This window comes from Psychroflexus planctonicus (assembly GCF_014640195.1).
GTDB classification, from domain to species: domain Bacteria; phylum Bacteroidota; class Bacteroidia; order Flavobacteriales; family Flavobacteriaceae; genus Psychroflexus; species Psychroflexus planctonicus.
This window is the reverse complement of the sequence record NZ_BMGM01000003.1, coordinates 1-115,343: the sequence shown is the minus strand read 5'-3', so window position 1 is coordinate 115,343 and position 115,343 is coordinate 1. Positions and strand designations below refer to the sequence as shown.

The 115,343-nt window shown below is 33.5% G+C and carries 106 protein-coding genes and 1 pseudogene (1 of these 107 running past the window's edge); 67 read left to right on the top strand and 40 right to left on the bottom strand.

The window, feature by feature from the left end; translation table 11 throughout:
* The 3 genes in view from IEV72_RS04150 to gldA are tightly spaced (at most 37 nt apart) and all read right to left on the bottom strand, a layout consistent with a single transcriptional unit that may run on beyond the window.
* Positions 1-125, bottom strand: partial view of a S8 family serine peptidase gene (locus tag IEV72_RS04150; protein ID WP_188457834.1) — the start only. The gene continues 4,000 nt to the left of window position 1, outside the view; the window shows 125 of its 4,125 coding nt (coding positions 1-125); the start codon lies at positions 123-125; its stop codon lies beyond the left edge, outside the window.
* A gap of 37 nt (positions 126-162) precedes the next feature.
* Positions 163-1,503 carry a M28 family peptidase gene (locus IEV72_RS04145; RefSeq protein ID WP_188457833.1) on the bottom strand — a complete coding sequence of 447 codons (1,341 nt, stop codon included), beginning with the start codon at positions 1,501-1,503 and terminating at the stop codon, positions 163-165.
* An 11-nt stretch (positions 1,504-1,514) separates the two neighbouring features.
* A complete protein-coding gene (gene gldA, locus IEV72_RS04140) occupies positions 1,515-2,420 on the bottom strand; it encodes a gliding motility-associated ABC transporter ATP-binding subunit GldA (RefSeq protein WP_188457832.1) in 906 nt (301 codons plus the stop codon).
* A gap of 382 nt (positions 2,421-2,802) precedes the next feature.
* Here gldA and IEV72_RS04135 point away from each other — a divergent pair, with 382 nt between their 5' ends.
* Genes IEV72_RS04135 through IEV72_RS04115 form a run of 5 tightly spaced genes read left to right on the top strand, consistent with a single transcriptional unit; the run spans position 2,803 to position 7,463 of the window.
* The gene (locus tag IEV72_RS04135; RefSeq protein WP_188457831.1) at positions 2,803-3,900 is read left to right on the top strand and encodes a DUF2891 domain-containing protein; all 1,098 of its coding nucleotides are present in this window, start codon (positions 2,803-2,805) and stop codon (positions 3,898-3,900) included.
* Entirely contained in the window at positions 3,897-5,120 is a 1,224-nt protein-coding gene (locus IEV72_RS04130) for an Nramp family divalent metal transporter (RefSeq protein WP_188457830.1), read from the top strand. Before IEV72_RS04135 ends, IEV72_RS04130 begins: the two co-directional genes overlap by 4 nt.
* 1 nt (position 5,121) lies before the next feature.
* Positions 5,122-5,868: a 5-oxoprolinase subunit PxpA gene (gene pxpA / locus IEV72_RS04125; protein WP_188457829.1), complete on the top strand. Its 747-nt coding sequence runs from the start codon at positions 5,122-5,124 to the stop codon at positions 5,866-5,868.
* A complete protein-coding gene (gene pxpB, locus IEV72_RS04120) occupies positions 5,861-6,601 on the top strand; it encodes a 5-oxoprolinase subunit PxpB (protein WP_188457828.1) in 741 nt (246 codons plus the stop codon). Before pxpA ends, pxpB begins: the two co-directional genes overlap by 8 nt.
* Positions 6,594-7,463 carry a 5-oxoprolinase subunit C family protein gene (locus IEV72_RS04115; protein WP_188457827.1) on the top strand — a complete coding sequence of 290 codons (870 nt, stop codon included), beginning with the start codon at positions 6,594-6,596 and terminating at the stop codon, positions 7,461-7,463. The genes pxpB and IEV72_RS04115 overlap by 8 nt, the downstream gene beginning before the upstream one ends.
* On the opposite strand, the gene IEV72_RS04110 is transcribed toward IEV72_RS04115, so the two are convergent.
* Together IEV72_RS04110 and IEV72_RS04105 are read right to left on the bottom strand one after the other, a co-directional pair.
* Positions 7,438-7,641, bottom strand: a complete 204-nt coding sequence (locus IEV72_RS04110) for a PLDc N-terminal domain-containing protein (protein ID WP_188457826.1) — start codon at positions 7,639-7,641, stop codon at positions 7,438-7,440. The two genes, IEV72_RS04115 and IEV72_RS04110, sit on opposite strands and share 26 nt — an antisense overlap.
* 96 nt (positions 7,642-7,737) lie before the next feature.
* On the bottom strand, positions 7,738-8,526 hold the full coding sequence (locus tag IEV72_RS04105; RefSeq protein ID WP_188457825.1) for a transporter substrate-binding domain-containing protein: 789 nt from the start codon (positions 8,524-8,526) through the stop codon (positions 7,738-7,740).
* 213 nt (positions 8,527-8,739) lie between these two features.
* On the opposite strand from IEV72_RS04105, the gene msrA reads away from it, so the two are divergent.
* The 9 genes from msrA (at position 8,740) to IEV72_RS04060 (ending at position 17,235) form a co-directional block, all read left to right on the top strand.
* Positions 8,740-9,396, top strand: coding sequence for a peptide-methionine (S)-S-oxide reductase MsrA (gene msrA, locus IEV72_RS04100; protein ID WP_188457824.1), 657 nt, complete (start codon positions 8,740-8,742; stop codon positions 9,394-9,396).
* A gap of 66 nt (positions 9,397-9,462) precedes the next feature.
* Positions 9,463-10,419 carry a ribosome small subunit-dependent GTPase A gene (rsgA, locus tag IEV72_RS04095; protein WP_188457823.1) on the top strand — a complete coding sequence of 319 codons (957 nt, stop codon included), beginning with the start codon at positions 9,463-9,465 and terminating at the stop codon, positions 10,417-10,419.
* Positions 10,420-10,422: 3 nt separating this feature from the next.
* Positions 10,423-10,875 carry a D-aminoacyl-tRNA deacylase gene (gene dtd / locus IEV72_RS04090; protein ID WP_188457822.1) on the top strand — a complete coding sequence of 151 codons (453 nt, stop codon included), beginning with the start codon at positions 10,423-10,425 and terminating at the stop codon, positions 10,873-10,875.
* A gap of 90 nt (positions 10,876-10,965) precedes the next feature.
* The gene (locus IEV72_RS04085) at positions 10,966-12,852 is read left to right on the top strand and encodes a DUF3858 domain-containing protein (RefSeq protein WP_188457821.1); all 1,887 of its coding nucleotides are present in this window, start codon (positions 10,966-10,968) and stop codon (positions 12,850-12,852) included.
* On the top strand, positions 12,821-14,827 hold the full coding sequence (locus IEV72_RS04080; RefSeq protein WP_188457820.1) for a DUF3858 domain-containing protein: 2,007 nt from the start codon (positions 12,821-12,823) through the stop codon (positions 14,825-14,827). Before IEV72_RS04085 ends, IEV72_RS04080 begins: the two co-directional genes overlap by 32 nt.
* 4 nt (positions 14,828-14,831) lie before the next feature.
* Positions 14,832-15,158, top strand: a complete 327-nt coding sequence (locus tag IEV72_RS04075) for a nucleotide pyrophosphohydrolase (RefSeq protein WP_188457819.1) — start codon at positions 14,832-14,834, stop codon at positions 15,156-15,158.
* The gene (locus IEV72_RS04070) at positions 15,158-15,412 is read left to right on the top strand and encodes a hypothetical protein (protein ID WP_188457818.1); all 255 of its coding nucleotides are present in this window, start codon (positions 15,158-15,160) and stop codon (positions 15,410-15,412) included. Before IEV72_RS04075 ends, IEV72_RS04070 begins: the two co-directional genes overlap by 1 nt.
* On the top strand, positions 15,412-16,629 hold the full coding sequence (locus IEV72_RS04065) for a carboxyvinyltransferase (RefSeq protein ID WP_188457817.1): 1,218 nt from the start codon (positions 15,412-15,414) through the stop codon (positions 16,627-16,629). The genes IEV72_RS04070 and IEV72_RS04065 overlap by 1 nt, the downstream gene beginning before the upstream one ends.
* A 150-nt stretch (positions 16,630-16,779) precedes the next feature.
* Positions 16,780-17,235, top strand: coding sequence for a hypothetical protein (locus IEV72_RS04060; protein ID WP_188457816.1), 456 nt, complete (start codon positions 16,780-16,782; stop codon positions 17,233-17,235).
* 206 nt (positions 17,236-17,441) lie between these two features.
* Here IEV72_RS04060 and IEV72_RS04055 read toward each other — a convergent pair whose 3' ends face one another.
* Together IEV72_RS04055 and IEV72_RS04050 are read right to left on the bottom strand one after the other, a co-directional pair.
* Entirely contained in the window at positions 17,442-18,410 is a 969-nt protein-coding gene (locus IEV72_RS04055; protein WP_188457815.1) for a glycosyltransferase family 2 protein, read from the bottom strand.
* On the bottom strand, positions 18,407-18,856 hold the full coding sequence (locus IEV72_RS04050) for a type I restriction enzyme HsdR N-terminal domain-containing protein (RefSeq protein WP_188457814.1): 450 nt from the start codon (positions 18,854-18,856) through the stop codon (positions 18,407-18,409). Before IEV72_RS04050 ends, IEV72_RS04055 begins: the two co-directional genes overlap by 4 nt.
* Positions 18,857-18,908: 52 nt before the next feature.
* Between IEV72_RS04050 and holA the strand changes: the two genes are divergently transcribed.
* Complete coding sequence (holA, locus tag IEV72_RS04045) at positions 18,909-19,916, top strand: DNA polymerase III subunit delta (RefSeq protein WP_188457813.1); 1,008 nt, start codon at positions 18,909-18,911, stop codon at positions 19,914-19,916.
* On the opposite strand, the gene IEV72_RS04040 is transcribed toward holA, so the two are convergent.
* The 3 genes from IEV72_RS04040 to rlmD are packed head-to-tail and all read right to left on the bottom strand — an operon-like array spanning position 19,913 to position 22,535.
* The gene (locus IEV72_RS04040) at positions 19,913-20,662 is read right to left on the bottom strand and encodes a DUF6048 family protein (RefSeq protein WP_188457812.1); all 750 of its coding nucleotides are present in this window, start codon (positions 20,660-20,662) and stop codon (positions 19,913-19,915) included. The two genes, holA and IEV72_RS04040, sit on opposite strands and share 4 nt — an antisense overlap.
* Complete coding sequence (locus tag IEV72_RS04035; RefSeq protein ID WP_188457811.1) at positions 20,622-21,119, bottom strand: DUF6452 family protein; 498 nt, start codon at positions 21,117-21,119, stop codon at positions 20,622-20,624. The genes IEV72_RS04040 and IEV72_RS04035 overlap by 41 nt, the downstream gene beginning before the upstream one ends.
* Positions 21,120-22,535: a 23S rRNA (uracil(1939)-C(5))-methyltransferase RlmD gene (gene rlmD / locus IEV72_RS04030; protein WP_188457810.1), complete on the bottom strand. Its 1,416-nt coding sequence runs from the start codon at positions 22,533-22,535 to the stop codon at positions 21,120-21,122. It abuts the gene before it with no gap.
* 131 nt (positions 22,536-22,666) lie between these two features.
* Here rlmD and IEV72_RS04025 point away from each other — a divergent pair, with 131 nt between their 5' ends.
* Entirely contained in the window at positions 22,667-23,350 is a 684-nt protein-coding gene (locus tag IEV72_RS04025) for a DUF3291 domain-containing protein (protein WP_188457809.1), read from the top strand.
* Here the strand turns inward: IEV72_RS04025 and IEV72_RS04020 are convergent.
* From IEV72_RS04020 to uvrA, 4 genes are all read right to left on the bottom strand, one after another.
* Positions 23,345-23,992, bottom strand: coding sequence for a head GIN domain-containing protein (locus tag IEV72_RS04020; protein ID WP_188457808.1), 648 nt, complete (start codon positions 23,990-23,992; stop codon positions 23,345-23,347). The two genes, IEV72_RS04025 and IEV72_RS04020, sit on opposite strands and share 6 nt — an antisense overlap.
* A 106-nt stretch (positions 23,993-24,098) precedes the next feature.
* Positions 24,099-24,740 (bottom strand): PAQR family membrane homeostasis protein TrhA, encoded by a 642-nt coding sequence (gene trhA, locus IEV72_RS04015; RefSeq protein WP_188457807.1) that lies wholly within the window; start codon positions 24,738-24,740, stop codon positions 24,099-24,101.
* Between the two features lie 64 nt (positions 24,741-24,804).
* A complete protein-coding gene (locus IEV72_RS04010) occupies positions 24,805-25,140 on the bottom strand; it encodes a 7(1) septoil knot domain-containing protein (RefSeq protein WP_308420154.1) in 336 nt (111 codons plus the stop codon).
* A 40-nt stretch (positions 25,141-25,180) separates the two neighbouring features.
* Positions 25,181-27,973 (bottom strand): excinuclease ABC subunit UvrA, encoded by a 2,793-nt coding sequence (gene uvrA / locus IEV72_RS04005; RefSeq protein ID WP_188457806.1) that lies wholly within the window; start codon positions 27,971-27,973, stop codon positions 25,181-25,183.
* 285 nt (positions 27,974-28,258) lie between these two features.
* Here uvrA and IEV72_RS04000 point away from each other — a divergent pair, with 285 nt between their 5' ends.
* Both IEV72_RS04000 and IEV72_RS13615 read left to right on the top strand, forming a co-directional pair.
* Complete coding sequence (locus tag IEV72_RS04000; RefSeq protein ID WP_188457805.1) at positions 28,259-28,849, top strand: RNA polymerase sigma factor; 591 nt, start codon at positions 28,259-28,261, stop codon at positions 28,847-28,849.
* 47 nt (positions 28,850-28,896) lie between these two features.
* Positions 28,897-29,040: a hypothetical protein gene (locus IEV72_RS13615; protein WP_194428396.1), complete on the top strand. Its 144-nt coding sequence runs from the start codon at positions 28,897-28,899 to the stop codon at positions 29,038-29,040.
* A gap of 51 nt (positions 29,041-29,091) precedes the next feature.
* Here the strand turns inward: IEV72_RS13615 and IEV72_RS03995 are convergent, their stop codons facing one another.
* Positions 29,092-29,766, bottom strand: coding sequence for an endonuclease III domain-containing protein (locus IEV72_RS03995; protein ID WP_188457804.1), 675 nt, complete (start codon positions 29,764-29,766; stop codon positions 29,092-29,094).
* Positions 29,767-29,796: 30 nt separating this feature from the next.
* Here IEV72_RS03995 and bcp point away from each other — a divergent pair, with 30 nt between their 5' ends.
* Both bcp and IEV72_RS03985 read left to right on the top strand, forming a co-directional pair.
* Positions 29,797-30,246: a thioredoxin-dependent thiol peroxidase gene (gene bcp, locus IEV72_RS03990; protein WP_188457803.1), complete on the top strand. Its 450-nt coding sequence runs from the start codon at positions 29,797-29,799 to the stop codon at positions 30,244-30,246.
* Between the two features lie 87 nt (positions 30,247-30,333).
* Positions 30,334-30,960: a response regulator gene (locus IEV72_RS03985; protein ID WP_188457802.1), complete on the top strand. Its 627-nt coding sequence runs from the start codon at positions 30,334-30,336 to the stop codon at positions 30,958-30,960.
* Positions 30,961-30,976: 16 nt separating this feature from the next.
* Here the strand turns inward: IEV72_RS03985 and IEV72_RS03980 are convergent, their stop codons facing one another.
* A complete protein-coding gene (locus IEV72_RS03980) occupies positions 30,977-33,988 on the bottom strand; it encodes a sensor histidine kinase (protein ID WP_188457801.1) in 3,012 nt (1,003 codons plus the stop codon).
* Positions 33,989-34,054: 66 nt separating this feature from the next.
* Positions 34,055-35,449, bottom strand: coding sequence for a GFO_1087 family putative carboxy terminal peptidase (locus IEV72_RS03975; protein ID WP_188457800.1), 1,395 nt, complete (start codon positions 35,447-35,449; stop codon positions 34,055-34,057).
* Positions 35,450-35,545: 96 nt separating this feature from the next.
* On the opposite strand from IEV72_RS03975, the gene IEV72_RS03970 reads away from it, so the two are divergent.
* From IEV72_RS03970 to IEV72_RS03955, 4 genes are read left to right on the top strand one after another with little or no spacing between them, the layout of a single operon-like run.
* Complete coding sequence (locus IEV72_RS03970) at positions 35,546-36,064, top strand: GFO_1088 family ECF-type sigma factor (protein ID WP_188457799.1); 519 nt, start codon at positions 35,546-35,548, stop codon at positions 36,062-36,064.
* The gene (locus IEV72_RS03965) at positions 36,045-36,527 is read left to right on the top strand and encodes a hypothetical protein (protein ID WP_188457798.1); all 483 of its coding nucleotides are present in this window, start codon (positions 36,045-36,047) and stop codon (positions 36,525-36,527) included. Before IEV72_RS03970 ends, IEV72_RS03965 begins: the two co-directional genes overlap by 20 nt.
* Positions 36,528-36,537: 10 nt before the next feature.
* A complete protein-coding gene (locus tag IEV72_RS03960; protein ID WP_188457797.1) occupies positions 36,538-37,062 on the top strand; it encodes a GFO_1090 family protein in 525 nt (174 codons plus the stop codon).
* Position 37,063: 1 nt separating this feature from the next.
* Positions 37,064-37,600: a GFO_1091 family lipoprotein gene (locus IEV72_RS03955; RefSeq protein ID WP_188457796.1), complete on the top strand. Its 537-nt coding sequence runs from the start codon at positions 37,064-37,066 to the stop codon at positions 37,598-37,600.
* A 106-nt stretch (positions 37,601-37,706) separates the two neighbouring features.
* On the opposite strand, the gene IEV72_RS03950 is transcribed toward IEV72_RS03955, so the two are convergent.
* A complete protein-coding gene (locus tag IEV72_RS03950) occupies positions 37,707-38,177 on the bottom strand; it encodes a hypothetical protein (RefSeq protein WP_188457795.1) in 471 nt (156 codons plus the stop codon).
* A gap of 154 nt (positions 38,178-38,331) precedes the next feature.
* On the opposite strand from IEV72_RS03950, the gene IEV72_RS03945 reads away from it, so the two are divergent.
* Positions 38,332-39,387: an endonuclease/exonuclease/phosphatase family protein gene (locus IEV72_RS03945; protein WP_188457794.1), complete on the top strand. Its 1,056-nt coding sequence runs from the start codon at positions 38,332-38,334 to the stop codon at positions 39,385-39,387.
* Between the two features lie 83 nt (positions 39,388-39,470).
* Here IEV72_RS03945 and IEV72_RS03940 read toward each other — a convergent pair whose 3' ends face one another.
* Entirely contained in the window at positions 39,471-40,202 is a 732-nt protein-coding gene (locus IEV72_RS03940) for a hypothetical protein (protein ID WP_188457793.1), read from the bottom strand.
* 233 nt (positions 40,203-40,435) lie between these two features.
* On the bottom strand, positions 40,436-41,932 hold the full coding sequence (locus IEV72_RS03935) for a DEAD/DEAH box helicase (RefSeq protein ID WP_188457792.1): 1,497 nt from the start codon (positions 41,930-41,932) through the stop codon (positions 40,436-40,438).
* A 173-nt stretch (positions 41,933-42,105) separates the two neighbouring features.
* Between IEV72_RS03935 and IEV72_RS03930 the strand changes: the two genes are divergently transcribed.
* Positions 42,106-42,474 carry a hypothetical protein gene (locus tag IEV72_RS03930; RefSeq protein ID WP_188457791.1) on the top strand — a complete coding sequence of 123 codons (369 nt, stop codon included), beginning with the start codon at positions 42,106-42,108 and terminating at the stop codon, positions 42,472-42,474.
* Positions 42,475-42,480: 6 nt separating this feature from the next.
* Entirely contained in the window at positions 42,481-43,203 is a 723-nt protein-coding gene (locus tag IEV72_RS03925) for a YebC/PmpR family DNA-binding transcriptional regulator (protein ID WP_188457790.1), read from the top strand.
* An 87-nt stretch (positions 43,204-43,290) separates the two neighbouring features.
* On the opposite strand, the gene IEV72_RS03920 is transcribed toward IEV72_RS03925, so the two are convergent.
* Complete coding sequence (locus IEV72_RS03920) at positions 43,291-43,776, bottom strand: Lrp/AsnC family transcriptional regulator (RefSeq protein WP_188457789.1); 486 nt, start codon at positions 43,774-43,776, stop codon at positions 43,291-43,293.
* 72 nt (positions 43,777-43,848) lie between these two features.
* Positions 43,849-45,015, bottom strand: a complete 1,167-nt coding sequence (locus IEV72_RS03915) for a M14 family zinc carboxypeptidase (protein ID WP_188457788.1) — start codon at positions 45,013-45,015, stop codon at positions 43,849-43,851.
* 300 nt (positions 45,016-45,315) lie between these two features.
* Here IEV72_RS03915 and IEV72_RS03910 point away from each other — a divergent pair, with 300 nt between their 5' ends.
* Both IEV72_RS03910 and IEV72_RS03905 read left to right on the top strand, forming a co-directional pair.
* On the top strand, positions 45,316-45,744 hold the full coding sequence (locus IEV72_RS03910) for a helix-turn-helix domain-containing protein (RefSeq protein WP_188457787.1): 429 nt from the start codon (positions 45,316-45,318) through the stop codon (positions 45,742-45,744).
* 44 nt (positions 45,745-45,788) lie between these two features.
* On the top strand, positions 45,789-46,175 hold the full coding sequence (locus IEV72_RS03905; RefSeq protein ID WP_188457786.1) for a DNA topoisomerase IV: 387 nt from the start codon (positions 45,789-45,791) through the stop codon (positions 46,173-46,175).
* A gap of 107 nt (positions 46,176-46,282) precedes the next feature.
* Here the strand turns inward: IEV72_RS03905 and IEV72_RS03900 are convergent, their stop codons facing one another.
* Entirely contained in the window at positions 46,283-46,771 is a 489-nt protein-coding gene (locus tag IEV72_RS03900; RefSeq protein ID WP_188457785.1) for a cupin domain-containing protein, read from the bottom strand.
* Positions 46,771-47,343: a pseudouridine synthase gene (locus IEV72_RS03895; RefSeq protein ID WP_188457784.1), complete on the bottom strand. Its 573-nt coding sequence runs from the start codon at positions 47,341-47,343 to the stop codon at positions 46,771-46,773. The genes IEV72_RS03900 and IEV72_RS03895 overlap by 1 nt, the downstream gene beginning before the upstream one ends.
* Positions 47,344-47,439: 96 nt before the next feature.
* On the opposite strand from IEV72_RS03895, the gene IEV72_RS03890 reads away from it, so the two are divergent.
* Positions 47,440-48,075 (top strand): Crp/Fnr family transcriptional regulator, encoded by a 636-nt coding sequence (locus tag IEV72_RS03890; RefSeq protein WP_188457783.1) that lies wholly within the window; start codon positions 47,440-47,442, stop codon positions 48,073-48,075.
* A 77-nt stretch (positions 48,076-48,152) separates the two neighbouring features.
* On the opposite strand, the gene IEV72_RS03885 is transcribed toward IEV72_RS03890, so the two are convergent.
* Positions 48,153-49,424 (bottom strand): beta-ketoacyl-[acyl-carrier-protein] synthase family protein, encoded by a 1,272-nt coding sequence (locus tag IEV72_RS03885; RefSeq protein WP_188457782.1) that lies wholly within the window; start codon positions 49,422-49,424, stop codon positions 48,153-48,155.
* The gene (locus tag IEV72_RS03880) at positions 49,417-49,869 is read right to left on the bottom strand and encodes a 3-hydroxyacyl-ACP dehydratase FabZ family protein (RefSeq protein WP_188457781.1); all 453 of its coding nucleotides are present in this window, start codon (positions 49,867-49,869) and stop codon (positions 49,417-49,419) included. The genes IEV72_RS03885 and IEV72_RS03880 overlap by 8 nt, the downstream gene beginning before the upstream one ends.
* A gap of 117 nt (positions 49,870-49,986) precedes the next feature.
* Here IEV72_RS03880 and IEV72_RS03875 point away from each other — a divergent pair, with 117 nt between their 5' ends.
* From IEV72_RS03875 to IEV72_RS03820, 12 genes are all read left to right on the top strand, one after another.
* A complete protein-coding gene (locus tag IEV72_RS03875) occupies positions 49,987-50,886 on the top strand; it encodes an ABC transporter ATP-binding protein (protein WP_188457780.1) in 900 nt (299 codons plus the stop codon).
* A gap of 3 nt (positions 50,887-50,889) precedes the next feature.
* Positions 50,890-51,714 carry an ABC transporter permease gene (locus IEV72_RS03870; protein ID WP_188457779.1) on the top strand — a complete coding sequence of 275 codons (825 nt, stop codon included), beginning with the start codon at positions 50,890-50,892 and terminating at the stop codon, positions 51,712-51,714.
* A gap of 100 nt (positions 51,715-51,814) precedes the next feature.
* Positions 51,815-54,646 (top strand): T9SS type B sorting domain-containing protein, encoded by a 2,832-nt coding sequence (locus IEV72_RS03865; RefSeq protein WP_188457778.1) that lies wholly within the window; start codon positions 51,815-51,817, stop codon positions 54,644-54,646.
* A 156-nt stretch (positions 54,647-54,802) separates the two neighbouring features.
* Entirely contained in the window at positions 54,803-57,601 is a 2,799-nt protein-coding gene (locus IEV72_RS03860; RefSeq protein WP_188457777.1) for a T9SS type B sorting domain-containing protein, read from the top strand.
* Between the two features lie 103 nt (positions 57,602-57,704).
* Positions 57,705-60,584 (top strand): T9SS type B sorting domain-containing protein, encoded by a 2,880-nt coding sequence (locus IEV72_RS03855; RefSeq protein ID WP_188457776.1) that lies wholly within the window; start codon positions 57,705-57,707, stop codon positions 60,582-60,584.
* A gap of 90 nt (positions 60,585-60,674) precedes the next feature.
* Positions 60,675-63,035, top strand: coding sequence for a T9SS type B sorting domain-containing protein (locus IEV72_RS03850; RefSeq protein WP_188457775.1), 2,361 nt, complete (start codon positions 60,675-60,677; stop codon positions 63,033-63,035).
* A 3-nt stretch (positions 63,036-63,038) separates the two neighbouring features.
* Positions 63,039-65,039 carry an excinuclease ABC subunit UvrB gene (gene uvrB, locus IEV72_RS03845; protein WP_188457774.1) on the top strand — a complete coding sequence of 667 codons (2,001 nt, stop codon included), beginning with the start codon at positions 63,039-63,041 and terminating at the stop codon, positions 65,037-65,039.
* A gap of 311 nt (positions 65,040-65,350) precedes the next feature.
* Complete coding sequence (locus IEV72_RS03840; protein WP_188457773.1) at positions 65,351-66,031, top strand: hypothetical protein; 681 nt, start codon at positions 65,351-65,353, stop codon at positions 66,029-66,031.
* Positions 66,032-66,262: 231 nt separating this feature from the next.
* The gene (locus tag IEV72_RS03835; RefSeq protein WP_188457772.1) at positions 66,263-66,796 is read left to right on the top strand and encodes a GNAT family N-acetyltransferase; all 534 of its coding nucleotides are present in this window, start codon (positions 66,263-66,265) and stop codon (positions 66,794-66,796) included.
* A 7-nt stretch (positions 66,797-66,803) separates the two neighbouring features.
* On the top strand, positions 66,804-68,909 hold the full coding sequence (gene ovoA / locus IEV72_RS03830; protein ID WP_188457771.1) for a 5-histidylcysteine sulfoxide synthase: 2,106 nt from the start codon (positions 66,804-66,806) through the stop codon (positions 68,907-68,909).
* A 134-nt stretch (positions 68,910-69,043) separates the two neighbouring features.
* On the top strand, positions 69,044-69,487 hold the full coding sequence (locus tag IEV72_RS03825; protein ID WP_188457770.1) for a LexA family protein: 444 nt from the start codon (positions 69,044-69,046) through the stop codon (positions 69,485-69,487).
* Positions 69,488-69,489: 2 nt separating this feature from the next.
* On the top strand, positions 69,490-70,749 hold the full coding sequence (locus IEV72_RS03820; RefSeq protein ID WP_188457769.1) for a Y-family DNA polymerase: 1,260 nt from the start codon (positions 69,490-69,492) through the stop codon (positions 70,747-70,749).
* A gap of 275 nt (positions 70,750-71,024) precedes the next feature.
* Here IEV72_RS03820 and rocD read toward each other — a convergent pair whose 3' ends face one another.
* Positions 71,025-72,305 carry an ornithine--oxo-acid transaminase gene (gene rocD / locus IEV72_RS03815; RefSeq protein ID WP_188457768.1) on the bottom strand — a complete coding sequence of 427 codons (1,281 nt, stop codon included), beginning with the start codon at positions 72,303-72,305 and terminating at the stop codon, positions 71,025-71,027.
* Positions 72,306-72,491: 186 nt separating this feature from the next.
* Between rocD and IEV72_RS03810 the strand changes: the two genes are divergently transcribed.
* From IEV72_RS03810 to IEV72_RS03765, 10 genes are all read left to right on the top strand, one after another.
* Complete coding sequence (locus IEV72_RS03810; RefSeq protein WP_188457767.1) at positions 72,492-73,961, top strand: SLC13 family permease; 1,470 nt, start codon at positions 72,492-72,494, stop codon at positions 73,959-73,961.
* Between the two features lie 12 nt (positions 73,962-73,973).
* Complete coding sequence (upp, locus tag IEV72_RS03805) at positions 73,974-74,627, top strand: uracil phosphoribosyltransferase (protein ID WP_188457766.1); 654 nt, start codon at positions 73,974-73,976, stop codon at positions 74,625-74,627.
* A gap of 67 nt (positions 74,628-74,694) precedes the next feature.
* Positions 74,695-75,582: an OmpA family protein gene (locus IEV72_RS03800; protein WP_188457765.1), complete on the top strand. Its 888-nt coding sequence runs from the start codon at positions 74,695-74,697 to the stop codon at positions 75,580-75,582.
* 194 nt (positions 75,583-75,776) lie between these two features.
* Complete coding sequence (hutI, locus tag IEV72_RS03795; RefSeq protein ID WP_188457764.1) at positions 75,777-77,024, top strand: imidazolonepropionase; 1,248 nt, start codon at positions 75,777-75,779, stop codon at positions 77,022-77,024.
* Positions 77,021-78,013, top strand: coding sequence for a formimidoylglutamase (locus IEV72_RS03790; protein ID WP_188457763.1), 993 nt, complete (start codon positions 77,021-77,023; stop codon positions 78,011-78,013). Before hutI ends, IEV72_RS03790 begins: the two co-directional genes overlap by 4 nt.
* 85 nt (positions 78,014-78,098) lie before the next feature.
* Positions 78,099-78,776 carry a hypothetical protein gene (locus IEV72_RS03785; protein ID WP_188457762.1) on the top strand — a complete coding sequence of 226 codons (678 nt, stop codon included), beginning with the start codon at positions 78,099-78,101 and terminating at the stop codon, positions 78,774-78,776.
* Complete coding sequence (gene kynU, locus IEV72_RS03780) at positions 78,773-80,041, top strand: kynureninase (RefSeq protein WP_188457761.1); 1,269 nt, start codon at positions 78,773-78,775, stop codon at positions 80,039-80,041. Before IEV72_RS03785 ends, kynU begins: the two co-directional genes overlap by 4 nt.
* Positions 80,041-81,423, top strand: coding sequence for an FAD-dependent oxidoreductase (locus IEV72_RS03775; RefSeq protein ID WP_188457760.1), 1,383 nt, complete (start codon positions 80,041-80,043; stop codon positions 81,421-81,423). Before kynU ends, IEV72_RS03775 begins: the two co-directional genes overlap by 1 nt.
* A gap of 9 nt (positions 81,424-81,432) precedes the next feature.
* A complete protein-coding gene (locus IEV72_RS03770) occupies positions 81,433-82,194 on the top strand; it encodes a 2-keto-4-pentenoate hydratase (protein ID WP_188457759.1) in 762 nt (253 codons plus the stop codon).
* Positions 82,195-82,308: 114 nt separating this feature from the next.
* A complete protein-coding gene (locus IEV72_RS03765) occupies positions 82,309-82,722 on the top strand; it encodes a RidA family protein (RefSeq protein WP_188457758.1) in 414 nt (137 codons plus the stop codon).
* Positions 82,723-83,179: 457 nt separating this feature from the next.
* Here the strand turns inward: IEV72_RS03765 and IEV72_RS03760 are convergent, their stop codons facing one another.
* Complete coding sequence (locus IEV72_RS03760; protein ID WP_188457757.1) at positions 83,180-83,560, bottom strand: HU family DNA-binding protein; 381 nt, start codon at positions 83,558-83,560, stop codon at positions 83,180-83,182.
* A 648-nt stretch (positions 83,561-84,208) separates the two neighbouring features.
* On the opposite strand from IEV72_RS03760, the gene IEV72_RS03755 reads away from it, so the two are divergent.
* From IEV72_RS03755 to IEV72_RS03715, 9 genes are all read left to right on the top strand, one after another.
* Positions 84,209-85,771 carry a type I restriction-modification system subunit M gene (locus tag IEV72_RS03755; protein ID WP_188457756.1) on the top strand — a complete coding sequence of 521 codons (1,563 nt, stop codon included), beginning with the start codon at positions 84,209-84,211 and terminating at the stop codon, positions 85,769-85,771.
* Positions 85,768-86,118: a KilA-N domain-containing protein gene (locus IEV72_RS03750; RefSeq protein WP_229731795.1), complete on the top strand. Its 351-nt coding sequence runs from the start codon at positions 85,768-85,770 to the stop codon at positions 86,116-86,118. Before IEV72_RS03755 ends, IEV72_RS03750 begins: the two co-directional genes overlap by 4 nt.
* The gene (locus IEV72_RS03745) at positions 86,115-87,326 is read left to right on the top strand and encodes a restriction endonuclease subunit S (protein WP_188457755.1); all 1,212 of its coding nucleotides are present in this window, start codon (positions 86,115-86,117) and stop codon (positions 87,324-87,326) included. Before IEV72_RS03750 ends, IEV72_RS03745 begins: the two co-directional genes overlap by 4 nt.
* Positions 87,327-87,363: 37 nt before the next feature.
* Positions 87,364-87,573, top strand: coding sequence for a KTSC domain-containing protein (locus IEV72_RS03740; RefSeq protein ID WP_188457754.1), 210 nt, complete (start codon positions 87,364-87,366; stop codon positions 87,571-87,573).
* 2 nt (positions 87,574-87,575) lie between these two features.
* Positions 87,576-89,483, top strand: a complete 1,908-nt coding sequence (locus IEV72_RS03735) for an ATP-dependent nuclease (protein ID WP_188457753.1) — start codon at positions 87,576-87,578, stop codon at positions 89,481-89,483.
* A gap of 42 nt (positions 89,484-89,525) precedes the next feature.
* Positions 89,526-91,316: a GmrSD restriction endonuclease domain-containing protein gene (locus IEV72_RS03730; RefSeq protein ID WP_188457752.1), complete on the top strand. Its 1,791-nt coding sequence runs from the start codon at positions 89,526-89,528 to the stop codon at positions 91,314-91,316.
* A gap of 13 nt (positions 91,317-91,329) precedes the next feature.
* The gene (locus IEV72_RS03725) at positions 91,330-92,445 is read left to right on the top strand and encodes a PD-(D/E)XK nuclease family protein (RefSeq protein ID WP_188457751.1); all 1,116 of its coding nucleotides are present in this window, start codon (positions 91,330-91,332) and stop codon (positions 92,443-92,445) included.
* Positions 92,446-92,466: 21 nt separating this feature from the next.
* Positions 92,467-95,607: a type I restriction endonuclease subunit R gene (locus IEV72_RS03720; RefSeq protein WP_188457750.1), complete on the top strand. Its 3,141-nt coding sequence runs from the start codon at positions 92,467-92,469 to the stop codon at positions 95,605-95,607.
* Between the two features lie 275 nt (positions 95,608-95,882).
* Positions 95,883-97,259 carry an aldehyde dehydrogenase family protein gene (locus IEV72_RS03715; protein WP_188457749.1) on the top strand — a complete coding sequence of 459 codons (1,377 nt, stop codon included), beginning with the start codon at positions 95,883-95,885 and terminating at the stop codon, positions 97,257-97,259.
* Positions 97,260-97,412: 153 nt separating this feature from the next.
* On the opposite strand, the gene IEV72_RS03710 is transcribed toward IEV72_RS03715, so the two are convergent.
* The 4 genes from IEV72_RS03710 to IEV72_RS03695 are packed head-to-tail and all read right to left on the bottom strand — an operon-like array spanning position 97,413 to position 101,132.
* Positions 97,413-97,787: a hypothetical protein gene (locus IEV72_RS03710; RefSeq protein WP_188457748.1), complete on the bottom strand. Its 375-nt coding sequence runs from the start codon at positions 97,785-97,787 to the stop codon at positions 97,413-97,415.
* Positions 97,788-97,839: 52 nt separating this feature from the next.
* A complete protein-coding gene (menD, locus tag IEV72_RS03705) occupies positions 97,840-99,543 on the bottom strand; it encodes a 2-succinyl-5-enolpyruvyl-6-hydroxy-3-cyclohexene-1-carboxylic-acid synthase (RefSeq protein WP_188457747.1) in 1,704 nt (567 codons plus the stop codon).
* A gap of 49 nt (positions 99,544-99,592) precedes the next feature.
* The gene (locus IEV72_RS03700) at positions 99,593-100,705 is read right to left on the bottom strand and encodes a chorismate-binding protein (protein ID WP_188457746.1); all 1,113 of its coding nucleotides are present in this window, start codon (positions 100,703-100,705) and stop codon (positions 99,593-99,595) included.
* A 4-nt stretch (positions 100,706-100,709) separates the two neighbouring features.
* On the bottom strand, positions 100,710-101,132 hold the full coding sequence (locus IEV72_RS03695) for a PaaI family thioesterase (protein WP_188457745.1): 423 nt from the start codon (positions 101,130-101,132) through the stop codon (positions 100,710-100,712).
* A 46-nt stretch (positions 101,133-101,178) separates the two neighbouring features.
* Here IEV72_RS03695 and IEV72_RS03690 point away from each other — a divergent pair, with 46 nt between their 5' ends.
* Positions 101,179-101,826, top strand: coding sequence for an alpha/beta hydrolase (locus IEV72_RS03690; RefSeq protein WP_188457744.1), 648 nt, complete (start codon positions 101,179-101,181; stop codon positions 101,824-101,826).
* Positions 101,827-101,831: 5 nt separating this feature from the next.
* On the opposite strand, the gene IEV72_RS03685 is transcribed toward IEV72_RS03690, so the two are convergent.
* A complete protein-coding gene (locus tag IEV72_RS03685; RefSeq protein WP_188457743.1) occupies positions 101,832-104,849 on the bottom strand; it encodes a T9SS type A sorting domain-containing protein in 3,018 nt (1,005 codons plus the stop codon).
* A 206-nt stretch (positions 104,850-105,055) separates the two neighbouring features.
* Here IEV72_RS03685 and IEV72_RS03680 point away from each other — a divergent pair, with 206 nt between their 5' ends.
* Entirely contained in the window at positions 105,056-105,610 is a 555-nt protein-coding gene (locus IEV72_RS03680; protein ID WP_188457742.1) for a carboxymuconolactone decarboxylase family protein, read from the top strand.
* A 149-nt stretch (positions 105,611-105,759) separates the two neighbouring features.
* Here IEV72_RS03680 and IEV72_RS03675 read toward each other — a convergent pair whose 3' ends face one another.
* Complete coding sequence (locus tag IEV72_RS03675; RefSeq protein WP_188457741.1) at positions 105,760-106,116, bottom strand: DUF4870 domain-containing protein; 357 nt, start codon at positions 106,114-106,116, stop codon at positions 105,760-105,762.
* A 61-nt stretch (positions 106,117-106,177) separates the two neighbouring features.
* Positions 106,178-106,663 (bottom strand): GNAT family N-acetyltransferase, encoded by a 486-nt coding sequence (locus tag IEV72_RS03670; protein WP_188457740.1) that lies wholly within the window; start codon positions 106,661-106,663, stop codon positions 106,178-106,180.
* Positions 106,664-106,690: 27 nt separating this feature from the next.
* On the opposite strand from IEV72_RS03670, the gene ribD reads away from it, so the two are divergent.
* Genes ribD through IEV72_RS03655 form a run of 3 tightly spaced genes read left to right on the top strand, consistent with a single transcriptional unit; the run spans position 106,691 to position 109,237 of the window.
* Complete coding sequence (gene ribD, locus IEV72_RS03665) at positions 106,691-107,749, top strand: bifunctional diaminohydroxyphosphoribosylaminopyrimidine deaminase/5-amino-6-(5-phosphoribosylamino)uracil reductase RibD (RefSeq protein ID WP_188457739.1); 1,059 nt, start codon at positions 106,691-106,693, stop codon at positions 107,747-107,749.
* A complete protein-coding gene (locus tag IEV72_RS03660; protein ID WP_188457738.1) occupies positions 107,742-108,350 on the top strand; it encodes an HAD-IA family hydrolase in 609 nt (202 codons plus the stop codon). The genes ribD and IEV72_RS03660 overlap by 8 nt, the downstream gene beginning before the upstream one ends.
* Positions 108,347-109,237, top strand: a complete 891-nt coding sequence (locus tag IEV72_RS03655) for an EamA family transporter (protein ID WP_188457737.1) — start codon at positions 108,347-108,349, stop codon at positions 109,235-109,237. The genes IEV72_RS03660 and IEV72_RS03655 overlap by 4 nt, the downstream gene beginning before the upstream one ends.
* A gap of 320 nt (positions 109,238-109,557) precedes the next feature.
* On the opposite strand, the gene IEV72_RS03650 is transcribed toward IEV72_RS03655, so the two are convergent.
* Genes IEV72_RS03650 through pdxH form a run of 4 tightly spaced genes read right to left on the bottom strand, consistent with a single transcriptional unit; the run spans position 109,558 to position 113,665 of the window.
* Positions 109,558-110,451, bottom strand: a complete 894-nt coding sequence (locus IEV72_RS03650) for a Ppx/GppA phosphatase family protein (protein WP_188457736.1) — start codon at positions 110,449-110,451, stop codon at positions 109,558-109,560.
* An 11-nt stretch (positions 110,452-110,462) separates the two neighbouring features.
* Positions 110,463-112,523 (bottom strand): polyphosphate kinase 1, encoded by a 2,061-nt coding sequence (ppk1, locus tag IEV72_RS03645; protein ID WP_188457735.1) that lies wholly within the window; start codon positions 112,521-112,523, stop codon positions 110,463-110,465.
* A gap of 2 nt (positions 112,524-112,525) precedes the next feature.
* The gene (locus tag IEV72_RS03640; RefSeq protein WP_188457734.1) at positions 112,526-113,014 is read right to left on the bottom strand and encodes a SixA phosphatase family protein; all 489 of its coding nucleotides are present in this window, start codon (positions 113,012-113,014) and stop codon (positions 112,526-112,528) included.
* Positions 113,015-113,017: 3 nt separating this feature from the next.
* The gene (gene pdxH / locus IEV72_RS03635; RefSeq protein ID WP_188457733.1) at positions 113,018-113,665 is read right to left on the bottom strand and encodes a pyridoxamine 5'-phosphate oxidase; all 648 of its coding nucleotides are present in this window, start codon (positions 113,663-113,665) and stop codon (positions 113,018-113,020) included.
* A 179-nt stretch (positions 113,666-113,844) separates the two neighbouring features.
* Here pdxH and IEV72_RS03630 point away from each other — a divergent pair, with 179 nt between their 5' ends.
* Complete coding sequence (locus IEV72_RS03630) at positions 113,845-114,201, top strand: DUF2237 family protein (RefSeq protein ID WP_188457732.1); 357 nt, start codon at positions 113,845-113,847, stop codon at positions 114,199-114,201.
* 94 nt (positions 114,202-114,295) lie between these two features.
* Here the strand turns inward: IEV72_RS03630 and IEV72_RS03625 are convergent.
* Positions 114,296-115,234 (bottom strand): annotated as a pseudogene (locus tag IEV72_RS03625) (IS3 family transposase); the annotation flags it as partial.
* Positions 115,235-115,343 lie beyond the last annotated feature (109 nt).

The following is a 115,343-nucleotide window of genomic DNA, read 5'->3' as shown; positions in this document are numbered from 1 at the left end:
TCTTTTAATCTTGAAATTTCAGCCGAATTGTATGCTTTGTTAATTTCATTTATTTGTTCGGGAGTTTGGCTAATTCCTATAAATGGAAAAAGCAATGCACACATTACAACAAATCTATTATTCATACAAAGCCTAACTAACAGAAAACGAATATAATAAAAATTAGTTACGTAAAAGTTCATTTGGAAAAACCACAGGGCTTTCATGTCCATTTTTGCCTACTGCACTAATTCCAAAATAGTAATTGTCTATCACAATTCCGTCTAAGGTAAATTCGGTTACTTTTCCAACAAAACGAGAATTATCCCATGTAGGTGAAGTAGTATCTCGCCAATAAATTTTATATCCTGCTACATCTTCGTCTTCTATTTCGCTCCATGCTAATTTAACCGAAGCTTCAACAATTCCACCAACTTTTACTACTTCTGGCGCTGGTGGTGCCCAAGCTAAACTCGCCATGTTAATGGCATTTACTGAAGTCAGCTTCTTCACATATTCAAAGTTTACATATTCAATTACATCGCCATATTCAATGCCGTTTTCTGTACGAATGTCTTGGTGCTGACGATTATAATTTTCGTGGCTTTCCATAATTCTGATGCCGGGATAACCTACATCATTAAAAGGTTTATGATGACCACCACGACCAAAACGGTCTAAGCGATACACCATTTGTGGGTTCATTTCAGGCATATAGGTTTTGGTGGTTTTGTGAACGTATCTAGCCAATTGTCTTGAAGCTCCATCTACTTCGCCACCATAAAATCGCTTCATGATTCGGTCACGCTCGGTTTCTAAAGGATTGTGTGCTTCAGAAAAAATTCGAAAACTTCTATTATCAATCACACCATCAACACCTTCAATATTTCCTATCATGTCGTTATTTAAAATTCCTATCAGTTTCCAGTTTTTTTCTTTTGCATATTCAGCTAAAAACTGACCGCCAAACAAACCTTGTTCTTCACCACTTAATCCAACATAAGCAATGCTGTGGTCAAATTCATATTGAGATAAAACTCGTGCTGCTTCCATTGCTCCAGCTACACCAGTGGCGTTATCGTTGGCTCCAGGTGCATCAATTTCATAATTCATAGTGTTAGAAGCACGGGAGTCGATGTCACCGCTCATCATGACATACGAATCAGGGTATTTTTTTCCACGTTGAATGGCTACTACATTGACAACATAAGTATCAAAAGGAACACGATTTCCCATTTCCTTGGTCACCATTTTTTTCTGGTAAAACACTTCTAAACAACCACCACATTCTTTGGAAATTTTTTCAAATTCACTTTTTATCCAACGTCGTGCAGCACCAATTCCGCGAGTATCACTAAGGGTGTCGCTAAAAGTGTTTCGAGTACCAAAATCTACTAGTTGTTGCACATCTTGTTCAAGTCGTTCAGCTGAAACCTTTTCGATAATATCATAAATTTTGGGATTGGTTTGTGCAGTTGCTATTGTTAATGCAAAAGTGAATACAAGTAAAAATATATGTTTCATAGGTGTTTATTTTAAGTAAATTCTTCAGTTGATGTCAATTCTAAAAATAGGTTTTCTAAACTTTGGGTTTTCTTATTCAATTGAATGATTTTCAATCCTTTGTCGTAAGCGAAATCGAATACTGTTGAACGCATGTCTTTTTCAACTTTAAAGCTGAGTTCGTACAAAAATCCTCTCGGATTGGAAATACTCAACAAATGCGGCAATTCTTTTAAGGCTTGCTCTTCAATGCGGTAATTGAACTCCACTTCAATCATTTGTTGGTCAGTTTGGGTTTCGGTTAAATCTTTATCGGCAACCAACTCACCATTATTAATTATAATTGCTCGATCGCAAATGGCTTCTACTTCTTGCATGATGTGGGTAGAAAGCATCACGGTTTTGTCTTTTGCCAAGGAGCGAATCAATTGTCGGATTTCTACCAACTGCTTTGGATCTAAACCGGTAGTAGGTTCATCTAAAATTAAAACTTTGGGTTCGTGCAATAAAGCGGCTGCCAATCCAACCCGTTGCCGATATCCTTTGGAAAGTTGTTCAATTTTTTTATGCGCATTTTCTGTAAGACCTGTCAATTCGATATATTCCTGAATTTTACTTTTGGAAATATGGTGAATTTCAGCATGAAATGATAAGTATTCCTTCACATACATTTCTTCGTACAACGGATTATGCTCAGGCAAATAGCCGATTATTTTTTGAACTTCCAGTTTTTGTTCATGGACAGGAATCCCATCAATTTCTACTGAGCCTTCATCTGCCGACAAATAACCCGTTAAAATCTTCATTAAAGTAGATTTCCCCGCTCCATTTGGACCCAAAAAACCTAAAATTTGATGATTTGGAACAAAAAAACTTACTTGATTTAAGGCTTTTTGTGAGCCGTAAGATTTACTAACTTGATGAACCTTAATGGACATTTTTTGAATTTTTTGTGATTTTACAATAATAATGCATTCAAAGCGCATTAAGCATTAAACTTTCTTTAAAACCTGATTTCATTTATACTCACTTTGTCAAAAGAGCTTAAAATGTTGCGATACGAACTTTTTCATAATATTATATAAAGATATTGCGGAGTTATAAAATGAAGTAGATTGCTGTTTAAAACCGAATATAATAATTAAAGGTCAATTAAAACACCCATTTACTGCGTTAATTTTTTTCTCGATAGCTAGGCTATCCTTCAAAAAATTGCCTTGCAACTGAATATTTTAATTGATTTTGACTTTCTGATTATAATTAAAATCAGGTTTAAAAGTCAAGCGAATCTGCTACATTTGAAAATTAAAATCCATTACATTGAAAAAATTAGCTGTACTAACTTGTGTTTTTCTACTGTTTTCATGTGAATTTACCACAGAAAATCAAACATCTGAAACTACCAAAACAACTTTTCCAGAGTTCACTAAAGAAAATGCGGAACAGCTAGCCAGCTTGCCTTTGGAATGCATTTCGCAAGAATATCCCAACAAATTAGGTCAAGTATTAGGAAGCGAATCCGATTTAGCCACACCAAAGGAATTAAGACCCGCATTTTATGGCTGCTTCGATTGGCATTCTGCAGTACACGGACATTGGTCGTTGGTGGTTTTGTTGAAAAAATATCCCGATTTGAAACAAGCAGAATCCATCAAACTTCAATTGAAGGAGCATCTTTCAAAAGAACACATTCAACAAGAAATCGCTTTTTTTGAAACAGAAGAAAATGCTTCATTTGAACGCACTTACGGTTGGGCTTGGCTGTTTCAATTAGCAACAGAATTGCATTCTTGGGATGATGAACTTTCAGCAGAATTGCTGCAAAATATTCAGCCTTTAGTTGAAGTTTTAGAAACCAAAATGATGGATTTTCTACCCAAATTAGTCTATCCAATTCGTGTTGGTGAACATTCTAACACCGCATTTGCATTGTCTTTTACATATGATTATGCTGTGGCATTCAAAAAAGAAGCTTTGCAAAATTTGATTGTTGAACGAGCAAAAACCTATTATTTAGACGATAAAAATTGTCCGATTACTTGGGAACCTAGCGGATATGATTTTTTATCTCCATGCTTAGAAGAAGCCAAATTGATGTCTAAAATTCTAAATGAAGATGAATTTTTTGATTGGTCTTATGCATTTTTACCAGAGTTATATGATTCAAATTTTGATTTAGAAATTGCCAAAGTAAGCGACCGAAGTGATGGAAAATTAGTGCATTTGGATGGATTGAATTTCAGTCGAGCATGGAATCTTTTTGAACTGGCAAAACAACCTGATTTAGCACATTTAGAAGAATTGGCCAACCAACATTTTGTGGCCGCTTATCCAAATTTGGTAGGCGATGCTTACGAAGGCTCACATTGGTTAGGCAGTTTTGCTTTGTACGCCATCAAACAACAAAAAGCCTTGTGAAAAAACTTTTCCAGAACATCGGTCCAAGTGCTTTAATTGCCGCTGCCTTTATCGGTCCAGGAACCATCACCGTTTGCAGTATGGCAGGAATTGCCTTTGGATACGATTTGCTTTGGGCTTTGTTGTTTTCCATTTTAGCAACCATCGTTTTGCAGGAAATGTCTGCACGCTTGGGATTGGTTACAGGTAAAGATTTAGCCGGATTAATTCGCATTTATTTTACTACGCCTTGGAAAAAAATACTTTCTTTAATATTGGTAATTGTTGCCATTGTACTAGGAAACGCTGCTTACGAAGCGGGAAATATTACCGGAGCTGTTTTGGGTTTTGATGCGGTTTTCAAGTTGGATAAGGTTTCTTTTTTTGAAATGGATTTGAATATTTTACCCATTTTAATCGGAGGAATTGCCATCTTCATTTTAGCTTTAGGGTCGTATAAAAAAATAGAAAACGTATTGATGCTTCTCGTGGTGTTGATGAGCTTGTCGTTTGTGATTTCCGCTTTGTTGATTGCTCCAGATTGGTTAGGCATTGCCAAAGGGATTTTTGTACCTAGTTTTCCTGAAAATTCGCTGACCAGTATTTTAGCGATTGTAGGTACAACGGTAGTTCCGTACAATTTGTTTTTGCATTCGGCCATTGTACAAGAAAAATGGAATTCGCCTAACGCCATCAAATATGCACGATGGGATATTTTTATTGCGGTGGGTTTGGGCGGTATAGTTTCCATGGCGGTGCTAATTTCGGGTGCTGCCTTGTACCAAGAAGGAATCATGACTAGCGACTTTTCAAAGTTTGCCGATAGTTTAGCTCCTTTGTATGGCGATTATGCTAGTTATTTATTGGGTTTTGGCTTTTTTGCAGCAGGAATTACATCCACCATTACGGCTGCATTGGCAGCAGCTTATGTGCTAAAATCTACTTTAAACTGGCAAGGAAAATCAGGAAAATTGTATTTTAAATTGGTGTGGATCGGCATTATTTTATCGGGTGTAATTTTTTCAAGTTTGGGGATTCAACCTTTGGAATTGATTCAAACTGCTCAAATTAGTAACGCAATTCTATTGCCGTTTGCCGCAATTTTCTTATATATTATAGTAAGCAATAAAAAATGGATGGGGAAGTACAAAAACAATTTCTGGCAGTCCGCTTTTGGATTTTTCATTTTGCTGTTTAGTTTGTTTTTGGGTTTCAAAAGTGTACTTAAATTTATTTCTTAAAATGAAAAAAACAATCAACATTAATTGCGATTTAGGTGAAGGCGGAAAGTTGGATAGCCAAATAATGCCACTGATTTCTAGTTGCAACATTGCGTGTGGTGGTCATTTTGGAGATGATAAAAGCATAAAAAATGCCATGCAGTTGGCTCAGAAACATTCGGTTTTAGTCGGTGCACATCCTTCATTTCCCGATTTGAAGAATTTTGGAAGGATTACTTTACAAATGAATCCAGCTGAATTAAAAAATAGCTTGCATGAACAACTAACTAGTTTTTATAAAATAGCAAATGAATTAAAAATTGAGATTCATCATGTTAAGCCGCATGGCGCTTTGTATCATGAAGTGGCTTTGAATTCTGAAATGGCTCAGCTTTTTTTGGAAGTGGTGAATCATTTTTCCAAAGAAATTATTCTCTACACCGCACCGAATTCAGCATTGTCAAAATTGAATATTTCGAAAAATAGAATTCATGTTGAAGTTTTTGCTGACCGTGCCTACCACAATAACGGAAACTTAGTGAGTAGAAGTGAAGCCAATGCGGTTTTAACAGAAAGTAAACAGGTTGCTGAACAAGTTTTGAATTTAGCCTTGCATCAAAAGGTGAAAAGTAGGGAAGGAGAAGCGTTTAAATTTGATTTTGATACCCTTTGTTTCCATAGCGACTCGCCCAATGCTTTGAAAAATTTGCAGTTGGTCAATACCATTTTACAGGAAAATCACATTCAAATTGAAAAAGTAAATGCTTAACATCAAACGTATTTTGAATTTAGGAAGCCATGTGATTTTAGTGGAATTTGATACTGAAATCAAGCCTGAATCCTTGCATCAATTGTTGAAAATTAAAGCCGTTTTAGCAAAGAAATATCACCATAAAAAAGTTGAAGTTACCAACACCTATGCGAGTTTGTGTATTCATTTTTTAAATGAAAATAAAATTGAATTAAATACTGAAAAAGAACGTATTAAAAGTATTATCTCAAGTATAGATTTAAGTGAAATTAGTTCTGCTATTTCATCAAAATTACATGTTTTGCCGGTTTGTTATGCAGATGAATTTGCACCCGATTTAGATTTTTTAGCTAAGGAGTTGAAGCTATCCAAACAACAAATCATCAATTTACATACCGAACCCAAATACACGATTTATTTCCACGGTTTTTTACCCGGCTTTTTATATTTGGGTGGTTTACCTGAAACTTTGCATTTTCCCAGAAAAAAAACTCCACGATTGCAAATTCCAAAAGGAAGTGTTGGCATTGGTGGAGAACAAACGGGTGTTTATCCAAGTGAAAGTCCTGGCGGTTGGCAATTGATTGGCAATTGTCCTTTGGATTTGTTTGATGTATATCAAAATCCACCTACACAGTTTCAAGCGGGCGACCAAATTCAATTTGAAGCGATTTCAAAAGAAGCCCATCAAGAAATTAAACAGCAGGTTAAAGAAGGTAAGTATCAACATCAAATTCAAACACATGATTAAAGTCTTACATTCAGGTTTGCATAGCAGTTTGCAAGATATGGGACGATTTGGCGTGGCTAAATACGCTATTCCGCAATCGGGTGTAATGGATTCCTATTCGGCTAGTTTTGCTAATTTGTTGCTTCAAAATAAGAAAGATGCTACTGTTTTGGAAGTTACTATACAAGGTCCGAAATTGGAATTTGAAACCAAAGCAACATTGGTTTGTTCAGGTTTAAAAGCAAAAATCCTTTTGAACGAAAACCCCATTTCGTTAAATGAAGTCTTTAAAGTACAACAAGGAGATGTTTTGCATGTTCAACAAGTAATGGAAGGAAACTACCTTTACTTGGCTTGCAAAGGTGGTTTTGAAAGTGAATCTGTTTTGGGTTCAAGTAGTTTTTACAACGGAATTACCCAACAGGCTAAATTGAAAAAAGGGGATCGTTTTCAATTGAATTCGGCTGCTTCAACTACAGCAAATGCTTCAACTGAAACGCACTCGCATTTAAAATTTAAAAAGGAGTTTTTCAGCAATCCTACGATTGAAGTTTTTGAAGGGCCTGAATTTCATCTGCTTAATTCACAACAGCAAGAACAATTATTCAATTCAATTTTTCATCTTTCCAAAAATTACAACCGAATGGCTTTTCAACTAGAAGAAACTTTTGAAAATGAATTGGATTCGATTTTAACTTCGCCAGTAATTCCTGGAACGGTGCAACTCACGCCCGATGGAAAATTAATTGTATTGATGAAGGATGCACAGACTACAGGTGGTTATCCACGTATTTTGCAGTTGACCAAAAAAGGAATTTTTCAATTGGCACAGAAAAGACAAAATGAAAATTTGCAGTTTACAACTTCTGCTTTCGACCGATAAAAAAATATAAAATTGCTCCTAAAAAATTACCCAATAAAACAACCAAAACCCAGACTAGTTTATTGTTACTAGTAAATTCGTTTCTTAGAATATCAACAAGTGCAATAATGCTAGGTAAAATAAAAATAAATAAAGTAATTAATATTAAAATGCTTTGCCAAGCTCCAATTGAAATCATAATAGTTGTTTTAGGTAATCCATTTTATCTGTATCTTAAATTTAAATAAAATAAGATTCAATGGAATGTTTTAGTATTTCAAATTCTGAGACCAATTTAAAATTTTTCTGGTAATAATGGGTTGTGAAGTACAAAAGTTCTCCGTTTATCTAAGTGCAGTTGTTCTTTAATTTTTCCGTAAAATGCATCAAAAATCTGGTCTAATTCACCTGAAGAAAGTAATTTTTTCAAACCGATTTCAATGCGTTTGGCTAATTTATATTTATCTGGATGTACATAGAAGTACAGTGGAAATCTATAGGAAAGTAGAATGTTATCATCTATCATTAAGCCTTTTAGGTTTGTTGTTTTATTTTTAAAAATACCTAAAACTTCATTAGCACCAAAAGAAAGATAATCAAATTCTTTGTTTTGCAGTCGTTTAAAAATATCATCAAAATTTCCATTTTCTACAACATTAAACTCATTGTGTCTAAAAATATCAGCATCGCTCCATGTTTCAGGAATACCTAGCCTTAATGCTTGTATACTTTGCCTTTCTTTTATTTTTTCAAATTGTTTTTTATCATCTTCTCTAATTATTAAAACGCGTTGGCCTAAAATATTTTTGAGAATAGGAATTGGTATTATGATAGCTTTTGTGTTTTCGAATTTTTTATTTCCAGCGACGCTAACTAACACATCGTGATTTTGTTCAGAAAAAGCAAGTGATTCCATTTTTCCAGGATATTCTGCTGTATTTTCTTTAATCAGGCATTTCCCATATTCTTCTTCGGTGACTTTCAATAGCGCAAATAATATTTCCCGTTCATATTCTTGTCGGGCTAGCGAACGATTTCCACTCCAAAAGTCTATTATTGTGGGGGTTTCAATTTTATTTTTCATTAGTTTAGATTTCTTTTTTCATTTGCACAAGTAAAAAGTAAAACAACAAAAATTGGAATAAAACTAATTAGAAAAAATGTTTTTCTTGTAAAATAGCTTTCTTTTTGAAATCTCATAATCATCAATTTTAGCAGTTCTTTGAAATTTGATAGATAATTAACAGATTGTCATCTAGCATTTTGTGTAATGCGTTTAATTTTGTACAAAAAACGAATGAGATCTTTAATTGTATTACTGAGTTTAAGTTTTGTATGTTTTTCATGTGCGGAAGCGCAAATTTCACAACCTAATTTAAAAAAACAAGATGTAGAGCCTGTTGAAGTTCCTATGCAAAACGGACTTGCCAAAGCCTATTTTGCTAGCGGCTGTTTCTGGTGTGTAGAAGCCGTTTACGAAAGTGTGTATGGCGTAAAAGAATCGATTTCTGGTTATGCGGGTGGACATACCCAAAATCCTACTTACGAAGCTAGTAACACTGGAACAACTGGTCATGCAGAAGCGGTTGAAATAATTTACAATCCTGAAAAAGTTAGTTTTAAAACCTTGGTAGACGTTTATTTTGGTTCGCAAAATATAGAACAAGTCAACGGTCAAGGACCAGATAAAGGCTCACAATATCGCTCGATAATTTTTTATCAAAATGAAGAACAGAAACAAATTATTTTAGATAAAATTGAAGCGCTTTCCAAAACCTATTCGCCTGTAGCTGCTGAAGTGATGCCATTCGAAAAATTTTGGGTTGCAGAAGATTATCATCAAGATTACAAAAAACACCATCCTAACAATTCGTATATCCAAAATGTATCAAACCCAAGGTTAAAGGCTTTCAAGCAAAAGTTCCCAGAATTACTTAACGAAAATAATAGATAGATTTTTCTAATTCAGAAAGACTTTTTCTTTGAAATACAGCATCTTTGTTTAAAATTATAAACTAAATTGAAAAAACGCGGCATTGTTTATAAGTCAACGGGCAGTTGGTACACGGTAAAAGGAGAAGATGGTAAAATTTATCCTTCCCGAATAAAAGGTAAATTTAGAATACAAGGCATAAAAAGTACCAATCCAGTTGCCGTTGGAGATGTTGTTGTACTTAAAGTAGAAACCAAGGGAGACGAAGAAGTTGGTGTAATTCAAGAAATTGAAGAACGTAAAAATTACATCATTCGGAAATCGGTTAATTTATCTAAACAAACTCATATTTTAGCAGCTAATATCGATTTGGCCTGTTTGATGATTACTTATAATAATCCGCCAACTTCTACCACATTTATCGATCGGTTTTTAGTTACCGCTGAAGCTTATCATATTCCAGTAATTTTGCTATTCAATAAGGTAGATGCATACAATTTAGAAGAATTTGCTGAAATGAAATTTTTAGCAGAATTATACCGGAATATAGGCTACCAATGCATCGGTATTTCAGCAGAAACTGGAAAAAATATCGATGAAGTAAAATCCTTGATGAAAGGAAAAAAAGTACTCTTATCTGGTCATTCTGGCGTTGGAAAATCTACTTTAGCCAATGCGCTTCAACCAGGGTTGAATTTAAAAACTTCTTCTATTTCGCTTCAACATCAACAAGGACAACATACCACAACTTTTGCAGAAATGTACGATTTAGACTTTGGTGCTCAATTAATCGATACGCCTGGAATTCGTGGTTTTGGTGTGGTTGATATCAATGAAAATGAATTAGGTGATTATTTTCCAGAGTTTTTCGCCTTAAAGCAAGACTGCAAATTTCACAATTGCAAACATATTGAAGAACCTAAATGTGCAGTTAAAGAAGCTTTAGAAAAAGATGAAATTGCTTATTCGCGATACAAAAGTTACTTGCAAATTATCAACAACGAAGACGAACAATACCGATCAGACATTTACGGAGAAAAATAGTTTATGCGTATTATTATTCAACGAGTTAGCCAAGCAAAAGTAGAAGTAGACCAAGATGTAATAGGAAATATTGGTCAAGGTTTGTTGGTTTTATTAGGCATTGAAAATGAAGATACCCAAGAAGATATCGAGTGGCTTTCTAGAAAGTTAGTGAACATGCGCATATTTTCAGATGAAGCTTCAATGATGAACAAAAGTTGTTTAGATGTAAATGGAGAACTTTTAGTTGTTAGCCAGTTTACGCTTCATGCTTCAACTAAAAAGGGAAACAGACCAAGCTTTATAAAAGCAGCAAAACCAGAAAAAGCAGAGATTCTTTACAATCAATTTGTTAATCACCTAAAAGAAAACTATTCCATTAAAATTGAAACTGGACAATTTGGAGCTATGATGAACGTAAGTTTGGTTAATGATGGTCCTGTTACCTTGTTTATAGATTCTAAACAAAAGGAATAAAGCTTTTTGATTTGAAGATTATTTAAATTTACAAAGCTTTTGTTTGTTAAGAAAATCAAAATATTTATTTTTGATGTATATAAAAACTTCATGAAAAATCTTACTTATTTACTTTTTTTTGTGTTTGCTATGGCTTTTTCACAAAAAGATGATAACCAATCTACAGTAGTGACCAATCTAATGGGTGGTGCTAATTCTATTGTATTACATCAAAAGATTGACATTACTATTTCTGCTTACAATAAAATGCAAATAGATGAATTGAAGGAAGTACTAGTGCTTAATGAAAAAGGGATGTCTGGAGTTGGTGCAGTAGAGTTTTATAGCGATAACACAAAAGTTAAAAGTATTGAAGCTATTGCTTACGATACGAATGGCGAAAAATTAGAAAAATTTAAAAAAAGAGATTTTAAAGATGTTTCTGCAGTAACAAGTGGCACTATGTATTCTGACGATAGGGTGTTGTACCTGGACTACGAACCCAAAGATTTTCCCGTTAAAATTGTGTACACTAGCGAAATACAAACAAGTAATACCGCTTTTATACGTCCTTTTGTTCCCGTATCAAGTTATAATCAAGCAGTCTTAAAAAAATCTTTTAAAATTGTTAATGAATCTGATGCAGCTTTAAGGTTTCATAAAAATACGCATGCAAAAGAAAAAGTGAAAGATTCCATCTATGGGAATACTTACTTATTTAGTATTCAAAACCTTGAAGCCGTTCAAAAAGAAAGTTACAGTCCATCTTTAAGTACATTTACACCAAAAATAATGTTTGCTCTTTCTAAGTTTGAATTAGAAGGAGTTAAGGGAGAAGCTTCTAATTGGGAATCTTTTGGAAAATGGCAAAACGAAAATTTACTTAATAACGTCAACCAGTTACCAGAGTCAACAATTATTGCAGTACAAAATTTAGTTTCAGATTTAGAAACAGTAGAAGAAAAAGCTAAAGCCATCTACCAATATGTGCAAGATAATACGCGTTACATCAGTTTACAAATAGGTATTGGCGGTTGGAAACCTTCACCAGCAGGAGAAGTAGATATTTCTAAATACGGAGACTGCAAAGGCTTAACCAATTATACAAAATCTTTGTTGCAAGTAGCAGGAATAGAATCGAATTACTGCGTTGTGCAATCGGGAAGAGAGATCAGCGATTTAGAAAAGGATTTTGCATCGATGCAGGGAAATCATGTTATTTTAAATATCCCTGTTGAAAATCAAGAAGATATTTGGTTAGAATGCACCAGTCAAAAAATGCCATTTAACTTTCTTGGCAGCTTTACGGATAACCGAAATGTTTTGGCTGTTGGCAATAAAGGTGGTAAAATTTTGAAAACACCTGCGTATATAGAAAATGATAATTTTCAAGGCACACAGGCCATCATTGATATTGAAAATGAAATGCTAAAAGCAGAAGTAATGATTGAAACACAAGGTACGCAATATCAATCGCATTTCTTTTTGGCCAATGCCGACCCAAGTAGAGTTGAACGTTATTATTCTTCAATTTGGTCGCATTTAAAGCGTTTAAACATCAATGATTATAGTTTTATAAACAATAAGGAAGATATTATATTTAGTGAATCACTTAATGTAGATGTACAAAATTACTTTAAGAAATACGGAAACGACTTAGTATTTAACGCCATTCCTTTTAACAGACTGAGCTTTGGAATAAAAGAAGATGGAGAACGTAAAAACCCATTTGTGGTATCCAGAGGCTTTGTAGATAATGATGTTTATCAATTTAATATGGATGAGCTTCAGCTTAATGCGCTGCCTGAAAACATAGTAATAAAGAATAAGTTTGGAGAGTATTCGCTTCAATTTGAGTTAAACAATGCTGTATTTATTGTTCGAAGAAACCTTCAACTTAACCATAATGAATATGAAAAGACAGATTTTTCTGACTTTGTAAACTTTATAAATCAAATAGAAAATTATGAAAACACTAAAATTAGCTTCCACTACTAAAAAAATAAATCAATTTTTAGCAAGCGCTTTTTTATTGGTAATTTTTTCGAATCTTAGTATAGCTCAAAATAAAGATTTTGGTGACATTACTGTAGAAATGCTTGAAAAAGAACATAGCGAAATCGATTCTTTAGCTGCTGCAGAAGTATTAAATGAAAAAGGAGAAATCTCCTTTTCAATTACAAATTCAGGTTGGATTTATTCTTTTGAAGTTACCCGAAGAATTAAAATTTTTAACAAAGATGGATACGATGAAGCCAATATTGAAATTCCGTTTTATGTTGGTGAATCTACATCTTATAGCGAAAGAGTTAAACGAATTGATGCCAGAACTTACTATTTAGAAGATGGAAAAGTAAAAGACGATAAAATTAGAAAAAAAGACATATTTGACGTAGAACTTAACGAATATGCATCCGCTAAAAAATTCACATTTCCATCTATACAGGACGGCGTAATTATAGAATTTACTTACACAGTAGAATCTCCAAACATTAGAAATTTGCCACGCTGGGGATTTCAATCAAGCATTCCAACAAAAAGCTCTGTTTTTGAATTGTACATACCCACCGAATATCTCACTTACCGCTCACAAACTCGTGGGTATAATAAAATAGAAACAAAAGATGAAAATTTAAACGGTCGAGTAGGTGGAGTAACAAATACCAACTTTACGATTACACATAAAGTGCATGAAGCTAAAAACTTAGAAGCTGTTGAAGGCGAAAATCATGTAAATAATATATCGAATTACCTTACTGCATTAAGTTATGAATTAAGCTCTTACAGAAAAGGTGATGTAGGTGATGTTAAATACTTTGCAACAACATGGGAAGATGTAGAGGAAAGTCTTCGAGAGTCTGAAACATTTTCTAAAGAACTAGAGCGAGGTAAATATTTTGAAGAAGATTTGGATGCATACTTAGAAGGCACAACCGATGAAATTGAGTTAGTACATCAAATTTTAAATTTTGTAAAAAACAAAGTAGAATGGAACGAAGAAAGTAGAAGGTTTTGCAGCGACAACTTAAAAAAAGTTTATAAAGAAGGTTCTGGGAATTCTGCAGATTTAAATATCATGTTAACAGCCATGTTACGATATAAAGGCATAGATGCACATCCTGTGGTTTGTAGTACCATTGGAAATGGAATTCCTTTTTTTCCTACAGTTACAGGTTTTAATTATATTATTTCTGGAGTTACTGTTGGTGAAAATTATTTTTTATTAGACGCAACTGACAAATATTCTAGTTTAAATTTAATTCCGACAAGAACCATGAACTGGCAAGGAATTGAAATTTCTCCTAATGGAAGCAGAACCATTCCATTAATACCTAATCAACAATCTAAAGCAAGTTTTAATGTTATGGCTTCTTTAACCGAAGATGGTAAAGTTGAAGGACAATTTAGAGCCTATTATTTTGATCAATTTGCTTTAAATGCTAGAAATGCTTTTACAGAAACATCTGAAGATAAAGTAAAAAGCACTTATGAAGAAGAGTTTGAAATAAGTGATGTACACGATTTTACACAAAATAATCTTTCAGCTTTAAATAAACCATTGGTACAAAGCTTCAAATTTGGTGAATCTGAAGGTTTTGTTGAGAAAATTGCTAATAAAATTTACATTTCTCCACTACTATTTTTAAAATCTGACGAAAATCCTTTTAAACGAAAAACAAGAGAATATCCTGTTGAGTTTACTTATCCAAAAAAATATACATATCGCATCATGATCAATCTTCCAGAAAATTATGAAGTAGATTATACTCCGGAAAACAATATTTATAAAATGGCAGACGGTTTACTTCAATTTACTTATGTCTTAAATGTAGACAGTGGTAAATTAATCTTAGATGTAACCAAAGAAATTGCAGTTCCAACTATTACACCTGAACTTTATCCAGACCTTAGAGATTACTATATTTCAATGCAAGAAAAAGAAGATGAAAAAATAGTTCTTGTTAAATCTTAAATCTATGAATATTCAAGACGCGCAATTAGAAGTAGACAAATGGATTAAAAAACATGGTGTTCGTTATTTTAACGAGTTAACCAACATGGCACAACTCACCGAAGAAGTAGGAGAAGTTGCACGTATTATTGCAAGACGCTATGGAGAACAAAGCGAAAAAGAAAGCGACAAAAATAAAGACCTTGGGGAAGAATTGGCAGATGTTGTTTTTGTAGTTTTATGTTTGGCCAACCAAACTGGAATTGACTTACAAGACGCGTTTGACAAAAAATTAGATCTAAAAACCAAACGCGATCACGATCGACACCAAAATAACCAAAAACTAAAGTAATGTTGAGTAAAATCTTGCATACCAAAGGCTTTCTTAAATCTGTTTTATATTTAGCCATCGCCTTTATCGCGGTTTATAATTTAGTTGATATTGGAATTAAATTCAATTTTGATGTTTCCTTATATATCCAAGAACGATTTGCATCAGACAACTTGCTGCGCTTCTTTGTAGCCAACATTGGGAGTGGTTTTGTTTATGGCTTCATAATTAGCTACTTCAAATTTAGAAGCAAAGTAAAAAAAGACGAAAATTAATGTCAATTCAACTTTCAGTACCTAATGAGCTAATTTCATCCAGTTTGTCTATTTCGGGTTCAAAAAGTGAATCCAATCGGTTGCTTTTATTGCAAAAACTTTATGGAAATATTCAATTAAATAATATTTCTGATGCGCAAGATGTAGAAGTAATGCAAAAGGCATTAGCTAATAATTCATCTACAATTGATGTACATCACGCTGGAACGGCCATGCGCTTTTTAACGGCGTATTTTGCAGTTACTGAACAGAAATCAGTCCTATTAACTGGTAGCGAGCGCATGCAAAACCGACCGCTTAAAATCTTAGTAGAAGCTTTACAAAAATTAGGAGCAAACATAGAATATGTAAAGAAAGAAGGTTTTCCTCCCTTGCAAATCAAAGGAAAAGAAATAACAAAAAATGAAATCGAACTCAGTGCCAATGTCAGTAGTCAATACATCAGTGCATTGTTACTTGTAGCTCCCAAATTGGCGAAAGGCTTAAAGTTGAAACTGAAAGGCGAAATTACTTCGTTACCCTATTTAAAAATGACTTTAGATCTTTTAAAAGAAATAGGAGTGAAGTATACTTTTGAAAATCAATTGATTGAAGTTTTCCCGAAAAATGAAATTGAAGCACTAAACTATACTATTGAATCTGATTGGAGCTCTGCATCTTATCATTTTAGTATGGTAGCTTTAGCTGAAGACCTAGAACTTGAATTGAAGCATTTTAAAAATAATTCTCTTCAAGGTGATGCCAAATTAGTAGAAATATATCTGCATTTTGGTGTAAAAGCAAGTTTAAAAAATGGAATTTTAAAGCTTCAAAAACAACAAGATTTTCAATTGCCCGAAACAATACAATTGAATTTAATTCAACAACCTGACTTGGCGCAAACCATTGCCGTTACTTGTTTAGGTTTGGGAATAAATTGCAAATTAACAGGTTTACATACCTTAAAAATTAAAGAAACCGATCGTTTGCAAGCTTTAAAAAACGAATTGGAAAAATTTGGAGCTCAAGTTGAAATTGATGAACAAAGTTTGTTCTTAAAAAGTCCAAAAAAATTGCACGCTGATGTTTTGGTGAAGACTTATCAAGATCATAGAATGGCAATGGCTTTTGCGCCTTTGGCTACTAAAACTTCACTTAAAATTGAAGATCCAGAAGTGGTTGAAAAATCCTATCCTAACTTTTGGAAAGATTTGAAAAAAATTGGATTTAGTTTATAAAATTCAACCTATTATACTAAAATTATGAGACTTGCTTTTCAAAATCCATTCCTTATAATAGTTGTTTTTTTATTGTTTAGCAGTTGTAACCTGCAAGAACAACCTACAAATGATATTTTCAAAACTACAGAAGGTGAATATGCATCCCGAATGGGAAAATTTGTTGCTAAATATCCTAGTAAACCATTTCATTATATTTACCGTAAAAAAAATGATAAAGAAAAAGATTTAGTTGCCGATTATCATTCAGTAATAACCACAATTGGTGAAACACGAATTTTTAATGTAGAGTATTTTGTTATGGATGAAGAATTTCTTGCAAATAAAGATATGCGAGAAATAAAAGATTTGATGATGTATGATGTGAATAATTTTTTCCAAAAGAAAGGTTTTACTGTTGATTTTTTCAACGACAAAAAATTACAATCTTTTGATGGTGTTTTTTTCTCTTACAAACCTACACCTGCATTAAAAAGAGCTTTACCAAAAGCTAAAGGCAAAGGCAAAGCTATATTAAGAAACAATATATTATATTATGTCTATTTTTTAGGTGTTTTTGATCGAGAAGCACAAGATTTTATTGATTCATTTCGATTTACGAGTTAACATTGAAAGTAAGTTACTTTACATCAAACCCATTTTTTGAATATTTTTTTTGATGAAGCGAAGTTACAAACTTCGCTGAGCTGAGTTAACATCGAATATAAGTTACTTTTAACCAAACTCAGTTTTTGAATAATTTATTTACTGTTGATCAAGCGAAGTTGCAAACTTCGCTCAGCTGAGTAAGTTTGATTTGATTATCAGTTTAATTAGGTTTTTGAATCCAGTACAATCGAAAAACGTTCATAGTATCTAGGTGGATTTTTAGGAATACTTCGTTTCTTTTTCATTTTTGAAAACTGGCTATAAAAACTAAAATGTGCTTGTAAAACTGCTGTAAAGTGACTAAACTGAAATTTCGCTAAAAAGAAAAAAGCAGCAACACCATCAAGCAACATTCGAGTTACCAATTTAGCGTAGATGTTTTTAGATGGTGCATTTTTTAGTAAGTTGAACAGTGAGTTTCTAAAGTTCAAAAAGGTTTTCTTAGGATTTTGATTAGCTAGCGTTCCGCCACCTAGATGAAACACTTCAGCTTTGCCTGTATAATAAACTGTATGACCTAGATTTTGTAATCGCCAACACAAATCTATTTCTTCCATGTGAGCAAAATAGTCTTTGTCAAATCCACCAGCTTCAAAAAAAGCAGAAACACGAATTCCTAAACAAGCTCCACTTGCCCAAAAAACAGGAACTTCATCGTTATACTGACCTTTATCTTTTTCTATATTCGAAAAAATTCTACCACGACAATACGGGTAAGCAAACCAATCTATAAAACCACCGCCAGCTCCCGCGTATTCAAAATATTCTGGATTTTTGTAGTCTAAAATTTTAGGTTGAATTGCAGCTATTTTATGGTTTTCTTCAAAAGCTTTCAATATAGGAGTTACAGCATCACTTTTAAAAGCTACATCGTTATTCAACAATATAGCATAAGGTTCTTTAATTTGTTGCAAAGCAAGATTATAACCTTCAGCGTAGCCATAATTTTTTTGAAGTGAAATACATTTAACATCTGGGAAATGTTCTTGAACATAAACAAGAGAATCGTCTGTTGAAGCATTATCTGCCACATAAATTTGAGCAGACTTTCCTGAATGTTGTACAACACTTGGCAGAAAAGTTTGGAGCAGTGCTTTACCGTTCCAATTTAAAATAACGATGGCTATTTTCATTTTGCTGAATATTCAGGTAAATCTTTTAAGAAATAATAGCTTTTATTTTGGTAATCCATTTGGCAAAAGTAATGATTCAAGCCATTGGTTAGCATTAAATATTCAGCTTTTAGGCTTAAGTTGTATCGAGCAATCTGGTCGAAAGTGTTTTGTTCAATTTGTACTTGTGGGGCTTTGCATTCAACAATAAGCTTAACGCTTCCGTTAGAGTTAAAACCCAAGATGTCATAGCGTTTTGGCATTCCGTTTATCTCTACTTTTTTTTCTTCATTCAATAGCACTTTTGGATATTTTTTTTCTTGCATCAAAAATTGAACACAATGTTGTCTTACCCATTCTTCAGGCGTGAGCAAAATAAATTTTTTACGCAAAGGAGCAAATATGCCGACTTTATTTTCTGTATTTTTGAAACGAAATTGATATGTTGGAAAATTGAGTTTTTGCATGTTTCAAAGAAACGAAAAACTTTAAATATTCATCTAAATTCCGAACTAATTCATGAAAGCAGCACAAAAAATACTATCTGATTTAGCACAGAAAAAATATGCGCCTATTTATTTTTTGATAGGAGAGAAGGAAACTTTTTTTGTAGATCAAATTGCAGACTATATTGAAAACAATGTTCTAAATGATGAAGAAAAGGGGTTTAATCAACAAATTTTATACGGCAAAGATGTAACTATGGATGATGTTGTTGGTGCTGCTAAACGTTTTCCGATGATGGCAGAACATCAAGTAATTATTGTTAGGGAAGCGCAAGCATTACTGCGAAGTTTAGATGCTTTAGAAAGTTATGCTAAGCAACCCCAGCCATCTACCATACTTGTTTTTTGTTGTAAATACAAAAAACCTGATGCCAGAAAAGCTGCTGTAAAGCAAATTAAAAAAACCGGTGTGTATTACCAAACTGCTAATATTTACGAAAATCAAGTTTTGGAATGGATTCCAGATTTTTTAGCAAAGAAACAATACAGTATAGACACAAAAGCTTCAAAAATGTTAGTAGATTTTATTGGAGCAGACTTGTCTAAATTGAATAAAGAATTAGAAAAATTAATGCAAATTCTACCCTTAGGAAGCAGAATTACTCCTGATGCAGTAGAAGAAAATATTGGCATTAGTAAAGACTTCAACAACTTCGAGTTAATCAATGCTATAGTACATCGAGATGAAGTTAAAGCACAGCAAATTGCAGATTATTTTACACAAAATGCTAAAAACAATCCCTTGATTCTCAGTATTTATCAATTGTTTAATTTCTTCAACAAACTTATGATTTACCACTCTTTAAGTGATAAATCTAATCCCAATGTTTCTAGAGAATTAGGCGTTCCGAATTTTTTTATCAAAGACTATGTAAAAGCTGCTAAATTTTACCCCATGAAAAAAGTGAGTCTAATTTTAGCACATCTTAAAGAATTAGATTTAAAAAGTAAAGGTGTAGATACTGGAAAATTTTCTAATGAAGGTTTACTGAAAGAATTTTTAGTAAAAACAATGCGCTAATAATCTACAGCTTGAGCCCGTTGTTTTGAAAAAATTGGAATTAAATACCTGATGGAGTAACCAAAACCTGCGCCAATTCTAGAATCAGTATAAGTTCTGTTGAAACCTGGTACGTACAAGTTTTCAAAATTAGAAAGTTCAGATTGAGAAACCATAACTTTAAGTTGAACGTGCGCACCTAAGAATAAATTTTTTAGAACTTCTACGCGTATACCGCCTTGAAACTCTGTCCACACGGCATTTAAATTAGAAAAACTTCTACTTATTTCTCTTATGTCAGGTTCAAAATAATTATCTCTTACTGTAATTCTATAGCTGTTTAAGTCTTGAGAAAATGTTGAAAAACCAACTCTAAACCCACCAAAAAGAATATTATCCATTCCCAACCAGTTGTCATAAAAATTATAGATTCCACCTAATTTAATATAACTTCCAGAAGTACTATTATCTATATACACTTCTTCAAAACTGGTTTCTTCAAAACCTATTTCACCAGAAAACCACAACTTTTTAGTAAATCTAAAATCTCCATTTATTTCAAAACCAGTATAATCATCATCATAAAAATTTCGCGAAAGTTTATATAGGTCTGTGCCTAACATTAAGCCATAACGTTCTTTATAAAAAATGCTATCTCTTTTTTTTGTTTCTTGTTCTTGTTCTTGTTCTTGCTGTGCAATTAAGCTAGAGCAACAAAAAAAACAACTAATGAAAAATAAAAAGATGCGGTTCATCTTGATCTTCATTTATAAAAGTTTGTTGAACATTTAGGCTTCTCATCCAGTTATTCTCTGGATTATCTTCAATAATCCGAACGGCTTGAAAATCTAAAAATTCAGTTTTATATCCACAAGCTCGATTTACATAAATGTCTTGGGTTACATAAGTAAAATTAATTTCATCTAAGTTAATAAAATCTTCGCTTGTTGCTTGTCTCACAAAAGCATAACGAGTAGATTCTTGGTTTGTTTGGAGTGGTATTTCAATTCGGTTTGTATTTCCAAAACTTATGGTGTCTTCACTTCCAATAGCAAAAATGCTTAAATCAGCCACATTTTTGGGGTCTTCTTGATCGTTTATGTCGTAAAATTCAATAATTAATTTTGGTGTTACTTGAAAAGCTTCAGAACAAATATCATCTCGTTCACAACCCAAAAAAAGGAAGGAAACAATCAATAATGTATAAAATAGTTTACTTTTCATTTAGACTTTCTTTTCTAAACAAACCACATTTTCAACATGATGTGTTTGAGGAAACATATCTACAGCTTGAGATACTTTGATGTTATAATTTGAACTTAACAACTGCAAATCGCGTGCTTGAGTAGCAGAATTACAACTAACATAAACAATTCGTTTCGGCATAACCTGTAATATTTGATCAACTACATCTTTGTGCATACCATCTCGAGGTGGATCGGTGATTATTACATCGGGTGCGCCATTTTTATCAATAAATTCTGCAGTAAACATCTTTTTCATGTCGCCTGCAAAAAAACTTACATTTTCTATATTATTGTTTTTGGCGTTGGCCTTTGCATCTTCAATAGCTTCTGGAACGGCTTCAATTCCTACCACATGTTTTGCTTTTTTAGCAACAAATTGAGCTATTGTTCCTGTTCCTGTATACAAATCGTAAACTAATTCATCTCCTTTTAAATAGGCTAATTCTCGAGTTAGTTTGTATAATTCAAAGGCTTGTTCAGAATTGGTTTGGTAAAAGGATTTTGCGTTAATTTTGAACTTTAGGCCTTCCATTTCTTGAAAAATAAAGGGTTTTCCAGCAAAGCAAATTACATCTTGATCGTATATGGTATCGTTGGCTTTTGAATTGATTACGTATTGCAAAGAAGTAATTTGTGGAAATTCTTGTTGAATATGATTCAATAATAACTCGCGTTTTGTTTTATCTTCTTTAAAAAACTGAATTAGAACCATTATTTGCCCTGTTGAAGCAGTACGAATCATCAAGGTTCTTAGTAAACCTTCTTGTTTCTTAGGGTTAAAAAAGTCCATGTTATTTGCTGTTGCAAACTCCTTTATTTCATTCCGAATAGCATTACTTGGGTCTGCTTGCAAATGACATTTCTTAACATCTAAAATTTTATCCCACATGCCTGGAATATGAAATCCCAAAGCATTTTTATCAGAAATATCTTTTTCAGAATCTATTTCATCTTGGGTTAACCAGCGTTGGTTGCTAAAAGAAAATTCCATTTTATTTCTATAAAAATAAGGCTCGGGAGCTGCAAGAATTGGCTTGGTATTTTCAATTTCAACTTTACCAATTCGTTTTAAATTTTCTAAAACTTCTTTTTCTTTGTAGAACAATTGGTGTTCATAAGCCATGTTTTGCCATTTGCAGCCTCCACAAACTCCAAAATGCTGACAAACTGGATTGGTTCTTTTATCAGATAATTTTTTGAATTCTGTAGCTTTGGCTTGAAAGTAGCCTTTTCGCTTTTTGTAGGTTTGTACATCTACCACGTCGCCAGGAACGGCATTATCTATAAAAATAACTTGACCTTCAGGTGCTTTGCCAACGGCTTTTCCTTTTGCTCCAGCGTCTATAACTGCTACGTCTTCGAACACTTTTCTTCTTCGGTTGCTTTTACTCATGCCGCAAAAATAAACTAATGATTTGGCTTTAGTGAAAATGACTTGACTTTTTTACTCACTTCGCATTTCTAAAGAATATTTAACCATTAGTAAAGCTTTTAAACAAATTGCTAAGACTATTTTTGCTTTTCATGAAACAAGTTACCACATTAAGTATTTTCAAGTATTCCAAACTGACATCAAAAATTTGGGCTTTTGGAATGATGCAGTTTGCACATTCTGCTTTACAAAAAGCAGATGGATGTAGTTTTTATAAGTTGCTAGGTAGCGGCAAAGAAAATTTTAATCCGTTTCCAGATTGGTCTGTTTATGCCTTGTTACAAGTTTGGGAAAGTGAAGAACAGGCCGAAAATTTCATAAATCAAAGTACACTTTTCAAAAAATATGCTAAGCATTCTGAATTTCAACATATTTTATATTTAAAGAATATTCAGGCTAGGGGAGAATGGTCAGGAAAAAACCCGTTTGAATCTACCAAGCCGAATGAAATTGAATCTGGAAAATTAGCTGTCATTACACGAGCAAGCATTAAATTTAGCAAATTACGTACGTTTTGGAAGTTCGTGCCTACTTCTCAAAAACCACTCTTAAATGCCAAAGGCTTGTTATATACCAAAGGTTTTGGCGAAGTTCCTTTTACAGAAATGGCTACTTTTAGCATATGGAATTCTACTGAAGATTTAAATGCTTTTGCTTACCAAAGTAGAGAACATGTTGAAGCTATTAAAAAAACGAGAAAAATAGACTGGTACTCAGAAGAGTTGTTTTCTCGATTTGTAATTTTTAAAAGCAAAGGGAATCTGTTGAAACTATAATTTTTCCACTTTTCCTGAACCTGATGTTTTGATATCTTTTTTGCTGGGATTTCCTTTATATTTTACATTTCCAGAACCAGATACTTTTTCTGAAAGTTCATCTTTACAGGTAAGGTAGATTTGACCAGAACCCGATAATTTTATGTCAACTTGATCTGCTACAAATTTTTCATTCTTGAAATCCCCTGATCCAGAACTAATTAAACTGAGCTTTTTAGTCTTACCATCTACTTCTATATTTCCAGATCCCGATTTGGTAATAGCTAAAGAGCGAGAAGCATCAATTGATAAATACATATTTCCAGAACCTGATTTTTTTACTTCAAATTTTCTAGCTTCGATTGGTTTTTTTGAATGTAAATTTCCTGAGCCAGACATAACAATTTCTTCAAGCTCTTCAAAAGGAACTGTAATTTTGATTTGTTCATTTGGCTTCAAATTCATTTTCTTGGCAACTTCTATTCTTAAGCTTCCTTTTTGAACTTCTGTAACAATATGTTCGAGCATATTGCTTTCCGCCATGATATTAATTTTTCCAGCAATGCCTTGAACTAATTCAACTTCAAAATTTCCAGAAATTTCAATTTCCGTATATCCTGAAAGTGTTCTTGTTTCTTCAATTACTTGTTTGTTGCCTTCCACTTTCTTGCTTCCTCATTGTGCACAAGAAAATTGAGTGGAAAGCAAAGTAGCAACAAATATTAATAATAGAATTCTTAAATTTTTCATTTGAATTATATTTTGATGCTTATGTGATAATTTCAGCTACCATAAAAAAATGAAATAATGCAGCAACTAAAACAAAGATATGCCAAATTACATGATTAAACGGAATTTTATTATTGGCATAAAAATAGGCTCCAATAGTATAAAATAAACCACCTAAGCCAAGGTAGATTAGGGTTTCAGCGGAAGCCTTTTCAATTAAATTATTAAAATCGATGACTACTAACCAGCCCATAATCATGTAAAGTATTAAAGAAATTTTTTCGAATTTTCCAGTGAAAAACAACTTCAATAAAGTTCCTAAAAGAGCAACGCTCCAAACTAAGATAAAAATTAGCCAACCTTTACTTTCTTCTAAAACAATTAAAACTACGGGACTGTACGTTCCCGCAATTAAGAGAAAAATAGAAATATGATCTAAGATGCGAAATTTCTTTTTTAAACTGGGCTTTTTAACCACATGATATAAGGTAGACGCAGTAAATAATAGGATAAATGAAATGCCATAAAGCAAAATTCCTAAGTAAGCAATAAAGCGATTCTCAACGCAATTCATCCATAAATATATCATGCTAAAAATTCCAAATGGAATAGCAATGGCATGACTTATTGTGTTGTACAATTCTTCTTTAGGACTTTGTGTTTTTTCTAGAGGTTTGGACATGAAATTGGTAAATAGTTTGTTTTGAGTTAAGTTTTTTGGATGGTTGGTTTAATTATTCTTCAATCTAGTACATTAAGTCTTTTTTCTTTTTATTTTTCCAATCAGCTCTTGATTCATAGTCCACAAAATAAATTTTTAAGTCGGCTTGCGATTCATAATCCACAAAAAATATTTTCTTATCTGCTTGGGATTCGTATTCAACAAAAAACCACAATCCGTTGTTTTTGCCGGCTCTGCTTTCATAATCGACTTTATATACCAACAAATCGGCTTGCGATTCATAATCAACGACAAACACTTTTACATCAGCTCTAGATTCGTAGTCTACACTTATAATTTTCTGAGCATGTAATGTTGAAAAGCTGAAAAGTAAAACGAAAGTAGTTAGAAATTTCATCATCTAAGTTTGAATTTTAGTACCAATAATCTTGCCAATTATTTTAGATAAGTTTAGATGAAAGAAATTGTGCCGTATACGAATCTTTTACTTTTACCACTTCGTCTGGTGTTCCTTCAGCAACAATTTTTCCACCGTTCTCACCGCCTTCTGGGCCTAAATCGATGATGTAATCTGCGCATTTAATCAAATCTAAATTATGTTCGATAACCACTAAAGCATGTCCTTTTTCCAATAAAGCATCAAAGGAAGTCAGTAATTTTTGAATATCGTGAAAATGCAAGCCTGTAGTAGGTTCATCAAAAATAAACAGGGTTTTTTGAGCTGAATTTGCCTTGGTTAAAAAGGAAGCCAATTTGATACGTTGTGCTTCACCACCCGAAAGCGTAGACGAACTTTGTCCTAATTTTACATAACCCAAACCTACATCTTGAAGCGGTTGTAGTTTATCAACTAACTTTTTTTGAAGGTGTTTGGTGAAGAAATCTATGGCATCATCAACCGTAAGTTCCAAGACATCAAAAATGGATTTGCCTTCAAATTGCACTTCCAAAACTTCTTTTTGAAAACGTTGACCTTTGCACACTTCACATTCTAAATGTACATCCGCCATAAACTGCATTTCGATGGTTACTTCGCCTTCGCCTTGGCAGTTTTCACAGCGACCCGCATCTACATTAAAACTGAAATGCTTGGCTTGAAAATGCCTGATTTTAGAAAGTTTTTGTTTGGCAAATAAGGCCCTAATTTCGTCATAAGCTTTGATGTAGGTCACCGGATTAGACCGTGAAGATTTCCCAATTGGGTTTTGGTCGATGTATTCTACATTGGCAATATGGTCGTATTTACCTGAATACGAATCGTGTTGACCGATTTTAATTCCATAGTTACCAGTATGCTTCATCATGATGGGATATAGCAGATTTTTCACCAACGTACTTTTTCCACTTCCTGAAACTCCCGTGATGCAAGTCATGATTCCCATCGGGATTTTTACATCAATATTTTGTAGGTTATTTACTCGCGCACCTTTTATTTCAACAAAACGCGTGCTTTTTCTTCTTTTTTTGGGAACTTCAATCGCTAAATCACCATTGATGTATTTGGCGGTTAAGCTTTTGGATTTTTTAATTTCAGCTAAATTTCCTTCTGCAACCACTTCACCGCCATGCGTTCCCGCTTCTGGACCAATATCGATGATGTGGTCTGCGGCTTGCATGATTTCTTCGTCGTGTTCTACCACAATTACAGTGTTTCCCAAATCGCGTAAATGCTTCAAAACCTTGATTAAGCGTTCGTTGTCTTTGGAATGCAATCCAATGGAAGGTTCGTCTAAAATATACATGGAACCTACCAAACTACTTCCCAACGAAGTAGCTAAATTAATGCGTTGCGACTCACCACCCGAAAGAGAATTTGATTTTCTGTTCAAGGTTAAATATCCCAAACCTACTTGGTACAAAAAGGAAAGTCGGTTATTGATTTCCTTCAACAAACGTTTGGCAACATGCGCGTCATGTTCGTCTAATTCTAAATTTTCAAAAACAGGAATGAGTTTATTGATGGGCAAATCGACTAAATCAGAAATGCTATGTCCATTGATTTTTACATAGTCGGCTTCCTTTCTTAGTCGTTTTCCTTTACAAGTTTTGCAGCGGGTTTTTCCGCGATAGCGAGAGAGCAACACCCGATTTTGAATTTTATAAGCCTTGGATTCCAATTCTTCAAAAAATTCATTTAAACCTGTGAAATATCGATTTCCTTCCCAAAGCAAATCTTTTTGATTTTGAGTTAGTTGAAAATAAGGTCGGTGAATGGGAAAATCGAACATATCGGCCTTTTCAATCAGTTGGTCTTTGTACCATTTCAATTTTTCGCCACGCCAAGGATAAATGGCTTCTTCATAAATGCTTAAGCCGGTGTTGGGTATTACCAAATCTTCATCAAGCCCGATTACGTCGCCATAACCTTCGCAAGTAGGGCAAGCGCCGTACGGATTATTGAAACTAAACAAATGAATATTTGGTTCTAAAAACGGCATTCCGTCCAACTCAAATTTATTGCTGAAATGCATTCGGGATTTGGCTTTTACATTTGCCAAATAAATTTCGCCTTTGCCTTCAAAAAATGCATTTTGCACCGCATCTGCCAATCGGTTGTAAAAATCTTCTTCGTGCTTAACCACAATTCGGTCGACAACGATTTCAAATTGAGTAGGATTGTGTTTTTTGAAATCCAAATCGTCCATTCGAATGACTTCATCTTTTATGTGAATTCGGCTGAAACCTTGCTGATGTAGCAGTTGAATGGTTTTTTCGAAAGTTCGGTTTTCTTTCACTTCAACAGGCGCTAAAAGCAATAATTTGGTTTTTTCGTCAAGGCTTTTTACGTGATTGATGACATCGGTAACCGTATTTTTTTTAACTTCATTTTCTGAAATAGGAGAGTAGGTTTTTCCTATTCTAGCAAAAAGCAATTTCAAATAATCGTAAATCTCGGTTGAAGTTCCTACGGTGGAACGCGGATTGGTGGAATTTACTTTTTGCTCGATGGCAATGGCGGGAGCGATGCCTTTGATGTAATCTACTTTTGGTTTGTCTAACCTTCCTAAAAATTGCCTGGCGTAAGCCGAAAGACTTTCTACATAGCGGCGTTGACCTTCGGCGTACAAGGTATCGAAAGCCAAAGAAGATTTCCCTGAACCCGATAAGCCCGTAATGACCACCAACTTGTTTCGGGGAATGGCTACATTAATGTCTTTTAAATTGTGCAGTTTTGCACCTTTAATTAATATGAAATCCTTAGGACTTAAATCCTGAAATGGAGTAGTAGGCATAATTTTGAATAAGCTGCAAATTTAAGAATAAGTTGATTGAAAATAGACCTGTAAAAGTTCATTATAACTTAATGAAAAATTAATATTTTGGAATGCATTAAGTTTTTAAGTTGTAATAGAAGCAAACCGCCATCAATTTAAGCTTTTATGTTAAAATTTTTATGATTTTATGAGTGTATCCGAATCAATTTATATATTAGCACTCTAATTTAAAAGAAAGCCTATTGTAAATTATTACTTAAACCCATTTTGTATTTAAATTTTACAAATTGAAATGTAATAATTATGCCTAAGACTTTTGAAAAGCCCGATTCTTTTTTTGTTAAAAAATATATTGCTGGAGATGAATACTCATTAGAAGTATTAATCAATCGCCATGAGCAGCGTATTTTTAATTTCATCTATTCCAAAGTATTTGACTACGATATCACCAATGATATTTTTCAAGAAACCTTTATTAAGGTAATACGTAATTTAAAACTCAAAAAATATAACGAAGAAGGTAAGTTCCTGCCTTGGGTAATGCGTATTGCACACAATTTAATTATCGATCACTTTAGAAAAAACAAACGCATGCCCAAGTTTGATAATTCTGGTGAGTTTGATATTTTTTCGGTTATAGAAGACGGTAGTTTAAATAAAGAAGCTGAAATTATTAAAGAGCAAATTGAAAGCAGCTTGGTCAATTTGATAAAGGAATTGCCTGAAGATCAAATTCAAGTTTTAGAAATGCGGATTTATAAGGAAATGAGCTTTAAAGAAATCGCGGAACAAACCGATGTAAGCATTAATACAGCCTTAGGCAGAATGCGTTACGCTTTAATAAACTTACGCAAACTTGTTGATGAAAAAAATATTATTTTAACTAAGGAATAAAATAAGTGTACACATTTAGCGTTGTATTAGAAATCAGAATACAACACATGGAAAAAATTTACTCAAACAATACAAAACCAAAATCAGAAAAATTGCCAAGCAAAAAAACCAAAGATTTTATTTTGAACTATTCTAAAGCTTTACATATTCAACAGTGTAAAGGTTTAACAGTAGAAATGTTGATTAATTAGTTGTTTTTATTTTCATTTATTTGAAAACCAGCTGAAATTTGGAAACAAATTTTAGTTGGTTTTTTGTTTTGCATTGTATTTTTTGTAATACTCATCAATAACCGATTTTCTTCCAATAGTCTTGGTAATAATGTCTTTTTCTAAATTCCAAGCCCGAGCAGGAGAGTATTCTCTTCCGTACCATATTATTTGTAAGTGCAAATCATTCCATTTTTCTCGAGGAAATAGTCGTTTTGCATCTTTTTCGGTTTGTTGTACATTTTTTCCAGTAGATAGGTTCCATCGATACATTAATCTATGAATGTGAGTGTCTACGGGAAAAGCAGGAACTCCAAAAGCTTGAGCCATTACTACACTTGCCGTTTTATGTCCCACCGCAGGTAATTCTTCAAGCGCTTCAAAATTGGCAGGAACCATTCCGTTGTGTTTATCGATTAAAATATGGGATAAGCCATAAATTCCTTTTGCTTTCATAGGCGACAATCCTACAGGCTTAATAATTTCCCGGATTTCTTCAACTGAAAGTTTAATCATATCATACGGATTATCTGCTCTAGCAAAAAGTATGGGTGTAATTTGATTCACTTTTACATCGGTACTTTGAGCAGACATTAAAACGGCGATTAATAATGTGTACGGATCTTTATGATCTAAAGGAATTGGGATTTTTGGGTACAATTCATTTAACGTATTTATAACGAATTCAACTCGCTCACTTTTTTTCATATTTTCTATTTTAGTTCAAAAATAAACAATATGACAACAATTGAAGTAGGAGATAAGGCTCCAAATTTCTCAGGACAGGATCAAGATGGAAATACACATACTTTAGCAGACTATAAGGGTAAAAAACTTGTGGTTTTCTTTTATCCGAAAGCCAGTACACCAGGCTGTACCGCAGAAGCTTGTAATTTACGTGACAATTGGAAAAAATTTCAATCTGAAGGATATGAAATTTTAGGAGTAAGTGCAGATTCACCAAAAAAACAACAAAATTTTAGAAATAAATATGAATTGCCTTTTCCTTTAATTGCTGATGAAAGCAAAGAAGTAATTAATGCTTTTGAGGTTTGGGGTCCCAAAAAGTTTATGGGTAAAGAATACGATGGAATTCATAGAACCACATTTGTAATTAATGAAGATGGAAAAATTGAAGATGTTATTAAAAAAGTTAAAACAAAAGCGCACGCTGAACAAATTTTGTAGTAATTATTTGACTTTAAGTAAATTAATTTAACATAATGTCTTTAACAATCAGATTTTTAATTACTTTTGAAAAATCAATACATCCATATGAAAAATTTGTTAGTCGCCGATGATCACGGCATTGTAAGAATGGGAACAATTAATGTAATTAAAAGTAAGTTTCCGAGTTTAAATATATTTCAAGCCAAAAGCGTTAAAGATGCCCAAAAAATAGTAGAAGCTAATAGCTTGGATTTTGCCATTGTAGACATTAAAATGCCTGGAGGTAGTAGTATAGACTTAGTAAAAACCATAAAATTAAAAAATACTTCTACTAAAATTTTAATGTTTTCCGGTCTTAATGAAGATCAATATGGGCAACGTTTTATGAAACTAGGCGTAAATGGTTTTTTAAGTAAGCACGAGGCAGTTGAAGAAGTTTTAAATGCTATCCAGGTTATTAATTCCGGAAAAGATTACATCAGTGAAGATTTAAAAAAGAAGATTAATAGTAAGTGCAACGGTACATTAGATGCGCTTTCTGCAAGGGAACTTGAAATAATATCCCTAATGTCTGATGGCTATGGAAACCTAGAAATTTCTAGGGAATTAGAATTAAAGACTTCTACTGTTAGTACCTATAAGAAAAGAGTAATGGAGAAATTTAGTGCAGAAAATTCAGTTGAATTAATCGATAAGTACCGCACATTAATTGAAGAGCAAGAAATTGAGTAGTTTAGTTTAATGTACTTTACTTAAGCTTCATAAAAAAGCTTGTCCCAAAACCTTTTTTACTTTCAATTTCTATTTCAGCTTCCATTAATCTAGCCGTTTCAGAAACAATATATAAACCTAATCCAGAACCAGATACATTTAGTATCTGGTTTTTTTCATCAAAAATCTTTCTGTATCTTTCTAAGGTTTCTTGATTCATTCCTGCGCCGGAATCAGTTATTTTTAATAAAAGTTGTTTTCCTATTTTCTGAAGTTTAATTTTTACAAAACCATTGTAGGTGTTTTTTATGGCATTATCTAAGATATTGTGTAAAATAACGGCAAATAGATTTTTATTTATTACAAAGTTTACTTCTTGCTTACTAATTATTTCTAAGTTAATTTTCTTTGCTTTACACATTTGTTCAAATAAGCCAGCTTTTTCTTCAACTAAAGTCCTAACATTTATCTTTTCCGTAGATTTAGCATCACTTTGAATCATCGCTTTAGAAAAGTCTAAAATATTTTGAGTAAACTCTTGTAGTTTATCAACAGATGAGCTAGGTGCATCTATATTTTCATACACTTCATTGTCCAGATTTTTCTTTTTTAAATTTTCATCAAGAAATTGGATTCCGTAAGCTAAATACTGCAGAGGACTTTTTATGTCATGCGAAATGGAAGCTACAATTTTCTTTTGACTTTCTAATTGAGTTTTAAAGTGGTCTTGAGATGATCTTAAATCTTGTATGGTAGATTGTAATTGCTTTGTTTTTTCATTTATAATTCTTTTTAATTGGTTGCTTCTTTTTTCTTCCCTTATCAATATAAGTTTAATATTAACAAATACGAATAAAGCTACGAAAAGGAATACTATAAAACGAAACCAATTCGTTTCGTACCAATCTCTTTCAACTTCAAGAGTTAAGATAGTTTGGATGTCTTTTTCATTAGAACCCAAACTAAAATTCAATTGGTGAATACCGTAAGGTAAAGTAGTAAAGATGAGTTTTCCTTCTGTAACTGATGAATATTCGGATAGGTTTGGAGCTAAAGGGGATGTGAAATTAATAAAAGGCAACTTATTAAACGAAAGTGCATCAACTCTAACTTCTAGTGTTTTAAAATTTCTTGGAATTGAAAAATTTTCTGTTGGCGGATAAGATTTGCCGTCTATTATAATTTCATCTAAATATACTTTTTCATTTTCTTTATAGTAATTTGAAAATGCTTTAGGATTAAATGTAACTAAACCATTTAAAGATGGCAAATATACATTTCCGTATTTATCTTTATAATTACAAGGATAGCAACCACCATTAAACTCATTAGTAACTAAACCATCTTTTCTGTCGAATACATAATAGTTTACCTGACCAGTTTTATTGTTTGCATACTCAAAAAGTTGTTCTTTGTTGGCTTTAAACAAGCCCTTGTTAGTGGGCATCCAAACTTGATTAAAATCATCTTCTATAACATGATGTACCGTTCTTAAACGGGATTGCTGATCAAATGGAAATTGAGTTAGCTGATCATTTTGTTTGTTGTAATGCGAAAAGCCATTGTCGTAACTTGCAAACCAAACGTAATTTTCTTTTTCATTAATAGATCTAACTCGTGTGTTTTGAGTTCCTTTAATTTGGGATACGTCTTGTGTGCTTTTATCATAAACATAAACACCATTGTCTGTACCTAGCCATAAATTATCTTTTTCTAAACTTTCTTTTATAAAAAGAATTTGATGGTTGAATTTTAAAACCGTATCTAAATTAGTTTGCTTTTTATTTAAATCTTGAGTTTTAAATAAATATGTATTGCTATTGTTGCCAAAAGTTTTTGAACTAAAATACAGTTCATTTTTATCAGTAATATACAGTGCTCCAATGTCATTTTTAAATTTTATAAATTTCTTTTCTGAGAAGCTTAAGCTTTTAGAATCCAACTTGAGTTTAAAAATATCTCTTCCATTAGCTGCGTAAAAATATCCATCTTGATCTCTAGGAAAAAATTGTTTGATTAAATCACGATGTTCAATCGAGTTTTCTTGAATAATTTCTTTATCATGAATAACCACTCCAGTTGGAGTGTAAATGGTATCGCTTGTAGTGGGATAAAATGCATAAACTAAATTTTTATACCTGTCTTTTTTAACTTGAATAGTGGTAAACTTATTTCTTTTTGAAATGCCTAAACCCAATGCCCAACTTCCTGTATATAAGGATGGATATTCTTCATCATAAAACATGCAGGTAATAAACTTATCTTTGATATCAATCTTGTTATGTAATTGAAGTAAATAAAAATTATCTTGCTCATTATGTACTTTGTATATTTTGTTTTGATCTACTATAAATACTTGTTCGTGAGCTTGATTGTAATAGGTTTTTTGAACATCTAATGAATCTGGGGCATATACTTTATTGAAATCTAAATTCTCAAAATCGAACTTTAAAACTTCTTTTTTAGTCACAATATACCAATTGTTATCACTGATATATGAAGCTCTAAAATCTTTAAATGTATCAGTCTTAAATGACTTTATTACCTCTTCATTTTTGTCAAGTAGAAAAAAATCTGTTTTAGTTGAAGCAATTTTTTCGTCTCTTTCTTCAAACTGATGATAAACTAAATTTGTTTCTTGGTTAGATTTATATTTCTTTTCAATAAAAGAAATATCGCTTATTTCATCAAAATTTGTACGTTTTTCATCTTGATAAGAGCTGTATAAATGTGGATTAAGGTTTTTGATGTATAGTATTTCATTTTTAGAAGTTCTAACAAATAGCGTATCCTTATCTCTAAAAAAGTATTCCATTCTTTGGTTGTCCAGTCCTTCAATTTTAGAATAGGTTTTAAAGTTTTGGCCATTGTATCTTACCAGTCCAGATTCAGTAGCAAACCAAATAAAGCCATCATCATCTTTTGCAATGTTTTTTACAGAGTTTTGAGGTAAACCTGAATCGTCATTATACCAATTAGTCACATATTCTTGCCCATAACTTTGCAGAAAAATTCCACTTATAAAAATCCAGAAAAACGTATATTTCATCAGTTGGTTATTGATTGGATAAAAGTATACAAATCAATTAGTTATTCATGCTTATTGACTAAAAAATTAAAAGTCTATGTACAATCGTTGATAATCTACATCATGGTTATGGTCATCCATTAGTAAATCACCATAAATTGCTTGTTTTGTATCTTGCGCAGGACGCTCTAGAATTATGCCAATATCTTGTAAAGCAGCTTTAAGCAAAGGTTCATTTTCATTTCCTAAAACACCTAAGTTATTATAGTCTTCACGTAGTTGAAAAGTAGGAGGAATGCCGTCATCAAAATCTGTGTATCCATCTGCGTTGCTGAGTTGTAAAACCAATGGCTGCAATGCGTAAGTATGACCAAGGGAAGCATTTTGCCTTCTAAAATCATCCGAATCATACAATGTTGTAGATCCTTGGTATTTACCGACCGTGTTGGTGCCAATTTGTACCACATTTATATAGGGTAACAATCCAGAAATTACCATTTCGCTAGCTGAAGCTGTAGTAGGAGAAGTTAATACGTAAACCCGAGAGAGATTTAAACTATTTAAGTTCTGTCCAGCTCTATTTTGAGTGGTAAAATTAATAGCTTCATCTTCAAAATTAGCATTGAATTTTTGAGTTGCAAATAAATTGCCAGCAAATTGGCCAGTTATCATACTGCTTAAATCTACAGAAGTGCGTAAATCTCCACCGCTGTTGTACCGGAGATCCAATACCAATTCGGTTACACCTTGAGCAGCAAATTCACCAAAAACGGCATTCAATTCATTTTCCTGATTTCTTCTAAAACCATTGTACATTAAATATCCAGCTTTAGATCCATTTCCTTCAAATAGTTCCGTTTTAAATATGGCTTGCTCTATAAGTTGAATTTTTTCTAATTCAATTTCAAGGTTGGTATCTATTATGTTATCACCTTCTAATTCAGCAAAACCTATGGTGTAGTTGTTTCCTGCAAAAAGTGCATTAAAGTCTGTTTCTGGGGTAAAACCAATTCCGTTTATTTTATTAAAAATCATTCCACGTTCAATACCTGCATTATCTGCGGGAGAGTTGGGTAAAACGTAACGCACATAACCAAATACGTTGTTGGTTCCTTCTATTTGTACAAGACCAAATCGCATTCCGTTATCCACTCTAATTCCGTTTAGCGCATCTTCTAAAGTTCTAAAATCACTAACAATAATGCTAAATCTGTCGGTTGGCGTAATTAAAGTTTCAAATAAAGTTTCAGGCGAATTGAAAGTGCTTAAATATTCAACAAATTCATCGGTGTTATCAAAACGATTATCCGCCAAATCAGGAATTTCACTTTTTTCTAAATAAAACGCATTCATGGCTTTCCAAATAAAATCGTTTAATTGCAATTGGCTTGCTGGTGTAACATTATCATCCAAATCGTCTTGACAAGCAGTGTAACTTAAGCAGGTTAATACCAATAATAAGTAAAAAGAAATCTTTCGCATCTTCAAATTTTATATAAAAATAGGATAGTTTGGGAACATAGTAAAAAAAATGTAACATTATTATTCCCTATTCGTCTTAAAGGTAAGCATGCATAAATGAAAACAACTCATTTTATAGAAAAAGTACAAATATTTGAAGCAAAAATGTTTCGTTTAGCTAGGCGAATACTTGTTTCTGAAGATGCTGCAAAAGATGCTGTGCAAGAAGTTTTGCTGAAGTTGTGGGAAAAAGTAAATCAAAATTCCAATTTCAATTCAATTGAAGCTTATGCTATGCAAATGACAAAGAATCATTGTTTAGATCAGTTAAAGCTGAAAGCAAATCAAAATTTGCATTTGGTACATGATAATTTTGAAGCCGAAGAAGATGAATCTGATGAGAATTCATCACATAACGAAACTAGAATGCAGCTCATTAAAAATGTGATGGATAAATTACCAGAACAGCAAAAAATGGTCATGCAATTAAGAGATATTGAAAATTATAGCTTTACTGAAATTGCTGAAATTTTAGACATTTCTGAAGTAGCAGCAAGAGTAAATTTATCAAGAGCACGAAAAAGTGTAATACAGAAAATTAAAAAGAATAAAGCTTATGAAACCCAAACAAAATAAAGAATTGAAAACTTTGTTAGCGCGTTTTGAAAAAGGAGAAACCAACAGAGTAGAAGAGGAGCGTTTAAATGAATTGCTTCAATTAGAAGAAAACAAAAACAATTTTTCTGATGAAGCCGAATTGTTTGCCTACTTTAAAACGGCCAAAAAAGAAACCGCCAACACATCTTTAGTTCAAGAAATTTTTGATAAAACGCAGCAATTTCAAAATTCTTCAGAGAACTCTTCAAATGCATTTCATGTATTTTACAAATATGCTGCTATTTTAATCATTGCTTTAGGTATGCTGCATTTTGCATATCAATATCAGCAAGATAAGATACAAAAAGAAGAAGCCAGAATGGCTTATTTAGAAACAAAAAAAGCATTGTTTATTATTTCTGAAGAAATGAATAATGCCACCGATAAACTTTCAGAAATTGAAGACTTTACCCAACAAACTCAAAAATATATTAATCCTTAAACAAAAAAAGATGAAACTATTAATTCAATTATTCAGCATTGCCATTCTTTTATGCGGTGCAAACCTACAAGCCCAAAATTTCGATAAATATAAAGAAATGAATGGCGTTGTTTCTGTAAACATCAACCAAAACATGTTTAAGCTTATGAGTCAACTTGATTTGGATGCTGAAGATGAAGAAGCTCAAAAAATGATTAGCATGATCAATCAGTTAGAAAACATTCAAATCTTTACAACTTCAGACAAAGAAGCAGGTTTAGCCCTAAATAAAGATGCGGTTTCTTACATGAAAAATCAAAACTTAGAAGAATTGATGAGCGTAAACGATGAAGACGGTAAAAAAGTAAGGTTTTACTTTAGACCTGGAAATTCAGACGAAATTGTTAAGCAACTCTTCATGCATATTAATGATATAGATGAAACCATTGTAATTATGATTCAAGGCAATGTGAATTTAGCCGAAATTGGAAAATTAGCCAAACAGTTTAATTTACCCGGATCATCTGAATTTAATGAACTCGAAAAAAACAACTAACATGATATCTATACTCACCAAAACAGGCTTATTCTTAGGATTATTCATGTTGATTTCCTGTAACAGCGAACCCAGTTTACAACGTTATTTTGTAGACAGCAGTGAAAACCCTGCATTTCAAAACATCAGTTTGAGTCCGCAGAACTTTATTAAAAACACAGAAAGCCTTAGTAAAGAAGACAAGCAGCAATTAGAAAACATTCGCAAATTGAATGTGTTGATGTTTCAAAATAAAGCTGAAAATAATTTGTATGAAACAGAGCTTGGTAAAGTAGAAAGCATATTGAATCAGGAACAATATAAATCGCTGTTTAGTGCAGGAGAACCCAACAAACGCATGCAAATGCTATATGTTGGTGAAGGCGAGAAAATTAAGGAGATAATTATTTACGGCAAAGACGAAAGCATGGGATTTATATTAGCCCGAATTTTAGGAGATGATTTAAATCCACAAAATCTGTATAAAATCATGTTATTAGGAGACCAATTGGATATGAGTGAAATAGAAGAAAGCATAAAACAGTTTACTGACGCATAAATTCATTAATTCTGTTGAATTTTAAAACTAGGCTACAAAGGAAGTTTAATGCGTTTCTTTTGTAGCTTTTTTATAAATACATTTTTCTGTCGATAAATTTTAGGCATTACAACAATTCCCGTTGCTCCTGATAATCGTATTGTAAATCTTCGTGAACACCGCTAATTTTCTTATCTACAAAAAGCAAAGTGCGTTCGTATAAGTTGCACAGGCGTTTATCCTTTAAAATGCTGGGTTTCAATTGAAGCATTTGGGCTAAGAAGTGAAGCAATAACTCGATTTCAGTAGATTTACTTTTAGAAAAGCGAATGTACTTCTTTACATTCTTCAAGGTTTTTCGGATGGATTTTCGCATCCAATAGTAGTTTTTGGTGTTTATCTCTTCAAATTCACTAGAAATATAGTTTTTTACTTGCTCCACAAATAAGGTTTCATTTTCTGCATCAAAAAGCAAATAGTGCAGTAACTCTTTGTTTTCCACTTTATGTTTAGCTAAACGCGTGGTAATTTCAATAAGTTGCTCACGAGAACAATGCTGTAAAGCTTTTTTGATATCGACTAATTTAGGAGAATTCATTTGTTATTTCATTTTCAACGAAAATACAGATTAATAGAAACGCAAAACTAGATGAATGCTAAAATTATGTGTTGATGAACAAATTATCATTTTAAGGCAGGTAATATGGATAATCAAACTTGTTTCCTACTATATTTGTCAATTAGCTTAAGAGATGAATATTGTACTGATTATTCTAGAATTTGCGTTTTTTGTAATGGCGTTTATTACTTTATTAAACATAAACCACTGGAGCGTTCGAGTATTGGATTTTCCAAAAGTACAGTTGTTGGTGCTTAGTTTGCTAGTGGCTACGGCATCAATAGGTTTGGAGAATTACCAATCTACACTTTCAATTATAGCTTTCATATTTATTTTGGCAGCTATTGTTTTTCATTTGGTTAGAATTATTCCCTATACCAAGTTTTACCCGAAAGAAGTACAAACTAACTCAGAAAAAGACCATAAAAATAGGTTCAACGTCATGTCTTTTAATGTGTTAATGGACAATACCAAATACCAATATGTATTGCACTTGATCCAAGAATACAATCCAGATGTGTTGCTTTTGTTAGAAACAAATGCAACTTGGGAAAATGCCATGAAAGATCTAGAAAGCAACTATACTTACTGCATTAAAATTCCACAGGAAAACCTATATGGAATGCATTTGTACTCTAAATTTCCGCTTCACGATACGCAAGTTCGTTATGTGGTGAAAAAACAAATACCTTCAATTAAAGCTAAAATTGAATTGCCTTCAGGACAGAAAATACAAGTGTATGCGATGCATCCCAAACCGCCAAACCCATCTGAAGCAGGACATTCTACCAATCGAGATGCAGAATTACTAATAATTGGTAAAGAAGCAAAAAAATCTAAACTTCCAGTAATCGTTTTTGGCGATTTAAACGATGTGGCTTGGTCTAGAAGCACGCGTTTATTTAAAAAAGTAAGCGGTTTATTAGACCCGCGAATTGGCCGTGGAAATTACAATACCTTTCATGCAGATTATTCCTTTTTACGTTGGCCATTAGATCATTTATTTCATAGCCATCATTTTATGCTCAATGAAATTAAAGTTCTGCCACACGCTGGATCGGATCATTTTCCCATTTTTGTGAGTTTGCAATTCAATACCCAAAACAAAATAGTACAAGATCCGGTAGAATCTGACACAGAAGACGAAACCCAAGCTAAGGAAAAAATTGAAGATGCATTTGGGGATTGATTAGATGAATTAAATAAGTAGATTTTATTATAATTTATATTATGTAAAATAGAAATTCACAAAAAATATCAAGCATAATACCATTACTCATCAACATCTTTCATTAAACGTTCTAAATCTTCTTTACTTCTCAACAAATCAAAATAAAAACCATTCACTAAATCGCCATATCCATTGATGTATAAAAATCGTAAGGATGCTATTCTGGCTTTATGACTTTCATTGTTTAATAAATACGTTATGCAATCCGTCTCGCATCTAAAGTCTGTAATCAATTTGGTATACCAAGGTTGAGTAGTTTCGAGATATTCAAGATTGGTTTTGAACTTTTCATAAATAATTTTTTCAATATCATCTATGTTTTTAAAATACAATTTATACACACTACTTATGTTAACTAGCTCTTCAGAAGCTTTAGAATTATCCAATACCGCGGCATCTATCCAGTTTACGTTCTGTTTATCCAATCCTAAATCTTTTACATCAAATAAAACGGTTGATAAAACATCGGCTTGCATAACTTTATTTTTGTCATAATTTCTATCTAGTATTTTAAGGTACACATTGTTTAAGCTATCTAATTCATTTCTAAAATCATCTATATCTTTTAGGTCTCTTTCCAATTGCATTAAGACGCGTCCTTGCAAATTTATATTGGCTTCAGAAATTTGATTTTCCTTACTCGAATTATTAAGGTATAATGCGATTAAAATTCCTAAAACTACTAGAATAATTTCGCCAAAAGCATAAACTAGGTAATTTGTAAAACGTTTACTTAGAAGCATTTCTCTACGGATTTTATTAAATATCTTCATTAATTATGGTAATTTACATAGCTTCACTTTCCTCTAATTTTTTTCCTAATTCAAAAATGCGCTTCGAGTATTTCATCTTATTCATCGCTAAAATAATGTAAAATGCAGCATAAAAGAAGCTTACCAATTTAGAAAAAATTAGCGCAATATTTCAAAAGCAAACTACTTTAGGTAATTGTTATTGAAAAATAAACATATACTATTGAATACTAGGATATTATTAAGTTAAAAAATTACCTAAACAACTCATTGATCTTCGACCTTAACTTTCTGTTGTAATCTTCAAAAAGCCAATCCCGGTAATTTTTGGTGTTGTTGATAATGCATCTGGAATATTGAGAAATTCGATCCTGTATGTCTTCTTTTAATTCTCTGGATAAAATTCGCGCATCAAATACATCTTCAGAATTTTCTACACACATTTGTGCGTGTTGTTCAACAGATTCTTCTAAAACCAATTTAGATTTCTCTCCGTTGTTTACGGTTTCGTTGTAGCGTTTCTTGATGTCAAAACTAATGTCTTCTGTATTTTTAAACAACTCCCGAACTTCTTCCGGCATGGTATACCTAAACTGACTTTCAATTTCTTCATCAGAAATCATGTTGTCTAAGAAGTAATCTGGATTCTTGAAAATCAACTGCCAATCTACATTGGCATCCCAAGGACCAAAACGCGCTAGATTGTTTCCTAAATCAATAACATTAAAGGTGTCTTTGTTTTTCAGTTTTCGCGAACCACGACCAATCATCTGAAAATAAAGCGTTAAGGACTTGGTTGCACGATTTAAAATAATGTTTTTCACCGTTGGCTCATCAAAACCTGTGGTTAAAATACTCACCGATGTTAAAATAGCATCCGGTTTTTCGTTAAACCATTTTAAAATGGCACTTCGCTCCTTTTTAGAATGTGTATTGTCCAAGTGTTTTACATCGTAACCCGCTTCTTTAAAGGTCTGATACACATACCAAGACGTATTGATTCCGTTATTAAAAATCAAGGTTTTTTCGCCTTTGCAACGTTCTTCATAAGCTTGCATCAATTTGCTTTGCATGCTCATGTTGGTATATAAATCTTCTGAAGATTTTACGGTATAATCACCATTGATTCCAACTTGTAATTGACTCAAACCCACATCGTAGGTATACATATTTGCTTTGGCTAAAAATCCTTTTTCAATTAGCGAAGGAATAGAATCGCCCACAATTAATTTATCGTAGTTCTTATTCATCGGTAGTTTGATGTTCGAACTCAACGGAGTTGCTGTAACGCCTAACACAAAAGAATCTTCCACGTATTTAAACAACTTTGTAAAGGAATTGTAATGGGCTTCGTCAATAATGGTTAGCCCAATATTGTCTACACTTAATTTTTCTTCGTTTAAACGGTTGTTCAAGGTTTCCACCATGGCCACAAAACACATGTAATTATTATCGTCAGAAAGTTCTTTTACTTTACTGTTAATAATTTTATTGCGCACGCCAAAACCTTTCAACATTTTAGAAGTTTGCTTGCAAAGTTCAATTCGGTGCGTAAGTACCAGAACTTTTTTTCCTGTTTTTTCGATGTATCGCCTTACTATTTCAGAAAAAACTACTGTTTTACCACCGCCAGTTGGCAACTGATACAATAGGTTGTAATTGTCTGGACAATTTTCGATATGATCAAAAATCTTCTGTAAATCACGTTCTTGGTAGTCGTATAATTCTTTTTCTTCAATTTCTTCAGGCATAAAAATGGCGTGTTGTTCAAATTAAGATTTTGCAAAAATACGTACTTTCATTCCTTTCTAGAAATCTTTTAAGCAAATTATAAAGTAAACTTCTCATAAAATAATTCCATATTGCGGATTGAATCCGCTACTAAAAAATTATTTTTGCCTAAATCAATTTAAAATATACAATCTTGGAAAATAAGAAAGCACAAAAACTAATCAATACGATTATTGAAGAAATAAGTACAAGTGGAATACAAGCAGAAAAACAAGTTGAAAACTTGAAAAACCTTAGAATTCTTGCTGTTGAAGAAAACTTACCTGTTGTTGCTAAAGCCCTTCGTTTGGTTTATGAACACTTAGAAGAATACGAAACCTTTGTTGCTCCTATTCCACAAGAAGAGATTTTTAATGAAGATGGAGAAGTTGAAGAACAAGAAAAAGTAACAGGTTCAGACAGCTTGGTGTATTTAATGAACTTAATAAAACATAGCGATAACAAACTTAACCTATCTGAAATTAGAGAATACAACACTTATTTAGAAGAGTTTTCAATTTAGTATTTTATGGGAAGAGCCTTTGAATTTAGAAAAGCACGTAAAATGAAGCGTTGGTCTGCTATGGCCAAAACCTTTACTCGTCTTGGAAAAGACATTGTTATGGCGGTTAAAGAAGCCGGACCAGACCCAGACACCAATTCTAAACTGCGTGCAGTTATTCAAAATGCCAAAGCGGTAAACATGCCTAAAGACAATATTGAACGCGCCATAAAACGCGCTTCCGATAAAAGTTTAGGCGATTTTAAAGAAGTGTTGTTTGAAGGTTACGCTCCACACGGCATTGCCATTCTTGTTGAAACCGCATCAGACAACAACAACCGTACTGTAGCTAATATTCGCTCCTACTTTAATAAGTGTGATGGTAACTTAGGTACTTCGGGTTCGGTTGAATTTATGTTTGACCACACGTGTAATTTCAAAATAAAAAATATAGAAGATATTGATATTGAAGAACTTGAATTGGAATTAATCGATTTTGGTGTTGAAGAAATATTTGCTGAAACAGAAGACGATGCAATAGTCATGTACGCTCCATTTGAATCTTACGGAAGTTTACAAAAAGAATTGGAAAGCAGAAACTTCGAAATTATTTCTTCTGGATTTGAACGCATTCCACAAACTACCAAAAGCCTATCTGAAGAACAAAAAGAAGATGTAGAAAAGCTATTAGAGAAAATTGAAGAAGATGATGACGTGCAAAACGTTTACCACAACATGCAGGAAGATTAGGCTACTACTCTACTTCTATTCAAATAAAAAAATCCTGAATGCTTATCATTCAGGATTTTTTGGTGAAATACGTATAATAAATAAATTTTAACTGATCATTTCGTCAAAAATAGAACGCATCAAACGGGTTTTATCATTTAAACTTTCTTCCATAGAAATCATGGTTTCAGTTCGGTAAACACCGTCAATATCATCTATTTTAAAGATAACTTGCTTAGCGTGTTCTGTATTTTTGGCTCTTACTTTACAGAATAAATTAAATTTTCCTGTGGTAATATGCGCTACGGTAACATAAGGAATTTCGTTTATTCGGTTTAATACAAATTGCGTTTGCGAAGTTTTCTCTAAGAAAATACCTACATAAGCAATAAACGAATAGCCTAATTTTTTGTAGTCTAATGAAAGTGATGAACCTGTAATAATACCAGCTTCTTCCATTTTCTTCACGCGAACGTGAACCGTTCCAGCGGAAATCAATAGTTTTTTAGCAATATCAGTAAAAGGAGTTCTAGTATTATCTATCAACATCCCTAAAATTTTGTGGTCGGTTTCATCTAATTTAAACTTTGCCATCTTTTGTTTTTTTTCAATAAATAATGAATTCCCAAAATTAGAGAATATTTTTAGATATCGTGCAAGTAAATTTTACTTTTTAAGAATTTTAATTGAAAAAATATTGTTTTCAGTGCGAATTTCTTTTATAATAGAATTAATTTCAGGAATTTTTAAAAGTGTTTGACCGTTTATAGCCATTGCTTTTTCGTTTATTTTAACTTCATGATGACCAAAACTATGTTCCAAATTACCTACTTCTACTAATTTAGGTTCAAAAATAATCTGCTTCCCTTCTAAAACTTCTTCATAGTGAATGGCTAAATCATATTTTTGGTTTTGGATAAATACATCTCTAAAAATAAAATCATAAAACAACTTTTGATTCTTTGGAATCTCCAAATAAGCTTTATAATCAATGCAAGCAAATGCATTGTTCATAAACGATTCAAATAGTTTGATGTAAGACATGAAAATCAATTTTCGGGTTTCTTCCCGATCGTAATCATTCGGATAATGGCCTGCTTCAAAAAGAATAGTTGGTGTTGCTAAACCTTGAAAATAATCTCCAGTGCAATTGGGATTGTAAGCATCATCATAGCGCCCAACTTGATTCGGAATGAAGTTTTGAAGCATTTCATTCATTTCAAGAATCAATTGCATGCTTTTTATACGTGTGGAAGTTACAGAACGCGTATGATTAACTGAAGGCGATAAAAATGAAACGACAGCCGAATTGGGTTGCATTCCCGCACTAAATATAGTTCGTTGTCCGTGTAAATTTAAACACAAATCGGGTGTAAATTCCTTATAAATCTGATGTAGCGCTTTCATCTCGGGCTGTGTGGCGTCTAAGGCATCTCGATTTAAGTCAATTTGGTTGGCATTGACTCTTGTGTAGGCTTCAGCACCATCTGGGTTTAGGACAAAAATCAAAGCCAATGAACATTCAGATGAAAGTTGCTTTACAAAATCACTTGACTTTTCTTGGTCTAAATAATTTACAAAATCGAATAATGCTTTTGTAGTGGTAGTTTCATTTCCGTGCATTTGAGACCAAGCCAAAACTTTCTTTTTTCCATTTCCCCAAAATGCACAATGTATAGGAATACCATTTACTGATTTTCCAATTTCCTGAATTTCGAATTGACTAGGTAATCCTAAAATGGATTTCTGAAGTTGATCTACATCTAAATATCGACCATAAAAAGTCTTTTCTTTTATGGTATCAAAATCGGTATATAATTTATTGTAGTCCATATAAACTTGAAAGTTCACAAAAGTAAACATTTCATTATTTACAATTGTATACAAAATAAAACACCTATTTGTTTACACAAATATACATGTTAACAAAAATTATACTAATGCTATGGTGGTCGATATGGAAAACTTCCATTTCACGTTTGTAATTAATATAATAAAATGTATTTCAATTTATTAACTATTGTTACATGTAGTAATAGTTGATGTAATAATAATAAGCTATCAACTAAATTTGCTGCTTCAATGAAGTTTGTTTACATTTGTATTATGCTTTAAGGCAATTAATAATTTACAATGGTAAACAGTTTTGATTTCGCTAAGCGTTTGGAAAAACTATTTGAGTATTACGATTTGAATGCTTCTTCTTTTGCTGAAAAAATTGATGTAGGAAGAGCTTCCATCTCTCACCTACTTTCTGGGAGAAACAAACCAAGCTTAGATTTTGTAATGAAGGTTGTAAAAACATTTCCTGAAGTAGAATTGTATTGGTTGCTAAATGGAAAAGGAAACTTCCCTCAACAAGCTCAACCTAAAAAAGAAAAACCTGCTGAAGAAATTTCAACTACTACTCCACTTTCTGCTAACAAGCAAACTAAAACTCCACAAAATTTCAGTTCAGAAAATAACATCATTAAAACTGAACAGATTTCATCCAAAAAAGAAATTCAGCGTATTGTGATTTTTTACACAGATGGAACTTTTGAAGCTTTTAACCATTCTTAAGTATATAAAATCATTCTAATAAAAGTATTTTTGCAGAAAAAAGAATGAATTCAATTTATCGTCTGTTAATTTTTATCCCATTTTTTGTTCTTCTTGAATCGTGTTATGCACCGGAGCAGAACTGCCAAGACTTTCAACAAGGTGTTTTTGAATTTGAAGCTTTAGTAGAAGGAGAATTGAAAAAAACACGATTTGTTAGAAAGAAAGACATTGAAATTGAATATTACGAAGGAAAAGCAGACACAGCTTCTATACGTTGGATAAACGACTGCGAGTACATTTTAAAAAACATAAATCCTGAAAACAGAGATGCCAAAAATGCAATGCATTTTAAAATATTAACGACTAAAAACAATCAATATACCTTTGAATATTCACTTGTGGGAAGCGATAACAAACAAAAAGGAACGGCTTATAAAGTTGAAGAATAATACAAAGAGAATAATATTAGAAATACAAAGTGGGATATTAGAAGTACAATATTAAAAGTAAGAAGTGCAAAGTAAAATATTAGAAGAACAATATGATTTGTATGTGTTTACCGAGTTAACCTTTTAATAATTTCCTGATGTTCTGGGAATTGAGATTGCAAATTCTTCCGATCAGCTAATTTAAAATCCTGAAAATCAAATCCTGGTGAAACCGTACAACCTACAAACGCAAATGCATCTTTTTCTACAACTTCAGCGGCAAACCACGCATGAGCTGGCACTACAAATTGTGGCTGCTCATCTTCTTCTAGTTTATTTCCGATTTTAATGAGTTCGTATTTTCCATTAGTGTGAATTACATGCAAGTGAATGCAGCTTCCTAGGTAAAAATGCCAAATCTCATCCTGATTTACTTGATGAAAAGCTGAAAATGCTTCGTTGGTAATCAAAAAATAAATGCAAGTCGAAAAGCTTCGTTTACCCTTAAAACCTGCTGGTTCAGAAACTAATTCACTTCGGTATGTTTCTTTAAAATAACCACCTTCAGGATGTTTTTCTAAATTGAATTTTTCAATAATTTGTTTTGCTTTCATCATTAATAGTTAAATTGTTCAACTGGAACTACTTCACCTGCTTGCATTCCTTCAATAGTTTCATTTCCAATTCGGTAGCGAACCAGCCTTAAGGTTGGGAAACCCACTTTGGCGGTCATTTTCTTTACTTGCCTAAACTTTCCTTCAGTTAAGGTGATGCTCAGCCAAGAAGTCGGTCCGTGGCGTTCGTCTCTTATTTTCTTTGCTCGTTGTGGAAAACATGGAGTTTCTTTTAAAATTGATGCCTTACACGGCAAAGTTGTATATTTTTTTCCGTGAATGCTTATTTCTACTCCATTGCTTAGTTGTTCTACAGCATCAGATGTAATTACTCCATCCACTTGAACGTGGTATTCTTTTTCAACTTTCTTACTTAAGATTTGGTAGCTTTCTTTTCCGTCGGTTGTTAGCAATAATAAACCCTCTGAGTCTTCATCTAATCTACCAATAGCCATTGTTTGTTCTGGAAACGTAAATAATTCGCCTAACAAACTTTTATTTTTCCTAACTGTTTGTGGATAAACAAACTGACTTAAATATCCGTAAGGTTTGTATATTTTGTAGTGAGAATGCAAGCCTAACTTTTAAATTATTTATACTTTTAAAACAAACTTACAAAGATTATAAGGTTTATTTTAGCAGGATGTAAACTTTTGAAAGTAAATTTATTTATGAGAAATATTATTGAAGCCAACTATGGACACTTATTTGAAAAAGAGTTAATTACAGAAATTATTGAAGTAGGAACTTTAAAAGATGTACCCAAAGGAAGTGAAATGATGCAAATTGGGCAGTACATAAAATCTATGCCTTTGCTGTTAGATGGAGCTGTGAAAATTATGAGAGAAGACGAAGATGGTTTTGAACTACTCCTGTATTATATTGAAAAAGGGGAAACTTGCTCGATGACATTGAATTGTTGTTTGAACCAAAAGCGAAGCGAAATTAAAGCTGTAGCTGAAAAAGATACCGAATTAGTCATGATTCCCATTCAAAAAATGGAAGAATGGATGGCTAAATATCGCTCATGGAGAAATTTTGTTCTAGATAGCTACAATGAACGCATGAATGAATTGCTCGATGTTATTGATGTTATAGCCTTCAAAAAAATGGACGAACGTTTGTTAGACTACCTCAAAAACAAATTGAAGTTTACTGAAGACAAAATTATTAAAAGTACGCACCAAGATATCGCTTACGATTTACATACTTCGCGCGTAGTTATTTCCCGGTTATTGAAAACCTTAGAAAAAAAAGGAAACATTATTCTGCACCGAAACTCTGTTGAAGTTGTAAATATTGATTAATGTATGCATTTTATTAGTGCATTAGTGGCATAATTTGGTGTATACGGATGTATTCAGTCTTATTTTTAAAATGAATTCTACTTACTAAACTTCTTCAACACCACAGCCGCATTCACATCACCAAAGCCAAAACTTGCTTTGATCAAGTGTTCAATATTGTAAGCATGGCTTTTTTTGGGGAAATTTTCATTAGATAAAAGTTTTTCAATATCAGGATGTATTTCATTCAAATTTCGGTTGCCGAAGAGAAAATTTTCATGAAGCTGTAAAATACTAGCTACTAATTCTATACTTCCAGCAGCGGCAAGTGGATGGCCAATCATTCCTTTTAATGAATTGATTTTTGGGAAAGCAGTTTCTTTTAAATCCAAAGCCATTTTCCAATTTTCAATTTCCATGGCATCCATTTTGGTTCCAGTAAGATGACCGTTTATTACATCGATTTGTTTCGGATGAATTTCTGCATTTTTCAATGCATCTGCAATGCATTTTTGAACGGCTTTTGGATTTGGGGCCGTCATACTTCCACCCTGGCGTTGCGCTCCAGAGTTGATGTTTCCGCCAAGCACTTCAGCATAAATTTTTGCATTTCTAGCTTTTGCTGATTCTAAATCTTCCAACAACATCGCTCCAGCTCCAGATGAAGGAACAAAGCCAGCTGCAGTAGCATCCAATGGTTTTGATGCTTGGGTTGGGTTTTCATTAAACTGATGTGGTAAAATACGTAAAGCATCAAATCCACCCCAAACGTATGGACCGCTATCGCTACAACTACCTACTAAAGCACGTTTAGCTTGTCCGTTTTTAATGCGTTCAAAACCCATCAATAAAGCTTCTGTTCCCGTTGTGCAAGCAGATGAATTGGTAGTAACTTGATTTCCAGCACCAATTTTTCCACCTAAATAAGCTGAAATTCCACTTGCCATAGTTTGTACAACACTAGTACTGCCCAATCTGCGCACTCTTTTTTCATCTATAAAATGAAAAGCTTCATGCAGTTTGTCTACACCTAAAATGCCCGTTCCAAAAATAACAGCGGTGTTAAAATCTACTTGGGTGGAATCTAACTTCATTTTAGCATCTTCCCAAGCTTGTAATCCAGAAATTACGCCATAAATTAAACCTGTTGCCAATAAACCTTTTTGTTCTAAAGGCGAAAAATATTGATTTAAAACAGCTTCTGAAATTTCGGGTGTTCCTCCAATTTGACAACTAAATCCCAGTTCTTTTAATTTAGGAATAAATGAAATACCACTACGCATTTCAAGTAAAGCTTGATGAAAATCAGCTAAACCAATCCCGTTTGGCGAAACCACGCCCATTCCAGTAACTACAACCCTCCTACGCATTGTTCTTTCCTGTTTTAGCCAACATTCCTGCAAGTGTTCCTTTAGCTATGTTTTGTTTGTTAGCTGTTTTCATTTCTACGTTTACTTTTAGTTTATTAAACCTGAAATAGACCAAGTTAGCCCTTACATAAACACGTTCATCTGGATAGACTGGTTTAGTAAATTCCATATTGCTTTCTGATAAAACGATGAATTGGTTTTCAGCCAACTTGGTTTCATTTGAAGTTAGATAAATACCAAAACAAGCCAAGCCGATTTGCGCTGCGCATTCGGTTAATATAACTCCTGGTGTAACTGGTTGACCTTCAAAATGAGAAGCATAAAAAGCCAATTCTTTCGAAAAAAAATAGCTCCCGTGAATATGCTTTTCGCTTACTTCAAGAATTTCATCAACAAATAGAAAATCTTTGCCGTAAGGGAGTTTTGAAATGAGATGGTGATTCATATTTTAAAAATATCAACTAAGATTAACTTTTTTATTGGGGTAAGCAAGAAAAAAAGTCCTTTTGGAAATTTTGTAACATTTTTAAAATGTTTTCGTCCTATCAATAAACGACTTCATTTGGAAACAATTTTAAAAATAAATCAACTGTCTAAACATTTTGGAAAAAATAAGGCAGTAGATCAACTTAGCTTCGAAATTCAAAAAGGACATGTTTACGGTATTTTAGGTCCCAACGGAAGCGGGAAGTCTACTACGCTAGGAATGGTTTTAAACGTAGTCAACCCCACAAGCGGAACATTTTCTTGGTTTAACGGGAACATAGACACGCATGATGCATTAAAAAAAATTGGAGCCATTATTGAACATCCCAATTTTTATCCCAGTATGTCTGCTCTAGAAAATTTAGAGTTGGTTGCGAAAATAAAGTGTTTAAATGAACCAAACTATCAAGAAAAATTAGATTTAGTTGGCTTATGGGAACGCAGATTCGATGCGTTTAGAACGTATTCCTTAGGAATGAAACAACGTCTAGCTATTGCTTCTGCCCTACTCAATGATCCAGAAATTTTAATACTAGATGAACCCACAAATGGTTTAGACCCACAAGGAATTCATCAAATTAGAGACATCATAAAAAAAATAGCGGAGCAAGGCACAACCATTTTATTAGCTTCTCATTTGTTAGATGAAGTAGAAAAAATTTGTTCTCACGTGATTATTCTTCGACAAGGAAAAATGATTTACGATGGCAGTGTAGAAAGCATGAATGCAAGTCATGGCTTTTTTGAAGTGGCAGCGGAAAATAAACCGCAGTTACTGCAATTATTAGAAAGCGAACCTGCTTTTGAAAGTGTTTCAGAACTTCCTAATCAGTTGTATAAGGTTATTTTAAAGCAACCCATGGAATCGGATACTTTAAATAAAATGGCTTTTGAAAAAGGAATTGTTTTGAAGCATTTAGTAAAACGTAAAGAAAGCTTAGAAGAAAGCTTTTTGAATCTAACCAAAAACGAGTAAGCCATGCGTAGATTATTAGCTATAGAATTTTTTAAATTGAAACAAAGCCGTTCAGCCAAAATACTGAGCATCATTTATTTTGTGCTTTTTTTATTCACTGCTTTGTTTGCTACTATTAATTTTGATTTTGGAAGCATCAATTTTCGAATTGCAGATCAAGGAATTTTTAATTTTCCATACATCTGGCATTTGAATACCTATATGGTTTCTATTATAAAAATTCTTTTGGCAATTGTAATTATTTCAATGATTACCAACGAATATAGTAACCGAACACTCAAACAAAATTTGATTGATGGTTTAAGTAAAAAAGAGTTTATTCTTTCTAAGTTTTATACCTTAGTTGCTTTTGCATTAGCTTCAACTCTACTTGTATTTTTGGTGTCTTTAGTCTTGGGGCTCATTTTTTCAGACTACACAGAAATCGGTATTATTTTTTCTGAATTGGAATATATTTTAGCGTATTTCATCAAGTTAGTCAGCTTTTTCTCTTTGTGTATGTTTCTAGCAGTTTTGGTTAGAAAATCTGCTTTTACTTTAGGTTTTGTATTCTTGATTTACTTAGCTGAATCTATTTTAGGTGGTATTTTTCGCTTTCAAGCTGAAGAATTACTTTTTATAGCAGATTATTTTCCGTTAAACTCGATGAGCAATTTAATTGTAGAACCACTTACTAGATTAAATATTGTAAAAACAGCAACTTCACAAATTAATCCTGATTTTGTAAAAGATTATAAGGTTCATTTTACAACACTTGTTATTCCTGTTGTTTGGACATTTATTTTTGTTTGGGGAAGTTTAAATTTACTTAAAAAACGTGATTTGTAGTTTTATTCAATTTTAAATACTCGTTTCTTTTAATTCTAAATGTTAAATGCATTGAATTTTGTATTCAGTTAAGCAAATATTTTACTTTTGTTAAAAAAAGTTGAAAGCTTTATTCCTATTCATTTTTATTTTGCTTTGTTCATTGCAATTAACTGCCCAAGGTGAAGCTAATAATTGGTATTTTGGAGAATTTGCAGGAATAACTTTCAATACAAATCCGCCGTCTTCCCTTTCAGATGGACAATTATCTACTTTAGAAGGTTGTTCATCTATATCAGATACTTCAGGAAATTTACTTTTTTATACAGATGGAAGAACCGTTTGGGACAAAGAGCATAATATTATGCCCAACGCAGATTATTTCGGTGGAACTGGACTCATGGGCGATCCTTCGAGTACATCGAGTGGCTTAATTGTTCCGCATCCATCGGAGCCAAATTTATATTATATTTTTACTGTAGATGAACCACATCAGGATAATGCAAATGCTTATCCTAATCAAGGTCCTGCAGATCAATTTGGCAATCCTTTACCGTATTACGATGAAGGTCCAGATTATGCAATTCCACAAGAAGATGACGGTTTCAATAATGGGTTTAATTACAGTTTAGTTGATATGAATTTGCGCAATGGTTTAGGCAATATTGTTGAAGACCAGCAAAATATTCACTTAGTCACCTACGACGAAGATGACCCAGAAGAAATCAAGTATAAATGTGCCGAAAAAATTACAGCTGTTGTAAATGATAATTGCAATTCCATTTGGGTGATAACACATTTTGTCAATCGTTTTTATGCATTTAGTATCGATGAAAATGGTGTTGACCCTAACCCGGTAGTTACAGAAATTGGCCCAACTATTCCGCTGGATTCTTATCGCCGTGGTGCTTTAGGCTATTTAAAAGCTTCACCAGAAGGAAATAAATTACTAACTGCCAATTTGCAAGATAAATACTCGAGCTTAAATACAGGAAATGTGTACTTGTACGATTTTAATAACGCAACTGGTGAAGTAGAAAATCCTATATTATTAAAGGAGAATATTTTAGCTTACGGAGTTGAATTTTCTCCTAACTCCAAAGTTGCTTATGCCACTTCTTCAGCAGATTTAGTGCAATGGAATTTAGAAGTTGAAGATATCCAAAGTACGGAGTATACGATTGAAAATGTTACCGGTATGGGAGTAGCAATTCAATTAGCACCAGATGGAAAAATATATTTTCCGCAACAACAAACCCAAATGCTTAATGTAATTAATTTTCCTAATAATTTAGGCGAAAATATGGGACTTTCAACCAGCATAGAAAATGGAGCTATTTACCTAGAAGGAAACTCGGCTATGGTTGGTTTACCGCCTTTTATACAATCTATTTTTACATCCAGAATAGGAATTATTGAAGAAACTGAAGACACACAAATTGAAACCCAAATAAGACTTTGCGAAGATGAAACCTTCATTTTAAGTTATGAACACGAAACGCCTGCAACTTATCAATGGTACGAAAATGGTGAATTATTAGATGGGGAAAACTCTTCTTCATTAGAAATCCCTTTTAATACAGATTTTACTGAAAATCTAAATTACACTTTAGATGTTTTTCCAGAAAATGGAGATTGTAAACTCTCAGGGATTGCAAATATTGACTTAAACGCTCTGCCAAAACTTCAAAATACAACTATTTCTGAGTGTATTAACAATATAAATGATTTCTCTTCAGAATTTAATCTTACTGAAAATGAAGCCAATATGATAAATGATGGTACATCAGTTCAAGATTATAACTTTTCCTATTTCTTTTCAGAAGAAGAAGCAGAAAATAACGAAAATCCTATTCCAAATGAAAATAACTTAACTGCAACAACGGATCAAGTAATTTATGCTAGAGTAGAAAATATTGAATCTGCATGTTATTCAATTACAGAAATTGAATTGCAGATAAGCGATTATCAAACAGGTGCATCTTTAAGCTTAATTAGATGTGATGATGAACTCAATGGTATTCAAGATTTCGATTTAACTGAAATTGATGCTAGCTTTCTGAATCAAATTTCAGGCTTTTATACCAGTATCAACAATGCGCTTACTCAGACCAACCAAATAGCAAACCTAGAAAGCTTTCCGAACACGCAAACTTATGTTGATGAAGTATTTTATCGAATAGATAACGATAATTGTGGAACGATTGGAAAAGTAGAATTAATAGTGCAGAATTTACCAATGCTTTCAAATACATTAAACTATATGTATTGTTTAAATAACTATCCTGAAACTATTCGGATTCAGCCAAGTATTCCTGAAAATGAAGATGATTTATACGAGTATTTTTGGCCAAACACCAACCAAACTACATATAGTATAAATATAAATGAAGTCGGCACTTACCAGGTTCTTGTCACCGAAATTGAAACAGGTTGTGAAGCTATTCAAGAAATTGAAGTTACAGCAACCAATTTAGCAACATTTAGTCTTATAACTCAAGATGCTACTCGATTTGACAATTACATTCAAGTTATTATAGACGATAATAGTTTAGGCGATTACGAGTTTGCATTAGATAGCCCACACGGCCCGTATCAAGACTCGCCGCTTTTTGAAAATTTAACGCCAGGTTTTTATACCGTTTTTGTAAGAGACAAAAATGGCTGTGGAGTTGTAAAAAGAGAAGTTGCTCTTTTAGGAATTATGCAGTTTTTTACTCCTAACAACGATGGTATTAACGATTATTGGAAAATAATACGATTAGATAAGAACATAATTGCTGATATTTATATTTTCGATCGTTTTGGAAAATTGCTTTTTCAATTTGACGAAGCTAACCAAGGTTGGGATGGAAACTATCATGGGAAACCAATGCTTAACAATGATTATTGGTATGCAATTCACTTGGATGATGGTCGAATTCTTCGTGGAAATTTCACTTTAAAACGTTAGAAATCTCTACTGGTAATATTAGTTTTAATACAATTTCATTGAATTGACAAGCGAATGTTAAATTCAATATTTTTCTTATTTATTAAGGCTTAAGTAATATTTTTGGTGAAAAAGTTGAAATATTTCCTATTCATTTTATGTACTATATTCCCGTTCTTGCTTTTTTCACAAGGTGAAGCGAACAATTGGTATTTTGGACAATTTGCAGGGGTTAATTTCGATACAAATCCACCAACTGCTTTAACAGACGGACAATTGTCCACTATTGAAGGTTGCTCTACTATTTCAGACTCGTCAGGAAAGCTTTTATTTTATACAGACGGTAGAACCGTTTGGGATAGAGAACATAACATCATGCCTAATGCAGATTATTTTGGCGGTACTGGACTTTTAGGTGATCCTTCAAGTACTACAAGCGCTTTAATAGTTCCTTTTCCAAATCAACCTGACTTGTATTTTATTTTTACCGTAGATGAACCACATCATCAAAATGCAAACGCTCAACCCAATCAAGGTCCAGCAGATGAAAATGGTTTCCCTCTACAAGTTTATGATCAAAGACCTGGGGCAACTGTACCCGAAGTAGACGATGGTTATAACAATGGGGTAAATTATAGCATTGTAGACATGACTCTAAGAAATGGATTAGGTGATGTTGTAGAAAACAATAAAAACAATCACCTTATAACTTATGATGAAAGTAAACCTGAACAAATAAAATACAAAAGTTCTGAAAAATTAACTGCGGTAGCGGGTCCTGATTGTAATTCTATCTGGGTAATATCTCATTTTGTAGATAGTTATTATGCTTTTTTAATAGATGAAGACGGAATTAATGAAGAACCCATAATATCTAAGGTTCCACCACAAATTGGGTTAGATTTTTATGGAGGAAATGCTTCTGGGTACTTAAAGGCATCTCCCGATGCTGAAAAATTATTAATAGCTAATACGCAAACTGTTCCTCCATTAGCAATTTCTGGAAATGTATATTTATATGATTTTGATAAGTTAACTGGACAAGTTAGTAACCCTTTAGTGCTTGCTGATGCTGTAAGACCTTATGGCATAGAATTTTCTCCTGATTCTAAAAAAGCTTTTGCAACTATGAGCAATAACTTGTATCAATGGGATTTGGAAGCAGATAATATTTCTGAATCAGAATTCATCCTTAACATGGGAACATTTCAAGCAGCTTTACAATTTGGACCAGACGGTAAAATTTATATATCGGGAGGAAGCGATTTAAATGTCATAAATAATCCAACTGAATATGGAGAAAATATTGATTTCACAAACTCAATACTTTCTGGAGCAATAGATTTAGAAGGCAATGGCACTGCACAAGGATTACCAGCTTTTGTACAATCCATCTTTAATTCAAGAGTAGATATTATTAATGGTGAAGAACAATCCGGCGATTTTAAAATTGAAACAGTAATTAGCGTATGTGATGGAGTATCATACACTTTAGGCTTTGAATACGAAAGCGGCGCAACCTATCAATGGTATGAAAATGGAGAAATTTTACCAGGTGAAACCAATCCTTTTTTAGAAATAAGCCTACCTCCTGACGAGGAAGCTCCCTTCTCTACTGCTTACACTTTAGATATTTTTCCCGACTCAGATGAATGTAAACTAAGTGGTTTAGCAAATGCCATTTTTGGAGAAAAACCAACACTTAATGATGCTACTTTAAGTCAATGCTCTTCAGGATTCGCATTTTTTAATTTAGAAAGAGCTAGAGAAGACCTAGTCATGTCTACTGGATTGGAAGCAGAAGACTTTGAATTCGAATTCTACGAAAACACTGAAGAATTAATTAACAATAATCCTATTCAAAATAGAACATCTTTCCAAAATAATAGTAATCATCAGAATATACTAGTAGAAGTAACTAGCAAAGAAACGCGTTGTAAAAACACCGCTAATGTACAATTAGAAGTTATAGATGATGAAATTGAAGAAACCATTGAAGTAGAGTTAACAGAGTGTGATACTAATCTTGATGGTTTTCAGGAGTTTAATTTAGAGCTAGCAGCAGAACTAACTAGCTTTACTCCTACTAATTTTTATACCAAAATTAAAGATGCGCTAGAAGATAGAGACAGAATTACCAATACAACTGAATTTAGTAACACTGAAGCATATTCGCAAACTATTTATTTTAGAACATTAATAAATGGAAGTTGTAGTGTTCTTGGTGTTTTAAACCTAAGGGTAAATGATTTACCTTTTCTATTTGAAGACAAAGAAGTTTTTTATTGTGTTGAAGATAGTCCAGAACCGATTACAATAGCTCCAAGTGTACCTGAAAATGCTATTGATGATTATGAATATTTTTGGACAGCTTCTAATGTAGAAGCTTATTCAATTGAAGTTAATCAACCTGCCATTTATCAGGTTCTTGTCGCAGAAAAAGCTACTGGCTGTGAAGCTATTCAAAACATTGCAGTTAAAAATACAAGTACAGCAAGTTTTCAAGTAAATATAAATGATGGTAGCGAAACATCAAACAGTATTGAAATTATAGTTGATCAAATTGATAATTTAGCGAATTATGAATATGCGCTAAATAATCCATCTGGTCCTTATCAAGATTCTCCAAATTTCTATAATTTATCTCCAGATGTTTACGAAGTTTTTGTTAGAAACAAATATCGATGTGGTATAGCAAAACGCACAATTAAAATTGTTGGTGCTATGCAATTTTTCACCCCAAATAATGATGGAATTAATGATGTTTGGAATTTAGTTGGATTAGCGAATAACCAAAATGCAAACGTGCAAGTTTTTGATCGATTTGGAAAGTTACTTGTTGAATTTAAAGCTAGAGGAAATCCAGGTTGGGATGGCACCTATAACGGAAAACTAATGCCAAATAACGATTATTGGTATCAGGCTAAATTGGATGATGGTAGAATACTAACCGGAAATTTCACGCTTAAACGGTAATATTTAGATTACCTATTTTAGGCTTCTACATTAAATTATTAATTGTTAAAATTGTACTTAGACTAAGCTATTTTTCGAATTATAGTATTTTTGAATAAAAAAGTTGAAAACCCCTTTATTATTACTTTTAACGCTATTAATTTCATCACAGTTACTAGCGCAAGGTGAAGCAAACAATTGGTATTTTGGAAGAAATGCTGGTATCACTTTTAACACCAATCCACCTTCAGCATTAAACAATGGAGAACTCAATACAACTGAAGGTTGTTCTTCTATTTCAGACACAGGTGGTAACTTACTTTTTTACACAGACGGAAGAACCATTTGGGACAAAAACCATAATATTATGCCTAACGCCGATTATTTTGGTGGAACTGGTTTACATGGTGATCCTTCAAGTACGCAGAGTGGTTTAATTGTTCCACATCCTACAATACCAGATATTTATTACGTTTTTACAGTAGATGAACCGCATCATCAAAACGCAAATGCTTATCCTAACCAAGGACCAGCCGATGACAATGGAAATCCAATAGCAAATTATCAAGAAGGTAGTCAATATACAATTCCTGAAGAAGATGATGGTTTTAATAATGGTTTTAATTACAGTATTGTAGATATGTCTTTAAGAAATGGACTAGGCGATGTCCTTGAAGATGAAAGAAACAATCATTTAGTTACTTATGATGAAAATAATACTGAACAAATCAAGTATCAATGTTCAGAAAAAATAACTGCAGTTGCTGGTTCAGATTGTAATTCTATTTGGGTAATTACGCATTTTATAGATAAATTTTATGCTTTTTTAATCAATGAAAATGGAGTTGACCCGAATCCAATAGTTTCGCAAACAACCCCCATAATTGGTTTAGGATCCTATAGAAGAAATGCTATTGGCTACTTAAAAGCTTCTCCTAGTGGAGAAAAATTAATCATGGCTAACGCACAAACATTTAACTCTACATCAGCAAATGGAAATATTCATTTATATGATTTTGATAATACCACAGGAGAAGTTAGCAATTCTATTCAACTTTTAGCTAATATTAGTCCCTACGGTGTTGAATTTTCTCCAGATTCTAATAAAGCCTTTGCTTCAGCTTCAACTCCTGGATCTTCAGCCGTAATTTATCAATGGAATATAGAACCGGGTATCAATCCCAATAATTCATTATATGTACAAGAAACCAATTCTCAACAAGCAGCTGCACTTCAATTAGGTCCCAACGGAAAAATTTACATGCCTTTATTTAATGGTACATTGCTAACCGCTATTAATAATCCAAATGAATATGGAGTAGATATGGATTACAGTAATTTCACCAATGCAGGAGCCATAAGTCTTCAGGGAAATATTACCACTTTTGGCTTACCTCCTTTTATTCAATCTATTTTTACGTCAAGAGTTGATATTATTAGTGGCGAAAATCCGGAAGAAAATAATTTTAACATCGAAACTGAAATTAGTATTTGTGATGGTGAAAGCTATGTTTTAGGAGCTGAATATGAGACTAGCGCAACCTACCAATGGTTTGAAAATGGAGAAGAAATCGAAGGTGAAACAACTCCTTTCTTAGAAATTAATTTACCTGAAAACGAAGAAGCTCCATACAGCACAGCCTATACACTGGATATTTTCCCTGAAACCGGTGAATGTAAATTAAGCGGGATTGCAAATGTAATTTTTGGCGAAAATCCTATCATTAACGATACTAGCCTTGTGCAATGCGTAACTGATTTTGAAACCGAAACGGCTAACTTTAATCTTACCAACGCAAGAGCAGGTTTAATTGAAGCCACAAACTTATCAGTCCAAGATTTTGAATTTCAGTTTTTTGAAACTCTAGAAGATCTTGAAAATGAAATTAGCATTGAAAATGAAACAAACTATCAAAACTTAAACAATCCGCAAAGCATTATTGCTGAAGTAACCAATAGTGAAACCCGTTGTAAAAATACTGCAACAATTCAATTGGTTGTAGATGACATTGAAGGTACCGAAGAAGTAGACTTGTTTGCCTGTGATGATAATCTTGATGGCTTTCAATCTTTTAATTTAGAATTGACTTCCAATGAAACCAGCTTCACTCCTACTTATTTTTACAGAAGTATTAATGATGCCCTACAAGACGAAAATAGAATTTCCAATCCCGAAAGTTTTAACAATACTGAAGCTTATCAACAAACCATCTACTTTAGAACAGAACAAGATTTTGGTTGTGGAATTTTAGGTGTTCTCAATTTAAGATTTAATAATTTACCCTTTCAATTCGAAGACCAAGAAGTGTTTTATTGTTTAGAAGATAGTCCAGAAACCATTTCAATTTCACCTAGTGTACCCGAAAATAGAATTAATAACTATCAGTATTTTTGGCCTTTTAACAACGAAGAAACATTTTCTACAGAGGTTAACGAAGCTGGAACGTATGAAGTCTTGGTAACTGAAATTGCAACAGGATGTAGTTCTGTTCAAAACATTGTGGTAAATAACTCCAATTTAGCAAGTTTTCAAGTAGATCTAAATGATGGTAGCGAAACTTCCAACAGTTTGGAAATTATAGTAGACCAACCCAACAGTTTAGGAAATTACGAATTTGCAATTGAAGATCCAGCTGGAGCTTATCAAGAATCTCCTGTTTTTGAAGATTTACCACCTGGCTTTTACGATGTTTTTGCACGCGATAAAAATGGCTGTGGCATAGCTAAAAGAACCGTTGGCTTAGTTGGCGTCATGCAATTTTTCACTCCAAACAATGATGGAATAAACGATTCGTGGAATGTTGTAGGTCTACCTGCTAACAAAAATGCTCAAGTCCGTGTTTTCGATCGATTTGGAAAACTATTGGTTTCATTTAAGGCACAAAATTACAAAGGCTGGGATGGCACATACAATGGCAAATTGATGCCCAATAATGATTATTGGTATCTAGTTGAGTTAGACGATGGCAGAACGCTGAAAGGAAACTTTACGTTAAAGCGTTAAAATCTTACTCTCATTTCCTTAAACCATTTGTTAATCTTTAAGTCACATGCACCGTAAGGTTATATTTTTGTACCCCTAATTAACTTAGCTTTGAAGCAATATTTTTTATTTAGTTTTTTATTTTATTGTACTTGGATAAATGCACAGTTTATTGAAGCAGACCATCTGGCCTTTTCAGATCAATTGCTTATTGAAGAAGTCTTATTCGACAATTCAGATTGTGTAGAAGATATCCTGATTACCAACACTGTGAGTGGTGAATTTCCAGATGGTATGAAAAGTTATGGATATTTTACAGCACCATCTAATTCTAGTTTCCCTTTTCAAAATGGATTAGTTTTAAGTACAGGAAGACTTGATAATACAGAAGGACCAAACAATTCTCTTAGCGATGATGATGCTGAAAATTGGGGTGGCGATCAAGATTTAAGAGATGCTTTAAATATTCCTGATAACGAATTGTTGACCAATGCTACAAGCATCAGTTTCAATTTTACACCTAAGGCAAGTCAGCTAAGTTTTCAATACATTTTTGCTTCAGAAGAATACCAAGAAAACAATTCCAATACTTGTGTTTTTTCAGATGTATTCGCATTTTTAATTCGTCCGCAAGGAAGTCAGGATTACGAAAACATTGCTGTAGTCCCAGAAACTACAATTCCTGTAAAAGTAACCACAGTAAGACCCGAAATTCCCAATGCTTGCCCTGCAGAAAATGAAGAATGGTTTGGGCAATTCAATCAATCCAACGGAGCAGACGCAGTTTCGCCGACCAACTTCAACGGTCAAACCGAAGTTTTAACAGCCATTGCCAATGTGGAACCAGACCAAGTTTACGAAGTAAAATTAGTTATAGCAGACGAAGCAAATTATCGATATGATTCTGCCGTTTTCATTAACGGTGGTAGTTTTGAAGTAGGCGTAAATTTAGGTTTAGACCGAATTGATGATCGCGCTATCTGCGAAGGAGAAGAAGCTATTTTAGACGTTAGCGAAGACAACCCTACTGCCGTAAATTGGTTTTATAATGGGAACTTAGTTGAACAAAACCAGAATACACTTAGCGTTTCAGAAAATAATTATGGAGCAGGAACTTATGCTGTTGAAGTTACTTTAGAAAACGGTTGTATTGCTACTGACGAAATTATCATGGATTTTCAAAGCAACAACCAACCTGAACCATTTAGTTTGGTTACTTGCGGTGATGCAAACGATACCAACCTAGCCTATAATTTAACGGAAATTGAAAGTGATGTCGATAACTTACAGAATAATTTTAGTATCCAAGAATTCTATTTAACAGAAGAAAATGCAATCAACCAAAACAATTCCATACCAAATCCAGAGACGTTTTCACCCAATGCGCAAAACAATGATGTTTTTGTTCGTCTTGAAAACATTGGTGGTTGCCAATTAATTGTTCCTGTTATTTTGCAAAATAATGCATTTCAATTTGATGCCCTAAGCTTTACAGAATGTCCAAACCCAAGTGAAGAATCGCTTTCATACAATACCAATCAAATTCGAAATGCAATTTTAAATTTAATCAGTGAACAAGTTGAACAGGTAAATATTTATCCGTCAAATTTTGATGCACTGCAAGATACCAATCGCATTCTATCAGACAATTTTTCTATTGATATCACCGATTTTCCTGTAACCTATTATGCCAGATTACAAAATTCATCTGAATGTGAAGGTTTGGTTCCTATTGAGTTCAATTTAGTAGAACGACCTGAATTTGGTAATGTACAAACAGACTTAACTTTATGTAGACAAGATGAATTTTTAGTACTCGACCCACAGATTACATCTGAAAATGAAAACATTGAATATCTTTGGAATACCGGAGAAACTACACCAACAATTGAAGTTTCAGAAGCTGGAACATATTCACTAACAGCTTCTCAGACTTCACAAGAAGATGGTGAAGTAATTTCCTGCAGTAATGAAATTGAATTTAACGTAGACGTATCTGGAATTGAAAGCCTTGGCATTCAAATCATCGGTCAACCAAACCAAACACAATCGGCTATAATTGAAGCATTTCCAGAAGGAAATTATAGATATTCTTTAAATTCTACAAGTCAATTTCAAAGCAATAATGTATTTGAACTCAATGAAGTTGAAAATGTAATTTACATCCAGGATTTAGAAGGTTGTGGTATTGTAGCACGGTCATTTACAGTAATCGATTTTCCTGAATTTTTTACACCAAATAATGACGGCATCAACGATGCTTGGCGACCGCGTGGAATTCGCAACGAATCAATAAATCTTAAACGCGTGCAAATATTCGATCGTTTTGGAAAGCTAATGATTAGTTTTGGACCTGGCGGCAAATGGGATGGAACATACAATGGAAAACCAATGCCACCTAATGATTATTGGTATAAAGTAAGTCTTTCTGGTGGAAGAGTTTTTACGGGCAATATTACTTTAAAACGCTAAGCAATGAAATTTGACTTAAAATCGGATTACAAACCTACTGGAGATCAGCCAAAAGCTATCAAAAAACTGGTTGATGGAATTCAGAGCAAAGAGCGATATCAAACTTTATTGGGCGTAACTGGTTCAGGAAAAACCTTTACCGTGGCCAACGTAGTTCAAGAAGTTCAAAAACCGACTTTGGTATTGGCGCACAACAAAACTTTAGCAGCACAGTTGTATGCAGAATTCAAAGCTTTTTTTCCTGAAAATGCTGTAGAATATTTTGTTTCGTATTACGACTATTACCAACCCGAAGCTTACATTCCATCTAGCGGAACTTATATTGAAAAAGACCTTTCCATCAACGAAGAAATTGAAAAGCTTCGATTAAGCACCACTTCTTCCCTACTTTCGGGAAGGCGCGATGTTTTGGTGGTCGCTTCCGTGAGTTGCTTGTATGGTATCGGAAATCCAGCGGAATTTCAAAAAAATGTAATCAACATTGAAGTTGAACAAGAAATTTCCCGCACACAACTTCTAAGAAGACTTGTACAAAGTTTGTATTCCAGAACTGAAGCACAATTCAATCATGGAAACTTCAGAATTAAAGGCGATACTTTAGATGTTTTTCCGGGTTATGCCGACCATGCTTACCGAATTCATTTTTTTGGTGATGAAATTGAAGAAATTGAAGCTTTTGATCCGCAAACCAATGAAATACGTGCTAAATACGATAAACTCAATATTTATCCAGCCAACATTTTTGTGACTTCACCGGATGTGTTGAATCAAGCTATCGACCAAATCGCATTGGATTTAGGAAAACAAATTGAATACTTCAAAGAAATTGGCAAACCATTGGAAGCCAAACGAATTGAAGAACGCACCAACTTCGATTTAGAAATGATCAAGGAATTGGGTTATTGCAGCGGAATTGAAAATTATTCGCGCTACTTAGATGGAAGAAAACCCGGCACTCGCCCATTCTGCTTATTAGATTATTTTCCAGATGATTACCTGATGATTGTAGACGAAAGTCACGTTACCATTTCGCAAGTGGGTGCGATGTATGGTGGCGACCGCTCCAGAAAAGAAAATCTGGTGGAATACGGTTTTCGATTACCCGCAGCTATGGATAATCGCCCTTTAAAATTAGAAGAGTTTGAAGCGCTACAAAATCAAGTAATTTACGTAAGTGCTACCCCAGCTGATTATGAATTACGCAAAACTGAAGGCGTTTACATCGAACAAGTAATTCGACCAACCGGCTTATTAGATCCAGTAATTGAAGTAAAACCCAGTCAAAACCAAATAGACGATTTAATTGAAGAAATCGACATTCGAGTGAAAAAAGACCAACGGATTTTGGTCACCACCTTGACCAAACGAATGGCAGAAGAATTGACCAAATATTTATCGCGAATTAACATTCGCACACGCTACATCCATAGTGATATCGATACCTTAGAACGGGTAGAAATCATGACCGATTTACGAAAAGGTTTATTTGATGTGCTGGTGGGCGTCAATTTATTACGTGAAGGATTAGATTTACCTGAAGTTTCGTTGGTAGCTATTTTAGATGCAGACAAAGAAGGATTTTTGAGAAGCAACCGAACCTTGACACAAACCATTGGTCGAGCGGCTAGAAATATAGAAGGGAAAGCAATTTTGTACGCTGATAAAATCACCGATAGCATGCAGAAAACCATTGATGAAACCGAATACCGCAGGAACAAACAAATGGACTACAACAAAGCGAACAACATCACGCCTACTGCGCTTAACAAATCCATTTCTTCCACTTTCAACAAAAAACCAGAGCCTTACAAGATTGAAGTCACACCTAATTTAGCTGCAGCTGAGGAAGCTGCCGAAGATTATAGCAAAAAAGATTTCGATTCGCAAATTCGAAAAATCCGAAAAGCCATGGAAAAAGCAGCAAAGGACTTAGACTTTATGGAAGCTGCTAAATACCGAGATCAATTGAAAATGTTGGAAGAAAAAAAGGCGGAGTTAGAGTAACTTTTTTAGAAGAGAAAATAAGTTTGTCGACTTACAACCTGTGAAACCTTAATGGGTTTATAAAATGGTTATGCATGACAAATTACTACATCCAAAAGAAATCATTTTGTCAGAATTGAAAAATATAAGGCTTCAATTTATTGAGTATATTTCATTCATTTACTTCATCAATCAAATTTCTTGAAATTCACAAAAACGTTTTTTATTTGGTCAGTTTATTATCAATAATTCCTAAAAATTATTACCTTAGTTGTTTAAATTTTTGCTGGTGCTATAAACCACTCATAACCCAAGAAAAACTAATACTTCCTATGAAATTACTTTTATCCTGTGTTGTATTATTGGTTTTGTTTTCGTGCAATTCCACTTCAAATTTAGTTTATGATTCAGTTTCAGATAAACATATAAAAGTGTTTGAAAATGATGAATTTAAAGTGCATTATCCCGAGTCATGGGTGACTTTCCAATCTACTGTAATCGGAAATCATAAAGACAGCATATTCAGAATTAGCCCTAAAAAAGAGCTCTTTGATTCTTACGTTTATAAAGATACCATCGAAGGTGAGCCAGTTACAATGATAGGCAACAGAGCTAATGAAGAAAAATTTGAGTCGGTGAGAAATAAAATAGTAGAATACAATACCAAGAATTCTTACGCTGAAATCTACATTTTAAAAACGAAGAACACTGATTTAGAATCCGAGATACAATACATACAAAACAAAGCCAAAGAAATCGGGAATTTTGAGTTTACAACAAATAGAATAACAGATTCAGTATACATTATGAATTTCAAATATGATGAAACTGAAAAGTCAAATAATAATAACCCAACAATTTTTTCATATAAATCTTACTTATACAGTACTCATTCTGGTGATGTTTACAACATAACTTATAAAGCAAATCTATATAATTTTAAGGATTATAAAGATGATGCCAATTTGGTGTTAAGATCATTTCAATTGAAAGAAAATTCCACTTCAAAATAAATAGACAGTACATTTAGAAGCAAATCAGCAAGCAAAAAAAAGCTAAATCCAGTTAAAATGCACTAAAAAGTCAAGCGTGCTAACAAGTTTGTAATCCGCGAAATGGTATTAAAAAAGACCAAGTTTATTTCAGTCAAACTAAAATTAAATGAAAGGTCCATTTTTAATTAATGAATCTTTAATAAAAGTGGAAACAAATTTAATGGGAATTAATAATACTTTTGCCGCTAGATGATAAGATTTATAAAAGCAGATTACCCATTGTATTTAGAATTCAAGCCAACGCTTGAACGTCTTTATATAGAAGCATTCACCAAAGGAATTTCGGCTCAGCACATCACCATTGATGAAGCTGATTCTTATTTAAATGAATTATTCAAAAAAGGCTACGGTGTTTTCGGTTTTTCTGATAATCAACTCATCGCAGCATTGATTTCCATTCCGTTGCACTTAGATTCCGAATGCCCTGAAAATATTCAACAAAAATATAATAAAGAAGAATCTGAATACATAGCAGAAGTTTTAGTTGACAACAATTTTCGTGGAATGGGCTTAGGGAAAAAATTGATGCAAGATTTTGAAAATCATTTAAGTAAACAAATAAAACAGGTTTTACTCCGCGTTTGGGATAAAAATGAAGCAGCTGTTGCTTTATATAAAAAATCAGGATTCGAAGTCTGTGGACACATCACCCAAGAAAAGCGGAAACCCAATTCAAATGAAAAATTCGTGATGCACAAAAATTATATGGTAAAGACCTATTAAGCCGATTATGAAAGAATTTAATCTTAAAACTCCTAACCTAGCGGAAGGAGAAGCTGAACAAAAACGCCAAGAAATCCTTGCGTATTTCAACAGAACTTTTGATCTTGACGACAAACTATATGAAACGCTAAAAGATGAAAAAGCCTTTTATATGCGGGCAGACCAGCTTCGCCATCCACTTATTTTTTATTACGGACATACTTCTTGTTTTTATGTAAATAAGTTGGTTTTAGCGGGACTTTTACCTGCGCACATCAATCCCGTTTTTGAATCGATGTTTGCCATTGGCGTAGATGAAATGTCTTGGGATGATTTGAATGATAAAAATTACAATTGGCCGAGCGTAGATGAAGTTAGAAATTACCGAAATACCGTTAAATCAACCATCATTAAACTCATCAAGGAATTGCCTTTAAGGCTTCCTATTGAGTGGAAAAATCCTTTTTGGCCCATTATTATGGGAATTGAACACCAAAATATACATATTGAAACTTCATCGGTTTTAATACGACAATTGCCTGTTGAATTGCTTCAAAATGCAAGCTTTAATGCTATTTGCGATTCAGATGAACAACCCGTTCAAAATGAATTAATCACTATTGAAGGTACAGAAATGCAATTGGGAAAGCCCCATCATCATCATCTTTATGGTTGGGATTTAGAATATGGAAATTTCGAAGAACAGGTTCAGGATTTTAAAGCTTCAAAGTACTTGGTTTCCAATGCTGAATTTTTAGCATTTGTAGAAGATCAAGGTTACCACAATGAAAAATGGTGGACTGAAGAAGGCTGGTCTTGGCGAACTTACAAAAAAGCTGAGCATCCGTTGTTTTGGGAAAAAGACGCGGAGTCTTATCAACTTCGTTTAATGACAAGCATAGTTCCGATGAAATGGAGTTTTCCTGTAGAAATCAATTACCTAGAAGCCAAAGCCTTTTGCAATTGGAAATCAGCTAAAACAGGAAAAAAATTGCGTTTGCCAACTGAAGCAGAATGGTATAGATTGGTAAATCATTGCCAAGTACAAGATGCTACGGAATGGGAAACAGCTCCAGGAAATATCAATTTAGAACATTTTACTTCGCCTTGCCCAGTGAATCAATTTTCATTTGGAGATTTCTTTGATGTTATTGGTAATGTTTGGCAATGGACAGAAAGCCCGATTACCGGCTATCCTGGCTTTAAAGTTCATCCGTTATACGATGATTTTTCAACTCCTACTTTCGATGGGAAACATAACTTGATTAAAGGCGGCTCATGGATTTCTACTGGCAATGAAGCTACATTACATGCGCGTTATGCCTTCCGAAGACATTTTTATCAACATGCAGGTTTTAGGTATGTTGAAGCTGAACATGAACCCAATATTAGGATTGATAGTTACGAAACCGATGAGGAAGTAGCCATTTCTTGTGAAGAAAACTATGGAGATGATTACTTAGGAATTAAAAAATATCCACTTCAATTAGTTGAAATACTAGAAAAACAGATTAAAAATCCTTCTGAAAAAAAACTCCTTGATTTAAATTGCAATACCGGTCGTTTGGCATTTGAAGCTTCCACTATTTTTAAAGAAATTACAGCAATCGATGCTTCTGCGCGTTTTATTCGCCCAGCAATTGAATTACAAAAAAATGGATTACTACGTTACGTGATTCAAGATGAAGGCGATTTACAATTATTTAAGGATGTGGTGTTGAATGATTTAAAATTGAACAAAAACACCAATCGCATACAATTTATGCAAGATGACGCGATGAAGCTAAAGGAACGCTACCGAAATTTTGATGCTGTTGTGGCTTTCAATTTGTTAGAAGAATTGCAGAATCCAAGTGTATTCTTAAACGAAATCCATAAACGCATCAACCAAGATGGCATATTCATTTTAGGCTCAACTTACCAATGGAAAGAAGCCATTACGCCAAAAGAAAATTGGTTAGGCGGCTTCAAAAAATATGGCGAACCAGTAAAATCAATGGAAGGGATAAATGATATATTATCAACTCAATTTACTTTGGTCTCAACGCCTTTTGATTTGAAACACATTGCAAGAAAATCGAGCCGCAATTTTGAAGTGATGCATTCAGAAGTAAGTATTTGGCGTAAAAAGTAGTTGTATAAGACTAGGATTCAATATGTAAAGGTATCTTAATTTTCTGTTTTTTGAACAAAAGTTAATTTGTAGGATTATTTCCTTTTATTTGGAAATAATCCTATTTTTGTATACAACAAAATACAGAAATCATCATGAATCAAATAGATCAAAAAACGCTTGTTATTTTTCAGCCTCGGTTTGAAAAGCCGACTGTTTTGCCCTTTGTAAAAGAAGGAATTAGCGCTGGTTTTCCTAGCCCAGCAGATGATTTTTTAGACTTGAGTATTGATTTAAATCAAGAATTAATCAAACATCCTAGCACTACTTTTTATGGTAGAGTTCGTGGCGATAGCATGATTAATGCAGGCTTAAACGATGGCGATTTGCTTATTATAGACAAAAGCTTAGAACCGACAAATAGAAAAATAGCAGTTTGCTTTGTAGATGGAGAATTTACCGTAAAACGCATCGCTATAGAAAAAGATAAAATTTGGCTGATAGCCGAGAACAAAAAATACAGTCCTATTTTAGTTACAGAAGACAACGACTTTATTATTTGGGGAATTGTAACCACGGTAATTAAAAATGTTTCGTAGTAATGTTTGCTTTAGTAGATTGTAATAATTTTTATGCTTCTTGCGAACGGGTTTTTAATCCAAAGTTAAACAATCAGCCTGTTGCCATTTTGTCTAATAACGATGGTTGCGTAATTGCTCGAAGCAATGAAGCTAAAGCATTAGGAATTCCGATGGGTGCGCCTGCTTTTAAATACCAAAAAATATTTGAGCGAAACCACATTCATGTATTTTCTTCTAATTATGCTTTGTATGGCGATATGAGTGCACGGGTAATGAATTTACTCAGTGAATTTACGCCCGATATGGAAATTTACAGTATCGACGAAGCTTTTTTGCAATTTGTAGGATATGAAACTCATTTCGATTTGCAAAAAATAGGCGAACAAATGAAACAGCGTGTAGAAAAAGGCACGGGAATCCCGATTAGTATTGGCTTTGCTCCTACCAAAGCCTTGGCCAAAGTAGCCAACCGAATAGCCAAAAAATTTGCACAACAAACAAATGGAATCTATGTCTTACAAACTGAAAAACAACGCTTTAAAGCTTTAAAATGGTTAAAAATTAATGATGTTTGGGGAATTGGAAGACAACATGCCATTCGTTTGCAAAAACACAACATCAATACTGCTTTTGACTTTACACAATTGCCTGACGATTGGGTTAGAAAACACATGACGGTAGTGGGTTTACGATTAAAAAAGGAATTGGAAGGAAAACCTAGCCTTAGCTTAGAAGAAGTAGCCAATAAAAAAGCCATTGCCACTACTCGATCTTTTGACACGCAATATGAAGATTACCAGTACATCAAAGAACGCATAAGTACTTTTGCCATTTCTTGTGGCGAAAAAATGCGGAAACAAAATAGTTGTTGTCAAGTAATTTCGGTTTTTTTGAAAACCAATAAGTTTCAACACAATGCAGCCCAATACGGAAAAAGCATTACTATAAAAACACCTTACCCAACCAATTCCAGCATCGATTTAGTGAAATATGCCATTCAAGGATTCGACAAAATTTATAAAAAAGGCTATCAGTACAAAAAAGCAGGTGTTATTGTAATGGGATTAATTCCAGAAGAAAATCGGCAGTTGGCTTTATTCAATCAAGAAAATCCAAAACACAGCGGTTTAATGAAACAGATTGATGCAATTAATAAAAGCTTGGGCAATCAAAAAATAAAGTTTGCTTGTCAAGATTTAAAGCGAACTTGGAAGATGCGGCAAGAACATTTATCGCAACGCTACACAACCAATATTAATGAGATTATTAGTGTTTTATAGATTTAGAGCCATCATTAAATTTTAATCTGAATTCAATTAATTATAAAAATTACTATTGTAGGTTTGTTTGTAGACCGAAAGTTTGTTTTGCCACGAATACAATAATGATTTTAAAGTACAAACCATATGTATTTGTGTATTCGTGGCGTTTAATAAGTTTTTAGAAGGCAAAGCGGATGCACCAAACTGCATAGTTTTAACTAAACTTGAGACCAATAAAAAAACCGCTCACATTAAAAAATGTAAACGGTTGATATAAAAATATTTACTGTATTTTACTTCTCAAACTGCTTTAAGGTGTCTGTGATGATTTTTACACAGTCTAAAATTTGCTCTTCATTAATAACTAAAGGTGGCGCAAAACGAATAATGTTACCGTGAGTTGGCTTCGCTAATAAACCATTTTCTTTCAAGGCAACACAAATATTCCAAGCTGTTGAGCTGTCTTCAGAATCGTTAATAACTATAGCATTTAATAAGCCACGTCCACGAACAAGATTTACAATGTTAGAATTTTCAATGTATTTATTCAATTCGCTTCTAAATAAATCGCCTAAGCTTCTTGCGTTTTGAGCCAGTTTTTCATCACGAACCACTTCTAAAGCTTCCATGGCTACGGCAGCAGCAACAGGATTTCCACCAAAAGTTGAACCGTGTTGACCAGGCTGAATAACATTCATGATTTCATCATCGGCTAAAACGGCTGAAACAGGATAAGCCCCACCAGATAAAGCTTTACCTAAAATCAACAAATCTGGTCTTGAATAGGTTTCTTGACGTTCACAATGACCTTGGCAATTACATTTTCCACAAACAGCTAATAATGAACCTGTTCTAGCAATTCCGGTTTGAATTTCGTCTGCCATGAACAACACATTGTGTTCATTACACATTTCTTTTACTTTGGGAATAAACGAATCAGCTGGCGTGTAAACACCTGCTTCACCTTGAATAGGTTCAATTAAAACACCTGCAATATTTTTGTTTTCTTTTAATACTTTTTCTAAAGAAGCTGAATCATCATAAGCTACCTTGATGAATCCTGGCGTGTAAGGACCAAAGTTTTTACGCGCACCTTCATCGTTACTAAACGAAATTATAGTTGTTGTTCTTCCGTGGAAGTTATTTTCAAAAACAACGATTTGTGCTTCTGTTTCTGCAATTCCTTTTTTCTCATAAGCCCATTTTCTACAGATTTTGATAGCCGTTTCAACCGCTTCAGCACCTGTATTCATAGGTAACAATTTGTCGAAGTTGAAATATTCTGTAGCATATTTTTCAAAAACACCTAATACATTGTTATGGAAAGCACGTGAAGTAAGCGTGATGGTTTCAGACTGCTTTGTCATGGCTTTTATAATTCTTGGATGGCAATGACCTTGGTTTACAGCAGAATAAGCAGAAAGAAAATCGTAATATTTTTTTCCTTCCACATCCCAAACATAAACACCTTTCCCTTTCTTTAAAACCGCAGGAAGCGGATGATAATTGTGGGCTCCATGTTTGTCTTCTAATGCAATTGCCTGCTCAGAACTTTTTATATCTTCAACTTTCATATAACTATTTTATCAAAATTAATATTTTGCAAAATTAAAGAATGAAAAGCTTTTTTTTCGTAAAGAAACTACAAATAACTACGAATAATCTAATTTAATTTAGTTTTAAATAAGCAATATATTCAATAAATTAGCTGAGTGATAATCGTCATTTTTAGAAACAACTAAAAATCCGAATTTTGTCTTATGCCAGATTCTAGAAGTTATTCGCTCAAGTTACTTGTAAAATTAAACAAGAAGATATACAAACGCATCAATTGGCAAAGCAGGATAACCTTATTTGTATTGTCCTTATTAATTGGCTTTGCTGGTGTATACTTTTTAAAAGACGATAGTTTTACCGACCCACAAACCAATGTAATGTTCATCTTATTTTTTGCCATTGCGCTTTGGGTTACGGAAGCTATTCCACCTTTTGCGGTGGGGATTTTAATTATTGGGTTTCTGGTTTTTAGCATGGGTTATCAAGAAGCAGAAGACGTAAAACAATACGTAAATACTTGGTCTGACTCGGTGATTTGGTTATTCTTAGGTGGATTTTTTCTAGCTGAAGGAATGAAGAAAACCAAATTAGATGCTGCCTTATTGAAAGTTACTGTTCCTAAATTGGGGAATCAATCTAAATACATCTTATTGGGATTGATGATGATTACCGGCGTGCTTTCTATGTTAATGAGCAACACGGCAACAACAGCTATGATGATTGCCACCATTGCGCCAATTTTAACCCAATTTGGCAAAAATGCTCCTATAACTAAATCTTTACTAATTGGTATTCCTACTGCAGCAGCTATTGGCGGAATGGGAACTATTATTGGTTCTGCTCCTAATGCTATTGCTGTCGGCGCTTTAGAAGGAGTTGGAATTAGCATCAGTTTTATTGAATGGATGATAATTGGTATTCCAGTTTCGTTATTATTGATTCTTATTTTTTGGAAAGCGCTTTTAATGAAATACAAATTCAAAGCTAAACGGCTTTCTTTGGATTTTCTAACCAACGAGCAAACCAAAATTGATGATACCGATGAAGATGGTGAAAGTGAAACCGAAGTTAACAAAACGCAACAACGCATTATGTTAGTGGTCTTGGTAATTACTTTAATTTTTTGGCTTTCTTCACAATGGACAGGCATTCCTGTAGCAGCGGTTTCGGGTATTCCCATTGTAGGTTTAACCATGTTAGGTATAATTGATGCAGATGATGTTAGACAATTACCTTGGGATACTTTAATGCTGGTTGCTGGTGGGCTTGCTTTGGGATTAGCTGTTCAACAATATGGTTTAGCCGATTATTTTATTAGCCTTGTAGCTTTTGAAAATATAAATATCTTCCTGCTATATCTTGTTTTTGGTTTAATTACAGTAATTTTATCAAACATCATGAGTAACACCGCAACCGCAACCATCATGATTCCGATTAGTATTTCGTTAATACAGATGAATCAATTGGGTGCACCATCTGTAATGGTTTTCATCATTGCGTTAAGTGCATCTTGTGCTTTACTTTTGCCGGTTTCTACTCCACCAAATGCCATTGCATTTAGTACAGGAATGTTAGAACAAAAAGAATTTAGATATGGTGGAATTTTGTTAGGTATTTTAGGACCAATTCTTGTAATTTTGTTTGTGTTGGCAACCGCACCACTAATACGTTAAAAGAAATTAAATATGATTGTACATCACTTAGGCAATGAAAATTCACTCTTACAGGTTTTTGTAGATGAATTAAGAGATAAAAAAGTTCAAAAAGATAGTATGCGTTTTAGAAAAAACATGGAACGTATTGGTGAAATTCTTGCTTATGAATTTAGTAAAACAACCAACTATAAACCGGTTAATATAGAAACGCCTTTAGCTTCAACTAAAGCTTTTAAATTTACAGAACAACCGGTTATTTGTTCTATTCTACGAGCTGGAATTGCTTTACATAACGGAATTTTAAGTTACCTAGATCAAGCAGATAATGCCTTTATTTCGGCTTATCGAAAAATGCATAAAAATGGAATTGACTTTAGCATTGAAGTCGAATATTTATCCACTCCAGAAATAAAAGATCGTATTTTAATTATTGCCGACCCGATGTTAGCTTCTGGCAATTCTATATGGCACGTGTTTGAAACACTAACCAAAAATTCAACTCCTAAAGAAATTCATATTTTTGCCGTAGTTGCAGCCCCTGAAGGAATTGAATTACTGAAAAATAAACTTCCTGAAAATACACATCTCTGGATTGCTAAAATAGATCAAGGCTTAGATAAAAAATCCTATATTATACCCGGATTAGGTGATGCTGGCGACTTAGCCTACGGAGAAAAGTTGTAAAATCGCCAAAATTTAATTTCGCTTTTATTTTTTTCAATATATTAGCGCTTTCTTTAAAACAATATCAATGAAAAAAATAATTTATTTAGCATCAATTACTATTCTAATTAGTTTAACAGCTTGTGTTTCAAAAAAGAAACTTAGCCAAGCAGAAAATAAACTGATGTCTACAGAAAGTGAATTGAGTAAAGCGCAAAATGAAGCAAAAGAATGTAAAGCAGAGTCTGAAGACCTAGCAGCAACAGTTGCTGCATACAATCAAAAAATTAACAGTCTTCAGCAGGATAACAAAAATAAAATTGCGCTTGGTGAAGATGGCTCTATAGCTAGCCCAAAAGCCAAAGAAAGTATGCGCAGAACCCTGCAAAATGTAGATTCAACTAAATTAGCCAATGCCAAAACGCTAACTGATTCTTTGAATGTAGCAATTGCCTATAACATGGAGCAAAAAATGAAAGCGGCTTTTAGTGGAAATGCAGATGTAGAATCTGTTGAATCCGATGAAGTTGAAACCCATGCTACTTCTATGGAAGGTTTAAGCGTAGATGTGAGTCATCCTGTAGTTAAAATAACCATTAATAATTCTGTTTTATTTAAAAGTGGAAGCGCTTGGGTAAATGCCTCAGCCCATAATTTAATAAGTGAATTAGCAGATTTAATCAAGTCTGAACCCAATATGGAAGTTTTAGTAGAAGGACACGCCGATGCACAAAAAGTTGTTCCAGATTCGTATTTAGAAGACAACTGGGTGTTAGCTTCAAAAAGAGCAATTTCTGTTGTGCGTTTAATGGAAGATAAATTTGAAGTAGATGGAGCTCAATTAATTGCTTCTAGTAGAAGTTTCCACAAACCAATTGCAGATAATGAAACGGCTGAAGGAAGAGCAAAAAACAGAAGAACAACCATTACACTAATGCCAAATGTTGAAAAATTCATGGCTTTAATGGAAGAATAAAGATAGTAAAACAAAATTTTCACCAAAAGCTTCGGAATGTATTTCGAAGCTTTTTTGTTTTATACTTATTAAGTTTAGACTATCGAAATAACTTCTTTACATCATTTTTACATACTAAAATTCAATACTCAAAATCCTACATTTTTATATTTCACTTATTTTGACTAAAATTGAATCTCCAACCAAACCCAACTATGAATTTTATTTTAATCAATATCAAAGAACTCCTTCAAGTTAGAGAAAATCAAACTCAAGTTGTAAAAGGAAAAGAACTTCAACACCTACCTACCTTAAAAAATGCTTGGTTAAAAGTAGAAGATGGAATCATAAGCGATTATGGTGCTATGGACACTTTTGAAAATCATGCTAACTTCAAAATCATTGATTGTACAGGCAAAATTGTGTTGCCTACTTGGGTAGATTCGCATACACACCTGGTATACGCAGGAAATAGAGAAAGTGAATTTGTAGATCGCATTAAAGGTTTAACCTATGCGGAAATTGCAGCCAAAGGCGGTGGAATAATCAATTCTGCTGAAAAACTTCAACAAACTTCAGAAGCAGATTTATACCAACAATCGAAAATACGTTTACAAGAAGTGATTGCCATGGGAACGGGTGCCATTGAAATTAAATCCGGTTATGGTTTAACGGCAGAAGCCGAAATGAAAATGCTTCGCGTGGCCAAACGGCTTCAAAAAGAATTCGATTTACCCATTAAAACAACTTTTCTCGGAGCGCACGCATTACCTAAAAGTTTCAATGGAAATACTTCTGCCTATATAGATGAAGTAATCGATGAAATGCTTCCTAAAATTGTAGAAGAAGATTTAGCCGACTTTATCGATATTTTTTGTGAGAAAAACTACTTCGAAATAGAAGACACCCAACGCAAAATTGATGCTGGAAAAAAATACAATTTACCCGCAAAGGTTCATGTTAACCAATTTACTTCCTTTGGTGGATTACAGCTTTGTGCCGAAAATAATGTGCTTAGTGTAGACCATTTAGAAGTTTTAACCGAAGAAGATATTCAGCATTTAAAAGCATCTTCTACGCTGCCAGTCGCTTTGCCTTCCTGTTCATTTTATTTAGAAATCCCTTACACGCCAGCTCGAAAATTAATTGAAAACAATTTACCCATAGTTTTAGCTAGCGATTACAACCCAGGAAGCACACCAAGCGGGAATATGAATTTTGTAGTTTCCTTAGCTTGCATCAAAATGAAAATGACGCCTGAAGAAGCCATTAACGCAGCAACCATTAATGCTGCATTTGCTATGCAAGTTGAAAATAAAGTAGGCAGCATCACCAAAGGAAAATTAGCTAACTTGATAATTACCGAACCCATTCATTCTTACGCATTTCTCCCCTATTCATTTGGATGTAATCACATTGAAGAAGTATACATAAAAGGTCAACCACAAATCCACAAAGCATGATTAACCTAAACCTATACCAACAAGAGCAGTTAAATCAATATGTTCACAAAAGACCTGAAGAAACTAAATTTGGTGAAAAAATTCAGTTGATTTCTTATTTAGATGAATTACAAAATTCATCGGCTAAATATGTTTTATTAGGAATTCCTGAAGATATTGGTATACGTGCAAATCGCGGGAAACCAGGAGCTGCAAAAACTTGGGATGTTTTTTTAAATGCCTTTTTGAATATACAAGCCAATGCATACAATAATCCAAATCAATTGCTTTTATTAGGAGAAATAGACTGCAAATCTTGGATGCAAAAAGCCAACAGCATTCCGCTATCTGATGAAAATTACTACCAGAAATTGGGTGATATTGTCAGTAAAATTGATCAAGCAGTAGCGGAAGTTGTCGAGGTAATAGTAAAAGCAGGCAAAATACCCATCGTAATTGGTGGCGGACACAACAATGCTTATGGTATTATAAAAGGCTGTTCAATGGCTATGGATAAACCTATTCATGTAGCTAATATCGATGCACATACCGATTTAAGACCAATGGGTTTTAGACATAGCGGCAACGGATTTAGCTATGCCATAGCTGAAAATTACTTAGACCGCTACAGTATTTTTGGTTTACATAAAAATTATACTCCACAAGCTATTTTTGATAGCATGGATGCCAATAAGAAAATAAAATATCATTTTTTTGAAGACTGTTTACACCTTACTAGCTTAGATAAGCTTATTAAAATGAAGTCTTCATTAGATTTTTTAAAAGGAAAATTTGGTGTAGAATTGGATTGTGATGTTATACAAAATTTCAATTCAAGTGCAGTTACTCCTTCTGGATTTTCACTTAACGTAATTCGATCCTTAATGAAATTGATTAGAAAGCACGAAATTCATTATTTGCACATTTGTGAAGCTGCACCACATGAATATACGCTAATCGGAAAATCCATCAGTTTTCTAGTATCCGATTTTATTCGAACTGAAGATTGAAAATAGTCATCAGTCAGCATCATTTCAAAATACCTTAAAGCTTGTAAGGCTTTATAATTTAAGGTATCTTTACAACAAAAATAGCATGAAAGCCTTTTGTTACTTATTGTTTTTCTCTCTACTGCTCAGTTGCAATAAAAACACGAATACTTCAGAAGAGAAAAACCATACGAGCCAAGAAGAAGCTGAGCTTACCTACATCGAAAAATTAGCCAATGCCAATGGCTTTGAGAATTGGAATGACGTAAAAGAAATCGAATTCACCTTCAATGTAAACAACCAAGGAAAAGAATTTAAACGCGAATGGCGTTGGCAAGTAAAAGATGATATGGTGTACATGAAAGTAGAAGGTGAAGAAGTTGGCACCAACATCAATAACAATCCTGACCAACAAATTCACCAAGCTTTCATCAATGATTCGTATTGGTTATTGTTTCCTTTTCAACTGATGTGGACGGATGGTTACGACCACGAAATCAATGAAAAAACCATTTCTCCTTTCCATGAAAAAGAACTCACCGAATTGGTTATTAATTTTAAAGAAGAAGGTGGTTACACGCCTGGAGACACTTACAAATTATATTTCAACGATGATTTCAAAATTGAAGAATGGAGCTTTTTCCCTTCAGGCAGTGAAGAGCCAAGAATCATCAACGTTTGGGACAATTACAAAACTTACGAAGGAATTAAAATTAGCACAGATAGACGAAACCAAGACGGCAGCTTCCGAATTTATTTTACCGATATAGCGATTAAAAAATGATAGCAACTTTTCAAAATACCCGTGAATTTGCAAAAGAATTAGATGCAAAAGATTCACTACAAAAATACCGACAAGCATTTCATATTCCACTTCAAAAAAATGGAGATGAACACATTTATTTATGCGGAAATTCATTAGGATTACAGCCTAAATTAACCCAAGAATACATTCAGCAAGAACTCACGGATTGGGCAAATCTAGGCGTAGAAGGACATACCGATGCCAAACATCCTTGGATGCCTTACCATGAGTTTTTAAGCGAAGCCATGGCAAAAATTGTTGGTGCCAAACCACAAGAAGTTGTGGTAATGAACACTTTGACTACTAACCTTCATTTAATGATGGTTTCGTTTTTTCAGCCTACTGCAAAACGCTATAAAATTGTTATTGAAGCGGATGCATTTCCTTCTGATAAATATGCAGTAGAATCGCAATTAAAGTTTCATAACATCGATCCAAAAGACGGATTGATTTTATGGAAACCCCGAGCAGAAGATAATCTCTGCCATTTAGCAGATTTAGAAAAAATCATACAAGACCAAGGCGATGAAATTGCTTTGCTGATGATTGGAAACACCAATTATTATTCAGGTCAGTTTTACGACATGGAAAAAATAACCCAATTAGGACATGAAAATGGCATTGTTGTAGGGTTCGATTTAGCGCATGGCGCAGGAAACATTCAGCCGAATCTACATGATGTAGGGGCTGATTTTGCCGTTTGGTGTACCTATAAATATCTCAATTCTGGTCCAGGAAGTTTAGGCGGTTGCTTTGTGCATGAACGCCATGCCCACAACAAAAACCTGAAACGCTTTGTAGGTTGGTGGGGACACAACAAAGATACGCGCTTTAATATGCGTCAAGAATTTGACCCGATTCCCGGTGCAGAAGGTTGGCAATTGAGCAATCCACCCATTTTGTCCATGGCGGCTATTCGAGCTTCATTAGCGGTTTTTGAAGATGCTGGATTTGAAAACATCAGAGCCAAATCTGAACAAATTACAGGTTATCTGGAATATTTGATCGACGAAATCAACAATGATAAAATACACATCATTACGCCTAGAAATCCATCAGAACGAGGTTGCCAACTTTCTATTCAAGTAAAAGATGCAGACAAAGCTTTATTTGATGCATTAACCCAAAAAGGAGTGATTGCCGATTGGCGCGAACCCGATGTAATTCGCGTTGCTCCTGCTCCACTCTATAATTCATATCAAGATGTTTTCAACTTTGTTGAAATCTTAAAATCACTATTGTAATGCAAAAAAAAGAACACATTCTCATTATCGGCGCTGGACTTTGCGGAAGTTTATTGGCTTTACGCATGGCACAACAGGGTTACAGCATCGACTTGGTAGAAAAAAGACCCGACTTGCGAAAAGCGGATATTTCTGCAGGAAGATCCATCAATTTAGCCTTTTCCGATCGTGGAATGAAAGGAATGAAACTAGTGGGTTTAGAAGAAAAAGTGACTGAATTATGTATTCCCATGTACGGTAGAATGTTGCACGACCGAGAGGGAAACACGAAACTTTCTAAATACAGCGGTAGAGACCACGAATACATCAATTCCATTTCGCGAGGAGGTTTAAATGCATTGTTACTGGATGAAATAGAACAATTTGAAAATGTACAACTGCATTTCAATTTATCCTGTAAGGAAGTCGATTTAAAAGAAACCAAAGCAGTTTTCACCAACGAAAATGGAGAAGAAATCACATTGAAGGCTGATTACATTTTCGGTACCGATGGAGCAGGTTCTGTAGTGAGAAAAAGCATGATGCAACAGCGTGATTTTTTATTTAGCTTTTCGCAAAACTTTCTCACCCATGGTTATAAAGAATTGAGTTTTCCTGCCACCAAAGACAATTCATACGCAGCAGATGCCGGCGCATTACACATTTGGCCACGTGGCGAAAACATGCTGATTGCCTTACCCAATTTAGACAAAACCTTTACCGTAACCTTGTTTTTAGCCTACGAAGGCGGCGATTATAATTTCAATAATTTGACCCATCCGGAGATGGTAAAAGAATATTTTCAAAAAGAATATCCAGATGCCTTGGCTTTGATGCCAGATTTAGCCACCGAATATTTTGAAAATCCTACTGCTCCATTAGGAACGGTACGTTGTTCTCCTTGGACATATCGCAATGCCTTAATTATGGGCGATGCAGCCCATGCCATCGTGCCTTTTTATGGTCAAGGCATGAATGCTTCCTTTGAAGATGTAGTAGAATTTGACCAAATTTTACAAGCACAAGACTTCGACTTTACAGAAGCTTTTCAACAATTTAGCAAAAGCCGCAAAAAAGATGCAGATGCCATAGCCGATTTGGCTTTGGATAATTTCCATGAAATGAAATCGCATACAGCTAACGATTTATTCTTAAAAAAACGAAAACTGGAAATTGCTTTTGAAACGGAATTCCCTGACGAATATTCATCTAAATATTCCTTGGTTACTTTTGAAGAAGGCATTTCGTATGATGAAGCGCTTCAAAAAGGAAGAGCACAAGACCATGCTATTTTGCGTTTGCTAAAAAATAATCAACTTAAAAAAGATGAAACTTTAGCAACACAACTTCAACAAGTTCAGGAAGAGACCAAAGTTATTTTAGAAGAACAAGAATTACTTTAAATTGAAAAAATGAATCACATACACATAGCTCAACGTTTAGACCAAGCCGCTCGCGAAGCCAAACCTATTGCACAAATGGCAGAACAAGAAGGCTATAGCTTAGATGAAGCCTATAAAATTCAATTAACGTCCATTCAACGAAGAATTGAACGTGGAGAAAAAATTACCGGTTTTAAATTGGGTTTTACCAGCAAAGCCAAAATGGAACAAATGGGCGTTCACGATTTAATTTGGGGCGTTTTAACCGATGCCATGCAGATTGAAGACGATGGTGAAATTTCATTAAACAATTACATTCACCCACGAGCTGAGCCCGAAGTAGCTTTTTTAGTAGACAAGCCCATTGATAAAGAAATTTCTTTAGAAGAAATCCCCAACTACATCAGCAAAATGGCAGCAGCTATTGAAGTGATTGACTCCCGTTACGAAAACTTCAAATTTTCATTAGAAGATGTTGTGGCCGATAATTGTTCTTCCATTGGCTATTGCATTGGCGAATGGCAAGATGCAAAAGCTTCGATTAAAGATCTGCCCATTCAATTGAAATTTGATGAAAAAGTAGTTCAGCAAGGCAATACCAAAGCCATTTTAGAAAACCCATATCAATCGGTAGTAGAATTGAGTCGCTTAGCCACCGAAGCAGGTTTGCAAATTAAAGCAGGTTATGTAATTTTAGCGGGAGCAGCCACCGCAGCCGAATGGATGCAAAAAAACACAAACATACAAGCGCAGCTTGAAGATGTTGGTGAAGTGAGTTTTAAAGTGAAATAAAAATTTATAAACTCTGCGAACTTTGCGCCTCTACCTATCGGGAGACAGGTTTGCGGTGGAAACATATAAAAACACAAAGGCACTATGCGCACAAAAAAATAATTTAAATTAACAATGAAAGGAAAAGTAGTAAAAGGAAAAGCAAAACCCCGCGGTAAATTCCCACACGTAAAGCGTGTTGGTGATTTTATTTATGTATCAGGCACGAGTTCCAGAAGACCAGACAATACCTTTGAAGGTGTGGAAGTGGACGAAATGGGTACCACAAATTTGGACATTAAAAAACAAACCGCTGCTGTGTTAGAAAACATCAACGATGTATTGAAAACCGAAGGAGCCAGTTTAGCAGATGTAGTGGACATCACTTCGTTTTTAGTCAACATGAATGACTTTAAAGGCTACAACGAAACTTACGCTCAATATTTTGATTACGAAACGGGACCAACGCGTACGACTGTAGCCGTACATCAATTACCGCATCCGCATTTATTGATTGAAATTAAGGCGATTGCTTATAAAAGATTGTAGTATAACTTGTTGTGTATGATTTACAGTACAGTTTTATCGAGCAACATTTATCCACAAAAAGACACAAATTGTTTATAATTATTTATAAGCATATATTTAAATACACAACAATTGTTTTATATATTTGTTGCAGTTTAATGAGATAGAAGGCATTAGGCTAATCAAATTAACACGTATAAAGCTCAAAAAAGACGATTCACTAACCGCACTTTTGAGCTTTTTTTTATGTCTTTTTTCTACATATTTAGTTCAAATGCTGAACTGCAAAATTTATGCGTATAAATTTTTAATTTATAGGATAAGTTGAAGGATTTATGCATATAAATTTATGTATTTAATAGAATGAATTAATGGATTGATATAGATGAATTGGAAGGATTTTGTGGAATAGATTGCAAAAAAATACGTGCTTTTAATAGAAGATAAAAGCACGTATAAAGTACAAAATTACGATTCACTAACCGACTAACTTGTACGACAAAGTTTTAAGCAAACTTTTAAAATCTCTGCCCGGTCTAAAGTTGAGATGTGCACTTTTAACCAGGTTTTGACTCACTTCTTCTTCGGTGTCTGCTCCATTGGAGCGCACCCCGACTTGAAAAGTTCCAAAGTCACCTAATTTAACAATTCTCCCCTGCCCTAGCTCGTCAGAAATATTGTGCTGCAATGCTTCCAATACAGCTAAACAATCAGCCTTCCGAACGGTGGACTGGTTAGAGATTAAATGCGCTAACCTACGTAAGTCGGTTACGCCACTTCCTACGGCCTTTGCGTAGTACTTGTCTGGAGCTTCCACGTCCCGTGGATTACTCCTTCTTAATGGTTTTAAATTGACCATAATACAAAATATTTAAGTTACGCATATGCACTATTGCTTATGCATTAACAAAAATAGAGCATTGTTAAAAGTGTTATTGCAAAAATAACCAAAGGTTTTCAACATAGTTTTCAACAACGTGGAAATGCCTATAAACACTAAGCTTATGTAAATCAGTAATTTGTGTAAATTTTTACATGTTAAAAATTCGTACTATAAAACACGAAAACTTTCAATCTAAATATTTCTTTTAGTCCTACATTTTCTTAATTTACCTTCAATTTGATACTAGTTCTTCCACCTACTTTACATCACAATCAGTCGTTCCACAATAATGTTCGATATCCCTGATACTTCGGCGATATCTATCGCCTTGCATCTATAGGAAGGATTAGGGGTTGTTTGCTATTTCCACAACGCGCTTAGGCCTTCAAGATTGATTGTTTTATAAGGTGTTTTCATTAAAAATACATTACAATTAAGCCAAAAAAAATAGGCGAAGATGTTTTGATCCTTACATTATAAGGTGCTAATTCTTTAATGTCTTTACGGTTTGATTTAGAAGTACAAATTTAGTATTTATCCTTTTAGTTTTTAGTTGTATTGCTTGTTCTATTTATTATTTCATTCTTTTTGCTATTTTTAAGGATTATTAAAACCTAACATCCAATGGCAAAAACCAAAAAGCAACAAAAAACCAAATCTATTGAAGAAAGTTTATGGCAGTCCTGCGATAAATTAAGGGGTTCTATTGAACCATCTGAATATAAACACGTTGTCCTTGGGCTCATTTTTTTGAAATTCACCAGCGACAAATTTGAAAAACGCAAACAAGAGTTGATTGATGAAGGTCAAGAAAAATATGTAGAAATGAAGGAATTCTACAACATGAAAAATGTATTCTTCCTGAATGAAAAATCCCGTTGGTCCTACATCATCAAAAATGCGAAGCAAGACGATATTGCTATAAAAATTGACACTGCCCTACACGATATTGAAAAAAACAATCCATCCTTACGTGGTGCCTTGCCTGACAACTATTTTTCACGTTTAGGTTTGGATAAATCTAAGCTAGCCGCACTACTCGACAACATCAATGATATTGATACACTTAAAGATGCCGACCAAGATATTGTTGGACGTGTTTATGAATACTTCCTATCCAAATTTGCCTTAAAAGAAGGCAAAGGGAAAGGAGAGTTTTACACCCCCAAAAGCATCGTAAACCTGATTGCGGAAATGATAGAACCTTATCGAGGTATTATTTATGATCCTGCCTGCGGTTCGGGTGGTATGTTTGTGCAATCCATCAAGTTTATAGAAAGTCATCATGGCAATAAAAAAGAAGTGTCTATTTACGGACAAGAATACACCAATACGACCTATAAACTGGCAAAAATGAATCTCGCCATTCGAGGAATCAATGCCAATTTAGGCGATAAAGCCGCCGATACTTTTGGCAACGACCAGCATAAAGATTTAAAAGCCGACTTTATCATGGCCAATCCGCCGTTTAACCAAAAGGCTTGGCGAGGCAAAGACGAACTCAATGACGACCCACGTTGGCAAGGCTATGATATACCGCCTGTAAGCAATGCCAATTATGCTTGGATTTTGAATATTGTAGCCAAACTCTCTGAAGATGGTGTGGCTGGATTTATCTTGGCTAACGGCGCTTTGTCAGGTGGTGGCGAAGAATATAAAATCCGTAAAAAACTCATCGAAAATGACCTAGTGGAAGCCATTGTGATTTTGCCACGGAATATGTTTTATACGACGGATATTAGTGTAACCCTTTGGATTTTAAACAAAAACAAAAAGGAGCGTAAACTAGAATTACCAGATAAAACGAAAGCATTTAGAAATAGAGAAAGTGAAACCCTTTTTATGGATTTACGCCAAATAGGTATTCCATTTGAAAAGAAATTCACTCAATTTTCTGGAGAACAAATTGAAAACATTGTTTCTACTTTTCATGATTGGCAGGAACAAAATAACACCTATAAAGACGTTCCCGAATTTTGTTACGCCGCAAGCAAAGCAGAAATAGAAAAAAAAGACTACTCCTTAGTGCCCTCCAAGTATATTGAGTTTATCAATAGGGATGAAAATATTGATTTTGATGATAAAATGAAGGTATTGCAAACTGAAATTGCTGATTTACTCGAACAAGAAGCGGAATCTAAAAAAGAATTAGAAATGGTGTTTAAAAATTTAGGCTACGAGTTATGACTAAAAAGAAAAACGACACCATTGAAGTAAAGGGTATCACTATTTCAGTACTGCACTCTCAAGAAAGTGATTTCATTTCGCTAACTGATATTGCAAAAACAAAAGAAAATGATTCCAGAGCTGCCGATGTCATAAAAAACTGGATTAGAAACAGAACCACTATTGAGTTTATTGGTACTTGGGAACAATTATATAATCCCAATTTTAAAGTGGTCGAATTTGACCACTTTAAAATGAATGCCGGTTTAGCACAAAGCGAACGCTTAATCAAACTCAACCAAATTGCTATACATCAAATGCAAGTGTTACTTGAAAATGATGTAAGCATCAAAAAATTAGGGCGATGAGAAATAACTATAAACAACTAGGTCCTTATATCCAACAGGTTAATGAGCGAAATACTGACTTAAAAGTAGAACGACTTTTAGGGGTAAGCATTAGAAAAGTATTGATGCCATCTATAGCTAATACAGTTGGCACCAATATGAAGAGCTATAAAATCATCAATAAAAAACAATTTGCTTATGGCCCTGTAACTTCCAGAAATGGAGAAAAAATCTCAGTAGCTTTACTTCAGGAATATAAACAAGCAATCGTATCACAAGCCTATACTGTTTTTGAAATTATAAATACGGAAGAATTAGACCCTGAATACTTAATGATGTGGTTTAGGCGACCTGAGTTTGATCGCTATGCGAGGTATAAATCGCACGGCTCTGCCAGAGAAACCTTTGATTGGGACGAGATGTGTGAAACAGAACTTCCCATCCCACCCATAGAAAAACAACACCAAATTGTAGCCGAATACAATGCCGTGGACAACCGCATCCGCATCAACGAACAACTCAACCAAAAGCTCGAAGAAACCGCCCAGGCGATTTATAAACATTGGTTTGTGGACTTTGAGTATCCTTATGTCACATCGAGCGGAGTCGAGATGCCCTATAAATCTTCTGGTGGTAAACTAGTGTATAACGAAGAATTGGATAAGGAGATTCCTGAGGGGTGGGAGGTTCAAGGTTTGTCAGCAATAGCTACTTATCTAAATGGTACAGCTATGCAAAAATACCCATCTACAGACAATTCTAAATACGTACCTGTGCTTAAAATTAGAGAGTTAAATTTGGGGTTCTCTGACGACAAAAGTGATAGAGCTTCAATGAATATACCTGAAAAGTATAAGATTTATGATGGGGATATTATTTTTTCTTGGTCTGGGACTTTAACAATAGATATTTGGACAGGAGGTTTAGCAGGGCTTAATCAACATCTATTTAAGTTATCATCTAAAAAATTTCCAAAATGGTATTACTATTTGAGTACACAATATTACATCGAAGAATTTATAAGAATAGCAGAAGGTAATAAAACTTCAATGGGTCATATTAAAAGAGAACATCTTGACAACTCGTATGTTTGTTATCCAAAAGATAATTTTGCAAAATTTAATTTTCATTTTGAGAATATTTTAAATAAAATAATGTCCAATAAACTTACAAACAATAAATTTTCTGATATGAAAGACATAATTCTTTCAAAGATGAGTAAGGCTTAAGAAGATAAAACGGAAATAAAAAATTTAAAAATTAATTATGGAAAGACAACCAGTAAGGTCATCAAATATAGTATCTGTAGGTTATGATTCCAATTCAGAAATTTTAGAAGCAGAATTTAAGGACGGATCAGTTTATCAATATTTTGATGTGCCAAAAGATGAATATGATTCTCTTAGGAGTGCTTCCTCACATGGCATTTATTTTTCAAAAAACATTAGAGACAATTACAAATTTAAAAAACAGTAAGAATGTATTTAGATGAAGTAATAATTTTCAATTATCGAAGTTGTAAAACAGTTAGCCTAAAGTTATCTGAAGGTAATCCTAATATTTACATTGGTTTAAATGATAGTGGTAAATCAACTATTTTACAAGCATTAGACTTACTGCTTAATTCTAAATCTAAATACAATTCTTTAGGAGAAGGCAGCTATAAGAATGATTTATCCAATACACCTGATGAAACTGATAAATTAAATCATTTGCTCGTTGAGAAAGATTTGCCAGAATTTCCAGATGATGCTACTTCAACTTTTATTGTTGGTAAGTTTAAATATCAAGAAGAAGAAGAAGGATCTGAATATGTTGACATGAATTTATCAACGCCTTTAAAATGGTCTTTAGATTCAAATGAGGAAGGAATATTTTGGCTTGTGAGAAAATTGAATGGTTCTTTAGATAAGACTTATGTTTTGATGAATGAATCAAATGATTCTTTAGAATTGTGGAATCTTGCTGTAAGATCTATTGATAAAAAAATAAAAGAATTAAAGATAACTGCTGATGACATTGAAAATGAAAATGGAAAAGGTAGGTTTTCAAATTTTGAAAAAATAAGAGCAATTTATTCTAAAATAGATTCAGGACCGCGTTGGGCAGAATACAAATTTGCCAAAAATGATAAGGATATATTCCCTGACTACAGTTTGTTTGATTGGAACACAAGTTTAGACGAAATTATTGCCACGGCAGAAGCTATTATGAAAGATGAAATTGATGATCATTTAAAACCAATTAAAATATTAGCTGAAGATAAAGCCAAGTTAGCGGAAAAAGCAATTAATAGAAAATTTGGAGAACTAAGTGAGACAATAAGGGAAGTGGCAAAGGATGTTGAAGGAATTAATTCCAAGGTTTACTTTAATGTAAAAGAAAAGATTTCTGATGTTATGCTTACTAAAACAAATAGTGACGGTCCTATCCATTTAGAAAATCAAGGTGAAGGGCTAAAGAGACAGATTTGGTTTTCATTAATCAAAGCAAAAGCAAATACAGGTGAGGATAGTATCAACAAATTTATTTGGGCATTTGATGAACCAGAAACCCATTTATACCCGAGAGCTCAAAGGGAGTTTTTTGATATTCTTAATAAAGTTTCAACAGGAAATGTGCAGACTTTAATCAGTACCCATTCCACAATATTTATTGATAAATCTAATCTTGATAAAATTAATAGTGTTATACAAGAAGAAGATGGTTATTCTGTATTAAACGGTTGCTCAGACGTTGAGGCAATTTATTCTTCACTTAATGTAAAGAATAGCGACTTTCTATTTCATGATAAATTTTTGATAGTAGAAGGTGATACCGAACAGTACTTGATTCCAAAATTATACGAATTGTATACTGGAAGGACCATAATTAAAGATAATATCCAACTAATAAATGTTCAGGGGAAAGATAAATGGCTCATAAATAAAACTCTTTTAGATAAGGTTATGGCTGGTTTTAAAAAAACAGAAGAACAATTAGTATATCTTTTTGATAATGACATGAAATTTGAAATTGGAGCTGAAGCAATAAAAGACAACATGTTTTTTGTTGGTATTCAAGATATAGAAGATTCAATTGAGAATGAAGTCTGGTCAAATATTCTCAACGATTTTTACCATGGTGATTTTGAATTTTCTTATAAAGAAGTTGAAGAGTGGAAAACTGAAATTCCAAATGTAAAATGTAATAATAATCAAAAGTTTTATTCTATTTTGAAAAGAAAAATTCGAGAAAAATGCCAAAATCTTGGTTTAGAATATGATACCTTGGTTAGGCTGCCATCAAAAGGAATAGACTCTTCAGAATTGCTTCTAAATCACATTAATCACGTTGATAAAATACCCTCAAAAATAAAAGAAGCTTTTGATAAATTAAAAGTGTAATTATTTGAAATTAATAAAAAGTAGAAAGAAAATAAATTACGTATGCCAAAATACTCCGTACACCAACAACCTGTAGAAACTTTATTAAGCTGGATAAAATCTGGTGAGATAGCCATACCAGAAATACAAAGGCCTTTTGTTTGGAAAGCATCAAAAGTAAGGGATTTAATAGATTCTTTATATCATGGCTACCCAGTAGGCTATATCATCACCTGGCAAAACCCAAATGTAAAACTCAAAAACGGTGAAGTTTCAACAGGCAAAAAAATCTTAATCGATGGCCAGCAACGTATAACAGCATTAACAGCTGCCATAGTAGGTCAACGTGTGTTGGATAAAAACTACAAGGAGAAAAATATACGTATAGCTTTTAATCCTTTGGAAGAGAAATTTGATGTTTTAAATAAAGCTATTCAAAATAACTCAAAGTGGATCAATAACATAAATCCGATCATCAATGATGAAATTACCATAAGTGAAGCTAGGCGATCATATATGGAACTAAATCCAGATGTGGAGGAAATCAAGATTGAAAGAAAAATTGAGGAGCTTAAAAAAATTAAAAACAAACAAGTCGGTATCATTGAGCTAGACCATTCATTAAACATTGATGTAGTAACCGAGATTTTTATCAGAATCAATCAGAAAGGTGCAAAGCTCAGCAATGCAGATTTTGTGATGTCTAAGATAGCTTCAGATGAACTACATGGAGGAAACAAGATGCGTAAATTGGTGGACTATTTTTGTCGCTTAATTGTTGATAAAGATTTCAATAAGCACATCTTGGATAACGATAAGGTATTTGTTTCTCACGATTATTATAAACATATAAGCTGGATGGCAAATGCTTCTGATGATCTTTACGTTCCAGATTATATAGATTTTCTGCGAGTAGCATTTACCTACAAGTTCAATCGTGGTAAGTTTAGTGACTTAGTTGCTTTGCTTTCAGGAAGAAATTTTGAAACTCGAACTTATGAAGATGAAATCGTCGAACGCAGTTACAAGTTATTAGCAGAAGGTGTTTTGGATTTTTCAAACAAAACTAATTATCAACGCTTTTTGATGGTTGTAAAGTCTACTGGCCTAATCAGTAATAAATTAATTTCATCAAAGAATAGTCTCAATTTTTCCTATGCCTTATATCTAAAATTAAGAAAAGATGGTTTACAGGAAACGGAAGCCCAGGGTTATGTAAAAAAATGGCTGATCATGTCCTTGCTAATAGGTCGCTATTCTGGATCATCAGAATCTATGATTGATGAGGATATAAAGCAAGTTCAGGAGAAAGGAGTTAGAAAGTATCTAGAGCAAATGGAGGAAACTCATTTAGGTGAAGGTTTTTGGGAGTTTGGTTTAGTGAATGATTTAGAAACTTCAAGCACCAACAACAATGCTTATAATGTTTATTTAGCTGCACAATGTAACAGTAACTCGAATGCATTCTTGTCTAAATCTCATACAATTAAGAATTTGCTGGAACAACGAGGTGATGTGCATCACATATTCCCCAAAAAATATTTAAGCTCAAATAATTTCAAACCTAAACAATATAATCAAGTTGCAAATTTTGTTTTCACTGAGCAGTCTATCAATATAAAAGTTGGAAAACAACCGCCTGAAAAATATATGGAAAGGGTTAAGGAAGAAATTGGAGAAAATAAAGTCAATCTTACAAGTATAACCTCATTAGAAGAGCTAGATAAAAATTTCAAACAGAATGACATACCAAGAAGTCTGTCGCATTCAACATTTGAAGATTACGAAAACTTCCTAGCTGAGAGGCGAAAACTCATGGCAAAGAGAATCAAATCTTATTATCAAAAATTATAATATCCTTGGTTTTATGAAATTAGATGAATTGCAAGACTTTTTAGACACAGCTCAAATTCCAGAGTTTAAAACAAAGCCTAAAACCTTTTTAGAAATTGCAAGGCAACCGCATTACGAAAATGTAATTAGTAACATTTATGCGTTTTATTTAGATCCAACAGAAGAACATGGCTTAGGCGATTTATTCATCAATAGCTTAGTGAATTGCCTAAATAAAAAACGTGGTAACGACTGGATTGAAGACTTTACAGATTTCGAAATTCATACAGAATACTCAACCCAAAAAGGCAGAATAGACATTCTCCTAATAAATGATGACTCTGCTATTATCATTGAAAATAAAATTTATCATCACCTGAATAATGGTCTGCGAGAGTATTCAGGTTATGTTGAAAATAAAATTGCCAACAAAGATGCAGTTTATGGACTAGTCTTAGGCTTAAAAGAGTTCTATCCTGAAGAAGAAAATTTTGTTAGCTTGACACATAAAGAGCTGCTTAATAAGGTTTTTCTAAACTTAGGCGAATATGTGCTCGATGCATCTGAGAAATACATCACCTTTTTAAAAGACTTTTACCAAAACATCATCAATTTAAGCGAAAAGAAAATGAATGAACAAGATTTAGCGTTTTACTTAAAGAATCAAAAAGAAATCAGTGATATTGTTAAGCTTGATAATAAATACAGAAAAAACATCAAGGATGAAGTAGAGAAAGTTGTTTTGGCCTTTGACGACCTCAAGTTGGAACAAACAAGAAAAAACTCTGAGAAAGAAAACCATTATAGAAGATATAATTCTAATAGATTTTCAAAATTAAGCATAAAAGTTGCTTTTAGCCGTTTGTTCACTAATGACCAGGAGATAAAACTTTACATTGAAGCTAGTGGCTCTATATTAAAAAAAGTAAAGGAACATTTTGATGAGATAATTATGGAATTACCAGATGGTTTTCAGCTTGATCATGGATTAAAAAATACTTCTGATAAATGGTATAATTTATATGAGCACAGCTTAATATTAGATGCTGATGATATTTCAAACTTAAGCGAAGTCATCGTTGAACATATCGATAAATTGAAGATTTACGAGGCATTTAAACGTATTAACGAAAAGCTTTATTCTTTATAATGCCTAGCAAAGCTTAATATTATGAAATTCACCGAAGCAAAATTAGAACAAGCTATTGCAGACCTACTTAAACAGCAAGGCTATCCGCATATATTGGGTGCAAGCATTTTACGTAGTGAAGATGAAGTTTTAATTGAAGCTGACATTCACAAATTTCTTAACCATCAATACCAATCGCAAGGCATTACCACCCAAGAGATTCAACAAATTATTAGGCAAATAAAGAGTTTGCCTAATTCTGATATTTACGAAAGCAATACAGCCTTTACCCGTTTACTTTCCGATGGCTTTAGTTTAAAAAGAGAAGATAGAAATCAAAAAGACATCTGGATCTACTTAGTCGATTTTGAAAATATTGAAAATAATAACTTCAAATTTGTTACTCAACTAGAAATTGCAGGAAATCACAAACGCATTCCCGATGGCATCATTTACATCAATGGTTTCCCTTTAGTGGTGTTTGAATTTAAAACAGCCATAGAAGAAAATACTACTATTCATAACGCCTACAAACAATTAACCAATCGGTATAAAAGGGATATTCCGCAATTATTTAAATACAATTCATTTTGCATCATCAGCGACGGCGTAAATAACAAAGCAGGATCATTTTTTGCACCTTATGAGTTTTTCTATGCTTGGCGAAGAGTGAGTTTGCAATCTAAAGATGTGGATGGCATCAATAGCTTACATTCACTTATACAAGGCATGTTAGATCCCAAAAGACTGGTAGATATTGCTCAGAACTTTGTTTATGTGCCCGATTCGTCTAAAAAAGATGAAAAAATAGTTTGTCGCTATCCACAATATTATGCCGTTCGAGCTTTATTTGAAAGCATAAAAACAGCCCAAAAACCCAAAGGCGATGGCAAAGGTGGAACTTATTTCGGAGCAACGGGTAGTGGAAAAAGTTTTACTATGCTGTATTTATCGAAATTACTCATGAAGAGTGATTTCTTTGAAAATCCAACATTAGTTCTAATTACCGATCGTACAGATTTAGACGAGCAACTTTCAAGTCAATTTACCAATGCTAAAACCTTTATTGGTGATGATAACATTCAAAGCGTAGAAAGCCGTTCTGAATTAAGGGAATTACTACAAAACCGAGCTAGTGGCGGTGTCTTTTTAACTACCATCCATAAATTTACGGAAGACATTGAGCTCTTAACACATCGGAATAATGTAATCTGTATTTCAGATGAAGCACATAGAAGTCAAACTAACCTAGACCAAAAAATTAGAATTACCGATAAAGGCGTTAAAAAGACCTATGGTTTTGCAAAGTACCTGCATGATTCATTGCCTAATGCAACTTTTGTTGGCTTTACAGGAACACCAATTGATGCTACCTTAGATGTATTTGGTAAGGTTGTAGATGCCTATACCATGACTGAATCGGTAAAAGATGAAATTACCGTTCGCATTGTTTACGAAGGACGAGCAGCAAAAGTGGCTTTAGAAAATAGCGAACTCCAAAAAATTGAAGATTACTACAAAGTAGCAGAAGAAGATGGCGCTAACGAATATCAAATTGAGAAAAGCAAAAAGCAGTCTGCCAATTTAAATACCATTTTAGGCGACCCAGATCGCTTAAAAGCCTTGGCAGAAGACTTTGTAAAGCATTATGAAAACAGAGTAAATGAAGGATCTACCGTAAAAGGCAAAGCCATGTTTGTTTGTAGCTCTAGAGAAATTGCTTATCAATTTTATCTGAATTTACTTGAACTTAGACCTGAATGGGGTGAAGTTTTGTCTGCTGAGAAAGGTGCAGAATTAACTGAGAAAGATAAAAAGGAAATTAAACCTATGGAAAGGGTTAAATTAATCATGACCAGAAATCAGGATGATCCTAAAGAAATGTATGAACTACTAGGTAGCAAAGACTATAAAAAAGAATTAGATCGACAATTTAAAAACGAAAAATCAAATTTTAAAATTGCGATTGTTGTCGATATGTGGCTCACAGGTTTTGATGTTCCATTTTTAGATACCATTTATATAGATAAGCCTATTCAGAAACACAGCTTAATACAAACGATTTCTAGAGTTAACCGAAAATTTAAAGGAAAAGACAAAGGTTTGGTTGTTGATTATATCGGCATTAAGAATCAGATGAATTTAGCCTTAGCTATGTTTTCAAATAACGATGCCAAAAACTTTGAAGATATCGAGCATTCCTTGGTAATTGTCAAAAATCATTTGGATTTACTAGCGAAGTTGTTTCACAAGTTTGATAGTACAAACTATTTTTCTGGAAATGAGCTTGCCCAACTCAACACCTTAAATCTTACCGTTGAGCATGTGCAACAAAGCAAAGAAATGGAAACAAGATTCATGGGCTTAGTCAAGCGATTAAAAGCCGCTTACGATATTTGTACGGGAAGTGAAAAGCTTACCCAAGTCCAAAGAGATGAAACGCACTTTTATTTAGCGGTTCGCTCTATCATTGCCAAACTTACAAAGGGTAATGCACCTGACACCGCTCAAATGAATGCTAAAGTAAGAGAAATGATTGCTCAAGCTCTACAAAGTCAAGGAGTAGAAGAAATTTTCAAAATGGGCGAAGATGGAGTAAACGAACAAGATTTATTTGATGAAGATTATTTGGCTAAAATCAATAAAATCAAATTGCCCAACACAAAGATTAAGATTTTACAAAAGCTATTAGCTAGAGCAATTGACCAAATTAAGCAAGTGAATAAAGTAAAAGGAGTTGATTTTTCAAAGAAAATGGAGTCTTTGGTTAGCAAATACAATGATCGTAGTGCAAACGATAAACTCATTGGCGAAGTTTACGAAGAGATGGCAGACCAGCTGACGGATATGATTTGGCAAGTGTATGAAGAAATGAATTCCGGAAATGATTTAGGAATTGGATTTGAAGAAAAAGCCTTTTACGATATTCTATTTGACTTATGTAAAAAATATGACTTTTCTTATCCAGAAGATAAACTCATAAACCTAGCAAAAGCAGTAAAAGACTTGGTAGATAGCCAAGCAAAATTTCCAGACTGGAGCAAACGTGATGATATCAAATCAGCTTTAAAGGTAGGTTTAATATTACTGTTAGACGAACACGGTTACCCTCCAGTTGAAAGAGACGAAGTGTATCAAGAAATTTTTGATCAAGCAGAGAATTATAAAAAATTTCGGGCTTAGAATATAATTGCTTATAAAAGCGAAAAACATTTAAATTTACTCAAGAAATGTAACTCTCTACTTCTATTTTCAACATAAATTGTGAATTATAAAATACAATACTGGCGAAGGATTTTAGTTTCCTGATGAAACTAATACTACATGTTTTGGACTGAAAAATCTAAATTAAGCCATAATAAAAAATTTAATTTTTATGCTTAAATTTAGAATCATTCATTTTCTTTAGACTATTTTAATGCTTTAACTTTAAGCATACTATTATAATACTTGTTAACATGGACCATTCCAAAATTCTTACGCAACAAAAAAACTATATTGCTTCAAAAGAAAGTAATTCAATACAAGATCGTATTGAATTACTGAAAAAATTGAAATCTTACATTGAAGCACACGAGAAAGAAATTTTAGATGCGTTGTATGCCGATTTCAAAAAATCGCATTTTGAAGGTTATGCTACAGAGTTGTTGGTGACTTACAAAGAAATAAACTTATTCATCAAGAAATTGAAGAAATGGAGTAAACCGAAAAAAGTAACTCCTACTCTATTTAATTTTCCGTCTTCAGATTATATTTACCATCAAGCTTGGGGGCAAGTTCTGGTTATTGCTCCATGGAATTATCCTTTTCAATTGGCGATTAATCCTGTTTTAGCGGCTATTGCTTGTGGTAATTCCGTTATTTTAAAACCATCCGAATTAACCCCACATACGGCAAAAATACTTGAACAAGTTGTTCATGCCGTTTTTCCTAAGGAAATAGCTTATGTCATTCAAGGTGGCGTTGATACGTCTACTTATTTGTTAGAACAAAAATGGGATTACATCTTTTTTACGGGAAGCGTTCCGGTTGGGAAAATTGTGGCCAAAGCTGCGGCTGAGCATCTAACGCCGACTACCTTGGAATTAGGTGGAAAAAATCCATGTATAGTTGATGAAACGGCTGATATAGAAATCGCTGCCAAACGAATTGTTTGGGGAAAACTCATCAATGCCGGGCAAACTTGTATTGCTCCGGATTATATTTTAGTTCAAAAAAAGGTAAAGGAGAAATTAGTCAAGTTGCTTATTCAAGAAATTGAAGCATCTTACACCAAACATGTTGACCAATCTCCAGATTATCCTAGAATAGTCAATGAAAAGAATTTTGAACGCTTGGCCAAAATGCTTTCCGCTGAACAATTGCTCTACGGTGGCGACATCAACGAAAGAGACTTGTATATTTCTCCAACATTAATCGATGAACCTAAGTTAGAAAGTGCTTCTATGAAAGATGAAATTTTTGGTCCGATTTTACCTATTTTAAGTTACACCGATTTTGATGAAGCAGAACAAATTATTCATCATTACCCACATCCGCTATCGCTATTTATTTTTTCTGAAAATACAAGTCGAGCTAAACAATGGATGAAGCAATTTAAATTTGGTGGTGGCATTATTAACGATACCATTGTTCATTTCGTCAATGATCGCTTGCCATTTGGTGGAGTTGGTAATTCTGGTGTTGGCCAATATCACGGCAAACATTCCTTTGAAACCTTTACGCGTAAAAAACCAGTTTTACATCGAAAAACATGGATTGATTTGCCGTTTCGCTATCCGCCTTATGAGAATAAACTAGCTTTATTGAAGCGAGTTAAGGGATGGTTGACATAAGCTTATCGGTTTAAGCATATGGTTTGATGCGATGATTTACAAAGATGTTTTTCAGTTGATGATTAATTTTTCTACAAACAGAATAAAATTTGCTCTGACCTAAGCATTAGTCATAAACTGCGTGAAGGGTTTACAATAGTTTTTTCAATAAATTCATTCAAATCTGTTTTGCAGCTCAAGTGACATCTTTTCCCATGAATCATTTTTCAGTATTACTAAAATGACTCCATCTTTGGCAAGAGAACCATATTCTTCAAGACCTTCTGAAGCTCTTAGAACTTTAGTCGACTCAATCCACTTTGGTTGAATTTCTTTCAAGAAACTTTCTTCAAAATTTTTACTTTTAGGTCTATCTTGTGTGGTTTTACCCTTAATCTTTATTACATATAATGGATTTCTTTCTGCTTCATTACTACAATTTATTCTGATCTTTGTAACTTTTGTGTCTTTAATGGAATCACTAGTTTGACTGTAAGAAAAAATTGAGCAAGACAATGTTAGGATGAAAATTAAAAGTAATTTTTTCATGATGATTTAGTTTTGAAGTGACAAATGTAATTTATTTTCAACTAATTAAAAATTAGTCGATAAACTTAAAATAATCCAATAAAACCTGATCATTCAATGTTCTTGGTGTAAAAATTTCTAAAATTTGTGGCTTGTCGTGTTGAGTTGAAAAGAGAGACTTTAAAGCTTCTAAACTACTTGATTTATCATTAGCCGAAGTATAACCCCAATTGTACATTTTAGCTAAATGGGAAGCATTTAAGTCGTGGGTAGTTTCAAAATAAGTTTGGTAATATTCCTTTTCTTTTTCACCGGGAAGAATTCTAAAAATTCCACCACCCGAATTGTTAATAATAATGATTTTAAAATCTTTGGGAACGTAATTATTCCACAATGCATTGCTATCGTAGAAAAAACTCAAATCGCCTGTTACAAAAGTAGTTGGATGCTGATGGATTGTACTTGCACCAATGGCTGTAGAAGTACTTCCATCAATTCCGCTGGTTCCGCGGTTACAAAATGCGGGATTGGACGGCGCTAAATCGAATAAATTGGCATACCGAATAGTTGAGCTATTCCCAAATTGCAAGTGTTCATTTTCTGGAAAGGCTTCAATAATAGCATTAAACACCCAAAAATCGGTAAATGGAATTTCTTCAACATAAGCTTTTCTTCTTTCTATTTGTTTGATGTGCAGCGCATTCCAAGTTTCAAAATAAGTAGTACTTTTTGTATTCAACTTAGGTACTAATTGCTCAAAAACGGGATTGGGTTCTGCTTTGATGTGTTCCTTCAAACAAAAAAAGGTATCGTAAGCTTTTTTAGAATCGATGTGATAATGTGCTTTTGGAGAGAACTTACGCAAAAAGGATTTGATTTTCTTAGAAACAATCATTCCACCAAAAGTGAGTAAAATATCTGGTTGAAGCGCTTCAAACAATTCATTTGCATCTTCTTGGGTTTCAATGGGTGCAATAATGCCATCTATACTGGAAAAGAATTTTGGATGATGAATATTTGATGTGGCTTCTGTAAAAACCAAGGTAGCTTCATCTTCAGCAAAAAAATCAAGAAAGGATTGGTCAATAGTATTCGGATAATTTACACCCACTACAATCATTCGTTTTTCGGCTGCATTCCAGTCTTCAATTAAATTTTCTAATTGAAAAGCTTTAATTTCAGGTTGAGCAAAACTGAATGAATTTTGCATTGAAATCGATAAAGTTTCTGTTTTTCCATACAAAGGTTCTTGAAAAGGCGCATTGATGTGAACCGGACCTTGCTGCTGTAAACTGATGCGTAAAGCCTTAGCTAATTCAATTTCATTGTAATTTTGAATAGCAGATTCAGGTTGATTTTCATCGCTTCTTAAACAAGCGGAATACAACATGTGCTTTTCCATGGCGTTTTCTTGCCGAATGGTTTGGCCATCGCCAATATCAATGAGATAAGCGGGGCGATCGGCAGAAATTACCACCAAGGGAATATCGCTGTAAAAAGCTTCGGAAACCGCAGGATAATAATTTAATAAAGCTGAACCAGATGTGCAAACTACAGCGGTTGGCTTTTGGGTCTGTTGAGCGATGCCAAGCGCAAAAAAAGCAGCACAACGCTCGTCTACAATGCTGTAAGTCTTAACTTTTGGGTGATTGGAAAACCCGATGGTAAGTGGCGCATTTCTACTTCCTGGCGAAATAACCACATGTTCAATTCCGGAAATTACACAACTTTCTACGATGGTTTGTGCTAAAGGTATAGCCGAATAAATCTGATTCATTTTACAAAAATACGATTTGCCATTCAATAAAAATTCAAAGCCTTAGTTCTTAAAGCACTTTTAACAAGGTTTGCGATTTATCGCGGGTTTCCTTCCATTCTTCTGTTGCATTGCTCGAAGCCGTAACTCCGCCACCAACAAATAATTGGGCTTTGTTTTCTTTAATTTTCATACAACGTAAATTCACGTATAAATTGGTTTCTGCTCTTCGTTGTTTAATGGCTAAGGTTTCTTGGTTTCGATTAGAGCGCGAGCGTGTTTTTACTTTCGGTAGATTAATTTCGCCTAAAAAACCAGCATAAAATTCACGATTGTACTTTTCATTTTCTATGATATAGGACTTTGCATCTTCCGTTGGAAGTCCACAAACCGCAGGTGTTGGATGCAAATCTAAAATTACGTGTTGCAAATCTTTTTGTTGAATTCTCGCTGAAATATCTGTATTTAAATGCACCAAATTTCCTGCTTGTTTATCATAAGTTGCAGAAGCTTTTACTTGTTTTGAATACTTACCAAGTTTAGTTTGAATGTACCTTGAAACCAATCCTTGCTCTTCAATTTCCTTTTCTCTCCATTCGGGTGAAGAATTTTCTTGAAAAACACGTGTTCCGGCTAAAGCCATGGTTTTTAATTGAGATTGTGAATAGTTTACCAAAGTTTCGGGTGTAGCGCCAAGCCAAATTCCTTCGTTGGGATGGTACCATACATAAACCATTGCATTGGTGTACAGTTTAAGAAGCTTTTGAAAAGTTTCAAAAACATTATGGTTTTTCAATTGAAACTGAATAGGCCTGGATAGCACAATTTTTTGGTATTCACCTTGCTTCAATAAATGAATACTTTCGGCTAACAATTGAATGTAAATTCGTTTTTGATCTTCATCTTCTTCAATTGAAGTTTTACTTTGATTAATAGATTCAAATATTTCATTTTCAATTATTTCTATTTCATTGTAAGTTGATTTTTCTAGGTCAAAAAAATAATTTTGTTGTCTATTGTCAAATGGAAAGAACGTAAAACCCGAACGTGTAAATTCAGTTGAAACCACTTTGGAATCAGCCATAAAAAAGGATTGAAGAATATCCGATTTAGGCTGTCTATACAACACAAATGGAAGTTGATTTTGGAGTTGCGCACTTGCTTTTTGAAAGAAATCCTTCATTGAATTATTGCTTTGGTAAAGCGATGGTGGTTAATTTACACATGGAAATAAGTTGTTGCGCTTGGTTGGTAATTTCGATTTGCCAAACTTGAGTTGTTCTTCCTTTGTGGATAAAGCTAGCTTTGGCAAACACCTTTCCATCTTTTACGCTCCTTACGTGATTGGCGTTAATTTCCAGTCCACGAATGGAAAAATTATCAGTATCTAAAAACACAAAACAAGCAGCACTACCCACACTTTCTGCTAAAGCAACCATGGCTCCACCATGTAAAATTCCATCGGGTTGATGCACTTTTGGGCTTACCGGCATTTCGGCAACCAGAAAACCTTCGCCTACATCTACGTAACTAATATCTAGGGTTTGCATTAAAGTATTTGGTACGACTGCGTTACATCGTTCAAGGATTTCGGCTTTGGATAATTTCATTAAAAAAGCGTTTATTTGCAGCGTAAATTTACGAAAATAGCCTTGTATGCCTGCAAAAGAAAACACAATTTCTTACAAAACAACCAACACCTACTCTACTTTAAATACCATTACTGCTCAAACTAAAAACGTATGGATTGCTTGCCATGGTTTAGGCTATTTAAGCAAATATTTTACGCGGTATTTTACACCACTTGTAAAGGAAGAAAATTATGTTATTTGTCCGCAAGCGCCTTCCAAATACTACCAAGGAAGTGATTTTAGGTATGTGGGTGCATCTTGGCTAACTAAAGAAAATACGGTTTTGGAAACCGAAAATGTGCTGAATTACCTCGATGCTTTATACCAAAATGAAAAATCTACTTTTGCTGAAAAACGCATTATTTTAATGGGGTATTCGCAAGGTGTTTCTGTGGTTATGCGTTGGATGAGCAAGCGAAACATCAAATGTGATGACTTGGTTATTCATTCGGGAAGTATTCCTAAAGAATTGAAGTCGACTGATTTTGATGAACACCGAAACATCAATGTTCATTTAATCTATGGTAACAAAGATCAATACATCAATGATGAAAAATTGACTAATCAATTGAATTTTGCTAAAACTTTATTTCCAAATCAATTGAAAGTGTATGAATTTAAAGGCAAACACGAAGTAAATTCAGCTATTTTGAAGCAAATAGCTGAATCTTAGTTAGCCTATTTCTTGATGATTTTTGCCATTTGAGATCGGTTACCGACTTCTAATTTCAAGAGATAAACACCCGTTGGAAAATTTGAAAAATCAACATGTTCAATTTGCGTCCCTTTTCGAGTAGTTAGTTTTTTTCCTTTGATATCAAAAACTTCGATTTTTGAAATGGGTTCATTTGATTCGATAATTAACTGTGAAGTAACTGGATTGGGATAGGTTTTAAATTCAAATGCTGCTTCTTCGTTTATACTTAAGGTACAATCTGGATCGTCTTCAGCTAAAGCAATTAAATTAATGCTAGTGGTTTCAAAACAAGTTGGATTTAGTAAATTACTAATTTGAGCTGAAATGCTTTGAGAGCTTGTTATTGAAAAATCATTAGAAGAAGTAATTTCGTTTCCATTTTCATCAAAAAACGCAATGGCATGTGTAGTTGAATTTTGGTTACTGCCGAATAATGTTGTTTCAAGATCAGTTAAATTAAAGCTTGCTGTTTGACTTTCTGCATCAATACATTCTTCAATTTCGTCTACTTCGTTAATTTCCACAGGAAAACTGGTTAATTCAAATGAATCTACGACAAAACAATTTGCTGAATTTGTATTTTGCAAACGAATAAAAATAGTTTCGTTTAAAGATGAAGCCGTGTAATTAAGCAAATCAGTACCTTGACTTTCCAATGAATTTACATTGTCTTCTGCATCTTGTAAAGATGTAAAATAAGCTACTTCAACTTCGTTAGAATCTTGCGTACCTAAAGCTACTGAGGTGTTTTCGGTTAAATTGAAAGTAGCATTCAAATCGAAATCGCTACAAGCTTCCAAGTCGTTTAGATTTTGGATTTCGGGAGTAACTTCAATTAATAGACTAAAACTTGTTGTTTCAACACAAGTTGGGTTGTTTACATTGGCTACTTCAATGGTTATAATTTCATTACTTGTAGCTTGGTAATTTTCAGGATTACTGATTTCTACATCATTTTCATCGAAGTAAGCAATGGTAAAATCAGTTGAATTGGCTGTTGTTGGAAGCAACTCAGCTTCAACTTGCGATAAATCGAAAAAAGCAGAAGTTTCTCCTGATTCTGTACAATTTACTAAATTGTCTACTTGATTAATTTCCACAGGAAAACTGGTTAATTCAAATGAATCGACCACAAAACAATCAGCTGAATCTGAACCTTGTAAACGAATGAAAATAGTTTCGTTTTCAGATGAAGCAGTGTAATTGAGCAAATCAATTCCTTGACTTTCCAATGAATTTACATTATCTTCTGCATCTTGTAAAGATGTAAAATAAGCTACTTCAACTTCGTTTGGGTCTTGGGTACCTATAGCTTCTGAGGTATTTTCCGTTAAATTGAAAGTGGTATTCAAATCGAAATCGCTACAAGCTTCCAAGTCATTTAAATTTTGGATTTCTGGAGTCTGTTTTAATGTAATATCAAATTCGACTTCATCTGAGCAGTCATCTACATTAGACAAAGACAAGACCGCAGTAATTGTAGTTGTTTCATTATCTAAGCTGTAGTTAGATGGCTCATCAATAAAAGTGTCATTTTCGAAGTATTCAATTATAAAATTTGAACTAGTTTGGTCTCCTTTAATTTGGGCATCAAGCGTTGTTAAATCAACAATTGTATTAGTTTCTCCAGAAATAGAGCAGAATTCGGTGTTTTCGGGTGCATTGGCGGTGATGTTTCCAGCATCGACTAAAGTGAAAAACTCTACCGCAAAACATTCAGGATTATCAGCATTTTCAATCCTTAAAAACATGAATTGCTGAAAATTGTCTAAGCTTAAGGCTGTTGGATCAAAACCTAAATCGGTTACAGAATTGGTTCCTGAATTGGCTTCAGGCAAGGTAAAATGATAGGAAATATCAAAATTTCCAGTTTGACTACCTAAAGCTAAAGCATCGTTTTGCGTAAGATCAAAGGTAATTTCTTCGTCACCGGAAGAACAAGATGTAATATTTTCAATGTCTTCTATAACTGGCGAAGCTATTGGAAAAATAGTTAATTGATTGAGGCTATTTTGATTAATTCCTATTGAACCATCACTTAAGTCTATAATTGTAACACCTGGATAAACTAATCTATAGGAAATACCAATGTTAACAGGTTCAAGTCCTTCAATTTCATTTTCGAAAATAGCTATTGAAGTTCCATCTTCATCAACTATTGCAAAATTAACTCCCACTTGAAAAGTAATCTCACTTATATCAACTAACACCTGCTCTTCAATATTTACCGAAGTAGTCCCATTAGGGTTGGCACATACGCTAAAATCATTGGTGTTAAACTCATCTTCTTGTGGGTTAAAAACATAAATATCAAAATTAACCGTATCAAAACAGGTGTCAGAATTGGCAAACTCTATTCTTGCGGACATATTAATGATGTGTTGTGGACCATCATCAGGGTCTATAAAAAAGTTTTCAGGATTTTGAATAGGATTGACATTATTATTCGCATCATTTATATTTTCAAAATACTGAATACTAAAAGATCCTGACTGAGATTGTATAATTTTTGAATTGATTTCTGTAAGGTCATAAATATTATTTTCTATATCATCTATCCCAATAAAAAATACATCGGGCTGGAAAAAAGTATTTGTATTTGCATTTAAAGGTTCATTAGCGATGGGCTGCTGATTACTAATCAATAAAAAAGTAGAATTATCAAAATTAGTTTCATCTGCATCTTCCACAACATTTACCCAAACTTGCGCTAAACCAAAAGTTCCTGTGGAATAATTTGCAGGATTGGAAATAGCATTACTAATCGTATTGTTGTTGGAATCTGCTTGGTTATCGAAATAATAAACGCTGTATAAATTTGGGTCTAGTCCATCAAGAACGTTACTATTGTTAAGGGTTAAATCAAATCCTTCAGTTGTGCTTTGAAAGCATTCGGTGATGTTAACAGGATTACCAATGTTGATGTTGGCAAAGAGCGTTAGGTTAAAAAAAAGAAATAAAGCTAAGATTGAATTTCTAATGTGTAGATTTCTAGACATTTTTTTGGTTTTTGATTAGCAATTTAATAATAAAACAACTTAGTTATTAAAAATCCTACCATATAAATAACATTTTTAAGATATCATTCTGTTATTTTTAGTAATGCCGCTATCACTTATCTTAAAGAATAGAAGATATTTAACTGATGCTGTAAGTTATTCAGCAACAAATCGACAGATTAAACAGTAACAGAAAAAAACTGATGATGAAACTTAAAAAATTAGACGAAAAAAATTCAACAGGAATTGCAAAAGACATTTTAGAAAATGTAAAATCTAAAATGGGAATGATTCCAAATATGTTTGCCTATATGGCTAATAATCCAGCCTTATTGAAATCCTACTTAGAGACTGAAAAAAACTTTAGAGAACATGCTGGATTTTCTAGTGTTGAACAGGAAGTGATTTTATTGAGTGTTTCAATTGAAAATGAATGTACTTACTGCGTGGCAGCACATAGTTTTATTGCTAAAAACCAATCTAATGTTCCTGAAGAAGTGGTAAAAAGTCTTCGCGAAGGAAAAGAAATTAAAGATAAAAAACTGGCTGCTTTACAAGTTCTCACTAAAGAAATTGTAAAGACTAAAGCTTATCCGTCACAAGAAAGTTTAGATGAATTTAAAAATCAAGGCTACTTAGATGAGCAATATTTAGGAGTGCTTACTGGAATTGCTTTAAAAAGTATGAGTAATTATTTCAATCACATGAATGAGACCATTGTGGATGATGCTTTTTCAGATTTTAAATGGGAAAAAAATTAAGTTATAAGAAAAAGAAAAATAAGGAATACGCTAGTCGACTTTTTTCATGATGGATTGTTTTGGTTGATGAGAATCCAGCCTTTATACGAATTATTCCGCTATGAGTAATTTATATAATCAGGCTGGATTTGTTTTTTAAAGCATTAAAATCATCGTATAAAAGGAATAGTCAAAGGGTAATAAATTGGCTTGTTATTGCTTGCATTAACTGCATTTACAATTGGAAAAACCAAAGCTAAAACAAGAATGGCAAAGTAAACAACAAAGCCAACCAATATAAATAAAAGCGGTATGGCAATAATACCGTACAAAATTAAACTCAATTGAAAATTAACAATGCTTTTACCGTGTTCGTCCATGTCAATTATTTCATCTTTTTTGGTCAACCAAATAATTAGCGGCACAATTAAACCACCAAAACCAGTTATAAAGGTTAATAATTGTAATACGTGTGTTATAATAAGTAATTGGTTATCTTCTCGTTGTACTTGATGTGTTGTATGCATGATAAACGTATTTATTCGATTAATTAGTAGAATAAGTTGTAAAAATGTTACAGGTCTATTCTCAAAATTTCTTCAACATCCAGACTGTACAAGAAAAATGTCCCGTGTTTCCTAAGCGTTTATCAATATATTCGAATCCATTTTTTAGATATAAATTTTGTGCAGCTTTCATACTGGGTAAGGTTTCAATATATACTTCTTTAAAGTTGTTTTCTTGGGCAAAAGTTAGGCACTTATCCATCATCATTTGCCCCCAGCCTTTTCCTCGTGCTTGATCTAAAAAATACATTTTTTGTAATTCGCAAATCGAATCATTTTCACCGGACAAGGGAGCAATTCCTGCACCGCCAAGTATTTTCTGATCACCTTCAAATACAAAATAGTTACTCCTAGGATCTTGATAATCTTCATGTAAGCTATCTAAACTCGGATCGGCGTAAGCAGTACCTACTTTAGGAACACCTAAACCAATTAAAACTTCACGAATTACCTTAGCAATTTCAGGATTGTCTTTTGCTTGAATTGAACGGATTTTTATGGAATTCATTTATTTTATAATGCTATTTTTGCGGGCGTGAATATAAACGAAAAATACATAAAACGCTGTTTAGAATTAGCCGAAAATGGACTGGGTAACACCTACCCAAATCCGTTGGTGGGCGCAGTTGTTGTTCACGAAAATAAAATTATTGGTGAAGGTTGGCATCACGAAGCTGGAAAACCCCACGCTGAAGTGAATGCCATTGCGCAAGTAAAAGATGAATCGCTTTTGAAGCAATCTACGATTTATGTGAATTTGGAGCCTTGCAGTCACTTTGGTAAAACACCACCGTGTAGCGATTTAATTATTGCAAAAGGCATTAAAAAAGTGGTCATCGGCATGCTCGATCCATTTGAAAAAGTAGCTGGTCGCGGCATCAAAAAATTAATGGATGCGGGTTGCCAAGTTCAAGTTGGTGTTTTAGAAGATCAGTGCAAAGCACTTAACCAACGTTTTTTGACTTATCACTTGCAAAAAAGACCTTATATTATTTTAAAATGGGCGGCTTCACAAGATGGATATTTAAGTCCTTTTCTATTTCCAGAAATACCAAAAAATCCAGCGCCTGTTTGGATTACAGGAAGTCAATCTAAGCAACTTGTTCATTTGTGGAGAAGTCAGGAACAAGCCATCTTGGTGGGTGCAAATACCGTTTTAGCCGATCAACCGAGTTTAACTACGCGATTATGGAAAGGAAAAAATCCAACACGCGTAATTTTAGATCCCGATTTAACACTAACAGCAGAAGCAAAAGTCTTTAATAGTGAAACCAAAAGCATTTGGATTCATGATGAAAAAATACAAAATAAAAATCATAGTTTAAGCGTTTCTGAACCAATGCAATTTGCTGAAGATAGCTTAAGCAAATTGATGCAAATTTTGTATAAACATGAAATACAATCGCTTATTGTAGAAGGTGGCGCTTTTACCTTAAATCAATTTATCCAAGCCAATTTATGGGACGAAGCTCGGGTGTTTACAGGAAAAAGTATTTTTAAAAAAGGAACTCCCGCTCCTACTTTGCCCAAAGAAAAAATTAGAGAAGAAAAAATTATTGATATAGACCAATTAAAAATATACAGAAATGATTAAAACCTTATTGTTCGATTTTGGAGATGTTTTTTTAACCTTAGATAAATCTGCTACACAAACCCATCTAAAACGCTTCGGAATAACAGAATTTAACAAGGAAATGCTCATCAAGAATCAAGCTTATGAAATGGGTTTGATTCCTACAAAAGATTTTATTTCTTACTATACTGAAAAATTTCCACAATTAAGTGAATTGGATTTTATTCATGCATGGAATTCCATTTTAATCGATTTTCCAAAACACAAGTTGGATTTTTTGAAAAACCTAGCAGCCGATAAGCAGTTTCAATTAATTTTATTGAGCAATACAAACGATTTACACATACAATGGGTTGAAGAAAATATTGCAATTTATTCAGAGTTCAAAGCTTGTTTTGATGCCTTTTATCTATCGCACGAAATTGAATTGAGAAAACCAAATGCCGATGTTTTCAAATTTATATTAGACAATCATTCGCGTAAACCGGAAGAGATTTTGTTTATAGACGATACCAAAGAAAACACCGATGCAGCCGATAAATTAGGTTTGAAAACATGGAATTTAAAAGCGGGTAATGAAGATGTAGTAGATTTATTTAACGTTAATCGCTTTTTAATTTGATTTACTTAGCCTTAAGCATCCTTTCTTCTAGCTTAATTTATATTGTTTTTAAGCTCCTTGGCAAGTTTCAAGTAAAAACCTTACATGCACTGATTTTTAATTACATCACTGCTTTTTTAATTGGCTTAGGCACACACTCTAATCAATTTCAAATTGCGAATATATTTGAAAAACAGTGGTTTTTAGGAAGTGTAATCCTGGGCTTTCTTTTTATTTTGGTTTTTAGTTTAATGGTAAAAACCACACAAGAATTAGGCATGTCGGTAGTTTCCGTAGCCAGCAAAATGAGTGTTGCCATTCCTGTGATTTTTGTAATTTGGTATTATAATGAACCCCTTGGCTTGTATAAAGTTATAGGAATTGCTTTGGCGCTAGTTGCCGTCTTATTGGTTTCAATAAAAAAGAAAACCAGTGTAAAGCTAGGTTTGTTTAGTATTTTACTTCCATTCTTAGTTTTTTTTGGCAGCGGAATAATTGAAACCAGCATTAAGTTTTTAGAACAAGATTACGTTAGCAATACTGATGTTGGAAATTTCTCGCTCGTAATCTTTTTCTTTGCCGCTTGTTTTGGTTTGCTATTTTGGTTTTTAAAACGTATCAAATCTAAATCGGATTCCCGTTTTCAGTTGAAGGAAATCTTAGGTGGAATTGCATTAGGAATTCCTAATTTTTATTCCATTTACTTTTTTATATCTGCTTTAAAAAGCGAAGTTTTTCCTTCTTCACTTTTATTTGTACTGAATAATGTAAGCATCGTAGTGCTTTCAACTTTACTTGGTATTGTTTTGTTTAAAGAGAAACTGACAAGTAAAAATTGGATTGGCATCGGTGTTGCCGTAGCCAGTATAGCCTTGATTTATTTTACTTCAGATTTAATTGTTGCTTGATAATAATGTGCATGCTTTTTCAGTATAGAATTTCAGCTAGAATGTTTTGTTTGGTAAGTTTTTAGTTAGTGTGATGCTGCGAAACAATGCTGCGAAGTCAGGAGACTTCGCAGAGCGAAATTTTGCAAAACAAAAAGCATTAGTGCATTCGTGGTTGCTAATTTTTTAGATTTATAAACTAAGTATGTATTCGAGGTATTTAGAAGTCTTTATTAATAATGATGCGAAGTCAGGAGACTTCGCAGAGCGCAGGATTTTGCAAAACAAAAAACACTCGTGCATTCGTGGCTATTAAAAAATATAAAGTTTTAACCAAGTAACTAATTGGAATCTGCTTGATATAGGGATTTTACAATTCCGTCAACTAACCCAATTTTAGGAACATACACGTTTTTAGCTTTGCTGAATTTCATAGCCGTTAAATAGATTTTTGTAGCAGGAATAATAACATCGGCACGATCTTGATTTAAACCCAATTGCACAATACGTTCTTCATAAGTTAAAGAATTCAAGAGTTGGTAATAGGAACTCATATAGAAAAAAGACAAGGGTTTTCCTATTTTCTTACCGCTATTTTTAAAAATATTGTTGATATTTCCACCTGATCCTATCAATTTTACTTTTGAAAAATCGCGTGTATTGGTTTTTATCCAAGTTTCAAAATTTCGCCAATCTTCATCTGAAACCAATTCATTTAATAGACGTACAGTACCAATTTGAAAAGATTTTGAAGCGACGGTTTTTCCTTCGTGGTAAATGGTTAATTCGGTACTTCCACCACCCACATCTACGTACAAATAAGTTGAATCTGAACTGATTAAATCCTGAAGATCTGTTGCTGCAATAATCGCTGCTTCGTCGTCACCGTTTATAATTTCAATGTTAATTCCTGTATTTTGAAGAATTTCTTTAGCTAGTTCGTCTCCATTTTCTGCATCGCGCATTGCTGATGTCGCACAAGCCCGATATTTACTAATTTGATGCAATTCCATTAGCAATTTGTAGGATTCCATTGCCTTCAACATGCGTTGGTAATTTGCTTCTGAAATTCGTTTATTAACAAACACATCTGATCCTAAGCGAATAGGAACACGAATTAAAGATGTTTTTTTAAAATGCGTAGGCTTGTTTTCTGGTGTAGTAACCGTAGAAATTAGCAATCTTATGGCATTGGAACCAATATCAATGGCAGCGTATTTTTCAATTTTTAGCACACGTGTTTAATTTAAGCATTATATTTATTCAAATAATAGTTATAAGTAGCAAACTGACTTCTCACCTTTTCTCCTTTGGTTTTTCGGTATGCATTTTTGGGCTTTGAAAAATCTCTTGCTTTTACATTTTCTTTCCAGCAAATATCAAAGGTATCTAAAAGTTGATTCTTCAGTTCATCATCATAAATGGGACAACTAATTTCTACTCTATGGTCTAAATTCCGAGTCATTAAATCGGCAGAAGAAATGTAAATTTTAGGATCTCCTGCATTTTCAAATATGTATAATCTTGGATGTTCTAAAAACTTATCTACTACGCTTATAGCTTCAATATTCTCACTCATTCCTTTAACACCGGGAACCAGACAATTGATACCGCGAATAATCAATTGAATGGGTAAACCGGCTCTACTTGCTTCATATAATTTATCAATCATTAAATAATCTGAAAGTGAATTGACTTTGAATTTTATGCCAGCTGGCTTTCCTTTTTTATGATTCTCAATTTCTTGATCAATCATTTCTTCAAAACGTTCTCTAGTGTAATGCGGACTTACAATCAAGTGTTTGTATTTTTTTACTTTGTAGTTTACTTCAAAAAATTCAAATACTTTTTTAATGTCTTTTAAAATTCCTTGGTCTGCCGTAAACAAGGTATAATCAGTGTAAATTTTGGCTGTATTTTCATTGAAGTTTCCTGTACTTATAAATCCGTAACGTTTTACTTTTTCATTTTCTAAACGTTCGATATAACAGGCTTTGGCATGAACTTTTAATCCAGTTACTCCAAAAATTAGGTGAATACCTTCTCGCTGCATTCGTTCAGCATATTTAATGTTGTTAGCTTCATCAAAACGTGCTTGCAGTTCTATAGAAACAGTAACTTTTTTTCCGTTTTTAGCCGCATTGATTAACGAACTGGCAATGTGCGATACTTCCGCTAAGCGATAAATAGTGATGCCTATAAATTTCACTTTTGGATCCAAGGCAGCTTCACGTAAAAACTTCACAACATAAGAAAAGGTTTGATATGGCGCATACAGCAAATAATCTTGTTTTTCGATGCTTCTTAGCAAACTACCTTGTAAGCTAAGTCCAGCGATAGGCAAAGGTTCAATTTTATCGTACAGCAAATGTTTAGAACCCAAATCGGGGAATTTCATATAATCTCTTCGATTGTGGTAACGCCCACCAGGAATAATGCTATCTTCATTGTCAATTTGCATTTTATCCAGCATAAAATCCAATGTATCTTGGTCTATCGAGCTATCGTACACAAAACGAACTGGATCGCCGTCTACACGATCTTTAACGCCTTCCATAATTTTTTCAATATAACTTTTATTGAAATCGCCTTCTAAATCCAATTGCGCATCACGAGTTATTTTAACCATATGCGCAGAAATGGATTCATAATCAAAAATATTGAAAATGCTATCTAAATTAAAACGGATTAAATCGTCTAGCAGAATAACGTACTTTTTTGAATTTTCGGAAGGAATAACCACAAAACGATTTACGCTCGATGGAATTTCAATTAAAATGTATCTATTTTCAAACTTTTTGCCTTTCTTTTGAATCATTTTTACACTCAAATACGCAGCAGAGTCTTTTAATTTAGGGACATCATCTAGATCATTCAACATAATAGTAACCAATGCTGGACTTACTTTTTGCAAGAAAAAATCTTTTAAAAACTTGGCTTGATTTTCATCTACTTCATCTTCTCGAATAATGTAAATGTCATGTTCTTTAAGTTTCTCTTGAATTTTACTCAATATTTCTAAGCTATCCGCTTGTTGCTTGATCACAATTTGTGTGATTTCTTTGAGCAATCTACTTGGACTGATGCCTCCCAAGAGTCGTCTACCTTTACCATCTGCACTATTTTCAATGCGTTTGATAGCTGCATATCGAACACGAAAAAATTCATCTAAATTATTTGAAAATATACCTAAGAAACGAAGTCTTTCAATTAACGGTACACTAACATCTTCAGCTTCTTGCAAAACACGTTCATTAAATTGCAGCCAACTGAGTTCTCTGTTGATGTATTTATTTTGTTTATTCATAATTAACGTAGATTTTTGGGAAATAAAAGCAAGTTTATTTTTGCTTCTCTAATGCTGCTCCAATTGTCAGACTTAAATTCCATTTCAACCAAGCCTGTAGTTGGCAAATTACCCAGTTCTGCTGTTTCACAAAAATAATTTACTAGTTGTGTGAATGCAGGATTATGGCCAACTAACATCATGTTATCTATTAGGTCTGGTAATTTAAAAATAAGCTTCAATAGCTCTGCTGCATTAAAAGTGTAAAATTCATCTTTTATTCTAAAATCGTCTACTTGATCTTCTAATTTTTCAACAATTAATTGAGCTGTTGTTTTAGCTCGATTAGCTTTACTAGACCAAATTGTAAAATTGTAATTTGCTTCTCTACCAAATGTTTCGGCTACCAATTCTGCATCATCATAAGCAATTTTCTGCAATGGTCTATCTTCGTCTAAAACATTGTTTTCCCATGAAGATTTTCCGTGTCGTAATAAAATTAGTCGTTTCATAAATTAGGGTGCTAGGCGTTCAATTTTCCAGTCTAAACCGTTTTGTAAACTAAATAAAAAACGATCGTGTAAACGATTGGGTCTACCTTGCCAAAATTCAATAGATTCGGGTTTTACTACAAATCCTCCCCAGTTTTTGGGGCGTTCTGGCTTTTGTTCTTTGTATTTATTTTCTAATGATTTCAATTTGTTTTCTAAGACTTCACGATCTTCAATAACTCTACTTTGGTCTGAAGCCATTGCGCCCAATTGGCTGCCTAAAGGCCTAGATGAAAAATAATTATCAGATATGTTTTCTGGTACTTTTTCGGCTTTCCCCTTAATAATTACTTGCCTTTCTAAGCTGGGCCAAAAAAAAGATAAACACACTTTTGGGTTGGCTAAAATGGCTTTTCCTTTCTCACTTTCGTAATTGGTATAAAATACAAAACCATTTTCGTCGTAAGATTTCAATAAAACCACTCTTGTTTTAGGAAAACCATCTTCACCAATAGTTGAAATACTCATGGCGTTGGCTTCGTCTACTCCATCAGCTTGATCTACTTCATAGAACCATTTTCGAAATTGTTGTAAGGGATTTTCGTCTAGGTTTTCTCTCACCAAAGCAGCCTTTTCATAAGATTTTCGGTAGTTGTGTAAGTTCTGTTTCATATCCTGCAATTTAAAAGAAAAATTAAATTTTACTTCTAAGCTTTTGTGAAAATACTACATATTATAATAAACTAATTTTCATGATTTATAAGTCGGTTTATTTTTGAAAATGAAGCTGAAAAATTATTCTTAAAATCTCACCTAAGAACTAAGTTTAATTTTACTTTGTACAAAAAAAGATGCAGAAAAATGTATTAGGCGAAAAATTACAATCTTGTTCAACCGATCCTATGACGGGCGTTATGCGTGATGGTTTTTGTAGTTATCTACCGCAAGACAATGGCTTGCATATTGTGGCTGCTAGAGTAACACAAGGTTTCTTAGAATGGAATAAAGCACGCGGTAACGATTTAATTACGCCAAAACCAGAATGGAATTTTCCGGGTTTAAAAGACGGCGACTGGTGGTGTATTTGTATGGGTGTTTGGTTAAAGAGCAAAGAAGCTGGACACGGATTACTCATTAAATTGGAATCTTGCCATGAAAAAGTTTTGGATTATGTTACAATGGAAGAATTAAAAAATTGGGCGGTTTGAAAATGAGTTGGTAGCTTTTAGTTCTTAGTTGGTAGTTTTTTGAACTTCCCTAAATAGGGTTGACCGTTTTGGTTAATATTCTAATTTACTTTTTTCATAATTCTATCGGACAATTATGAGCCTGAGGCTCTTCTTTTGGGTTAAAGTCTTGGTGGCTCAATGCCACCTTGACTTTATAATTACCATCGGCATAAATAATCACCATCGGTCTTTTTTGGGTATTCAAACTTAAAAAATAATTTTTAAACTCTTTTGGTGTTTTTCCTTTTAAACTATCATGCTGTCTTTTGGTATTGTAGTGTTCTACTGCTTTCTTTGTTTTAGCTTTTAAAGTTTTAAGGTTATTGATATGCCATAGTTTTAAATACTCGTTTTTTATAGTGCCATTCACTCGCTCTGCAAAGGCATTATCTTGAGCTATTAATCCCATACTTAGTTTTATACCAGCATTTTTAAGCATTTTTTTGTAAGCATCACTTCCATTTTGAGAACCACGGTCTGAGTGATGAATCATGTTCCTTCTATCAGAAGGGTTTATCTGTTTTAAAGCCATCTTCAAAGCTTTTATGTTACTCTCTTTACGCATGTTATTGCTTACATTATAGCCTATTATCTCTCTAGTGTAGACATCTATTATAAAGACTATATAATAAAATTCATCTTCAATATCAAAATAAGTAATGTCACTTTGAATTACTTGACTGGGTCTTGTAACCATCATTCCTTCAATTAAGTTTGGATACTTTAAATGTGTTGGTGTAGTTGTTCTCCTGTAGTTTTTAATAGTTCGTATACGATAACCTAAGTCCATAAAAATCTCGCAAAACTTATCTCTACCCATATATTTAGGTTTGAGTGTTTTGTACATTTTCTCTACCCCACAACCTGGGTGATCTTTTCGCATTATATCTGCTTGACTAATTGATTCCATAAGTTCGGTGTCAAAATTTAGTTGTCTTTGTCTTGCTTGATAAACAGCTTGCTTACTAATATTCAAACAACGATAAAGTGCATTCAGACTATAATTTAGTTCTTCTTTGTGGTCTTGGAACCACCAGAGTGTGGGGTGTTTGAGTTTTTTTTGATGTCGATATCATATTCCTGTTTAGCTAACTCTATCATCTTTTCTAGATAGTCAATAT

Excerpts from the sequence above, each read along its gene's own strand:
- IEV72_RS04145 (WP_188457833.1), bottom strand. The coding sequence starts at position 1,503 with ATGAAACATATATTTTTACTTGTATTCACTTTTGCATTAACAATAGCA.
- gldA (WP_188457832.1), bottom strand. The coding sequence starts at position 2,420 with ATGTCCATTAAGGTTCATCAAGTTAGTAAATCTTACGGCTCACAAAAA.
- pxpA (WP_188457829.1), top strand. The coding sequence starts at position 5,122 with ATGAAAAAAACAATCAACATTAATTGCGATTTAGGTGAAGGCGGAAAG.
- pxpB (WP_188457828.1), top strand. The coding sequence starts at position 5,861 with ATGCTTAACATCAAACGTATTTTGAATTTAGGAAGCCATGTGATTTTA.
- IEV72_RS04115 (WP_188457827.1), top strand. The coding sequence starts at position 6,594 with ATGATTAAAGTCTTACATTCAGGTTTGCATAGCAGTTTGCAAGATATG.
- IEV72_RS04110 (WP_188457826.1), bottom strand. The coding sequence starts at position 7,641 with ATGATTTCAATTGGAGCTTGGCAAAGCATTTTAATATTAATTACTTTA.
- IEV72_RS04105 (WP_188457825.1), bottom strand. The coding sequence starts at position 8,526 with ATGAAAAATAAAATTGAAACCCCCACAATAATAGACTTTTGGAGTGGA.
- msrA (WP_188457824.1), top strand. The coding sequence starts at position 8,740 with ATGAGATCTTTAATTGTATTACTGAGTTTAAGTTTTGTATGTTTTTCA.
- dtd (WP_188457822.1), top strand. The coding sequence starts at position 10,423 with ATGCGTATTATTATTCAACGAGTTAGCCAAGCAAAAGTAGAAGTAGAC.
- IEV72_RS04085 (WP_188457821.1), top strand. The coding sequence starts at position 10,966 with ATGAAAAATCTTACTTATTTACTTTTTTTTGTGTTTGCTATGGCTTTT.
- IEV72_RS04080 (WP_188457820.1), top strand. The coding sequence starts at position 12,821 with ATGAAAACACTAAAATTAGCTTCCACTACTAAAAAAATAAATCAATTT.
- IEV72_RS04075 (WP_188457819.1), top strand. The coding sequence starts at position 14,832 with ATGAATATTCAAGACGCGCAATTAGAAGTAGACAAATGGATTAAAAAA.
- IEV72_RS04070 (WP_188457818.1), top strand. The coding sequence starts at position 15,158 with ATGTTGAGTAAAATCTTGCATACCAAAGGCTTTCTTAAATCTGTTTTA.
- IEV72_RS04065 (WP_188457817.1), top strand. The coding sequence starts at position 15,412 with ATGTCAATTCAACTTTCAGTACCTAATGAGCTAATTTCATCCAGTTTG.
- IEV72_RS04060 (WP_188457816.1), top strand. The coding sequence starts at position 16,780 with ATGGGAAAATTTGTTGCTAAATATCCTAGTAAACCATTTCATTATATT.
- IEV72_RS04055 (WP_188457815.1), bottom strand. The coding sequence starts at position 18,410 with ATGAAAATAGCCATCGTTATTTTAAATTGGAACGGTAAAGCACTGCTC.
- IEV72_RS04050 (WP_188457814.1), bottom strand. The coding sequence starts at position 18,856 with ATGCAAAAACTCAATTTTCCAACATATCAATTTCGTTTCAAAAATACA.
- holA (WP_188457813.1), top strand. The coding sequence starts at position 18,909 with ATGAAAGCAGCACAAAAAATACTATCTGATTTAGCACAGAAAAAATAT.
- IEV72_RS04040 (WP_188457812.1), bottom strand. The coding sequence starts at position 20,662 with ATGAAGATCAAGATGAACCGCATCTTTTTATTTTTCATTAGTTGTTTT.
- IEV72_RS04035 (WP_188457811.1), bottom strand. The coding sequence starts at position 21,119 with ATGAAAAGTAAACTATTTTATACATTATTGATTGTTTCCTTCCTTTTT.
- rlmD (WP_188457810.1), bottom strand. The coding sequence starts at position 22,535 with ATGAGTAAAAGCAACCGAAGAAGAAAAGTGTTCGAAGACGTAGCAGTT.
- IEV72_RS04025 (WP_188457809.1), top strand. The coding sequence starts at position 22,667 with ATGAAACAAGTTACCACATTAAGTATTTTCAAGTATTCCAAACTGACA.
- trhA (WP_188457807.1), bottom strand. The coding sequence starts at position 24,740 with ATGTCCAAACCTCTAGAAAAAACACAAAGTCCTAAAGAAGAATTGTAC.
- IEV72_RS04010 (WP_308420154.1), bottom strand. The coding sequence starts at position 25,140 with ATGATGAAATTTCTAACTACTTTCGTTTTACTTTTCAGCTTTTCAACA.
- uvrA (WP_188457806.1), bottom strand. The coding sequence starts at position 27,973 with ATGCCTACTACTCCATTTCAGGATTTAAGTCCTAAGGATTTCATATTA.
- IEV72_RS04000 (WP_188457805.1), top strand. The coding sequence starts at position 28,259 with ATGCCTAAGACTTTTGAAAAGCCCGATTCTTTTTTTGTTAAAAAATAT.
- IEV72_RS13615 (WP_194428396.1), top strand. The coding sequence starts at position 28,897 with ATGGAAAAAATTTACTCAAACAATACAAAACCAAAATCAGAAAAATTG.
- IEV72_RS03995 (WP_188457804.1), bottom strand. The coding sequence starts at position 29,766 with ATGAAAAAAAGTGAGCGAGTTGAATTCGTTATAAATACGTTAAATGAA.
- bcp (WP_188457803.1), top strand. The coding sequence starts at position 29,797 with ATGACAACAATTGAAGTAGGAGATAAGGCTCCAAATTTCTCAGGACAG.
- IEV72_RS03985 (WP_188457802.1), top strand. The coding sequence starts at position 30,334 with ATGAAAAATTTGTTAGTCGCCGATGATCACGGCATTGTAAGAATGGGA.
- IEV72_RS03980 (WP_188457801.1), bottom strand. The coding sequence starts at position 33,988 with ATGAAATATACGTTTTTCTGGATTTTTATAAGTGGAATTTTTCTGCAA.
- IEV72_RS03975 (WP_188457800.1), bottom strand. The coding sequence starts at position 35,449 with ATGCGAAAGATTTCTTTTTACTTATTATTGGTATTAACCTGCTTAAGT.
- IEV72_RS03970 (WP_188457799.1), top strand. The coding sequence starts at position 35,546 with ATGAAAACAACTCATTTTATAGAAAAAGTACAAATATTTGAAGCAAAA.
- IEV72_RS03965 (WP_188457798.1), top strand. The coding sequence starts at position 36,045 with ATGAAACCCAAACAAAATAAAGAATTGAAAACTTTGTTAGCGCGTTTT.
- IEV72_RS03960 (WP_188457797.1), top strand. The coding sequence starts at position 36,538 with ATGAAACTATTAATTCAATTATTCAGCATTGCCATTCTTTTATGCGGT.
- IEV72_RS03955 (WP_188457796.1), top strand. The coding sequence starts at position 37,064 with ATGATATCTATACTCACCAAAACAGGCTTATTCTTAGGATTATTCATG.
- IEV72_RS03950 (WP_188457795.1), bottom strand. The coding sequence starts at position 38,177 with ATGAATTCTCCTAAATTAGTCGATATCAAAAAAGCTTTACAGCATTGT.
- IEV72_RS03945 (WP_188457794.1), top strand. The coding sequence starts at position 38,332 with ATGAATATTGTACTGATTATTCTAGAATTTGCGTTTTTTGTAATGGCG.
- IEV72_RS03940 (WP_188457793.1), bottom strand. The coding sequence starts at position 40,202 with ATGAAGATATTTAATAAAATCCGTAGAGAAATGCTTCTAAGTAAACGT.
- IEV72_RS03935 (WP_188457792.1), bottom strand. The coding sequence starts at position 41,932 with ATGCCTGAAGAAATTGAAGAAAAAGAATTATACGACTACCAAGAACGT.
- IEV72_RS03925 (WP_188457790.1), top strand. The coding sequence starts at position 42,481 with ATGGGAAGAGCCTTTGAATTTAGAAAAGCACGTAAAATGAAGCGTTGG.
- IEV72_RS03920 (WP_188457789.1), bottom strand. The coding sequence starts at position 43,776 with ATGGCAAAGTTTAAATTAGATGAAACCGACCACAAAATTTTAGGGATG.
- IEV72_RS03915 (WP_188457788.1), bottom strand. The coding sequence starts at position 45,015 with ATGGACTACAATAAATTATATACCGATTTTGATACCATAAAAGAAAAG.
- IEV72_RS03910 (WP_188457787.1), top strand. The coding sequence starts at position 45,316 with ATGGTAAACAGTTTTGATTTCGCTAAGCGTTTGGAAAAACTATTTGAG.
- IEV72_RS03905 (WP_188457786.1), top strand. The coding sequence starts at position 45,789 with ATGAATTCAATTTATCGTCTGTTAATTTTTATCCCATTTTTTGTTCTT.
- IEV72_RS03900 (WP_188457785.1), bottom strand. The coding sequence starts at position 46,771 with ATGATGAAAGCAAAACAAATTATTGAAAAATTCAATTTAGAAAAACAT.
- IEV72_RS03890 (WP_188457783.1), top strand. The coding sequence starts at position 47,440 with ATGAGAAATATTATTGAAGCCAACTATGGACACTTATTTGAAAAAGAG.
- IEV72_RS03885 (WP_188457782.1), bottom strand. The coding sequence starts at position 49,424 with ATGCGTAGGAGGGTTGTAGTTACTGGAATGGGCGTGGTTTCGCCAAAC.
- IEV72_RS03880 (WP_188457781.1), bottom strand. The coding sequence starts at position 49,869 with ATGAATCACCATCTCATTTCAAAACTCCCTTACGGCAAAGATTTTCTA.
- IEV72_RS03870 (WP_188457779.1), top strand. The coding sequence starts at position 50,890 with ATGCGTAGATTATTAGCTATAGAATTTTTTAAATTGAAACAAAGCCGT.
- uvrB (WP_188457774.1), top strand. The coding sequence starts at position 63,039 with ATGAAATTTGACTTAAAATCGGATTACAAACCTACTGGAGATCAGCCA.
- IEV72_RS03840 (WP_188457773.1), top strand. The coding sequence starts at position 65,351 with ATGAAATTACTTTTATCCTGTGTTGTATTATTGGTTTTGTTTTCGTGC.
- IEV72_RS03835 (WP_188457772.1), top strand. The coding sequence starts at position 66,263 with ATGATAAGATTTATAAAAGCAGATTACCCATTGTATTTAGAATTCAAG.
- ovoA (WP_188457771.1), top strand. The coding sequence starts at position 66,804 with ATGAAAGAATTTAATCTTAAAACTCCTAACCTAGCGGAAGGAGAAGCT.
- IEV72_RS03825 (WP_188457770.1), top strand. The coding sequence starts at position 69,044 with ATGAATCAAATAGATCAAAAAACGCTTGTTATTTTTCAGCCTCGGTTT.
- IEV72_RS03820 (WP_188457769.1), top strand. The coding sequence starts at position 69,490 with ATGTTTGCTTTAGTAGATTGTAATAATTTTTATGCTTCTTGCGAACGG.
- rocD (WP_188457768.1), bottom strand. The coding sequence starts at position 72,305 with ATGAAAGTTGAAGATATAAAAAGTTCTGAGCAGGCAATTGCATTAGAA.
- IEV72_RS03810 (WP_188457767.1), top strand. The coding sequence starts at position 72,492 with ATGCCAGATTCTAGAAGTTATTCGCTCAAGTTACTTGTAAAATTAAAC.
- upp (WP_188457766.1), top strand. The coding sequence starts at position 73,974 with ATGATTGTACATCACTTAGGCAATGAAAATTCACTCTTACAGGTTTTT.
- IEV72_RS03800 (WP_188457765.1), top strand. The coding sequence starts at position 74,695 with ATGAAAAAAATAATTTATTTAGCATCAATTACTATTCTAATTAGTTTA.
- hutI (WP_188457764.1), top strand. The coding sequence starts at position 75,777 with ATGAATTTTATTTTAATCAATATCAAAGAACTCCTTCAAGTTAGAGAA.
- IEV72_RS03790 (WP_188457763.1), top strand. The coding sequence starts at position 77,021 with ATGATTAACCTAAACCTATACCAACAAGAGCAGTTAAATCAATATGTT.
- IEV72_RS03785 (WP_188457762.1), top strand. The coding sequence starts at position 78,099 with ATGAAAGCCTTTTGTTACTTATTGTTTTTCTCTCTACTGCTCAGTTGC.
- kynU (WP_188457761.1), top strand. The coding sequence starts at position 78,773 with ATGATAGCAACTTTTCAAAATACCCGTGAATTTGCAAAAGAATTAGAT.
- IEV72_RS03775 (WP_188457760.1), top strand. The coding sequence starts at position 80,041 with ATGCAAAAAAAAGAACACATTCTCATTATCGGCGCTGGACTTTGCGGA.
- IEV72_RS03770 (WP_188457759.1), top strand. The coding sequence starts at position 81,433 with ATGAATCACATACACATAGCTCAACGTTTAGACCAAGCCGCTCGCGAA.
- IEV72_RS03765 (WP_188457758.1), top strand. The coding sequence starts at position 82,309 with ATGAAAGGAAAAGTAGTAAAAGGAAAAGCAAAACCCCGCGGTAAATTC.
- IEV72_RS03760 (WP_188457757.1), bottom strand. The coding sequence starts at position 83,560 with ATGGTCAATTTAAAACCATTAAGAAGGAGTAATCCACGGGACGTGGAA.
- IEV72_RS03755 (WP_188457756.1), top strand. The coding sequence starts at position 84,209 with ATGGCAAAAACCAAAAAGCAACAAAAAACCAAATCTATTGAAGAAAGT.
- IEV72_RS03750 (WP_229731795.1), top strand. The coding sequence starts at position 85,768 with ATGACTAAAAAGAAAAACGACACCATTGAAGTAAAGGGTATCACTATT.
- IEV72_RS03745 (WP_188457755.1), top strand. The coding sequence starts at position 86,115 with ATGAGAAATAACTATAAACAACTAGGTCCTTATATCCAACAGGTTAAT.
- IEV72_RS03740 (WP_188457754.1), top strand. The coding sequence starts at position 87,364 with ATGGAAAGACAACCAGTAAGGTCATCAAATATAGTATCTGTAGGTTAT.
- IEV72_RS03735 (WP_188457753.1), top strand. The coding sequence starts at position 87,576 with ATGTATTTAGATGAAGTAATAATTTTCAATTATCGAAGTTGTAAAACA.
- IEV72_RS03730 (WP_188457752.1), top strand. The coding sequence starts at position 89,526 with ATGCCAAAATACTCCGTACACCAACAACCTGTAGAAACTTTATTAAGC.
- IEV72_RS03725 (WP_188457751.1), top strand. The coding sequence starts at position 91,330 with ATGAAATTAGATGAATTGCAAGACTTTTTAGACACAGCTCAAATTCCA.
- IEV72_RS03720 (WP_188457750.1), top strand. The coding sequence starts at position 92,467 with ATGAAATTCACCGAAGCAAAATTAGAACAAGCTATTGCAGACCTACTT.
- IEV72_RS03715 (WP_188457749.1), top strand. The coding sequence starts at position 95,883 with ATGGACCATTCCAAAATTCTTACGCAACAAAAAAACTATATTGCTTCA.
- IEV72_RS03710 (WP_188457748.1), bottom strand. The coding sequence starts at position 97,787 with ATGAAAAAATTACTTTTAATTTTCATCCTAACATTGTCTTGCTCAATT.
- menD (WP_188457747.1), bottom strand. The coding sequence starts at position 99,543 with ATGAATCAGATTTATTCGGCTATACCTTTAGCACAAACCATCGTAGAA.
- IEV72_RS03700 (WP_188457746.1), bottom strand. The coding sequence starts at position 100,705 with ATGAAGGATTTCTTTCAAAAAGCAAGTGCGCAACTCCAAAATCAACTT.
- IEV72_RS03695 (WP_188457745.1), bottom strand. The coding sequence starts at position 101,132 with ATGAAATTATCCAAAGCCGAAATCCTTGAACGATGTAACGCAGTCGTA.
- IEV72_RS03690 (WP_188457744.1), top strand. The coding sequence starts at position 101,179 with ATGCCTGCAAAAGAAAACACAATTTCTTACAAAACAACCAACACCTAC.
- IEV72_RS03685 (WP_188457743.1), bottom strand. The coding sequence starts at position 104,849 with ATGTCTAGAAATCTACACATTAGAAATTCAATCTTAGCTTTATTTCTT.
- IEV72_RS03680 (WP_188457742.1), top strand. The coding sequence starts at position 105,056 with ATGAAACTTAAAAAATTAGACGAAAAAAATTCAACAGGAATTGCAAAA.
- IEV72_RS03675 (WP_188457741.1), bottom strand. The coding sequence starts at position 106,116 with ATGCATACAACACATCAAGTACAACGAGAAGATAACCAATTACTTATT.
- IEV72_RS03670 (WP_188457740.1), bottom strand. The coding sequence starts at position 106,663 with ATGAATTCCATAAAAATCCGTTCAATTCAAGCAAAAGACAATCCTGAA.
- IEV72_RS03660 (WP_188457738.1), top strand. The coding sequence starts at position 107,742 with ATGATTAAAACCTTATTGTTCGATTTTGGAGATGTTTTTTTAACCTTA.
- ppk1 (WP_188457735.1), bottom strand. The coding sequence starts at position 112,523 with ATGAATAAACAAAATAAATACATCAACAGAGAACTCAGTTGGCTGCAA.
- IEV72_RS03640 (WP_188457734.1), bottom strand. The coding sequence starts at position 113,014 with ATGAAACGACTAATTTTATTACGACACGGAAAATCTTCATGGGAAAAC.
- pdxH (WP_188457733.1), bottom strand. The coding sequence starts at position 113,665 with ATGAAACAGAACTTACACAACTACCGAAAATCTTATGAAAAGGCTGCT.
- IEV72_RS03630 (WP_188457732.1), top strand. The coding sequence starts at position 113,845 with ATGCAGAAAAATGTATTAGGCGAAAAATTACAATCTTGTTCAACCGAT.